108 protein-coding genes and 1 pseudogene are annotated in these 107549 nt (G+C 67.4%); 62 read left to right on the forward strand and 47 right to left on the reverse strand.

Annotation, left to right across the window (positions count from 1 at the left end):
- Positions 1–528: maleylpyruvate isomerase family mycothiol-dependent enzyme (locus AC1DES_RS13040; RefSeq protein WP_476896127.1), on the forward strand; the 528-nt coding region annotated here is incomplete at its 5' end.
- Between the two features lie 39 nt (positions 529–567).
- On the opposite strand, the gene AC1DES_RS13045 is transcribed toward AC1DES_RS13040, so the two are convergent.
- The 4 genes from AC1DES_RS13045 to AC1DES_RS13060 form a co-directional block, all read right to left on the reverse strand.
- A complete protein-coding gene (locus AC1DES_RS13045) occupies positions 568–1251 on the reverse strand; it encodes a hypothetical protein (protein WP_476896228.1) in 684 nt (227 codons plus the stop codon).
- A 199-nt stretch (positions 1252–1450) separates the two neighbouring features.
- Positions 1451–2320, reverse strand: a complete 870-nt coding sequence (locus AC1DES_RS13050; RefSeq protein WP_476896128.1) for a universal stress protein — start codon at positions 2318–2320, stop codon at positions 1451–1453.
- A 164-nt stretch (positions 2321–2484) separates the two neighbouring features.
- Positions 2485–3801: an erythromycin esterase family protein gene (locus AC1DES_RS13055; protein ID WP_476896129.1), complete on the reverse strand. Its 1317-nt coding sequence runs from the start codon at positions 3799–3801 to the stop codon at positions 2485–2487.
- Complete coding sequence (locus AC1DES_RS13060) at positions 3798–5180, reverse strand: MBL fold metallo-hydrolase RNA specificity domain-containing protein (protein ID WP_476896130.1); 1383 nt, start codon at positions 5178–5180, stop codon at positions 3798–3800. The genes AC1DES_RS13055 and AC1DES_RS13060 overlap by 4 nt, the downstream gene beginning before the upstream one ends.
- Positions 5181–5432: 252 nt before the next feature.
- Between AC1DES_RS13060 and AC1DES_RS13065 the strand changes: the two genes are divergently transcribed.
- Positions 5433–7175 carry a long-chain-fatty-acid--CoA ligase gene (locus AC1DES_RS13065; RefSeq protein WP_476896131.1) on the forward strand — a complete coding sequence of 581 codons (1743 nt, stop codon included), beginning with the start codon at positions 5433–5435 and terminating at the stop codon, positions 7173–7175.
- Between the two features lie 185 nt (positions 7176–7360).
- Positions 7361–9718 (forward strand): FdhF/YdeP family oxidoreductase, encoded by a 2358-nt coding sequence (locus AC1DES_RS13070; protein WP_476896132.1) that lies wholly within the window; start codon positions 7361–7363, stop codon positions 9716–9718.
- Positions 9719–9908: 190 nt separating this feature from the next.
- On the opposite strand, the gene AC1DES_RS13075 is transcribed toward AC1DES_RS13070, so the two are convergent.
- Together AC1DES_RS13075 and AC1DES_RS13080 are read right to left on the reverse strand one after the other, a co-directional pair.
- Positions 9909–10226 carry a DUF6457 domain-containing protein gene (locus AC1DES_RS13075; protein WP_476896133.1) on the reverse strand — a complete coding sequence of 106 codons (318 nt, stop codon included), beginning with the start codon at positions 10224–10226 and terminating at the stop codon, positions 9909–9911.
- A 96-nt stretch (positions 10227–10322) separates the two neighbouring features.
- The gene (locus tag AC1DES_RS13080; RefSeq protein ID WP_476896229.1) at positions 10323–11300 is read right to left on the reverse strand and encodes a LysR family transcriptional regulator; all 978 of its coding nucleotides are present in this window, start codon (positions 11298–11300) and stop codon (positions 10323–10325) included.
- A 154-nt stretch (positions 11301–11454) separates the two neighbouring features.
- On the opposite strand from AC1DES_RS13080, the gene AC1DES_RS13085 reads away from it, so the two are divergent.
- From AC1DES_RS13085 to AC1DES_RS13125, 9 genes are read left to right on the forward strand one after another with little or no spacing between them, the layout of a single operon-like run.
- Positions 11455–12333 (forward strand): FAD binding domain-containing protein, encoded by an 879-nt coding sequence (locus AC1DES_RS13085; protein ID WP_476896134.1) that lies wholly within the window; start codon positions 11455–11457, stop codon positions 12331–12333.
- Between the two features lie 5 nt (positions 12334–12338).
- The gene (locus AC1DES_RS13090; RefSeq protein WP_476896135.1) at positions 12339–12884 is read left to right on the forward strand and encodes a (2Fe-2S)-binding protein; all 546 of its coding nucleotides are present in this window, start codon (positions 12339–12341) and stop codon (positions 12882–12884) included.
- Complete coding sequence (locus AC1DES_RS13095; RefSeq protein WP_476896136.1) at positions 12881–15274, forward strand: aerobic carbon-monoxide dehydrogenase large subunit; 2394 nt, start codon at positions 12881–12883, stop codon at positions 15272–15274. Before AC1DES_RS13090 ends, AC1DES_RS13095 begins: the two co-directional genes overlap by 4 nt.
- Position 15275: 1 nt before the next feature.
- A complete protein-coding gene (locus AC1DES_RS13100; protein ID WP_476896137.1) occupies positions 15276–16202 on the forward strand; it encodes an XdhC family protein in 927 nt (308 codons plus the stop codon).
- Positions 16186–16866, forward strand: coding sequence for a nucleotidyltransferase family protein (locus AC1DES_RS13105; protein WP_476896138.1), 681 nt, complete (start codon positions 16186–16188; stop codon positions 16864–16866). The genes AC1DES_RS13100 and AC1DES_RS13105 overlap by 17 nt, the downstream gene beginning before the upstream one ends.
- On the forward strand, positions 16863–17786 hold the full coding sequence (locus AC1DES_RS13110; RefSeq protein WP_476896139.1) for an AAA family ATPase: 924 nt from the start codon (positions 16863–16865) through the stop codon (positions 17784–17786). The genes AC1DES_RS13105 and AC1DES_RS13110 overlap by 4 nt, the downstream gene beginning before the upstream one ends.
- Positions 17779–19026 carry a vWA domain-containing protein gene (locus AC1DES_RS13115; protein ID WP_476896140.1) on the forward strand — a complete coding sequence of 416 codons (1248 nt, stop codon included), beginning with the start codon at positions 17779–17781 and terminating at the stop codon, positions 19024–19026. Before AC1DES_RS13110 ends, AC1DES_RS13115 begins: the two co-directional genes overlap by 8 nt.
- Positions 19026–19793: an SRPBCC family protein gene (locus AC1DES_RS13120; protein WP_476896141.1), complete on the forward strand. Its 768-nt coding sequence runs from the start codon at positions 19026–19028 to the stop codon at positions 19791–19793. Before AC1DES_RS13115 ends, AC1DES_RS13120 begins: the two co-directional genes overlap by 1 nt.
- Before the next feature lie 9 nt (positions 19794–19802).
- Positions 19803–20930, forward strand: a complete 1128-nt coding sequence (locus tag AC1DES_RS13125; protein WP_476896142.1) for an XdhC family protein — start codon at positions 19803–19805, stop codon at positions 20928–20930.
- A 31-nt stretch (positions 20931–20961) separates the two neighbouring features.
- Here the strand turns inward: AC1DES_RS13125 and AC1DES_RS13130 are convergent, their stop codons facing one another.
- Both AC1DES_RS13130 and AC1DES_RS13135 read right to left on the reverse strand, forming a co-directional pair.
- Positions 20962–21510 (reverse strand): NAD(P)H-dependent oxidoreductase, encoded by a 549-nt coding sequence (locus tag AC1DES_RS13130; protein ID WP_476896143.1) that lies wholly within the window; start codon positions 21508–21510, stop codon positions 20962–20964.
- Positions 21507–22328, reverse strand: a complete 822-nt coding sequence (locus tag AC1DES_RS13135; protein WP_476896144.1) for an SDR family NAD(P)-dependent oxidoreductase — start codon at positions 22326–22328, stop codon at positions 21507–21509. The genes AC1DES_RS13130 and AC1DES_RS13135 overlap by 4 nt, the downstream gene beginning before the upstream one ends.
- 258 nt (positions 22329–22586) lie before the next feature.
- Between AC1DES_RS13135 and AC1DES_RS13140 the strand changes: the two genes are divergently transcribed.
- A complete protein-coding gene (locus tag AC1DES_RS13140) occupies positions 22587–23207 on the forward strand; it encodes an L-threonylcarbamoyladenylate synthase (protein WP_476896145.1) in 621 nt (206 codons plus the stop codon).
- 43 nt (positions 23208–23250) lie between these two features.
- On the opposite strand, the gene AC1DES_RS13145 is transcribed toward AC1DES_RS13140, so the two are convergent.
- The 3 genes from AC1DES_RS13145 to AC1DES_RS13155 form a co-directional block, all read right to left on the reverse strand.
- Positions 23251–23514 carry a hypothetical protein gene (locus AC1DES_RS13145; RefSeq protein ID WP_476896146.1) on the reverse strand — a complete coding sequence of 88 codons (264 nt, stop codon included), beginning with the start codon at positions 23512–23514 and terminating at the stop codon, positions 23251–23253.
- 178 nt (positions 23515–23692) lie between these two features.
- Positions 23693–24535 carry an AfsR/SARP family transcriptional regulator gene (locus AC1DES_RS13150; protein ID WP_476896147.1) on the reverse strand — a complete coding sequence of 281 codons (843 nt, stop codon included), beginning with the start codon at positions 24533–24535 and terminating at the stop codon, positions 23693–23695.
- A 465-nt stretch (positions 24536–25000) separates the two neighbouring features.
- Positions 25001–25984 (reverse strand): S1C family serine protease, encoded by a 984-nt coding sequence (locus AC1DES_RS13155; RefSeq protein ID WP_476896148.1) that lies wholly within the window; start codon positions 25982–25984, stop codon positions 25001–25003.
- A 186-nt stretch (positions 25985–26170) separates the two neighbouring features.
- Between AC1DES_RS13155 and AC1DES_RS13160 the strand changes: the two genes are divergently transcribed.
- Entirely contained in the window at positions 26171–26674 is a 504-nt protein-coding gene (locus AC1DES_RS13160; RefSeq protein ID WP_476896149.1) for an HtaA domain-containing protein, read from the forward strand.
- A 7-nt stretch (positions 26675–26681) separates the two neighbouring features.
- On the opposite strand, the gene AC1DES_RS13165 is transcribed toward AC1DES_RS13160, so the two are convergent.
- Together AC1DES_RS13165 and AC1DES_RS13170 are read right to left on the reverse strand one after the other, a co-directional pair.
- The gene (locus tag AC1DES_RS13165) at positions 26682–27431 is read right to left on the reverse strand and encodes an ABC transporter permease (protein ID WP_476896150.1); all 750 of its coding nucleotides are present in this window, start codon (positions 27429–27431) and stop codon (positions 26682–26684) included.
- A 104-nt stretch (positions 27432–27535) separates the two neighbouring features.
- The gene (locus AC1DES_RS13170) at positions 27536–27796 is read right to left on the reverse strand and encodes a hypothetical protein (protein ID WP_476896151.1); all 261 of its coding nucleotides are present in this window, start codon (positions 27794–27796) and stop codon (positions 27536–27538) included.
- A 252-nt stretch (positions 27797–28048) separates the two neighbouring features.
- On the opposite strand from AC1DES_RS13170, the gene AC1DES_RS13175 reads away from it, so the two are divergent.
- Both AC1DES_RS13175 and AC1DES_RS13180 read left to right on the forward strand, forming a co-directional pair.
- Positions 28049–28351 (forward strand): DUF4193 domain-containing protein, encoded by a 303-nt coding sequence (locus AC1DES_RS13175; RefSeq protein ID WP_476896230.1) that lies wholly within the window; start codon positions 28049–28051, stop codon positions 28349–28351.
- A gap of 315 nt (positions 28352–28666) precedes the next feature.
- Complete coding sequence (locus AC1DES_RS13180; RefSeq protein WP_476896152.1) at positions 28667–30946, forward strand: putative bifunctional diguanylate cyclase/phosphodiesterase; 2280 nt, start codon at positions 28667–28669, stop codon at positions 30944–30946.
- A 5-nt stretch (positions 30947–30951) separates the two neighbouring features.
- On the opposite strand, the gene AC1DES_RS13185 is transcribed toward AC1DES_RS13180, so the two are convergent.
- Entirely contained in the window at positions 30952–31899 is a 948-nt protein-coding gene (locus tag AC1DES_RS13185) for a cation diffusion facilitator family transporter (protein ID WP_476896153.1), read from the reverse strand.
- 325 nt (positions 31900–32224) lie between these two features.
- Between AC1DES_RS13185 and AC1DES_RS13190 the strand changes: the two genes are divergently transcribed.
- The 3 genes from AC1DES_RS13190 to AC1DES_RS13200 all read left to right on the forward strand — a co-directional run bounded on the left by AC1DES_RS13190 (position 32225) and on the right by AC1DES_RS13200 (position 33872).
- On the forward strand, positions 32225–32509 hold the full coding sequence (locus AC1DES_RS13190; protein ID WP_476896154.1) for a cupredoxin domain-containing protein: 285 nt from the start codon (positions 32225–32227) through the stop codon (positions 32507–32509).
- 26 nt (positions 32510–32535) lie between these two features.
- Positions 32536–32967, forward strand: coding sequence for a hypothetical protein (locus AC1DES_RS13195; protein WP_476896155.1), 432 nt, complete (start codon positions 32536–32538; stop codon positions 32965–32967).
- A 92-nt stretch (positions 32968–33059) separates the two neighbouring features.
- Positions 33060–33872 carry a CDP-alcohol phosphatidyltransferase family protein gene (locus tag AC1DES_RS13200; RefSeq protein WP_476896156.1) on the forward strand — a complete coding sequence of 271 codons (813 nt, stop codon included), beginning with the start codon at positions 33060–33062 and terminating at the stop codon, positions 33870–33872.
- Positions 33873–33898: 26 nt separating this feature from the next.
- On the opposite strand, the gene AC1DES_RS13205 is transcribed toward AC1DES_RS13200, so the two are convergent.
- Positions 33899–35467 (reverse strand): FAD-dependent oxidoreductase, encoded by a 1569-nt coding sequence (locus tag AC1DES_RS13205; protein ID WP_476896157.1) that lies wholly within the window; start codon positions 35465–35467, stop codon positions 33899–33901.
- A gap of 185 nt (positions 35468–35652) precedes the next feature.
- Between AC1DES_RS13205 and AC1DES_RS13210 the strand changes: the two genes are divergently transcribed.
- Entirely contained in the window at positions 35653–36261 is a 609-nt protein-coding gene (locus AC1DES_RS13210; RefSeq protein ID WP_476896158.1) for a TMEM175 family protein, read from the forward strand.
- 23 nt (positions 36262–36284) lie between these two features.
- On the opposite strand, the gene AC1DES_RS13215 is transcribed toward AC1DES_RS13210, so the two are convergent.
- A complete protein-coding gene (locus tag AC1DES_RS13215) occupies positions 36285–36929 on the reverse strand; it encodes a hypothetical protein (RefSeq protein WP_476896159.1) in 645 nt (214 codons plus the stop codon).
- A 15-nt stretch (positions 36930–36944) separates the two neighbouring features.
- Positions 36945–38228: a class I SAM-dependent methyltransferase gene (locus AC1DES_RS13220; RefSeq protein WP_476896160.1), complete on the reverse strand. Its 1284-nt coding sequence runs from the start codon at positions 38226–38228 to the stop codon at positions 36945–36947.
- Between the two features lie 184 nt (positions 38229–38412).
- Between AC1DES_RS13220 and AC1DES_RS13225 the strand changes: the two genes are divergently transcribed.
- Complete coding sequence (locus AC1DES_RS13225) at positions 38413–38766, forward strand: hypothetical protein (RefSeq protein WP_476896161.1); 354 nt, start codon at positions 38413–38415, stop codon at positions 38764–38766.
- A gap of 322 nt (positions 38767–39088) precedes the next feature.
- On the opposite strand, the gene AC1DES_RS13230 is transcribed toward AC1DES_RS13225, so the two are convergent.
- The 3 genes from AC1DES_RS13230 to ligD all read right to left on the reverse strand — a co-directional run bounded on the left by AC1DES_RS13230 (position 39089) and on the right by ligD (position 41508).
- Positions 39089–39688 (reverse strand): hypothetical protein, encoded by a 600-nt coding sequence (locus tag AC1DES_RS13230; RefSeq protein WP_476896162.1) that lies wholly within the window; start codon positions 39686–39688, stop codon positions 39089–39091.
- Between the two features lie 567 nt (positions 39689–40255).
- On the reverse strand, positions 40256–40384 hold the full coding sequence (locus AC1DES_RS13235; RefSeq protein WP_476896163.1) for a hypothetical protein: 129 nt from the start codon (positions 40382–40384) through the stop codon (positions 40256–40258).
- 101 nt (positions 40385–40485) lie between these two features.
- Positions 40486–41508, reverse strand: coding sequence for a non-homologous end-joining DNA ligase (gene ligD, locus AC1DES_RS13240; protein WP_476896164.1), 1023 nt, complete (start codon positions 41506–41508; stop codon positions 40486–40488).
- Between the two features lie 69 nt (positions 41509–41577).
- On the opposite strand from ligD, the gene AC1DES_RS13245 reads away from it, so the two are divergent.
- On the forward strand, positions 41578–42279 hold the full coding sequence (locus tag AC1DES_RS13245) for an alpha/beta hydrolase family protein (RefSeq protein ID WP_476896165.1): 702 nt from the start codon (positions 41578–41580) through the stop codon (positions 42277–42279).
- A 51-nt stretch (positions 42280–42330) separates the two neighbouring features.
- On the opposite strand, the gene AC1DES_RS13250 is transcribed toward AC1DES_RS13245, so the two are convergent.
- Positions 42331–43548 carry a macrolide family glycosyltransferase gene (locus AC1DES_RS13250; protein ID WP_476896166.1) on the reverse strand — a complete coding sequence of 406 codons (1218 nt, stop codon included), beginning with the start codon at positions 43546–43548 and terminating at the stop codon, positions 42331–42333.
- 236 nt (positions 43549–43784) lie between these two features.
- On the opposite strand from AC1DES_RS13250, the gene AC1DES_RS13255 reads away from it, so the two are divergent.
- The 4 genes from AC1DES_RS13255 (at position 43785) to AC1DES_RS13270 (ending at position 47600) form a co-directional block, all read left to right on the forward strand.
- On the forward strand, positions 43785–43958 hold the full coding sequence (locus AC1DES_RS13255; protein WP_476896167.1) for a twin-arginine translocation signal domain-containing protein: 174 nt from the start codon (positions 43785–43787) through the stop codon (positions 43956–43958).
- Positions 43943–44107 (forward strand): alkaline phosphatase family protein, encoded by a 165-nt coding sequence (locus AC1DES_RS13260; protein WP_476896168.1) that lies wholly within the window; start codon positions 43943–43945, stop codon positions 44105–44107. The genes AC1DES_RS13255 and AC1DES_RS13260 overlap by 16 nt, the downstream gene beginning before the upstream one ends.
- A gap of 74 nt (positions 44108–44181) precedes the next feature.
- The gene (locus AC1DES_RS13265) at positions 44182–45897 is read left to right on the forward strand and encodes a phospholipase C (protein WP_476896169.1); all 1716 of its coding nucleotides are present in this window, start codon (positions 44182–44184) and stop codon (positions 45895–45897) included.
- A 140-nt stretch (positions 45898–46037) separates the two neighbouring features.
- The gene (locus AC1DES_RS13270; RefSeq protein WP_476896170.1) at positions 46038–47600 is read left to right on the forward strand and encodes a CehA/McbA family metallohydrolase; all 1563 of its coding nucleotides are present in this window, start codon (positions 46038–46040) and stop codon (positions 47598–47600) included.
- A gap of 85 nt (positions 47601–47685) precedes the next feature.
- Here the strand turns inward: AC1DES_RS13270 and AC1DES_RS13275 are convergent, their stop codons facing one another.
- Positions 47686–48786: an FAD-dependent oxidoreductase gene (locus AC1DES_RS13275; protein WP_476896171.1), complete on the reverse strand. Its 1101-nt coding sequence runs from the start codon at positions 48784–48786 to the stop codon at positions 47686–47688.
- 123 nt (positions 48787–48909) lie between these two features.
- Positions 48910–51576 (reverse strand): ATP-dependent helicase HrpB, encoded by a 2667-nt coding sequence (gene hrpB / locus AC1DES_RS13280; protein ID WP_476896172.1) that lies wholly within the window; start codon positions 51574–51576, stop codon positions 48910–48912.
- Positions 51577–51728: 152 nt separating this feature from the next.
- On the opposite strand from hrpB, the gene AC1DES_RS13285 reads away from it, so the two are divergent.
- The 11 genes from AC1DES_RS13285 (at position 51729) to AC1DES_RS13335 (ending at position 64087) form a co-directional block, all read left to right on the forward strand.
- Positions 51729–52925: a glycosyltransferase family protein gene (locus tag AC1DES_RS13285; protein WP_476896173.1), complete on the forward strand. Its 1197-nt coding sequence runs from the start codon at positions 51729–51731 to the stop codon at positions 52923–52925.
- Positions 52912–54132, forward strand: a complete 1221-nt coding sequence (locus AC1DES_RS13290) for a glycosyltransferase family 4 protein (RefSeq protein ID WP_476896174.1) — start codon at positions 52912–52914, stop codon at positions 54130–54132. The genes AC1DES_RS13285 and AC1DES_RS13290 overlap by 14 nt, the downstream gene beginning before the upstream one ends.
- Entirely contained in the window at positions 54132–55304 is a 1173-nt protein-coding gene (locus AC1DES_RS13295; protein ID WP_476896231.1) for a glycosyltransferase family 4 protein, read from the forward strand. The genes AC1DES_RS13290 and AC1DES_RS13295 overlap by 1 nt, the downstream gene beginning before the upstream one ends.
- Positions 55301–57220 (forward strand): ABC transporter ATP-binding protein, encoded by a 1920-nt coding sequence (locus AC1DES_RS13300; protein WP_476896175.1) that lies wholly within the window; start codon positions 55301–55303, stop codon positions 57218–57220. The genes AC1DES_RS13295 and AC1DES_RS13300 overlap by 4 nt, the downstream gene beginning before the upstream one ends.
- Entirely contained in the window at positions 57217–58482 is a 1266-nt protein-coding gene (locus AC1DES_RS13305; protein WP_476896176.1) for a phosphotransferase family protein, read from the forward strand. The genes AC1DES_RS13300 and AC1DES_RS13305 overlap by 4 nt, the downstream gene beginning before the upstream one ends.
- The gene (locus AC1DES_RS13310; protein WP_476896177.1) at positions 58479–59588 is read left to right on the forward strand and encodes a phosphotransferase; all 1110 of its coding nucleotides are present in this window, start codon (positions 58479–58481) and stop codon (positions 59586–59588) included. Before AC1DES_RS13305 ends, AC1DES_RS13310 begins: the two co-directional genes overlap by 4 nt.
- A complete protein-coding gene (locus AC1DES_RS13315) occupies positions 59585–60727 on the forward strand; it encodes a phosphotransferase (RefSeq protein WP_476896178.1) in 1143 nt (380 codons plus the stop codon). The genes AC1DES_RS13310 and AC1DES_RS13315 overlap by 4 nt, the downstream gene beginning before the upstream one ends.
- A gap of 42 nt (positions 60728–60769) precedes the next feature.
- Positions 60770–61792, forward strand: a complete 1023-nt coding sequence (locus AC1DES_RS13320) for an aldo/keto reductase (RefSeq protein ID WP_476896179.1) — start codon at positions 60770–60772, stop codon at positions 61790–61792.
- The gene (locus AC1DES_RS13325) at positions 61789–62382 is read left to right on the forward strand and encodes a TetR/AcrR family transcriptional regulator (RefSeq protein ID WP_476896180.1); all 594 of its coding nucleotides are present in this window, start codon (positions 61789–61791) and stop codon (positions 62380–62382) included. Before AC1DES_RS13320 ends, AC1DES_RS13325 begins: the two co-directional genes overlap by 4 nt.
- A gap of 84 nt (positions 62383–62466) precedes the next feature.
- The gene (locus AC1DES_RS13330; RefSeq protein WP_476896181.1) at positions 62467–62736 is read left to right on the forward strand and encodes a hypothetical protein; all 270 of its coding nucleotides are present in this window, start codon (positions 62467–62469) and stop codon (positions 62734–62736) included.
- Between the two features lie 79 nt (positions 62737–62815).
- The gene (locus AC1DES_RS13335; RefSeq protein ID WP_476896182.1) at positions 62816–64087 is read left to right on the forward strand and encodes an MFS transporter; all 1272 of its coding nucleotides are present in this window, start codon (positions 62816–62818) and stop codon (positions 64085–64087) included.
- Here AC1DES_RS13335 and AC1DES_RS13340 read toward each other — a convergent pair.
- Both AC1DES_RS13340 and AC1DES_RS13345 read right to left on the reverse strand, forming a co-directional pair.
- Complete coding sequence (locus AC1DES_RS13340) at positions 64071–64790, reverse strand: zf-HC2 domain-containing protein (RefSeq protein ID WP_476896183.1); 720 nt, start codon at positions 64788–64790, stop codon at positions 64071–64073. The two genes, AC1DES_RS13335 and AC1DES_RS13340, sit on opposite strands and share 17 nt — an antisense overlap.
- A complete protein-coding gene (locus tag AC1DES_RS13345; RefSeq protein ID WP_476896184.1) occupies positions 64787–65293 on the reverse strand; it encodes a sigma-70 family RNA polymerase sigma factor in 507 nt (168 codons plus the stop codon). Before AC1DES_RS13345 ends, AC1DES_RS13340 begins: the two co-directional genes overlap by 4 nt.
- A 654-nt stretch (positions 65294–65947) precedes the next feature.
- Here AC1DES_RS13345 and AC1DES_RS13350 point away from each other — a divergent pair.
- Both AC1DES_RS13350 and AC1DES_RS13355 read left to right on the forward strand, forming a co-directional pair.
- Positions 65948–66571: a hypothetical protein gene (locus tag AC1DES_RS13350; RefSeq protein ID WP_476896185.1), complete on the forward strand. Its 624-nt coding sequence runs from the start codon at positions 65948–65950 to the stop codon at positions 66569–66571.
- A gap of 135 nt (positions 66572–66706) precedes the next feature.
- Positions 66707–67066 carry a hypothetical protein gene (locus AC1DES_RS13355; protein WP_476896186.1) on the forward strand — a complete coding sequence of 120 codons (360 nt, stop codon included), beginning with the start codon at positions 66707–66709 and terminating at the stop codon, positions 67064–67066.
- A gap of 15 nt (positions 67067–67081) precedes the next feature.
- Here AC1DES_RS13355 and AC1DES_RS13360 read toward each other — a convergent pair whose 3' ends face one another.
- The 7 genes from AC1DES_RS13360 to AC1DES_RS13390 form a co-directional block, all read right to left on the reverse strand.
- Positions 67082–67537, reverse strand: a complete 456-nt coding sequence (locus tag AC1DES_RS13360; RefSeq protein ID WP_476896187.1) for a cytidine/deoxycytidylate deaminase family protein — start codon at positions 67535–67537, stop codon at positions 67082–67084.
- A gap of 108 nt (positions 67538–67645) precedes the next feature.
- Positions 67646–68950 (reverse strand): MFS transporter, encoded by a 1305-nt coding sequence (locus AC1DES_RS13365; RefSeq protein WP_476896188.1) that lies wholly within the window; start codon positions 68948–68950, stop codon positions 67646–67648.
- 521 nt (positions 68951–69471) lie between these two features.
- Positions 69472–70044, reverse strand: coding sequence for a hypothetical protein (locus AC1DES_RS13370; RefSeq protein WP_476896189.1), 573 nt, complete (start codon positions 70042–70044; stop codon positions 69472–69474).
- 8 nt (positions 70045–70052) lie between these two features.
- Complete coding sequence (locus tag AC1DES_RS13375; protein WP_476896190.1) at positions 70053–71297, reverse strand: ABC transporter permease; 1245 nt, start codon at positions 71295–71297, stop codon at positions 70053–70055.
- Positions 71294–72013 (reverse strand): ABC transporter ATP-binding protein, encoded by a 720-nt coding sequence (locus AC1DES_RS13380; RefSeq protein WP_476896191.1) that lies wholly within the window; start codon positions 72011–72013, stop codon positions 71294–71296. The genes AC1DES_RS13375 and AC1DES_RS13380 overlap by 4 nt, the downstream gene beginning before the upstream one ends.
- Before the next feature lie 3 nt (positions 72014–72016).
- Positions 72017–73555, reverse strand: coding sequence for an efflux RND transporter periplasmic adaptor subunit (locus tag AC1DES_RS13385; protein ID WP_476896192.1), 1539 nt, complete (start codon positions 73553–73555; stop codon positions 72017–72019).
- Positions 73556–73658: 103 nt separating this feature from the next.
- Complete coding sequence (locus tag AC1DES_RS13390; RefSeq protein WP_476896193.1) at positions 73659–73841, reverse strand: hypothetical protein; 183 nt, start codon at positions 73839–73841, stop codon at positions 73659–73661.
- Between the two features lie 315 nt (positions 73842–74156).
- Here AC1DES_RS13390 and AC1DES_RS13395 point away from each other — a divergent pair, with 315 nt between their 5' ends.
- Positions 74157–75200 carry an NAD(P)-dependent alcohol dehydrogenase gene (locus AC1DES_RS13395; protein WP_476896194.1) on the forward strand — a complete coding sequence of 348 codons (1044 nt, stop codon included), beginning with the start codon at positions 74157–74159 and terminating at the stop codon, positions 75198–75200.
- Positions 75201–75347: 147 nt separating this feature from the next.
- Here AC1DES_RS13395 and AC1DES_RS13400 read toward each other — a convergent pair whose 3' ends face one another.
- Together AC1DES_RS13400 and AC1DES_RS13405 are read right to left on the reverse strand one after the other, a co-directional pair.
- Positions 75348–75866: an SRPBCC domain-containing protein gene (locus AC1DES_RS13400; protein ID WP_476896195.1), complete on the reverse strand. Its 519-nt coding sequence runs from the start codon at positions 75864–75866 to the stop codon at positions 75348–75350.
- A gap of 49 nt (positions 75867–75915) precedes the next feature.
- Positions 75916–77328: an aminoglycoside phosphotransferase family protein gene (locus tag AC1DES_RS13405; protein ID WP_476896196.1), complete on the reverse strand. Its 1413-nt coding sequence runs from the start codon at positions 77326–77328 to the stop codon at positions 75916–75918.
- A 119-nt stretch (positions 77329–77447) separates the two neighbouring features.
- On the opposite strand from AC1DES_RS13405, the gene AC1DES_RS13410 reads away from it, so the two are divergent.
- Together AC1DES_RS13410 and AC1DES_RS13415 are read left to right on the forward strand one after the other, a co-directional pair.
- On the forward strand, positions 77448–78344 hold the full coding sequence (locus AC1DES_RS13410; RefSeq protein WP_476896197.1) for an amidohydrolase family protein: 897 nt from the start codon (positions 77448–77450) through the stop codon (positions 78342–78344).
- 115 nt (positions 78345–78459) lie between these two features.
- Positions 78460–79725, forward strand: coding sequence for an APC family permease (locus tag AC1DES_RS13415; protein WP_476896198.1), 1266 nt, complete (start codon positions 78460–78462; stop codon positions 79723–79725).
- Positions 79726–79839: 114 nt separating this feature from the next.
- Here AC1DES_RS13415 and pdxR read toward each other — a convergent pair whose 3' ends face one another.
- On the reverse strand, positions 79840–81237 hold the full coding sequence (pdxR, locus tag AC1DES_RS13420; RefSeq protein ID WP_476896199.1) for a MocR-like pyridoxine biosynthesis transcription factor PdxR: 1398 nt from the start codon (positions 81235–81237) through the stop codon (positions 79840–79842).
- Between the two features lie 73 nt (positions 81238–81310).
- Here pdxR and AC1DES_RS13425 point away from each other — a divergent pair, with 73 nt between their 5' ends.
- Positions 81311–81943, forward strand: coding sequence for a cysteine dioxygenase family protein (locus AC1DES_RS13425; RefSeq protein WP_476896200.1), 633 nt, complete (start codon positions 81311–81313; stop codon positions 81941–81943).
- On the forward strand, positions 81943–82761 hold the full coding sequence (locus AC1DES_RS13430) for an alpha/beta fold hydrolase (protein WP_476896232.1): 819 nt from the start codon (positions 81943–81945) through the stop codon (positions 82759–82761). Before AC1DES_RS13425 ends, AC1DES_RS13430 begins: the two co-directional genes overlap by 1 nt.
- A 58-nt stretch (positions 82762–82819) precedes the next feature.
- Here AC1DES_RS13430 and AC1DES_RS13435 read toward each other — a convergent pair whose 3' ends face one another.
- Together AC1DES_RS13435 and AC1DES_RS13440 are read right to left on the reverse strand one after the other, a co-directional pair.
- Entirely contained in the window at positions 82820–83986 is a 1167-nt protein-coding gene (locus tag AC1DES_RS13435) for a cytochrome P450 (protein ID WP_476896201.1), read from the reverse strand.
- A gap of 163 nt (positions 83987–84149) precedes the next feature.
- Entirely contained in the window at positions 84150–84353 is a 204-nt protein-coding gene (locus tag AC1DES_RS13440) for a hypothetical protein (protein WP_476896202.1), read from the reverse strand.
- A 147-nt stretch (positions 84354–84500) separates the two neighbouring features.
- Here AC1DES_RS13440 and AC1DES_RS13445 point away from each other — a divergent pair, with 147 nt between their 5' ends.
- Genes AC1DES_RS13445 through AC1DES_RS13455 form a run of 3 tightly spaced genes read left to right on the forward strand, consistent with a single transcriptional unit; the run spans position 84501 to position 86930 of the window.
- On the forward strand, positions 84501–85088 hold the full coding sequence (locus tag AC1DES_RS13445) for a hypothetical protein (RefSeq protein WP_476896203.1): 588 nt from the start codon (positions 84501–84503) through the stop codon (positions 85086–85088).
- Positions 85089–85109: 21 nt separating this feature from the next.
- Positions 85110–86120 carry a class I SAM-dependent methyltransferase gene (locus AC1DES_RS13450; RefSeq protein WP_476896204.1) on the forward strand — a complete coding sequence of 337 codons (1011 nt, stop codon included), beginning with the start codon at positions 85110–85112 and terminating at the stop codon, positions 86118–86120.
- Between the two features lie 9 nt (positions 86121–86129).
- A complete protein-coding gene (locus AC1DES_RS13455) occupies positions 86130–86930 on the forward strand; it encodes a potassium channel family protein (protein WP_476896205.1) in 801 nt (266 codons plus the stop codon).
- Positions 86931–86940: 10 nt separating this feature from the next.
- Here the strand turns inward: AC1DES_RS13455 and AC1DES_RS13460 are convergent, their stop codons facing one another.
- The 3 genes from AC1DES_RS13460 to AC1DES_RS13470 form a co-directional block, all read right to left on the reverse strand.
- On the reverse strand, positions 86941–87954 hold the full coding sequence (locus tag AC1DES_RS13460; protein WP_476896206.1) for an isopenicillin N synthase family dioxygenase: 1014 nt from the start codon (positions 87952–87954) through the stop codon (positions 86941–86943).
- A gap of 225 nt (positions 87955–88179) precedes the next feature.
- The gene (mctP, locus tag AC1DES_RS13465) at positions 88180–89874 is read right to left on the reverse strand and encodes a monocarboxylate uptake permease MctP (RefSeq protein ID WP_476896207.1); all 1695 of its coding nucleotides are present in this window, start codon (positions 89872–89874) and stop codon (positions 88180–88182) included.
- Positions 89871–90152, reverse strand: a complete 282-nt coding sequence (locus AC1DES_RS13470) for a DUF3311 domain-containing protein (RefSeq protein WP_476896208.1) — start codon at positions 90150–90152, stop codon at positions 89871–89873. The genes mctP and AC1DES_RS13470 overlap by 4 nt, the downstream gene beginning before the upstream one ends.
- Positions 90153–90414: 262 nt before the next feature.
- Between AC1DES_RS13470 and AC1DES_RS13475 the strand changes: the two genes are divergently transcribed.
- Positions 90415–90567, forward strand: a complete 153-nt coding sequence (locus AC1DES_RS13475; RefSeq protein WP_476896209.1) for a hypothetical protein — start codon at positions 90415–90417, stop codon at positions 90565–90567.
- A 1-nt stretch (position 90568) separates the two neighbouring features.
- Positions 90569–91270: a maleylpyruvate isomerase family mycothiol-dependent enzyme gene (locus AC1DES_RS13480; RefSeq protein WP_476896210.1), complete on the forward strand. Its 702-nt coding sequence runs from the start codon at positions 90569–90571 to the stop codon at positions 91268–91270.
- A 38-nt stretch (positions 91271–91308) separates the two neighbouring features.
- Here AC1DES_RS13480 and AC1DES_RS13485 read toward each other — a convergent pair whose 3' ends face one another.
- Together AC1DES_RS13485 and AC1DES_RS13490 are read right to left on the reverse strand one after the other, a co-directional pair.
- A complete protein-coding gene (locus tag AC1DES_RS13485) occupies positions 91309–91629 on the reverse strand; it encodes a GYD domain-containing protein (protein ID WP_476896211.1) in 321 nt (106 codons plus the stop codon).
- Positions 91630–91822: 193 nt separating this feature from the next.
- The gene (locus AC1DES_RS13490) at positions 91823–92521 is read right to left on the reverse strand and encodes a DUF998 domain-containing protein (RefSeq protein WP_476896212.1); all 699 of its coding nucleotides are present in this window, start codon (positions 92519–92521) and stop codon (positions 91823–91825) included.
- Positions 92522–92667: 146 nt separating this feature from the next.
- Between AC1DES_RS13490 and AC1DES_RS13495 the strand changes: the two genes are divergently transcribed.
- The 8 genes from AC1DES_RS13495 (at position 92668) to AC1DES_RS13530 (ending at position 100871) form a co-directional block, all read left to right on the forward strand.
- Complete coding sequence (locus tag AC1DES_RS13495; RefSeq protein WP_476896213.1) at positions 92668–93435, forward strand: SDR family oxidoreductase; 768 nt, start codon at positions 92668–92670, stop codon at positions 93433–93435.
- 454 nt (positions 93436–93889) lie between these two features.
- Positions 93890–94291 (forward strand): DUF7793 family protein, encoded by a 402-nt coding sequence (locus AC1DES_RS13500; RefSeq protein ID WP_476896214.1) that lies wholly within the window; start codon positions 93890–93892, stop codon positions 94289–94291.
- 77 nt (positions 94292–94368) lie between these two features.
- On the forward strand, positions 94369–94845 hold the full coding sequence (locus tag AC1DES_RS13505) for an NUDIX hydrolase (protein WP_476896215.1): 477 nt from the start codon (positions 94369–94371) through the stop codon (positions 94843–94845).
- Positions 94846–94931: 86 nt separating this feature from the next.
- On the forward strand, positions 94932–95645 hold the full coding sequence (locus AC1DES_RS13510) for a TetR/AcrR family transcriptional regulator (RefSeq protein ID WP_476896216.1): 714 nt from the start codon (positions 94932–94934) through the stop codon (positions 95643–95645).
- Between the two features lie 126 nt (positions 95646–95771).
- The gene (locus AC1DES_RS13515; protein ID WP_476896217.1) at positions 95772–97028 is read left to right on the forward strand and encodes an acyl-CoA dehydrogenase family protein; all 1257 of its coding nucleotides are present in this window, start codon (positions 95772–95774) and stop codon (positions 97026–97028) included.
- A gap of 35 nt (positions 97029–97063) precedes the next feature.
- Positions 97064–98260 (forward strand): acetyl-CoA C-acetyltransferase, encoded by a 1197-nt coding sequence (locus AC1DES_RS13520; protein ID WP_476896218.1) that lies wholly within the window; start codon positions 97064–97066, stop codon positions 98258–98260.
- A gap of 23 nt (positions 98261–98283) precedes the next feature.
- On the forward strand, positions 98284–99846 hold the full coding sequence (locus AC1DES_RS13525) for a long-chain-fatty-acid--CoA ligase (RefSeq protein WP_476896233.1): 1563 nt from the start codon (positions 98284–98286) through the stop codon (positions 99844–99846).
- An 86-nt stretch (positions 99847–99932) separates the two neighbouring features.
- A complete protein-coding gene (locus AC1DES_RS13530) occupies positions 99933–100871 on the forward strand; it encodes an alpha/beta hydrolase (protein WP_476896219.1) in 939 nt (312 codons plus the stop codon).
- Here the strand turns inward: AC1DES_RS13530 and AC1DES_RS13535 are convergent.
- The 5 genes from AC1DES_RS13535 to AC1DES_RS13555 form a co-directional block, all read right to left on the reverse strand.
- Positions 100864–101244: a VOC family protein gene (locus tag AC1DES_RS13535; RefSeq protein ID WP_476896220.1), complete on the reverse strand. Its 381-nt coding sequence runs from the start codon at positions 101242–101244 to the stop codon at positions 100864–100866. The genes AC1DES_RS13530 and AC1DES_RS13535 overlap by 8 nt on opposite strands.
- Positions 101245–101291: 47 nt before the next feature.
- On the reverse strand, positions 101292–101630 hold the full coding sequence (locus tag AC1DES_RS13540) for a YciI family protein (RefSeq protein ID WP_476896221.1): 339 nt from the start codon (positions 101628–101630) through the stop codon (positions 101292–101294).
- The gene (locus tag AC1DES_RS13545; protein WP_476896222.1) at positions 101627–102985 is read right to left on the reverse strand and encodes an RNA polymerase sigma factor; all 1359 of its coding nucleotides are present in this window, start codon (positions 102983–102985) and stop codon (positions 101627–101629) included. Before AC1DES_RS13545 ends, AC1DES_RS13540 begins: the two co-directional genes overlap by 4 nt.
- 44 nt (positions 102986–103029) lie before the next feature.
- Positions 103030–103356 carry a YciI family protein gene (locus tag AC1DES_RS13550; protein ID WP_476896234.1) on the reverse strand — a complete coding sequence of 109 codons (327 nt, stop codon included), beginning with the start codon at positions 103354–103356 and terminating at the stop codon, positions 103030–103032.
- A 99-nt stretch (positions 103357–103455) separates the two neighbouring features.
- Positions 103456–104496 carry a Vgb family protein gene (locus AC1DES_RS13555; RefSeq protein ID WP_476896223.1) on the reverse strand — a complete coding sequence of 347 codons (1041 nt, stop codon included), beginning with the start codon at positions 104494–104496 and terminating at the stop codon, positions 103456–103458.
- A gap of 389 nt (positions 104497–104885) precedes the next feature.
- On the opposite strand from AC1DES_RS13555, the gene AC1DES_RS13560 reads away from it, so the two are divergent.
- From AC1DES_RS13560 to AC1DES_RS13580, 5 genes and pseudogenes are all read left to right on the forward strand, one after another.
- Positions 104886–105521 (forward strand): LysE family translocator, encoded by a 636-nt coding sequence (locus tag AC1DES_RS13560; RefSeq protein ID WP_476896224.1) that lies wholly within the window; start codon positions 104886–104888, stop codon positions 105519–105521.
- A gap of 389 nt (positions 105522–105910) precedes the next feature.
- Positions 105911–106207, forward strand: a complete 297-nt coding sequence (locus AC1DES_RS13565; protein WP_476896225.1) for a hypothetical protein — start codon at positions 105911–105913, stop codon at positions 106205–106207.
- 343 nt (positions 106208–106550) lie between these two features.
- Positions 106551–106919, forward strand: coding sequence for a hypothetical protein (locus AC1DES_RS13570; protein WP_476896226.1), 369 nt, complete (start codon positions 106551–106553; stop codon positions 106917–106919).
- 24 nt (positions 106920–106943) lie between these two features.
- Positions 106944–107216, forward strand: a complete 273-nt coding sequence (locus tag AC1DES_RS13575) for a hypothetical protein (RefSeq protein WP_476896227.1) — start codon at positions 106944–106946, stop codon at positions 107214–107216.
- 185 nt (positions 107217–107401) lie between these two features.
- Positions 107402–107549: pseudogene (locus AC1DES_RS13580) on the forward strand (TetR/AcrR family transcriptional regulator); the annotation flags it as partial.

Raw genomic sequence — 107549 nt, forward strand, 5'->3', positions numbered from 1 at the left:
ACCGAGGTCCGGGACCACGAAATCGGTTTCGGCGCCACGCTGTCCCCGATCGCGCTGCGGCACCTTTTCGACCACTCCGCCGTGCACCTGAACGTCGAATGGCGGGACCTGCCCGAGGACGCCTGGCACCGCACGGTCCGGACCATCCAAGGCCGGGAAGTACCCGCCACCGAAACGGTCTGGATGCGCACCCGCGAAGTGTGGATCCACGCCGTAGACCTCGACAACGGCGCTAGCTTCCAGGACATCCCGGAACCCGTGCTCCGCAGGCTGCTGGCAGACATCACCGGCGCCTGGAAGAACCGCGGGAGCGACGCCGGGCTCGTGGTAAAGGTCACCGGCCAGGACCCGGAACCCGTTTTCGGCGGCACCTCCGCGGCGTCCCCGACCATTGTCTCGGGAACGCTCCCCGCCGTCGTCGAATGGGCAGCTGGCCGCGGCACCCGCGGCGTGACCGCCGTCGGGCCCGGCACGGAAGCTTCCCCCAACGGTGGCGGCCGGGTTCCTGCCGCCCCCACATGGATTTGAGCCTGACGCAACGCAGCAGGGTGAATCGGGCAGGATGATTCAGCGCTGCTGGAGATCCGTGGTCCGGCCGGAGCCGATCATGGCAGCAATCTTGTCCTCGAGGGCCGCGACGGTGGCTTCCGGCAGCACTATCAGGCCATCGAGTTCCCGCCGGGCGCGCTTGTACGCTGTCTGCCGTTCGGCCGGCGTGGCCGCGCTGTCGGAGGCGATCCGCAGGAGCTTCCGGGCCGTGTCCAACCGCTGGCGTTCCGGGCCACTGAACTTGCTGTCCTTGATCCGCAGGGCTTCCCTTTCGGCGACGTCGAAAGCCAGCTCGAACCCGTTGACCGCCGCCCGGTACTCCGCCAGGCGTGCCGGCGTCGTGATGTCTCCTGGGGCTGCGGGGCGCAAACCGTCTGCCTCCCGCTTGGCGCGGAGGAAGGCCACGGTAAGGGGTTCGCGGACATCCGTCATGACCGGAAAGTCGATGAGTTTCCCCACGTCCAGCTCGTAGTCCAGCCAGCGCCGGTTTACGGCGTCGTGCGCGCTCATCAGGGCAAGCACGTCCGACTCGCTGGCCCGGGCTGCCTCGGCCGACTGGTTCCGGAGTTTGTACAGTTCCATCCGGCGGCGGTGGCGCCGTTCGCTGGCCCTGGACCACGACCGCGCCCATCCCCCGATCAGTCCGCTCATGGGAAAGATGAGCCACCAATTGTGGCTGACGAAATTGAAGAAGGGATCCACCGCTTCATCGTCCCACCCGCCCTGACCAGTCTCAAGAGCCTGCCCACGTCCCCGGGTCGACGAAACCCGAAGCCCGGGCAACCCGCGTTCCTGGACGAGCAGGGCGCCGTTCATGGGCACGGAAAGCCCCCTTTCGCAAGGGGGCTTTCCGTGCATGCCGTGATCGGAGCCGGCAGGTAAGCAGGGTCCCGGCCCCGCGTCAATCCTCGTGCTTGACCTTGTGGACCTTGGTGACGATGGTGGGGCATGGCACGTTCAGCAGCACAGCGTGGGCCGTGGAACCCAGCACCAGGCGGGAGAAGCCACCGCGGCCACGGCTGCCGACCACCAGAAGCCGCGCGTTTGATGCGATGTCCACGAGGGCCTTCGCCGGTTCCGTGTCCGTTTCGAGGCGCTGGTTGATGACGAGATCCGGGTACTTGTCCGTCAGCCCGGCCACCGATTCGCCGAGGACTATCCGGTCCTCCTCGACGATCGTCTCGGCGAGACCGCTGGAGGGCATCGCGCTCTCCACCCACCTCGCCGGGCTACGGAAGGCGAGTACAACGGTCAGCTCGTCGCCCTCCCTGTCTGCCTCGGCGGCGGCCAGCGAGACCGCCTGCAGGGACTCCTCGGATCCGTCCACGCCCACTACAACGCCTTTGTTGCCCGTGCCCCGATCAGGCGGGATCACGGCGACGGGGCTGTCCGAACCGGAGACAACCTGCAGGGCGCGGTCCGTTACGGGACCGCCATCGAGCCAGTGCTTGTCGTGCGTACCGATGACCACCAGGGAGGCTTCCTTGGAGGCCTCGCGGAGCGCCGAACCGGCACTGCCGTGGCGGAGCTGGATGTCGAACTCGACGCCGGGCACCTTCTCGTGGGCGCTGGTTTGCGCCTTCTGGAGCAGCTCCATCCCCGCTTCCCGGATGAGTTCGTGGTACTGGAAGTCCGGGGACATCCACCGGTCATCCACTGCGTGGACGGCGACAATGGGGAGTTTCTGCCGGGCCGCGCGCTGGAGGGCCCACGCCAGCGCGGCCTCGCTTCCCGCAGACCCGTTGATACCGACGACGATTGCTTTGTTCATTCTGAATCCTGCTCTTTTCCGTCGCGTGAGCTGTGTCGTGATCTGTGTATCGCATGATCCGGCCGGCAGTATCCACAGGCTGCCGACACTTCAGTGTGCTTCGCCGGCCGAACACCAGTTAGGGCCATAAGCCCTCACAGCCGTCACAGCCGCCGTGGCCTGGCCTAGTAGCCGCTGGGCTCGGTCTCGAACTCGGGCTCCCGGGGTGGCCCCTCATGATGGACCGGGCGCAATGCCGCCGTGTGTTCCAGCCAGATCAGGGCGTCGTAGCGTTCCCCCATACGGGTCGGGACATAGTTTCCGAGCTCCCTCTCCGGGTGGTAGACGACGCCGATTGCCCGGTGGCCCAGCCAGGTGGAGAGCCACGGACCGGACCTGTCGTCGCCGAACTCGAGGACGGCGGGAACGCCCAGGGACTGGTGCAGGAAGTCCTCGTGACTGCCCGGACGCGCCTCCGGCACCGTGAGGATTCGCTCCGGGCTCCCCCAGGCGTCGGCGGCCAGCACGGATCCGCGGTGGGACGCGAAGCCCACCAGCATGACGCCGTCGCCGGCGTGCCGTTCGCGCAGCAGCTGCCCGACGTTGACCATGCCGTCCTGCGCCATGTCCGTCGCACGCGCATCGCCGACATGCGTGTTGTGCTCCCAAATGAGCCCTTTCGACGCCGCGCCGAGGTGCCGGCTGAGGCGGTCAATGGTGTCCGCCATGTGGTGGTCGCGGATGTTCCAGGACTGCCGGTCCCCGCGGACCATGATCCGGTAGTAGTGCTCCGCGTTCGCGGCGACCTCGGCGTTCTGCACGGCATCGAAGGCGTCCTCGTCATGGATGCCGGGGCTGAAGACCCGGTTCCTGACCTCGGTCAGGAGGGCGACGACGTCGGCCTCGCAGGACTGCGGCACGAGCCGCGTGCTCCACGCGTACTTGTGCGGGTCCTCGTGGTGGGGCAGGAAGCACTGCCAGGCGCGCATGGCCGCTGGGACGGCGTCCGGGACGTGCTCTTCAAGCCAGCCGATGATCTCGCGCAACGAGTCCCACAGGGAGTAGACGTCGAGTCCGTAAAAACCGACGCGCTTATCCATCGGACGTCCCGCGTTCCAGGTACGCAGCCAGTCGAGGAAGGCGGCCACTTCCTCATTGGCCCACATCCACGTAGGCCAGCGTTCGAACCCGGCCAGCAACGCGTGGACACCCTGGTTGTGCCCGTCCTGGCCGCGGACCCAGCGGTTGATGCGCCAGCAGTCGGGCCAGTCCCCCTCCACGCCGATCCAGTTGTAGCCTTCCTCCGCGATGAGCCGCCTGCTGAGCGTGTCCCGCCAGGTGTAGAACTCATGCGTGCCGTGCGAGGCTTCGCCGATGGCGACGAAGCGGCAGTCCGCGGCACGCCGGACCAGCCCGTTCAGGTCCCTGTCCGTCTTGAGCGGTCCGGCGAGGGCGTGGATCTCCTGCAGGACCGAGGTTTTGGTGACGGCGACGGGATTCATCGGGGGTCCTCGATCGAGATCTTTTCGAGGTGTTCGGGAACCCTCGCCCGCCAGCCGAGTTCGCGTTGGATCCGGATGCGCAGGGCATCGGACGCGTCGGGCTCGCCGTGGGTGATGTAGGTCATGCGAGGCTCCTTCTCTGCTGCCTTCATCCACGCGATGATGCCATTGGCGTCCGCGTGGGCGGAAAGGCTTTCCATCTGGATGACTTCAGCCCGGACTTTGACGTCCTCGCCGTAGATGCGTAGTTCGCGCTCGCCGGCGGCGAGCGCGGCCCCCCGGGTGCCCCCGGCCTGGAAACCGCTGAGGATGATGGCGTTCTTCGGATCCGGGCCGTAGGTCGCCACGTGGTGCAGGATTCGTCCACCAGTGAGCATGCCGCTGGCCGAGATGATGATCATCGGACCGCCCCGCAGGTTCAGGAGCTTGGAGTCGTCCACCGTCCGGACGAGCTTGGCCAGCTTGTACATGTTCTCGTATTCATCCTGCTTGAGGTGGTGCTCCTCGCGGTGCCGCTGGTACATCCCGGAGGCGTCGATGGCCATGGGGCTGTTCAGGTACACGGGGATGTCCGGAATCGCGTTCTTCCTGCGGAGCCGGGACAGGAAGAGCATGAGCGTCTCCGCCCGGCCGACGGCGAACGCGGCGAACATGATGACCCCGCCCCGTTTCGCGACGCGGGTGATGATCTCCCCGAGCTGCTTCTCCGGATCCTCGGCAGAGTGCTCCCGGTTGCCGTAGGTCGATTCAGTCACAAGGACGCCCACCCCGCCGAGCGGCCGGGGCGGGTACATGAAGGGGTCATCGGCGCGGCCCAGGTCCCCCGTGAAGTGCACCGAGTGGGAGCCGATCCGGAGATGGACCTGTGCGGCGCCGAGGATGTGGCCCGCAGGCACGAACGTCAATTCAATGCCGCCGCCGAGCTCCAGGGGATCGTCAAAGCCGTGGACCCTGAAGCTGTTCAGCGACTTGACCGCATCAGCGGCCGTGTACAAAGCCAGGGCCGGGCTGTGCCTGGATGATGCCCGCTGTGTCGCGTACCTGGCTTCCTCCTCCTGCAGGTGCCCGCTGTCGGGGAGGATGAGCTTGCATAGGTCCGTGGTGCCGTCCGTGGCGTGGACGGGCCCGGCAAACCCGTCACGGACCAGTGCAGGAACGTAGCCGGTGTGGTCCAGGTGCGCATGCGTCAGGACGACGGCGTCGATGGACTGGGGCGGGACCGGGAAGGGGGCGCGGTTGCGGTCGCGGCTGCGTTTGTAGCCCTGGAAAAGTCCGCAGTCGACCAGCACGCGTGTGCCCCCGGATTCGACCAGGTAGCGGGAGCCGGTGACGGTATCGGTCGCTCCAAGGAACTTCAGGCTCGGCTGCTGGTGTTTCATGGTGCTCCCGTTCCGGTGCCCGTGTCCGTCCGGCAACGGGCTGACAGGGCCACGACGGGTGCACGGACGAGAACCCGCTGGACCGCTGCATCCCGATGTACCCCCAAGCTTCCGCTCAAGCCGGGTCCGCCCCTAGGGCCAAAAGTCACGTCCGGGACCGCCTCCTGCGCCCCGGTAGGATTTCCGGACAGGCGTTTTCGGGCGCAGAGCCGGACGCCGGAATCGGCGCACCCCCAGTGGCAAGGACACACCATGAGCAAGAAATCCACCCGGGGACCGGCGCACCCGGGCCGCCCCTGGACCGCCCTCTACAGCCCGGGCGTTCCCACGGACCTGGCGCTCCCCAAGGGCTCCCTCGCGGACTTGATGGACGCGTCCGTGCGGCGCTACGGGTCCAAACCGGCCCTGGAGTTTTTCGGGGCGCAGACCAGCTACCGCGAACTGGGCTCGCTGATCAGTCGCGCGGCCGCCGGGCTGAAGGAGCTGGGTGTTAAGGCCGGGGACCGGGTAGCGCTCGTCCTGCCGAACTGCCCGCAGCACATCATTGCCTTCCACGCCGTGCTGCGCCTTGGCGCCGTGGTCGTGGAACACAACCCGCTGTACACGGACCGCGAGCTGCGGCACCAGTTCGAGGACCACGGGGCCACTGTGGCTGTCGTCTGGGACAAGGCCGTGGACCGGGTGCGGCAGCTGCGGGCCGACGTCGGGCTGACAAAGATTGTCTCCGTGGAGCTGATCCCGGCGATGCCGCTGCTTCAGCGGGTCGCGCTGCGGCTTCCGTTGCCCGCGGCGCGGAAGGCACGCGCTGCCCTGTCCGCGGGAAAAGTCACGGGCCGGACGCACCCAGGGCCGGTCCCCCGCCCGGTCCTGCCGTGGAAGGAACTTTTCGAGGCGGGGGTGCTGAAGAAGAAACACCCCCGCCCATCAGCCCAGGACCTCGCCGTCATCCAGTACACGTCCGGCACCACGGGCCAGCCCAAGGGCGCCATGCTCACCCACGCGAATCTGCAGGCCAACGCCGCACAGGGGCGGGCGTGGGTGCCCGGGTTGAAAGAGGGCAAAGAAACCGTCTATGCGGTCCTGCCCATGTTCCACGCCTACGGGCTGACCCTGTGCATGACGTTTGCGTTGAGCATCGGCGCGAAACTCGTGCTGTTTCCCAAGTTCGACGTCGACCTTGTGTTGAGGGCCCTCAGGAAGTCACCTGCCACGTTCCTCCCGGCCGTGCCCCCTATCTACGACCGGATCGCTGCCGCCGCGGCCGAGCGCGGCGTTTCGCTGGCCAGTATCCGCTTTTCCATTTCCGGGGCCATGAACCTTCCGGCGTCGACCGTGAAGACCTGGGAAGAAGCGACCGGCGGCTACTTGATCGAAGGCTACGGGATGACCGAGACCTCCCCCATCGCCCTGGGCAACCCCTTCGGTCCCAGCCGGAAGCCCGGGACCGTGGGAGTGCCGTTCCCGTTGACGGATATCCGCGTGGTGGACCCGCAGAACGTGCTGATCGACCGCGCCCCGGGCGAGGAGGGCGAACTCCTGATCCGCGGGCCGCAGGTTTTCTCCGGCTACTGGAACCGCACGGCGGAAACCGAAAATGTGCTCCTGGAGGGCGGCTGGTTCCGCACGGGCGACATCGTCTATGTGGACAAGGACTATTTCGTCACCATCCGGGACCGGATCAAGGAACTGATCATCACCGGCGGGTTCAACGTCTCGCCCTCGGAAGTCGAGGACGTCCTGGCCGACTATCCGGGCGTTGTGGAGGTGTCGGTGGTGGGCTTGCCCCGCCCCGGAGGCGGCGAGGACGTGGTGGCGGCGGTGGTCCAGGCTCCGGGGACCGCCCTCGACGCCGGGGCGCTCCTGGCCTTCGCCCGGAAGAACCTGGCGGCCTACAAGGTGCCGCGCCGGGTCGAAGTCCTCGAGATGCTGCCGCGGTCCCTCATCGGCAAGGTCCTGCGCCGCGAAATCCAGGGCATCCTCACGGCCCGACGGTAGCCCGCGGTTCGTGGCTGCGGCCGGAGGACAGGGCTGCCGGGGTCCGTCGGGCGGCCGTCCGAATTTGCCAGGACCGGGCGGATCGCTTGCGGCGCTCCGGGCAAGCTGATAGGCCTGAAGGTATCGTGCGTAGTGGCAGATCAGCGCACCCCCATCCGGTGGTGTTGGCAGAAGGGAAGTTCACCGTGACCCGCAAGACTCCTCACATCGAGGAATTTGACGAAAAAGACCTCGTGGTTGAAGACGGGCCGAAGAGCTGGGCGGCCGGCATTCCGGGCGTCTACCATTCCATGAAGCCGGCTCTCGAACAGATGGGCCTGAACCGTACCCGCAAGACCGTGATGGCCATGAACCAGAAGGACGGGTTCGACTGTCCGAGCTGCGCCTGGCCGGACCCGCATCACCGCAAGGCGTTCGAGTTTTGCGAAAACGGTGCCAAGGCCGTCACGTGGGAAGCGACGCAGATCGTGGTTCCCAGCAGTTTCTGGGCGGAGCATTCCGTCAGCGAGCTGCGCAGCCGCACCGAATACTGGCTCGGCATGCAGGGCCGGCTCACGGAGCCTGTCTACAAGGCGGCCGGCGAGGACCACTACAAACCGGTCACCTGGGACGAGGCCATCAAGATCCTCGGCAACAAGCTCAAGAGCCTGGAATCCCCGGACGAAGCCGTCTTCTACACAAGCGGCCGCGCCTCGAATGAGGCGGCCTTTCTCTACCAGCTGTTCGCCCGCGGCTACGGCACCAACAACCTGCCCGACTGCTCCAACATGTGCCACGAATCCTCCGGCTGGGGCATGGGCCAGACCATCGGCATCGGCAAGGCCACCGTCAGCTTCGACGACTACGCCAACGCGGACCTCATCATCATCATGGGCCAGAACCCCGGCACCAACCACCCCCGGATGATGACCGAACTTGAAAACTGCAAACACAACGGCGGTCAAATCGTCGCCGTCAATCCCCTGCCGGAGGCGGGCCTGCGCCGCTACAAGAACCCGCAGCAGGTCAACGGAGTCATCGGCCACGGCGTCCAGATCGCCGACCAGTTCCTGCAGATCCGCATTGGCGGCGACATGGCACTGCTGCAGGCCGTCTCCAAGAGGGTGCTCGATGCGGAGGCCAGGAACCCCGGAACGGTCCTGGACCACGCGTTCCTGGCTGAGCACTGCGAAGGTCTTGAGGAGCTCCGGGCGCACCTGGGCGAACTCGACGAGCAGGCAGTGCTGGAGGCGACAGGCCTGCGCACGGAGGACATCGATGAGCTCGCCGCCCGCTACTTGAAGGCCGAGAAGGTCATCATCACGTGGGCCATGGGGATCACCCAGCAGAAGAAGGGGGTCGCCACCATCAAGGAGATCATCAACCTTCTCCTGTTGCGCGGGAACATCGGCAAGCCAGGCGCCGGAGCCTCTCCCATCCGCGGGCACAGCAACGTCCAGGGTGACCGCACCATGGGAATCTGGGAGCAGATGCCGCAGTCGTTCATGGACGCCCTCGGCGAGGAGTTCGGTTTCGAACCGCCCCGCGACCACGGCGCCGACGCCGTCGAAACCATCAACAAGATGCGCGACGGCGAGATCAAGGCCTTCGTGGCCCTCGGCGGCAACCTCGTGGCTGCCATCTCGGACACCCACGCCGCCGAGGCCGCCATGGAAAACACCGAGATGACGGTCCAAATCTCCACGAAGCTGAACAGGTCGCACACCGTGACCGGCCGGGAAGCACTGATCCTGCCGACCATGGGCCGCACCGAGATCGACATCCAGGAGTCCGGACCCCAGTTCGTGTCGGTGGAGGACACCGTCTGCGCAGTGCATCCGTCCTGGGGCAAGGTTGAACCCGTTTCGCACAACCTGCTCTCCGAGCCGGCCATCATCAGCCGGCTCGGCAAGGCAGTCGTGGGCGACAAGATCAAAGCCGACTGGGACGGCTTTGAGAGGAACTACGACCTCATCCGGGATCACATCTCGCGCGTGGTGGGCGGCTGCGAAAACTACAACGAAAGGATCCGGCAGGACGGCGGCTTTATCCTGGAGAACGGCCCCCGCGACTCCCGCACCTTCCCGACGCCGACTGGCAAGGCCGTCCTCACTGTCAACGAGCTCGAACACGTGGAGCGCCCCGCCGGCACGTTGATCCTGCAGAGCATGCGTTCCCACGACCAGTTCAACACCACTATCTATTCGCACAACGACCGTTACCGGGGCATCAAGAAGGGACGCCACGTGGTGTTCGTCAACCCGGAGGACCTTGCTGAACTGGGACTGGCCGACGCGCAGTACGTGGATATCCGCGGAGAGTACCAGGATGGTGTGGAACGGGTGCTCCGCAAGTACCGGGTGGTTTCCTACCCCACCGCCCGTGGCTGTGCGGCTGCCTACTACCCTGAGGCCAACGTGCTGGTGCCGCTGAACCACACGGCTGAAGGCAGCAACACACCGATATCCAAAGCCGTGATTGTCCGGCTCGAACCCAGCCTGGACCAGACACCGGCGGATTCGCCCCCCGCAACGGCAGATGCAGCCGCACCCGGCGCGTCCTGACCCCGGCGCGTCCTGACCCCGGCACCCGCTGACCCCGGCACCCGCTGACCCCGGCGCTTCCTGGGCCGGGGCACGCGGGCCCGGGGGCCCGGCGGAAATCCGGGCAGTACAAGCCCAGCAGTGAAAGCCCCAGCAGAGCAGAGACCGCGTTCCCCGACGGGAACGCGGCCTCCTCCATGCCGAACCGGCCTTACTGGGCCCTCTTGGTCCAGCCTTCTTCGTCCGGGCCGCCAGCCTCCCCGTGCTCGCAGAGCTCGATGACTTTGTTGGATGCGGCGTGCACGGCCTCCTGCGTACTCTTCCGGCCGTTGGTAGACGCGGTGCCGGCGGCGTAGCCAACAATGAAGGCGCTGATGGCGTCGGCGTGCGGGCCGACGGCCTTCTCGGACTCCTGCGCAACCTGGACGATCTTTTCGTGGTCGACTTCCAGATCCAGGATCTGCAGGGCCTGAATGAGCCTGCTGCTCCAGTGCCGCAGTGAGCTGTCTTCCTCTCGGGACAAAGTCATGGCTACTCCTCTTCGTGGGTGCGTGAACGGATCCTCTACCCCTCAAGGGTTAGCACCCGCGCCCGCGATGTGCAACGCGACACAGCGGCTCCCGCATCAGCTCCAGAGCGCAACATGGAACTTGGACCCGCGGCGTTCGAGGCCGCGGGAGCCGCCCGGGGCAACCATCGCGGCCGTGGCATCCGCCGAACTGACAAACCGTTGCAGGGTCTGTGCCAACGTGGTGGTCCGGTGCCGGTCCAGGGTACTGACCCACCACAGACCGGAGATCGGGGTCCCGGCGACCGGCACCCGGGCCAGGGATCCCTTCCGGATTTCGGCGCGCACGATGTGCCCCAGGGCAAGCATGGTTCCTTCGCCCGCCCTGACGGCGGCGAGGGCGTCTGTTTCGCTGCTGAGCCGGACGATCTCCGGAGCCACCCCCATGGACGCCAGCCATCGGCCTTCCTCGGTGCTTTCCTGGATTCCGGCGGGCCCGGCAAACCACGGTCTGTCGAGCAATTGGGGCAGCGCGACCGGGCCGTGCAGCGCGGCGAGCGGATGATCCGCCGCCACAATGAAGACCCGCTGATACCGCAGGAACGGGACCGACTCCAGGCCGGCGTCGGCTGCGGCTGGACTGTCCGGCGCCGGCCGGGCCCCGAGGGCGATGTCATAAGCCTGCTCCAGCAGCAGCGAGGCAACGTCTTCCGCGGCTTCGACCACCACGTCCACGGTTGCGCCGGGAACACGGCGCGTAAAGACATCCAGCAGCCGTCCGGCGGCGTGTTCCGCAAAGGGCGCCGTCGCCACGATCTTCAGGCGTCCGGCGTCGGTTGTGGCGTTGGCCACCTCCCGCCGCGCCCGGTCCGCGAGGCCGACGATTTCCTGCGCGTATTCCGCCAGCGCCCGGCCGCCCGGGGTCAAGGCGATGCCGCCCTGGGCGCGCACGCAGAGGGGGTCGTTGAGGTCCTGCCGGAGCGCAGCAAGGGCAGCGGACACAGCGGGTTCGGTGACCCCGAGGGCTTCTGCGGCCGCGCGAAGGGAGCCCAGCCTGGCCACAAGGGCGAACGTCCGCAACTGGCTCAATGTCATCGCCACAGCGTCATAACCTTTCGCTTATGACGATATTGACACTCCCTTTGCACCGGGGCAAGACTGGCCTCAATCCGGCTCTGCGCAACCGCCGTACACCCTTCTGTACCTCCGCTGCCCACCGCTGGCGGGTCTTTGGAATGAGGTAGGGACTATGCAGATTCCGGCTCCCTTTGACTATGTGCGCGCCACGACCGTGGAGAACGCCTTGGAGCTTCTTTCACGCCACGGCCCGGACTCCCGGGTCATTGCCGGGGGCCACAGCCTCCTGCCAATGATGAAGCTCCGGCTCTCCCGGCCGGAATGGCTGATCGACATCAACGACCTTTACGAGCTCGACTTCATCCTCCGCGACGGCGACAGGCTCCGCGTCGGTGCCATGACCCGGCACACGGCACTCCTGGAGTCGGCGGAGATGGCAGGGCTGTTCCCGATCGTGCGGGACGCCGAATTGGTGATCGCCGACCCGGTTGTGCGCAACCGTGGCACCATCGGCGGCTCACTGTGCCAGGCGGACCCTGCCGAGGACCTCTCCACGGTCTGTGATGTGCTGGGTGCCGAGGCAGTCATCCGCGGACCCGGCGGCGAACGCATCCTGACCATGGCCGAGTTCCACCGGGGGCCCTATGAAACCGGAGTTGGACAGGATGAGCTGCTGTGCGAAGTCCGCTTCCCCATCCGCCCGCGCTCCGGCAGCGCCTACGAGAAGGTTGAACGCCGGACGGGCGACTGGGCAGTCGCCGCGGCCGGCGCCGCTGTCCGGCTCACTGCCGAAGGTCTGATAGACGACGCCGCCGTCGGACTCACAGCGCTCGGCGCCGGTCATCTGGTCACCGAGGTTGCGGCCCTGCTGCGGGGGCAGCGCCCCGATGGGGAGTTGTTCGTTGAGGCCGGCCGGCTGGCAGCCGCCGCCTGTGACCCGGTGCAGGACCAGCGCGGACCGGTCGACTACAAACGGCACCTGGCCGATGAGCTCACCAGGCGGGCATTGCGGCGGGCCTGTGCCCGCGCCGCCCAGACACAGGAAGGCTGAAGCTGATGCAGATCAGCATGCGCGTGAACGGCAACGAAGTCACCAGCGAGATTGAACCCCGGGTATTGCTGGTCCATTACATCCGCGAGGTTCTCGGCCTCACGGGTACGCACTGGGGCTGCGACACGAGCAACTGCGGGGCGTGCGTGGTCCTCATGGACGGGCAGCCCGTGAAGTCGTGCACCGTCCTCGCCGCCATGGCCGACGGGCACGACATCCGGACGGTGGAAGGGCTGGCAAGTGGAGGATCCCTCGATCCCGTCCAGCAAGGCTTCATGGAAGAACACGGGTTGCAGTGCGGATTCTGCACGCCCGGAATGATGCTGACGGCCCGGGCCCTGCTGGACAAGAATCCACATCCCGATGACCTGGAGATCCGGCGGGCCATTTCGGGGCAGATCTGCCGGTGTACCGGCTACGCCACGATCGTGCGTTCGGTGCAGTGGGCCGCCGCCCACCCCGCGGGCGCCGGCGCGGACACCGTCACCGCGGACAACGCGGACACCGTCACCGCAGGCGCACACACCCAGGACTCAGAGGTGAAGGCATGACCGTCATCCACGAGCGGCCGAGCAACCCGGCCGCCGGCGACGAGGACCGGCCGATCGGCTACGGCCGCATCCAGCGGAAGGAAGACCCGCGCTTCGTCCGCGGAAAGGGCAACTACATCGATGACATCGTCCTGCCGGGGATGCTTCATGGCGCCATCCTGCGGGCCCCTGTGGCCCATGCCCGTCTCGTATCCATCGACACCGCCAAGGCCCTGGCGCATCCCAAGGTCGTCGCCGTCATCACCGGCAAGGACCTCCTCGGCCTCAAACTCGCGTGGGCTCCGACGCTCTCCGCCGATGTCCAGGCGGTCCTGGTTACGGACAAGGTGCGGTTCCAAGGGCAGGAGGTCGCCTTCGTCGTCGCCGAGGACCGCTACGCTGCGCGGGACGCCCTGGAGCTGATCGACGTTGAATACGATGTCCTGCCTCCGCTGGTCGACGCCCGCAGGGCCCTCGATCCGGACGCGCCGGTGATCCGCGATGAGATCCCCGGCCGGAACGACAACCGGATCTTCGACTGGGAAATGGGAGACAAAGCGGAAACCGAGGCGGTGTTCGCCGCTGCCGACATCGTCGTCAGCCAGGAGGTCGTCTATCCCCGGGTCCACCCCGCCCCCATGGAAACCTGCGGCGCCGTCGCCGACTTCGACGCGGTCAGCGGCAAACTCACCCTCTATGAGACAACACAGGCCCCTCATGCCCACCGGACGTTGTTTGCGATAGTCGCCGGCATCCCGGAACACAAGATCCGCATCGTGTCCCCGGACATCGGCGGCGGGTTCGGCAACAAGGTCGGCATCTATCCTGGCTACATCCTCGCCGTCGTCGGCTCGATCGTGTCCGGCCGCCCGGTCAAGTGGGTGGAGGACCGCTCCGAAAACCTGATGTCGACGTCGTTCGCCCGCGACTACATCATGCAGGGCGAGATCGCGGCCACCAGGGACGGCAGGATCCTTGCAGTCAGGGCCCATGTGCTGGCCGACCACGGTGCGTTCAACGCCACCGCGCAGCCGACCAAGAATCCGGCCGGATTCTTCTCCATCTTCACCGGGAGCTACGACCTTGCGGCGGCCTACTGCTCCGTCACGGGTGTCTACACCAACAAGGCCCCGGGCGGCGTCGCCTACGCCTGCTCCTTCCGCGTCACCGAGGCCGTCTACCTGGTCGAGCGGATGGTGGACATCCTGGCCCGGAAGCTTGAGATGGACCCCGCTGAACTGCGGCTGAAGAACTTCATCAGGCCGGAGCAGTTCCCGTACGCCAATAAGACGGGCTGGGTCTATGACTCAGGCAACTACGAGGCAGCCATGCGGCTGTCCATGCAGCTCGCCGGTTATGAGGACCTCCGGCGCGAGCAGAAGGAAAAGCGCGCCCGCGGCGAGCTGATGGGCATCGGCGTGTCCTTCTTCACCGAAGTCGTCGGCGCCGGACCACGCAAGCACTTCGACATTGTGGGCCTTGGCATGGCCGACGGCGCCGAGCTCCGGGTCCACCCGACCGGCAAGGCCGTCGTCCGGCTCTCCGTGCAAAGCCAGGGGCAGGGCCACGAGACGACGTTCGCGCAGATCGTCGCCGAAGAACTCGGCATCCCGCCGGAGGACATCGATGTCGTCCACGGCGACACGGACCAGACGCCGTTCGGCCTCGGCACCTACGGCAGCCGTTCCACCCCGGTCAGCGGCGGCGCCGTGGCGCTCGTCGCCCGCAAGGTCCGTGAAAAGGCCAAGCTGATCGCCGCCGCGATGCTGGAAACCCGCCCCGAGGACCTGGAATGGGAGAAGGGCCGCTGGTTCGTCAAGGGCGACCCGGGCGTGGGGAAGACCATCGCCGAGATCGCCATGGGCGCCCACGGCACGGTGGCCCTGCCCGAGGGCGTGGACGGCAACCTCGACGCCGAGGTCACCTACGACCCGCCGAACCTGACGTTCCCGTTCGGCGCCTACATCTGCGTGGTCGACGTCGATCCCGGCACGGGCCAGGTCAAGGTGCGGCGCTTCATTGCTGTGGATGACTGCGGAACCAGGATCAACCCGATGATCATCGAAGGCCAGGTGCATGGCGGCCTGACCGACGGCGTCGGCATGGCCCTGATGGAAATCATCGAGTTCGACGAGGCCGGCAACTGCCTCGGCGGGTCCTTCATGGACTACCTGATTCCCACGGCCATGGAGGTGCCGGACTGGGAGACCGGGTTTACCGTCACCCCGTCGCCGCACCATCCGATCGGTGCGAAGGGGATCGGCGAGTCCGCCACGGTCGGCTCGCCGCCGGCCATCGTGAATGCCGTTGTCGATGCCCTGGCACCCTACGGCGTCACGCACATGGATATGCCCTGCACCCCGGCCCGCGTCTGGGCCGCCATGCAGGGCCGGGCAAGGCCGCCGATCTGACATGCCCGCTACCGCAGATTCCCTCGCGGCCCGGGCAGATGACCTCGCCGGCCGCCGTGAGCCGTTCGTGCATGCCACGGTGGTCCGTGCCCAGCGGCCCACCAGCGCGCACGCCGGCGACACTGCTTTGGTGCTCCGAACCGGCGAAATCCTCGGCTTTGTCGGCGGAAACTGCGTCGAGGCGTCGGTGCGGGAGTACAGCCTCAGGGCCTTGGTGGACCAGGAACCGCTGCTGCTGCGCGTCGTGCCGGGCGAGCCGTCCCGCACTGTCGAGGAGGGCGCCGTCGAGGTCTCCAACCCGTGCCTGAGCGGCGGGGCGATTGAGATCTTCCTCCAGCCCCGCATCCCCGCGCCGCGGGTCGTGGTGGTCGGCACCACCCCGGTAGCCCGGGCCCTCGCGAGCCTTGGGGCCGGCGTCGGACTGGACGTGGAACTAACCGACGGTGAGTCGGCCGGCCCCCTCGGTGGCGACGCTGCCCTGATCGTCGCTTCGCACGGCAAAGCCGAGGAGGGCGCCTTGGAAGCGGCCCTGCGGGCAGGGGTGCCCTACGTTGCCCTCGTGGCCAGTGAGACCCGCGGGGCCGCCGTGCTCGGTTCGCTCGACGTCGACGACGTCCTGCGCTCGCGGGTGCACACTCCAGCGGGACTCCCGCTCGGGGCGCGGACCCCCGGGGAGGTCGCGCTGTCCATTCTTGCCGAGCTGATCAGCGAACGGAACACGGCACGGAGCACCGCGACGGCTGCATCGCCCGCGTCCCCGGAAGCCGGGGCTCTGGAAACCGCGGTTGACCCGGTCTGCGGCATGTCCGTGCCGGCCGTTGATTCCTCGCTCCACCTTGAGCACAACGGCGTGACCGTCTACTTCTGCTCACCCGGCTGCCGTGCCGCCTTCCGCAAGGATCCTGAGCGCTATGCCCCCGCTACGTGAACCGGGGCCGGTGCCCGGCACGGGGCCGTTTGCGGCGCAGGTGCCCGGGCTCCGGGCCGCCGGCATCATCCTCGCGGCAGGGGCGTCGCGGCGCCTCGGCCGGCCGAAGCAGGTCCTCCCGTACGGCACTGGCGTCCTGCTCGATGCCGTCCTGGCGACTGCCCGGGACTGCGGCTTCGCCCAGACGGTCCTGGCGCTTGGAGGTGCAGCGGCAGAGGTGCAGCAAACCGTCGATACCGCAGGCTGCGACGTGGTGGTCAACCCGGACTTTGGCGAGGGCTGCTCCTCCTCGATAGCCACGGCCCTGGCGGTGCTGCACCCGGAGATCGAGGCCGTGGTGCTCATGCTGGGCGACCAGCCCGGCGTCCGCGCCGGGAGCGTGCACGCCCTCCTCCGGGCCTTGGCGGTCCGCCGGCCCGGCCGCGCGGGTGGCACCGGCATCGCGGTGTGCCGCTATGAGGACGGGATAGGCCACCCGATGGCGTTCACTCAAGGGCTCCTGCCGCAGCTTGCGGGCCTCCATGGGGACAAGGGGGTCTGGAAACTGGTGGAGCAGCGGGCGGCCGACGTCGTGGAGGTCGCCATCCCCGGCCCTGTCCCCCAAGATGTGGACACGGAAGATGACTACCGCCGGGTTTTGGCCGAGCTGCAGGCGCGAGCATGACGACGGTGGCGCGCCCCGGCGCGGAGGAAGATGTGCAGCGGCGCGTCCCGGACGTCGCCACACTGATGGCGGCGCTGGACAGGGACGACTACCTGGCCGACGTCGGACTCGCCACGGCGCTGTTCCTTGCCGTCCGCCTGCCGCAGCCCATCCTCCTCGAAGGCGAAGCCGGTGTCGGCAAGACGGAGGCCGCAAAGGCCCTGGCGCGGACCCTGGACACCCCGCTGTTCCGGCTGCAGTGCTACGAGGGGATCGACGCCGGAGAGGCACTCTACGAATGGAACCACCAGCGCCAGCTCCTCGGGATCCGGCTGGCCGAGGTCCGGGATGCCGCCGTCACGGAGACCGATCTTTTCGGGCCGCAATATCTGCTGCGCCGGCCACTGCTGCAGGCGATCGAGCATCCCGGGCCCCGCCCCGCGGTCCTCCTGCTCGATGAGATCGACCGCGCCGATGCGGAGTTCGAGGCATTCACTTTTGAGCTGCTGGCGGAGGCCGCCGTCACGATCCCGGAGCTGGGCACTATCCGGGCCACCCATCCCCCGATCGTCGTCCTGACGTCCAACCGGACCAGGGACCTGCACGACGCGCTGACCCGCCGGTGCCTGTATCACTGGATCGACTACCCGGGGCCCGCCCGCATCGCCGAGATCGTGCGGCGCCGCGTACCGGCCAGCAGCGGCCCGCTGGCGCTGCAGGCGGCAGCCGTGATCACCCGGCTGCGGACCCTGGACCTTGCCAAGCCGCCGGGAATCTCGGAGGCCATCGACTGGGTGTCCGCCCTCGCCGTGCTAGGGGTCGAGCGGATAGACGCCGCCACAGCGGACCAGACCCTGGGCTCGATCGTCAAGAACCGCGACGACCTGGAGCTCGTCGGCGCGCGCGGGGCAGCCTGGCTCGTGGAGGGTACCCATGGCTGAAGGCACTCTCCTGCCGACCGTTGAGGCAGCGGCATTGTCTGCCGCGTTCGTTATGGCACTTCGGCGCGCCGGCCTGTCATGTTCCCCGGACAGGGCTGCCCGGCTGGCCGAGGCCTTGCAGCTGATCCCTCCGGCCGGGCTCGAACAGCTCTACTGGTGCAGCCGCATCGTGCTTGTGTCCTCCCGGCAGCAGTTGCCCCTGTTTGATGCCGTCTTTGCTGCTGTCTTCAGGGGCGGATTCGCCCCGGACCAGCGTGACGGCCCCGCAGCGCAGGCCGCCGCGCCGCTGGCCGGGCCCGAGGAGCGCACTAGGGCCGCACCGGCGCCCGAGGGTGCGCCCGAGGGTGCGCCCGCCCGGCCACAGTCCCAGCCGCTGGTCGCGTCTGCAGGCCGGGACAGCATCGCGGAGCGCAGCGGAGCCGGAAGGGAGGCCGTCCTGGCCATGGCCTCCACCGAAGAACACCTGCACGAAATGTCCTTCGCGGCACTCTCCGCCGACGAAGTCGTCGAGGTGCGCAGGCTCGCGGGCAAGCTGCTGCTGGCCACGCCGGTGCGCCTGAGCCGCCGCACGCGCAGGTCCGCGCACAGCGGCGCCCGGCTGGACGTCCGGGCAACGGTGCGGGCGGCCCGGCGGTCGGGTTCCGAAACCATGCTGTTGTTCTATGCCCGACGCCGCCGGCAGCGGCGCAAGCTGGTGTTGCTGTGCGACGTTTCCGCTTCGATGGAACCATACTCCCGCGTATTCGTCTCGCTCCTGCAGGGAGCGGTGGCAGGCTCCGGGGCCGAGGCCTTCGTCTTCTCCACCCGCCTGACCCGCCTGACCCGCCAGCTCATGCTGCGCAACCCCGACCAGGCGCTGGCACGGGCTGCTGCAGCCGCCCCCGACTGGGCCGGCGGTACCAGGATCGCCGAGAGCCTCCGCCGCTTCATTGACGAACACGGCCGCCGCGGACTGGCCCGGGGCGCGGTGGTGGTGGTGTTCTCGGACGGCTGGGCCCAGGACGATCCCGGGCAGGTCGCGGCCCAGATGGCCCGGCTGCGGAGACTGGCGTACAGGATCATCTGGGTGAACCCGCGCAAGGCTGCGCCGCAGTATGAGCCGCTGGTGGGCGGGATGGCGGCGGCGCTGCCCTACTGCGACGCCTTCGTGAGCGGACACAGCTACAAAGCTTTGGCAGAGGTGGCCGCCGCAATCAGCGGCGAAGGCCAGTCATCACGCGAGAGGCAAAGGACGAACTAATGCATATCGACAGCGGTTTCTCGGTAGTCGCACCGATCGGGCAGGTATGGAACACCCTCATGGACTTCGAGCGCGTGGCAGGTTGCCTCCCGGGCGCGAAGATCCTGGGCAAGCTCTCAGAGGACGCCTACCAGGTTGGCATGACGGTGAAGCTGGGTCCGGTGACCATGCAGTACAGGGGCCTGCTGAACGTCGTCGAGCGCAATGCGGGTGAACACCGTGCCGTGCTCAGCGGCAAGGCGCAGGAGACCCGCGGGCAGGGCACGGCCGAGGCAACAGTCACCTTGGCCCTGGCCGAAGACGGCGGCACTACGAGCGGCACGGTCAGCGCAGAACTCTCGCTCTCCGGCAAAGCTGCCGCCATGGGCAAGGGCGTGATCGGCAGCGTCACGGAGCAGATGATGTCCCTCTTCGCCAGGAACCTGCAGGCCATGCTGGCGCAGCCCGCACCGGAGGCTGCCGCTCCTGCCGTGACGGCCGCACCGGCGTCCGGGACCCTGACGGAACCGCCCGCAGAAGCGGCGACAGAGGCGGCAGAACCGGCGACGGCACCCGAAACGGCTCCGGCCCCTCCCCCGCCCCTTCCCCCGGGTGCGGGGCCGCAGGCCCCCACGGCCGGGAGCCTGGATGCCGTGAGCCTGGCCAAGGGCGTTGCCGCCGAACAGCTTTCCCACCCCGGAAAGGTGCTCGGCATGATGGCCGTGGTGGCGTGCATCGCTTACTTCGCGGGCCGGCGCTCTGCGCTCCGGATGTGCGGCAGGATCTGAGGCGCGCCGGTGCGTGATGTTCTGGCGGCGATGATGCCGGGCTGGCAGGAGGGCAGCACCGCCGGCCTGGCCACCGTCGTGAGCGCTTACAAGTCGGCCCCGCGGCTCCCGGGAGCCTCCATGCTGGTCACCGCCGACGGCGAAGCGGTCGGTTCGGTCTCGGGGGGTTGCGTCGAGGGTGCCGTCTATGAGCTCGCCACCGGAGTCAAAGAGGACGGCACGCCTGTCCTGGTGCGCTATGGGATCAGCGACGACGACGCCTATGCAGTAGGCCTGACGTGCGGCGGGATCATCGATGTCTTCGTTGAGCCGGTCTCACGCCAATACTTTCCCGAGCTTGGCGGCGTCGCGCAGGATATCGCAGCCGAGCGGCGGGTGGGGGTCGCAACCGTGATCGAGCATCCGGACAGCAGCCGGGTGGGCCGGCACCTCGTGGTCAGGCCGGGCGGAGTCGAGGGTGATCTCGGTTCCGCGCGCAGCACCGACGCCGTCGGCGATGACGCCCAGGGCTTCCTGGCCGCCGGCCGGACCGGCATCCTGAGCTACGGCCCCGACGGCGAGCGCCTCGACACCGGGATGCGGCTCTTCTTCGCAAGCTTCGCCCCGCCGCCGCGGATGCTTGTCTTCGGCGCCATCGACTTCGCCGCCGCACTGGCGCGGATGGGGGCCTTCCTGGGCTATCGGGTCACCGTCTGTGACGCCCGGCCGGTCTTCGCGACGCCAGCCAGGTTCCCTGGCGCGGCGGAGGTGGTCAATGCCTGGCCGCACCGCTACCTTGCGGAACAGTTTGCCAAGGGCCTGGTGGACCAGCGCACCGTCTTGTGTGTCCTGACGCACGATCCAAAGTTCGATATTCCACTCCTTGAAGTGGCACTCCGCGGCGCCCCCGTCGCCTACATCGGGGCCATGGGGTCCCGGCGCACCCATGCGGACAGGATCGCCCGCCTTCGCGAGGCGGGCCTGGGCGAGGCCGAGCTGGCCAGGCTGCATAGCCCCGTGGGTCTTGACCTGGGTGCGCGCACACCCGAGGAGACGGCGGTTTCCATCGCCGCGGAATTCATCGCGGAGCAGTGGAACGGCAGCGGCGAGCCGCTGCGGCGTCTCGACGAGCGGATCCACCACGGTGAGCCGCAGTGATTTCCAACGACGGACGCCCGCCCCCTCCGGATCAGTGCCCGGCGGTTGCCCCTACGGGCGCCAGCAACTGACGGTACCGGGCCGCGTGCTGCTCCAATTCCTCCTGCTCCACCCGGGGTGCCGAGTGCAGAACGAGGGGTTCGGCCATTTCCAGCCCACAAAGGTGCGCGGTGGCGTCCAAAGGAAGTAGGAGCTCAGCCATCGTGTAGCGGTTGTGACCCGTCGGCGCGTAGGAGGATTCGGGGCCGCCGGTCGAGAGCACCAGCTGGAGCCGCTTGCCGTGCAGCGCGTCCCCGCCCGCCCCGTAGGCGAAGCCGTAGGTCAGGACCTGATCCATCCATTCCTTCATGACGCCCGGCACGGAGTACCAGTGCCACGGGAACTGCCAGACGATGGTGTCGTGCCCGCGCAGGAGTTCCTGCTCGCGGACGACGTCGAAGCGGCGGTCCGGGTACAGGGCGGAAAGGTCCCGGACCGTGATGTTGTCCAGGCCGCTGACGGCTTCTGCGAGGTGCGCGGTGATCCGCGAGCTCTCGAGATCAGGATGGGCGACGAGGACGAGGGTGCGGTGTGACGTCATGGAAGGATTGTGCTTCTTTCTGAATCTGAATCGAGACCAACCAGTGCCGCGCTGACCTGCCAGAGGCGGTCCGCGTCAGCCTGGCGGTAGCTGCGCTTTGATGATTTCCTGGCTTTCCTGTTGGCAAAATACTGGCCGGTCACGTGCTCGAGCTCAGGCGCGGAGGCGAGATGGATCGATGTCTGCGCACCCTGCCCGGGGGTCTTCATCCACCGTGTGACCAGCGGCGTCATGACTTTCTGCAGCCGGCCGGGGTCCTCTGCCCCGAACGCCGTGGCTACCACTCCGGGGTGCAGCACGTTGGCTGTGACACCGGTGCCGGACAGGCTGGCCGCCAAGGCATAAGTGAACAGGACGTTCGCCAGTTTCGACTGGTTGTAAGCCCGCTGGCCCGAATAGGACCGTTCGGCCTGCAGATCCTCGAAGTCCACGCGGCCCATGGCCTGGGCACCGGAGGACACCGTGACCACCCGTGCCGGGCTGTCCTCCCTGAGTCGGTCGAGGAGGAGGTTGGTGAGCAGGAACGGTGCGAGGTGGTTCAGGGCGAAGGTGTATTCAACCCCGTCCGAGGTCACGCGCCGGGTGTTCCAGAAGCCGCCCACGTTGTTGACCAACACACCGAGGCGGTCCAGGGTTTGCAGGGCTTCCGCGGCCAGCCTGCGCACCTCGACCTGGGAGGAGAGGTCCGCCACGAATACGTCCACGGGCGCCACGGCGACGGCCCGGATCTCCTCCGCCGCCAGATGCGCCCGGTGAAGATTTCGTCCGGTAATGGCAACCCGGGCTCCCCTCCCGGCCACGCCCAGCGCCGTGGCCATGCCGATCCCCCGCTACCACCGGTGATCAGAACAGTTTTTCCTGCCATGGGCAGCGCTCTGGCCTCGCTCATCTGGGCGTCCTGACTCTGGTGACAACATTCCGGAATGGCCGTAGACAGGGTTGTCTACTTCTGCAGCGAAGGTATCAGACAGACCTGTCTATGCACAAACTGCGCGCCACCAACCCTGCACTGCAGCCCGGGGCGGAAGCCCCCGGCTGCGGGCGGCCGTCCCGCCGTCAGGCGTAAGCTTCATGGCATGGCGAGATACTTCGATGTGCACCCCGAGAACCCCCAGACGCGCTCCATCCACCAGGCGGTGGAAATACTGCGTTCAGGCGGCCTGATCGCCTATCCCACCGACTCCTGCTACGCCCTGGGTGCCCAACTGGGGAACAGGGAAGCCCTGGACCGGATCCGGGCTATCCGGCAACTTGACGACAAGCACCACTTCACGTTGGTCTGCAAGGATTTCGCCCAGTTGGGCCAGTTCGTGCAGATCGACAACGATGTCTTCCGGAGGATCAAGGCTGTCACGCCAGGCAGCTACACCTTCATCCTGCCCGCCACCAAGGAAGTCCCCAAGCGGCTGCTGCACCCCAAGAAGAAGACTGTGGGGGTGCGCATCCCGGATAACCACGTCGTTCAGGCGCTGCTGGCCGAGCTCGGCGAACCGCTGCTCTCCAGCACACTGCTCCTCCCGGATGAGGAGGAGCCCCTCACCCAGGGGTGGGAAATCAAGGAGCGACTCGAGCATGTGGTGGACGCCGTGATCGATTCCGGCGACTGCGGTGCCGAGCCGACCACCGTCATCGACTTCTCCAGCGGCGTCGCAGAGGTCGTCCGTCACGGTATGGGCGACGCGTCCCGGTTCGAGTAGGCGACGAAGCCCGGCCAGGCAGCACCGGCCAGGCAGCACCGGGTTAGGCCGAGGCCGTCCCGCGCGGCTGTCGGTTGCGCATGCGCCGGCGTATGAGGTCAACGGCAGCGAGGAGTCCGGCAAGAGGCGACAGCACGGCGGCGGCGTAAACAAACAGCAGCCAGCTCAGCGTGGTCACGGGCGACTGCCGGGTGCTCAGCAGGGACAGCCCGCCGAGCAGGCCAAGGGCCCAAAACAAGACCACTCCGGACAGCACTGCGGCCGCGGGGAAGTACTCGTTCGTGACAACTTTCTTAAGGGTTTCCATGGACGCTCCTCATGCGTGGCGGTGGGAGAAGTCCGCCGGGATCACTCCAAGTATGGGGCCCCCGGCGGCCGGATTTCCGGAGAATCCCGGGCACGTGATGAAGCTAACTTCCCTGCCGTGAACGAGGCTTGGGAATGCGCCGGCGGAAGCCACGTCCCAGGCGACGGCTCGCCCTTTCTCAGACGGCAGCCCGGACCCGCTGGAGGAACGAATCGAGCACGCGTCCGGCGTTCTCATGCATGCGCCTGGACTCTGCTGCCGGCATCTGACGGCTCTTGGGCCCGTTCAGGCGCTCACCCAGGTAGAGCAGGGCCGCAAGGACTTCGGACAGCTCGGAGTTGCTTTCGGCGCGCTGCCGCAGGAGCCGCAGATGGGCTTCCTGGAGGGCCGGCCCGGGCGCGCAGCCCAGATCACGGTCGAAGAGCCTGCGACAGCGGTCATAGGCCGACAGGCCCTCGACCGGGAGGCCGGCCTGCTCGTAGGCCGTTACCAGTACTGTCCAGGCCCTTTCGTTGAGCGGTTCAGCCCTGATCGCGGCCTGGGCCAGATTGACGGCGGCGTCGGGCTTGTCCAGGAGGGCCGCGGTCTCCGCGGCGAAGATCTGTGCTGCCACTTTGTCAGCCGACTGGCGGTTGCGCGCCTCTTCGGCCCAGTCGGAGGCAAGCTCGAACCCCAGGAGCGGCTCCGCGGAGATCTCCAGCGCCTCGAGCAGCAGAGGGTAAGCCTCGGCGGGAGCAGCCTCGCCGGCAGCCCGGATCAGCTGGCGGAAAATCGAAAGGTCCAGGTCCACGAGCTGCGGATCCAGGACGTAGCCGCTGTTGGCCGTGCGGAGCGGGCCGGTCTTTGTCTGGCCCGGCTGGATCGCCCGGCGGATGCCGCTGACATAGCTCTCAAGTGTTGCAACTGAGCCGTCGCTGGCAGCTTCCCCCCAGAGGATTTCAATCAGCCGGGTCTTCGAAACCGGTGTGCCGAGGTTCAGCAGGAGGATTTCCAGAATGTGCCGGGGCTTGCATCCGCCCATGTCCGCAGCGGTGAGGGCGACACCGTTTCGGCGTACTTCGAACGTTCCGAAAAGGCGAACCGATATTGGGGGTGTAGGCCCGGTCATGTTTTCCACGGTATTCTCCGATTTCCCCAGGTACAACGAAATCAAACGCTGGGCGGAAGGCCGGGACTGCTATGGAACGAGGCGGTACCGAGGCTCTTGTTCCGTCCGACTTTCCAATGACACCGTGACACGCCAATCGTGGCGCAACAAGAACTGAAGCTACCCGATCTTTCGCCCGGAGAAAGACGGGTACAGGGGTCAGTACCGCCGAGTAAACGCGCGGAACGAATAGCAGGTATTCGCACCCGGGAACAGGTAGTTTTGCGTCCACGAGCCGGGAAGTTTCAAGTACCGCCGGGGGCGCCTCGCGGGAGGGACAAAGCCGGGCTCGACAGCGGAATTTCGGCGTTGCCAAAGCACCCCGCGGAGGGGTTCGCGCTACTTCGTGTCGGTCATTTCCTGCGGCACTGCCACCACGTGCCGTTCCGCGCCGTCGCGGAGGACTGCAAGATCAAGTGGCACGCCGATGGCTTCGGCAAAGAGCAGCTTCTGCAGGCTCTCAGCGTTGGAGACCGGGCGCTTCCCCACGCTCAGGACTACGTCACCGGCCTGCAGGCCTGCCCGTTCAGCTGGCGAGCCACTGAGGACTTCGACGACCAGCAACCCCTCCCTGTGTCCGGTCCGGACCACAGCGCTGGGCTGCAGCTGGATGGGGGTGTTCACCAAGCCAAGGTAGGCGCGCCGGACGCGCCCGTCCTTGAGCAGTGACGCAATGATGCGCCGGGACGTGGCGTTGACGGGCACAGCCAGCCCCAGCCCGACCCCGGCCACGGCGGTGTTGATGCCCACAATCCGCCCCCGAGCGTCTGCCAGGGCGCCTCCCGAGCTGCCCGGATTGAGGGCCGCGTCGGTCTGGATCACGTCCTCGATCATGCGCCGGTTGCGCCCGGACCAGACCGGAATCGAACGGCCAAGTCCGCTGACGACGCCGGCCGTCACGGAGCCCGACAGGCCGAACGGATTGCCCACGGCGATGACCAGCTGGCCGACCTTGAGCGACTCGGCGTCGCCCATTTCCGCCGGTGCCGCGGTGGGGGCCTTGCCATGGACGACTGCAAGATCCGAGAGCGGGTCTGCGCCCACAACCTCCACGGCCGTCCTCGTGCCGTCGGCAAAGACGGCGTGACCGCCCTGGGCGCCGCCCACGACGTGGGCGTTCGTGACGAGGTACCCGTCGGAAGTGAACAGCACCGCCGAGCCGGCTCCCGCCCGGAACCTGCCGGCGCGCGAGTTGGCGGTCATCTCGATCGCGGCGACGTGCGGAGTGACGGTTTCCGCGACGCGGATGACTGTTGCGGAATACGAATCCAGCGGGTCCTCCGACGCGTCGGATCCTGACACCCTGCTGATGGCTGTGGCCACGCTGCACCTCCTGCGAACCGGTACTCATCTAAGTGAACCACCGGCGCCGCGGCGGTAGTCCCCGGGCCCCTACGCCGTCAGAGAAATGCGACGCATGAAGCGGCGCCGTGGCAAGAGTTCATGCCGCCGCCGGCCCCGGACTAGGCTCGGGAGTAGACCAGACCGACAGCCGCAGGAGGAACCCACGTGAACGCAGCGTCCGATTCATCCGGACCCCTGCCGCTGCCGGGCCTCACCTGGGGCATCAAGCGCAGCTTCATCACCTACATCCGGGAACTGCCGGACGGTGCCGCCTCCGCGGCCGACGGCGCCGCCGCGCTGGACTCCGGCCTGTTCTGCTTCGCCCCCGGAGACTCCGACTACGATCTGGCCAGTGGCAGGGGCCTGCTGCGCTTCCGCGGTGACGTCCGGGTCGCCGGTCATCACGGAATGATGTTTGTCCGGCTGCTGGACCCCTGGATCGAGTTGTCCGGCAGCCGCGGGATTCTGTCCATCAGTACCGGCGACGTCGACGGAAAGGGCCGCGTTGAGGTTGCCGTCCTGCGCGCCGGGCTTCCCCGCTCCTTCGAGGGGTTCCTGGTCTGGGACCACGTGGGGGTCGTGATCTCGCAGGAGGGTTCCGAGCTGTTCGACGGCCAGTACGCTGCCGGCCAGCCCATGGACCCGCTCTCCATCCGCGTGCCCGCGTGAGGCGGCGCTAACGGAGCCTGGCAGGCCGTACCCGGACCGGCGCGAGGATCCCGATCAGGCAGACGGCCGTGATCGAGCCGGCAGCCATGATCGAGGCGAGCACCACGATCTGGAAACGCCCTGCCTCCAAAGTCGACACTCCCCCGAAGATCGCACCGACAAACGCCCCCGGCAAGGTGACCAGACCCGTCGTCTTGGTCTGGTCGGTCGACGGAATGAGGGCCGAGTACACGGCGCGCCGCGCCAGCTCCAGCGTCGACTGCCGCCGCGTAGCACCCAAAGCCAGCCACGCCTCAACCTCGTCCCACCGCTCGTTCACGGTCTCGGCAAAGTGGCGGCCTGCGAGCGTGGCGATCGACATCGCGTTGCCGATCACGATTCCGCCGATCGCCAGGGCGTAGCGCGGCGTGAACGCGATCGCACCTGTGCCGAATACCACCACCAGCGTGGCACCGATTCCCGCGGCCATGGAACCACCGACCAGCGCCAGCCGGCCCCACGTCCAGCCGATGCGTCGTGAGGCTGTCACGGCGGCGACGGTGAACATGACGAGCAGCGCGGCGGCGACCCAGGCGGGGCTGGTGATCACGCCGCCCAGAACCAGGCTGATCACCGCGAGCTGTGCGGCCCCGCGAAGGATGGCGAGCACCGGAGCGGCGCTGTGCGGGGTGCGGAATGCTGCCAGGACGCCGACCGTCAGCATCATCAGGAGCACGACGCCCAGCATCGTCGGGAGGAAGGCGGCAAGCTCGGTCATCAGGCAAGCCTATAGACCGCGTTATGGCCGTGCCGGCACCGGCCTGTTCCGCGGCCGGCAGCTGGGCCCAGGCACCGGGCGGCCGCCGGTTCACCTCTCAGGCGTCATTCCGCCTGCGGCACCTGCTGGGCTGCCCCGAAGAGCCAGCCCGAGACGTCGCTGCGCAGGACAACATGGGGGCCGCCGGTGGCACTGACGCTGCCGTTGGGGACGTAGTATCCCCGGCCCGCGCCCGGTCCGCCGGCTGCCCGGTCCAGGGCCTCCGTAAGGCCTCTGCTCAGGTGGCCCTGAGGTCCCAGCGACCGCAGCTCGTCCAGTTCCCCTGGCGTGAGCCTTCCCAGCACTGCAGCTATATCGGCCATCATGGATCCCTTCGGGCGGATGGTGCCTATGGAATCAGGCTAGGACACGGAAATTAACGGCGCGTGACGTCCCGGTGACCAGTGTCGAACGCTTCCTGCACGGCGGGATCCTGGCCCGTCGCCGCGGGATGTCGTGAGGGTCACTGCCCCGGAGCCCCCGGTTCCCAGCAAATTCAAGGTGGGATGCTGTACCGTTCAATCCCGGAAACCCCGACCAGCACCAGTGATACAGCAATCGAAATGAGTACCCAACACGTGGCAACCGATTATGACGAAGTCCGATCCGACGTCGCGGAATCACGCAACGCTTCTTTGGAGGCCCTCCGCTCCGCAAACGCACCTGACGCGCGCAGCGTCGTCCGTGAACTCGACGAGGCGGACACTTCCGAAGGCGTTGAGCTTCCGGGCGCTGACCTGTCCGGCGAGGAACTGACGGTCACAGTCATTCCGCAGAAGGACGACGAGTTCACCTGCTACTCCTGCTTCCTGGTCCGTCACCGCTCCCAGCTGGCCCGCGAAAAAGACGGGCACGCATACTGCGCTGACTGCCTCAGCTAAGGCTCTGGTCCCGCGCAGGCGACCACCCCGCGGGCCGGGCCCGCGCCGGCCCGCCTCGACGCCCCTGCGCCGGGCCCTCCCTTCACAATCAGGCACGGCCGGTGCCGGACATGCCTTGGGGCGCACGTTCCGCTACGCTCCTCATTGACGATGCGGCGAGTGCCGGTCCGTGGCCGGAGGCAGACCCATGCGACACAAGGACACCGACGGGCGGGATACGGCCGGTGCGGTCCCGCTGGCTGCATGCCCTGATGTCCAAGTCTCCTGCACGCCGGACACGGCCGTGGTTCCCGACGGCGGATCCGGCGGCCGGGCGTGACCGGGGGCCGCAACGCGCAGGACAACCCGGGCTCCCTTTCGCTCCCTGTGCCCGACGGCGGCCTGCCGGCCGCACGGCTCCGCGCACCGGCAGCCGGCAGCACCGGAGCAGGTCCCAACCCTGCAGGCCGTAACCGGAGAAGCCGGCCTGGTCGTATCTGGAGCCTGAAGCGCGAATGGTCCAGGGCGTTCCTCTTGATGCTGGTGGCCCTCCTGGTCGGGGCAGCCGCAACGATCCTGGGTGTCCGGGGCGTTACCGACCAGGTCCAGGACACCGCGGGCCGGCTGCGCCTCGAATCGCAGAGCGTGGCGGGGCTGCGTGCAGTTCTCGAGACGAACGAGCAGACAGGTCTCCGGCTGCTCTCCGGCTCATCCGCCGAGGCGGATGCTTTCCTCCAACAACAACAGGATCTCGCCCGCCGTTTCGACGACGCCGCAGCGGCCCTCCCGGCCGAGCGCGGGATGCGCGCAACCATGATCAAAGCCCGCGCGGCATGGCAGGAAAGCCTGGCCGCCCACGGACTCTGGGGCGGGCAGGTGCTGACCCTTCACGGGAACCACTCCGACGAGGCTGCGGCATTCGCTGCAGAAACCTCAGGCAGCCGTGAGATGCTGGCCGGCATCGAGCGATCCTCCCTCGAAGAGATGGATGCCGGCCTCGCGTACGGCGCGGAGCTCCAGCAGATCGTGATCGCGGCGCGAAGCGGGCTCTTCGTCCTGGCCGCCGCCGGCGTCGTGTACTTCCGGCGGCGGATGGTCAAATACCTAGTCCGGCCCATCGAAGGCCTGCACCGGGGGGTCATGAAACTTCAGAACGCGGACTACACCCACCGGATTGACGTCGTCCGCCGGGACGAACTGGGCGAGCTGGCGGAGGCCTTCAACACCATGGCCGCCGCCGTCCACGGCAGCCACCTGGCGCTGACCCACCGGGCCACCCACGACCCCCTCACCGGCCTGGCGAACCGCGCCGCGTTGACCGAGCGATTGGCAAGCCCGCTCCAACCCGGCAATGACGGCACGCCCCGGCACGAGGGACTGTTGGTCATCGACGTCGACGACTTCAAGGATGTCAACGACTCCCTGGGCCATGCAGGAGGCGATGCGCTGTTAATCCAGCTGGGCCAGCGGCTGCAGGCCTGCGTGCGCGGGCGCGACCTCGTCGCCCGCCTCGGCGGGGACGAGTTCGCCATCGTGGTCGCGGACGACGGCGGCGGCTCCCCCACGGGCGACATCGCTGAACGGATCCATGACGCCCTGCGCGCACCTTTTTCCATCGGCGGCGTGCGTTCGAAAGTCACCGTCAGCATGGGGGCCGTGGAGAGACGCCCCGAGTCCGCAGACCCCGCCGAGCTGCTGCGGCAGGCGGACTTTGCGATGTACATGGCCAAACACGGCGGAAAGGGCCGCTACCAACTCTTTGACGCCGACGGGTACGACCACATGACGTACCGCACGGTCCTCCGGGCAGACCTCGCCTCTGCTGTCCCGGCCAGGCAGCTGCGCCTCGACTACCAGCCCGTTGCCGACCTCCTCACCGGGCAGATCGTCGGGCTGGAGGCGCTCGTCCGCTGGGAACACCCGACCCTCGGACGCCTCGGCCCCGCGGAGTTCATCCCGCTGGCCGAAGAAACCGGCGACATCGACGCCATCGGCTGCTGGGTCCTCAAGACGGCAAGCCGACAGGCCGCCGGCTGGCGGCGGTCGATGCGCCACTGCGAAGACCTGTGGGTCTCGGTCAACCTCTCCACGCTGCAGCTGCCCAGCCCGCGGAGCCTGGCCGCCATCGAAAGCCTCCTTGCCGACCCTGCAGCGCAGGCGGAGAAGGTGGTGCTCGAAGTCACGGAAACAGCACTGGCGACCAGCGTCGACGGAGGCATTGCAGCGCTGAACAAACTCAAGAGTCTCGGCGTCCGCATCGCAATCGACGACTTCGGCACCGGTTACTCTTCGCTCAGCTCCCTGGCGGTGCTGCCGGCCGACATCCTCAAGATCGACCGGTCCTTCCTCGCGGCGCACTCCCCGGACACGCCGTCGGCTGCGATGCTCGAGGGCATCGTGGGACTGGCCCGGAAACTGGACCTGGACGTCATTGCCGAAGGCATCGAAGACCCAGGCCAGCTGGCCCTCCTGCGATCGCTCGGATGCGGCATGGGGCAGGGATTCCTCCTGGCGGGCCCCAGCCCCTCCGCCATTGTCGAGGCGCTGCTTGCCTCGGGCACCCGCCTCCAGCCTCCGTCGACGCCGGACGGTTCAGGCGAGAGACCCCCGGCCTGAGGGTGTCACTGGGCTTCGAAGGCGAGCGTCGGTTCGTCGGGTGTGGCCAGGGTCAGGACGGCTTCCTCGACCGTTTCGTGGTCTTCGAGGTCGCTTTCCACGCGGCGCAGCGCCACGGCGACCTCGTGCTCGGGGTGGTCCCCCGCCATGTCCACAGCGGCCACAAGGTACAGCTTGCGTGGTCCTACGAACTCAAGGTGCAAGTACGTTATCCGCGCTATGTCCGGGTGCTCCAGCAGCCGGCGGGCCATTGACCGCTCGATGTCCGCGGTCACGCCCTGGCCAACGAGGAAACGCCGGTTGCGCTCAATGAGCACGACGGCCACTACTGCGAGCAGAATGCCCACCAGGATGGACCCCACAGCGTCCGGCACGGCGGATCCCGTGATCTGGTGCAGGACAATGCCGGCAAAGGCAATGGCCAGGCCGAGCAGGGCCGCCGCGTCTTCGGCGAATACTGCCCGCAGGGTCGGATCGGAGCTCTTCAGGACCTGGTCCAGGGTGTGCCGCTCAAGTTCGCGCGCTGCCTTCCGGGTCTGCCGGAACGCCTGGGTGAAGGACACGCCTTCCAGGACGAACGCGACCGCCAGTACGACGTAGGCGAGCGCGTATTCGCCCGCGGGCTCCGGTGCCATCAACTGCTGGATGCCGTGCATGATCGAGACCACGGCACCGGCCGTGAACAGTCCAAAGGCGGCAATCATCGACCAGACGTAGGCCTCCCGGCCGTAACCCATGGGGTGTGTCTTGTCCCGCTTCCTGGCCGCCTTCCTTTCCGCGATGAAAAGGAACACCTGGTTCCCCGTGTCTGCCCAGGAATGGGCAGCCTCGGCGGTCATGGAGGCCGATCCGGACACGAGGGCGGCGGCTGATTTTGCCAGCGCCACAAGAACGTTTGCGGCAAAGGCGATGATCACCGTCAGCGACGTTGCCCCCTGTTTCTCGCGTTTCACAGTCGTGTTCCCTCTCGCCGCCTTCGGATACGTGGCCACTGCCTACGCTATCCCCTCCGGCGGCCATCCCGGGGCACCGAAGGCATCGTGAGGGGCGGTGCTATTTCGCCGCTGCCGGAGCAGAATGGAGATTGTTCACATCCATTGCTCTTTCCCAGCGTCGAGAGGGTGCGCCATGAATACTCGCAGGATTCGGGCTTCGCTGTTGCTGGTCCCGGTCTTGATTGCAACTGGCGGCTGCGCGGGAGGCGGCGGGTCCCCGTCGTCGACGCCGGCACCATCCCAAAGCGCAACGGCGAGCATGCCGATGGGATCCTCCGCCCCCATGACCACCGCATCCACGGGAGGCGGAAGCGCCGCAGGGCTTGCCATCATGATCAAGGACTTCGCCTACGGGGATTCGATCACAGTGCCGGCCGGTGCGACGGTTACGGTGACCAACATGGACACCGCGGCACACACTGTCACGGCCGATCAGGGCGCGGCGTTTGATGTGAAGATCGAGGGCAACGGCGGCACTGCGACTTTCACGGCACCGGCACAGCCGGGCACCTACCCGTACCACTGCACCTTCCATCCCGGCATGCACGGAACGTTGACGGTCCAATGAGCGTGCAAAGCCACCCTGGACGGTCCGTGGGCGTACACCGCGCCGGCATGGCCCTGCGGGTCTTGACCGCCGTCGCACTGTTTATTGATGCCGGCGTCCATATCCATCTCGCGCCCGGCTACCAGGCGGGAAATGCTGCCGGACTCGGCCAGGGCAACCTGTTCCTGCTCGAGGGCGGTGCGGCGGTCCTCAGCGCCCTCTACGTCCTCCTCCGGGGCAGCAGGGCCGCCTACGCAGCCGCCCTGCTGGTCTCACTCAGCGCCTTCGTGGCAGTCGTCCTCTACCGCTATGTGGACATACCGGCGTTCGGCCCGTTTCCCGCCATGTACGACCCCGTGTGGTTCTTTGAGAAGTCCGTGAGCGCCGTCGCGGAAGCCGCCGGTGCGGTGCTTTCCGCCACCGGCTTCGTCAGGGCCCGGCGGGACGGTACCGGACGGCGTTCCCGCGCCGCATCCTGACAGCACCTGCGGCCCTGCAGGGCCGGATGCTTCCGTCCCAGGCCCGCGGAGAACCGCAAGGGGTTGTTGCTAGCATGTGGGCGAGGTGATTCATGCAAAGCACAGCAGCCCGTCGTGCGGTGACCGATGTCGCGGCGGCGCTGGCGGCCTTCCTTGGGGCGGGACTCTGGCTCGGCGCCGACCTCATTGCCGATGCCGGATGGCGCTGCCTGGCCCTTGCGGCGGGTGCAGCGGTTATCGGGCGCGCGGCCGCCTCCATCCTGCACCGCGCCCCCCGGTTCTCGACACCGGCCGATCGCGTCACTCTGCTCAGGGTGGTCCTGGTGGCCTGCTGCGCGACCGTGACGGTTGGGGGGCTGTCCGCCGGGTCGGCACCGGCGGGGTTCCTCGTACTCCTGGGCACACCAGCTCTCCTTCTGGATGCCGTGGACGGGCGCGTGGCCCGCATGACAGGCACCGCGTCGGCTGAGGGGTCGCGTTTGGACACGGATACGGACGGCGCCCTTGTGCTGGTCCTTGCCTGCGCGACGGCGACAACGGTCGGGCTGTGGACCCTGGGCATCGGATTCGCGTACTACGCGTTTCTCGCTGCCGGCAAGGTCCGGCCGTCCCTGCGGGAACCGTTGGCACCGCGCACGTCGCGCAAGGTCATCGGCGCCGTCCAGCCGTCCGCCCTGCTGTTCGCCCTGATCCCCGCCGTCCCTCCCGTACTCCGAGACCTGGGACTCGGACTGGCACTGCTTTTGCTCCTGTATTCCTTCGGCCGCGATGTCCTCGAACTTGAACGGCTGAACAGCAACCGCCGCGGTCTCAGCGGCCGGGCAGGGGCCCCCGCAGGGACGAGTGCAGGGAAGAGTGCAGCAACGAATGCTGGCGCAGCCGCGGGCGCAGCCGCCGGCCCGTGAGGTCAGCGGGTGGCGGCACCACGGGATCAACCATTCGCAGGGCCAGCCGTGCCGGCCGGGAGCGGCTTCGGGGCGAGGCTCGTTGTGGCGGGGCCCTGGATGACGGCCCCGCCGGTGGAGAACCGGGAGCCGTGGCACGGGCAGTCCCAGGTTCGGTCGTCGGCGTTGAATTCGACCGTACAGCCCAGATGCGTGCAGATGGCCGAAACAGCCCGGATCTGTCCCCCGGCGTCGGCGTAGACGGCCGTCTTCTCCCCGTCGATATCCACCACGGTTCCCTCGCCCGGCCGGAGCCCGGCGATGCCTGGCTCCGGCCGGGCCGGAGCCCCGGTGTTCCCTTCTGACGCGGCGTCCGCTGGCGCGTTGACTGCCCGGGCTGCCCTGCCGGCCGGAGCGCCCCGGTTGGTGTCGAACGCCCGGTTGGTGTCGAAGACTGCCGCCCACGGGTTGTACCGGCCGCACAGGGCATCGGCCAGGATCAGGGCCGCGGCTGTGCCGTTGGTCAGGCCCCATTTGCGCAGCCCCGTGATCATGTGGAGGTGTCCATTGGTCCCGGGCATGCGTCCTGCATAGGGCAGTCCGTCGATGGGCATGCCGTCCTGGGTGGACCAGCGGAAACGGAGCTCCGCGGCGCCGAGACGTTCCCGGGAAAAGACCGCAAGACGGCGGTACCGATCAGCACTGGCGCCGGCCTCGCCCGCCCGGTGGCCCTCACCACCGGTGAGGATATAGCTGGCGCCGGCGATGTCGATCGCGAGGATGGAACGCATCGGCTCGTCCACGCTGATGAACGTCCCCTCCAGCGCCGCAGACGGCGCGCCGCTGGCGATGACGTAGGAACGGTGAAGATAGCAGCGTCCGTCGAAGAACCCCTGATCGCCGAACGGCACATTCGTGGCCACAATGACATCGCGCGCCCGGACTGACCCCCTCGCAGTTTCGACGAGGCATCGCGCACCCTCGCGGACGGACAGCACGCGGGACTCCTCGAAGACGAAGCTGCCGCCGCCGTCGACAGCGCGGGCGAGGCCCTGCAGGTATTTCACCGCATGGAGCCGCGCCTGGCCGTCGAAGCGGACGGCACCTCTGACCGCGAAGGGCAACGGAACGTCGCCGGTGAACACGGAGGGGAGGCCGAGCCTGGCGCCGAGGGCCGCTTCGTCCCGTACCCGGGCCAGGGCGTCCTCACTTTCGGCGTAGGTGTAGTTGGCCACGCGCCGGAAGTCGCACGCGATCCCCTCGTCGGCCACGACCCGCGCTATGTGCTCGACTGCGCCCTGGTTGGCTTGCCCGTAAGTGCCCGCCGTGTCAGCACCGTGCCTGCCCTCCAGCTCCGTGTAGACCAGTCGGTGCAGGGAGGTGACTTTGCCTGTCGTGTGGCCGGTGACTCCGGTTCCGACGCGTGCGGCTTCCAGCACGGCGACGGTCTGGCCGGCGCGTTTGAGGGCCAGCGCCGCCGTCAGTCCCGCAATGCCGCCGCCGACCACCGCGACATCGACGTCGACCTCGACGCCGTCTTTCACCGCCGGAAAGTCGGTGATCCCGCCCGTGGCGACCCATAGCGAGACCTGCCTGCCTTCGAGCCGCTCGTCCACTGCCCCGCCTTTCAGCCAGCATGCCGGTCCCACCTGGCGGCAGGTGCACAACAACGCCCGGCCACCACGGTGAAGATGGACGGAATGTAGCACCGTCCGGGTTGCCTGCATAGGGCCAGGGATCAGACGGTTCCATCCGGCGGAGGGTAGCCGCCGTTCTGCCCCGGGCGTAGACTCGTCACCCCATGAACAAGAACCGCCTCGAGGCCTTCAGCGACGGCGTGCTCGCCATCATCATCACCATCATGGTGTTGGAGCTTCACGTTCCGGCCGAGCCGACCTGGCCGGCACTTCTGGACGAGCTCCCCACACTGCTCAGCTACCTGCTGAGCTTCGTTTATGTGGGGATCTACTGGAACAACCACCACCACATGCTTCACCTTGCCGGCAGGGTCAACGGCAGTGTCCTCTGGGCCAACCTCCATCTGCTGTTCTGGCTTTCCCTGATTCCGTTCACCACACGGTGGATGAACACTGCGGGCCTGGCCGAGATCCCCGTCCTGGTGTACGGGCTGAACCTGCTGCTTGCCGCCATTGCCTACTACATCCTGAAATCGACGCTGATCCGCCAGCAGGGCAGGAACGGCCCCCTTGACGCGGCCCTCGGCCGGGACTGGAAAGGCAAGGGATCCCCCGTTATCTACATCCTTGGCATGGGACTGAGCCTCGTGAAGCCCGTCCTGGGTCTCGCGGTCTACACCGTGGTGGCCGGCATCTGGCTCATCCCGGACCGGCGTGTGGAGCGGTTCCTTACGCGCCCGGCCGAGGCCAGCGGGGTCGGGCCAAACGACTGAGCAACGGCCACGCGCTGCCCGGTTCAGGTTCCTCCGGGCGCGCCGAAGCTCAGGATATCTGCCGCTGCCGTCCAGCCGGAGGCGGTGTAGCTGGCCGTCTCGTCCGGGTCCAGGATTGTGTACAGGGTGCCGGCGCCGTGGACTGCCGCATCGTCGGCGAGGCCGGCCAGCACCGCGGCAGCCAAACCGCCGGGGTCGTCCGGGCTTTGCGCACGGATCCCCCCGACGACGGCGAGATCCTGCTGGACGCTGATCCTGCCACCGGCGACGGGGTGGTCGAAGAGCGAAATTTCGACGACGTCGTAGAACTCGAGGGGCGCCTCGGCCAGCTGGGCGTCCTCGGGCAACGCCGGCGGTGCATCGAGGTCCTCCGTGCGTGCGGTGAGCAGTGAGGCCACCCTGACAGCGGCGAGGCCCCGGCTGGCAGCATAGTTCCGGGCCGCTTCCGGGTCGGACGTGGCCAGAGTGAGGATTGCGCCTGGTTGTTTCAGTACCGCCGCGGCCGCGGCGTCCACGTCGTTTCCGGGCCAGGCGAGGATGTACTCCGCCTGGGGATGTTCCCCGTCCGGCAACGCCGTGACACCGTTCCCTTCGGGGGCCGAGGTTCCGCCGCGGACCGCGGCCCACCCCGCGGCCCACCGGGGCAGTGCGTCCTGCCAGTCAACCATGATCAGCGGCCGCCTTCAGATCCAGGTGGTCCGGCGCAGCGGCGGCTCGGTTCCGCCGGCGCGCTGCACGAGGATCTGGTTGACGCCCGTGATTCCGGCCTCGAAGCCCAGTGCGCTGGCGGCCATGTAGAGCCGCCAGATTCGAGCCCGGCCAAGGCTGCTCGCCGTCACCGCCTCCTCCCACTGTGCTTCGAGGTTCTGCACCCAGGCCCGCAGGGTGAGGGCGTAGTGCCGGCGCAAGGCCTCGACGTCGAGCACCTCGAGGCCGCCGGCTTCCAGCGCGCCCACCATGTCAGCGAGGCTGAGCATCTCGCCGTCCGGGAAGACATAGCGCGGAATGAAGGAATCCGGGTCCGGCGCCGTGGGTCCGGCGTTCCAGGAGATGGCGTGGTTGAGGAGCCGGCCGCCGGGGCGCAGCAGCCCGTGCAACCGGGAGACGTAGTTGTGGATTTGCTCCTTCCCGACGTGCTCTGACATGCCGATGGAGCTGATGGCGTCGAAGGGTCCGTCGTCGACGTCGCGGTAGTCCTGCACCCTGATCTCGATGCGGTCCGTCAGGCCGGCGTCGGCTGCCCGTTTGCGGGCCAGCGCCGCCTGTTCGGTGGAGAGCGTGACACCCACGACGTCGACCCCGTAACGCTCTGCGGCGTGCAGGGCGAAGCTGCCCCAGCCGCACCCCACATCGAGGACCCGCATTCCCGGTTTCAGCCCCAGCTTGCGGCAGACAAGATCGAGCTTGGCTTCCTGGGCGGCCTCCAGCCCGGTATCTTCGTCGTTCCAGACGGCGCACGAATACACCATGGACGGGCCCAGTACGAGGGCATAGAAATCATTGCCGACGTCGTAGTGGTGCGAAATCGCCGCGGCGTCGCGGCTTTTGGAGTGGCGTTTGCCGTACCGTGCGACGCGGGCTTCCTCCGGCGGAGGTGCCGGGTTCGGGCCAATCGCCCCCACCCGGACGGCCGCGGTGACGAGCGTCCAGATTTCACGTGCCGTGAGGGGCCGGAAGGGGCCCGGCTCGGCGAACTTCCCGGCAGAGGTCAGGGCGGCGAACGCCGCGAAGATATCGCCGGGGGCATCAATGTCCCCGGACACGTAGGCGCGGCTGAGCCCCAGCTGACCCGGCGACCAAAGAATGCGGCGGAGGGCCCGGCGGGAGCGGAACTCAACCTTCGGGGCCGCGGCGGGGCCGGCCTCCGAACCGTCCCACGCCCGAAGCCGTAGCGGAATCTCCTGGGTTCCCAGGACTATCGCCAGCGCTTCCGCCAGCCGTGATGCCACACCCGTGGTCTTCGTCATGTTCATTGCCTCTCTTCCAGCACCGCAGACAGGGCAAGAAGCGCACCCGCGCTGTCCATGTGTTCAATGTATTTGGCAACCATGGCCTTGCGACAGGGCTTAAGGCCTTTGGATTCATCAGCAGTGACGATTGCAGTGCGCAAAGCTCTGGCGCTCCCTGCGTCGGGTGCCTATCGTGTTGGCTATGTCTGAAGCATTCCCGTCTCTCGTCGAGACGTTTAAAAACGTTGGCGTGTCCAGGGCCTACGGCGCTCCGGTGCAGATCGCCGGGGAAGAAATTATCCCGGTGGCGTTGGTATCTTTTGGCTTCGGCGGGGGCAGCAGTCCCGACGCCGGACCGGGAACCGGCGATGACGGCAGGGGTGGCACCGGCGGAGGGGGCGGCGGATTCGTGCTTCCGCTCGGCGTCTACGCGCGCGGTCCCCGCGGGCACGTGACGTTTCGGCCCAATATCGTCGTGGTGCTGGCCGGGCTGGTTCCCGTGGTGTGCGCCGTCGGGATGTCCGTCCGCGGAATCCTGCGCACAGTCCGCGCCTAGCAGGTACTTGGGGCGAGGCATCCCACAGGCGGGGACGCACCATCCGTCAGGACTGTCCGCTGAGCCTTTGAATGAATTCATCAGCTTTTGCCAGGTTGCGGGCCAACTTCGCCCGCTGGTGCACGGCCCTCTCAAGGAACTCCGCACGCCTCCCACCTCTGGGCCGCTTCCGCCATCGCAGCATTGGACGCCATTACGGAGAAGTACCGCCACCACGGCAAAGACGTGGAGATCGTCGGCCTCAACGACGCCAACGTCCTCGTGCGCGAACGCCTCCGCGGCAAGCCTGGGGCGGCCCACTGATCCCTCAGAGAGGACCGGCTCACTTCCTCGAGGCCGGGATTTCGTTGTAGACGATGAATCCGGCCGAGGCCGGCAGATACCAGTGCTTGCGGTAGCGGACCGGCCGGTAGACGTGGCCGAAGGGGTCGGTCACCCTGATCTCTGCCAAGTCGGCCTGCTCGGACAACCGGCGGTCGACGTCGTGCAGGGTTGACCGCCGCACGTTGACAGCGCCAATGTCGAACGTCCATGGGGCCGGCGCTGCTGCCGATTCCCGTTCCAGTTCGAGGGTCTCGAAGATGCCGGACACCAGGGCGGCCGGCGAGTCCGACATGAGGCGCCGGAGCCGGTGCTCCTCCGCGTGGATCTCCTGGGCGTCGGCCAGTGCTTGGCGGAGCCAGTGGTACTCCACGGGTCCAAGGGCCGGCCCAAGGATCAGGTGCCGGTTCGGGTCCAGTTCCAGGCGGTAGTAGTGGCCTTGGCGATCAATGATGCAGGACGCCTCGTCCATATACTCGAAGTCCGCAAGGAGAGCCCGTTCGGTCGCGTAGTAGGAAAACGCCCCGCTGTCATCAACGACAACGAAGTCACGGGCATCCTGGGCCGGTGCGGAGAGGAGGTCTGCTTGGGGGCGCGCCATGTGATCCATTGCGGTTCTCGATCCTGCCGGGCGTCAACCGTGTCCGATGCGGCCACGGTAGTCCCTATGCTCCATCACACCACCGGCTGCGCCCGCCCGGAAGAGGCTTTGATGCTTTCCATACGCCGGCGCGCCCGACGTTAGCGCTCCCTTGACGCCCGCATCGGCTCGGGTCCCGGAGGCACCCAACCCGGAGGACTCCCCCGTCAGGAATCCGGCGGCACGAGGGAAGGTCCCGCCGTGCGGGGCCTTCCCTTCGCTGTCGGGCTGGATTGTGCCCTAGACTTTCTCGCTTGTCCGATCAACAACCGGCTCCTGGGCCGGGCGCCCGCCTCGACGGCGGGGGAACGCCCAGAACAGCATGCCCTGCCTCTGCGTCCGGAGCTCCGAACGGTCCTCCGGCCTGATCTCGGCGCGGGGTTCAGGCGTTCGGTCGGATTCCTTCTTATAGCTCCGCCCGAAGTCCTTGTTGGATGAATAGCACATCACGTACCTCCTTTAGCGACTGCCCCTTAATCGTCCTCCCAATACGCCGGCCAGTCGACACCCTCCCGCAGGCAATTGTTCTTATACGGTCGAATACGACATGGACGGTTCCTGATCGTCGTCGGCCTCGACCCACGCCGAGAAGTCCTTCAGCGACATGATGCAGTAGTAGTCGCAGTACCTCAGGTTTTTCTTTTCCGTCTTGCTCATGACGGTAATTCGATGCGGCGGCGGAAACGGATGGTTCACGGATGTCGCCGCGGACGCGTCCGCGGAAGCGTCCGACGCCGGGCCGGCGGCCCGGTCGGGGATCAGTCCTTGGCGCGGGCCCGGCTGGGCTGCACCCGCGGGGGTTCACCCGGCATCTTCGGAAAGTCCGGCGGGAACGGAAGCTCGCCCAGCCCTGCCGCCTTGTCCCGCTCCCACCATCCGAGGAGGGTGTCAATGGTGCCGGCGACCGAATGCATCGCCGCCCAGGGATCACCGGTGGCCTTGAGCCGCCCGGGCACGGTGGCGATCGTGAAATCATGCGGATCCGCGTTCTCCAGTTCGTCCCAGCCGATCGGGCAGGAAACCGTGGCGTTCGGCAGGGCCCGCGGACTGTAGGCTCCGGCCATCGTGCGATCCCGGTTCGCCTGGTTGAAATCAACGAATACCCGCCGTCCGCGTTCCTCCTTCCACCAGGCGGTGGTGACCTTTGACGGCATTCGCCGCTCAAGCTCCCGCGCCGCGGCGATGACGGCATGCCGCACATCAAGGAATTCACGGCTCGCCTCGATGGGGGAAAAGACATGCAGGCCCCGGTTGCCGGATGTCTTGATGAAAGCATCAAGACCGGCCTCCGCGAGCACGGCCCGCAGCTCCTGCGCCGCCGGGATCGCATCATCGAACCCCGTGCCGGGCTGCGGATCCAGATCGATGCGCAGCTGGTCGGGGTTGTCCGGGTTGCCGGCCCGTGAGGCCCAGGGGTGGAACACGACCGTGTTCATCTGCACCGCCCAGACCGCGGCTGCGATGTCGTCGATGACCAGCTGGGGATGGGACCGGCCGCTCGGGTAGACGACGCCGACTGACCGGATGAAGTCCGGCGCGCCTTTGGGCGGATTCTTCGAGAAGAACTGTTCACCGTCAATGCTGTCCGAGAACCGCTGGAGGGTCACGGGCCGGTCCCCGTTCGCCGCCACGAAGGCGTCGCCCACGTCGACGATGTAGCGGGCGAGGTCCAGTTTTGTCAGACCCAGCGCGGGCCACAGGACCCTGCCGGGGCTCGACACCCTCAGTTCCCGGGTTCCCTGCGGACTGTTGACTGTTACCGTGGCTGCTTCCCTCACCATGAGCACAAGCTACCCCCTGGCCATCGGCAAATGAAGCCACCATGCATGGCTGGCGTGCATTATGGAGCCATGACCGCAACCGAATCCCCCGTCGCCATAGCCGTCGGTGACGGCACCGTCTCCGGCGTTTTCGCAAGACCGGGGGGCGCGGTTGCCACAATCGTCGTTGCCCACGGGGCAGGGGCAGGCCTGGAACATCCGTTCCTCTGCGGCCTCACACGCGCCCTGAACGAGGAGGGCATCGCGACGCTCCGCTTCAACTTCCCGTACAGGGAGGCCGGCAGGAAATTCCCCGACCGGCCGCCGGTGGCCGTGGCCGCCTGGCGGGCGGCCATGGATGCGGCGGCTTCCCTGTCACCCGGCGGGCCGCTGTGGGCCGCCGGCAAATCGTTCGGCGGGCGCATGGCCTCGATGGCCGTCGCCGAGGGCATGGCCGCCGCGGGACTGGTCTACCTCGGTTACCCGCTGCACCCGCCCGGAAAGCCTGAGAAGCTTCGCGATCAGCATCTCTACGGCCTGACGCTGCCGATGCTCTTCCTCCAGGGCACCCGCGACCCGTTCGCTACGCCGGAACTGCTCGAGGCGGTGGTCGCGCGCATTGGTGCCTCCGCCAAGCTTGAGTGGCGTGAGGATGCCGGCCACACCTTTGATGTCGCCGGACACAAACGCGGCGCCGAGGAGGTCGGGGCGTCGCTGGCGCCGGCGGTTGCGGCGTTCCTCAAACAGGCCGGCACGATCGCCACGTCCGCTGCCCCGCATCCCGGCGCATGACGCCCTGGGCAGGGCCGGCCGGGAGCGTCCGCGGGACTGAAAGGGACCCTGTCAGGACGTGCGGGCCAGGCGGTGCTGCAGGTGGGCTTCGATGGCGGCAGCCGCCGCGGTGGCCCCGCCCGCGCTTCGGACGGTCGCGCTCATGGCCGCCACGGCCTGGCGGATCTTCGCGTCCGCGCTGACCCCGGACACTGCGTCCAGCAGCTTCGCCGGAGTGAGGTCCTCCGCCGGAAGGCGCCGGCCCAAACCCAGCTCTTCGAGCCGACGCGCGGTGGCCTCCTGTTCGGGCTGCTGCGGGAAGGCCACCATGGGCACGCCAAAATAGAGCGCTTCCATGGTCGAGTTCATTCCCGCATGTGTGAGAAAGACATCGGCCTGGCGGAGAACCAGAAGCTGCGGAAAGGACGCCTGCACACGGACATTGGCCGGAATGGGCCCCAGGGACCCAAGGTCAGTCTGTTCCCCGATGGCCAGGGTGACATCCCATGTGCTCAGCCCGAAGGCCTCGAGGCACATCCGGAAGAACTCGGGCCGCCGGTTCAACGGAGTCGTTCCCAGCGAAATGAACAGCACGGGACGGGGGCCCTCATGCGTCCATTCGCCGCCCGGGTCCCGGCCAGCCACACAGGGGCCCACGAACAGGAAGCGTTCATCGAATGTCTCCCCCATGGGCTGGAATTCCCGCGGGATGAAGACGATATTGAACGGTGCCGGCGGACCGTCGAACATCCGCGGAGTGCTTACGCCCTGGTCGGCCGCGAATTCGGCGATCAACCGGCCCATCGCCTGCCAGGTCCTGGACATCTCCTCCGCCATTTCAGGCTGGGGCGCTGCAGGAAACAGCGACCGGAGGGAGAAATGCTCATTTGTGGCGTAGGTGGGCATCAGTGCGATCGCCGGGACCCCGATCTTCTCCGCGGCCATCCCCCCGGTCAGGGTCATGGCATCGAAGCAGACCGCGGCCGGCGGATCTGCCCCCAGCTCTTCCACCAGAGCGGGAAAGCCCGCCCTGATGTCAGCGAACACGCGCTCCATCATCGGACGCATCAACTCCGGCCGCGGCGGCTGGCCGGGAACCGGCGTCGGCATCAACGCCATCCAGTCCTCCCCGGAAGCGCGGAACACCGCCCCCGCACCCCGTATCCGTTGTTCGAACTTGTCCGACGTGAAATACGTGACCCGGTGCCCGCGGCGCACGAGCTCAGCGACGACCGCCAGCGTAGGGTTCACGTGCCCTGCGGCGGGAATGGATATGAACGAAAAGTGCATGATGATCACTCCTCATCGCGACTGGCGTTCGCCAGCGGCCACCATGTTTCATCATCATCCTCCTGCTGCCGCGCCGCCGCACAGAACAGCACGGACCGGGGTTCCACGGCCGTGCTGCACTGCGGCCGTCAACCGCACGTAACCGAAAGTATGGTCTCGGTTTGCCCCCGGTTCACCGACGCACCCTAGGCTCAACTCGCGTACAGGGGCACCGTTCCGATCTGTGGAGGATTGACTTGACCAACCAGCACCTCGGAAGCCGGCCGTTCACGCGCCGGAACCTGCTCGCCGGTCTCGGAGCAGGTGCCGCCCTGGCCGGGGCCGGCGGCCTTGGCGGAAGTCCGGCCTTCGCCGGTCCCAGGACCAGCGCGGCAACCACGGCGGGCGCGCGCCGGTGGACCACATCGTGATCTGCCTGCAGGAGAACCGGTCATTCGACCCCAACTTCGGCACTGCCTCGTGGGCCGGAAATTACGGCATCCCCGCCGGGCCCCCGGCCCCTCCCCGGGACCGGCTCGCCCGGATCGGCGACCTCACCTCCTGCTTCCGCCAGGACTAGCCGCGGACACCAGACCTCATCCATCAGCCCCCACGGCGCCGGGAACCCCTGCGCCGGACAACGATCAGGAAACCATGAATCACTTCAAACCCTTCGCGGCTGCCACGGGCGCCGCGGCGCTGGCGGTCTCCACCCTCACAGCCGGGCTCCTTGGCTTCGGAGCCGGGCCGGCCTCAGCCGGCGACAAGCACGACGGCACAGCGACGCCGATCAAGCACGTCGTCGTGATCTACGGGGAAAACGTCTCTTTCGACCACTACTTCGCCACGTACCCCAACGCTGCCAATACGGCCGGGGAAGCGCAGCAGGGCACCGGTACCCCCGCCGCGGCCTTCACCGCGGCGAAGGACACGCCCAAGGGAATCAACACGCTGGCCGGCGCCGGACTGCTGGCACCGAACAACCCCAACTCGGTCCAGCCGTCGCGTCTTACGCCGTCGCAGGCCGTCACCTGCGACCAGGACCACGAGTACACCGCCGAGCAGAAAGCCTACAACGGCGGCCTCATGGACAAATTCGTGGAGAACACCAGCAAGGACGCCTGCGGTCCGGGCCAGTTCGGCCGGCCGGGCCTGACCATGGACTACTACGACGGCAACACCGTCACCGGAATCTGGAACTACGCGCAGAACTATTCCATGAGCGATTCCCACTTCAGCACCGTGTTCGGGCCCTCGAGTCCCGGAGCGCTGAACCTGGTCTCAGGGCAGACGCACGGCGCGAGCGAATTCACCGCGGCGGGGCAGCCGGTCAAGCCGGCGGCCAGCGACTACACCGTCCGCGCGCCCGACGCGAACGGCGTGGGCACCATGATCAACGACCCCGACCCCGTCTATGACGACTGCTCCAACAAGAGCCACACCACCAACTCCAACCTGGCCGGCATGAACGGCAGGAACATCGGCGACATGCTCAACGACAAGGGCGTCAGTTGGGGCTGGTTCCAGGGCGGCTTCGCCCCGACGACCCCCGCCACGGCCACAACGCCCGCCTCGTGCGGCGCCTCCCACACGAACGTGGCCGGAACATCGTCCACGGATTACAACCCGCACCACCAGCCGTTCCAGTACTACAAGTCCACGTCCAACCCCCATCACCTCGCTCCCGCCAGCGACGCGGAGATCGGCCACAACGGTCAGGCCAACCACCAGTACGATGTCTCCGACTTCAGCAAGGTGGTCAATTCGGACAACATGCCCGCCGTCTCCTTCCTTAAGGCCCCGAACTACCAGGACGGGCACGCCAGCTACTCCGACCCGGTCGACGAACAGAAATTCATCACCGCCCAGGTCAACGCCATCCAGCAGTCGAAGAACTGGGACAGCACCGCCGTCGTCCTCGCCTACGACGACTCCGACGGCTGGTACGACCACGCCGCCGCTGCCGTGAAGAACTCCTCCAATAACCCCGACGACGCCGCGTGGTGCCTGAACGCATACAACAAGGGCGTCCCGATGTCCGGAGGCTACGCCGACCGCTGCGGCCCCGGCCCCCGCCAGCCTCTCGTGGTCATCTCCCCCTACGCCAGGAAGAACTTCGTGGACCACACCCAGACGGACCAGGCATCGATCCTCCGTTTCATCGAAGACAACTGGACGACAGGCCACATCGGCGACGCCTCTGCAGACGCCACAGCCGGCTCAATGAACGCCATGTTCAACTTCACCCACCGCCGCCAGGACAAGGTCCTGCTCAACGAACAAACGGGCGCCGTCGCCAGCATCACCCACGGCAACGAACACGCCGGTGACAACGGCAACGACAACAGCAATGGACACGCCCCCCACTAGCGGTCCCGCGCACTTGCGCAGCCCGTCCAGGACTACCTGGGCGGGCTGCAGTGTTTCTACAGCCCGGCGCCTCCACCTGTTCAAGTCTTGTCTTTGCGCCCGTGGCCTTCCATTCAGCCGGCTTCGTGAGCATGGGGCGAGTGAGTTCACCATGCAAAGCCCATGCGGGCGACAACGTACCCCTTTCCCCTTCGCGCCGCGGATTCCTGGCCGCCGCCGTAACCGGCGCCGCGCTGACGCTGGCTCCCATTCAATTCGCAGCCGCCGACACCGGAACCAGCAAGACCAAAACGATCACCGGGCACTTGGAACCGGGAGCCGCGGACTTCGTCTACCTTCCCGTCGAAGTGCCGGCCGGCGTCAACAGGATCAGCGTTTTGTACAGCTACAGCAAGCCCACGGTCGCCTCCGGGCTCCTGACGAACGCGTGCGACATCGGCGTCTTTGATGAGAAGGGAACCGACCTTGCCGGCAAGGGCTTCCGCGGCTGGTCCGGGGGCTTCCGCACTGAGTTCTTCATCTCCGCCGCCGAAGCCACCCCGGGATACCTGCCCGGCCCGGTCGGCAAGGGCACCTGGAACATCGCGCTCGGTCCGTACCAGGTGGCCGAGCAGGGCATGGACTACACCGTCAACGTCACCTTGGACTACGGAACCGACGGCGCGGCCTTCCGCCCGCAGTACCCGCCGCGGCAGGTTGCCGGCCGGGGCGCCGGCTGGTACCGCGGTGACGCCCACCTCCACACGGTCTATTCCGACGGCAAGCGCACGCCCGCCGAAGTTGCCGCGGGGGCCCGCGCCGCACGCCTGGACTTCATGATCAGCACCGACCACAACACCCCGGCGTCCCACGGTGTGTGGGGGCCGCTGGCCGGAAACGACCTGCTCATTCTCACGGGCGAGGAAGTGACGACCCGGAACGGGCACTACCTCGCCCTGGGACTCCAGGGCGGGGAGTGGATCGACTGGCGCTACCGGGCCCGGGACAAGGGCTTCAAGCAGGAAGCCCAGAGAATCCACGCCTCCGGCGGCATCGTGGTTCCCGCCCACCCCTTCTGCCCGTACGTCGCCTGCCGCTGGAAGTTCGGCTACGACGACGCCGACGCGGTCGAGGTCTGGACCGGCCCGTGGACCGCCGATGACGAATACGCCATCAACTCCTGGGATTCCATGCTCGCCCACTCCGTGCGGACCGGCGGACGCTGGCTTCCGGCAATGGGCAACAGCGACGCCCACAGTGCGCCGCAGGTCATCGGCTTCCCCCACAACGTCGTCAACGCCACGGCGCTGTCCCGAGACGCCATCCTCGAGGGCATCCGCAACGGCCGAAGCTGGATCGCGGAATCGGCCGACATGACCGTGGACTTCACCGTGACCTCCGGCGGCCGGAGCGCCGGCGTTGGGGAGCGCCTCGATGCCGCCGCGGATGCCCGCGTCACGGTCACAGCAAAAATCTCCGGTATCCCCAACGGGGTGGTCCGGCTCATCACGGACGAAGGCCAGACCCAGCAGACCACCCTCCCGGCCACCGGCCAGGGCACCAGCACCTGGGTGACCACCCCGCAGCTCGCCGCCTACGTGCGCGTCGAGGTACGCCACCCGATGACCGACGGCACCCCCAGCGACGGCACAGCCATGGGGACCACCCTCAAGCTCGGGCCCATGGCTGCGCTCACCAACCCGATCTTCCTCGGCGGAAAGTAGGGGCGCACCGGGCAGTTTATCGCTGCCGGGCCGGCCCGGCACGCGTCCGGTCCGGTCCGGCGGCGCGCCGGACAGGCCGGGTGGCTCACACGGGGATGTTCAGGATCTCGACGTACCGGGTGACCATCAGGTCTTGTCCCTTGATCCTGGCGATCGTTTCGGAGTCGGCGATTTCCCCGCCCGGAAGCTGTCCGGAGCCTCGCGTCGGTCCCAGCGGGAGGATGATCACGGGCGGCCCCGGGGAATATGCCGTCCGTTCGGCGGACCCTGCAAGCTGCGCCAGGACGTTGGCGGCCACGACCTTGGCCTGCCGGCCCGCGATGCCTGCCTTGTTTGCGTCGATGGCGGCGATGTCGCCGAGGGCGTAGATGTTGCCGAACCCGACCACATTCAGTTCCGGGTTGACCGCTAGGTAGCCCTCGGCCGTCCGGGCGGCCAGCAGACCTCCGGCAAGGTATCCCGTCTGCGGGGCTATTCCGTAACAGCGGAACCAGATATCAGCGTCAACGGTGGTCCCGGCCGACGTGGTGACGGAAAACCGGGCCGTTTGGCCGGCCGGGACGTCGGGTAGCCGGGTGAGGGGACTTCCCATGACCTGCTCGACGCGGAGTTCCCGCAATTGCCGGTTGATCTCATCCCGCAACCGTTGATCGTAGGGCCCAGGCAGGATCTGTTCAGCCTGGTCCACGAGGATGATCTCCTTGTCCGGCCACGCGGCGGCGATTTCCCCCGCGAATTCGAGTCCCACGGCGCCGGCACCCAGGAGCAGGACGCGGCGGGCCCGCACCAGGTTCTCGTGGGCACTGCGGTATTCCGTCAGCGCCTCGGCCGTCTCGTCCTTGTCGCTCTTGGCCGGAAACGGGTACGTGGACCCGGTGGCAAGGACAAGGATGTCAGGAATCAGCCGGATCCCCGAGGCCAGAACGACGTTGCGTCCGTCAATTCTGACGGCCCGGTCCCGCACGACACGGCCGTGAGAGAGCAGGTGGTCGTAGGGCAAGAACATGCGCTGCAGGAACTCCGGCTGGACCACAGCCCGCAACGCAGCAATGTTGTGCACAAACGCGTCCCTGGGCTCAATCAGCGTCACGGCAACGTGGTCATCTAAGGCCTTGGCAACGTTAATGCCGCCGTACCCTCCACCAATAATCGCTACCAGGGGCTGCTGGACAGCCGAGCCGTTCATGGAGTTCCCTCTTCAACGAAAGTGGCCTCCGGCACGCCGACGTACTGTCCTCGCGAAGTGGATTCAGGGGCCTACACAACGAGTATCCGGCCGCAGATGGGCCACGGGCAAGGGCCGTTCCGGTCAGCTCCTACCCTTGGTCCTTGCTGTCGCCGGGGCCGCCCACGGATCCTCCGGCCAGGGGTGCTTGGGGTAGCGGCCCCGCATCTCCGCACGGACCTGCGCGTAGGGTCCGGACCAGAAGGACGTCAGGTCGTCCGTCACGGCCAGCGGCCGCCGTGCCGGCGAGAGCAGGTGGAACAGCACGGGCACCCGGCCGCCCACGAGCCGGGGCGTGGCCGCCCATCCGAAGCATTCTTGCAGCTTGACGGCCAGCACGGGCCGGCCGGCGGGGTCGTCCACGGCCGGATAATCGATTTTCGGCCGGGAACCGCTGGGCACCTCAAGCCACTCCGGCACCAGCTCCCCCAGCCTGGCCGCCTCGGGCCAGGGCAGCAGCCGCCGCAACGGCTCGGCCAGGTCGATCCGGCTCGTCGGCGCGCCTCCGGCCAAAGCCTCGAGTTCCGGCGCCAGCCACTTGTCCAGTCCGGCAAGCAAGGCTTGCTCTGAAACGTCCGGCCAGGGCCCGCCCAGTTCGCGGTGCAGCATGGCCAGGCGCCGCCGCAATGCGTCCGCCGCCGTCGACCACCCGATGGTGCCCAGGCCCTCCCGTCCCAGTGCACGGGCCACTGCTGCGCGGCCCTCCGCCGCTGTGGGCCTGACCGGTGTGGAAGACAGCACGATCGCTCCCAGCCGGCGTTCCCGCAGGGCGGTGACCTTGCCCTGGTTGAACTGTGCCACCACGGTGTCGCTCAGGAGGTGCCGTGCAGCGGCCGCGGCCGAGTCCGCTGTCATTGGCGCCGCAGACCGGATCACGGCGCCGGTCCCCGCGGCGTCCCGCCCTCCTGTGCGCGAGACCTCGGCTACGGCCAGCCACTCCTGGCCGGCCAACGGGCTGCCAGCGGGCAGGCCCGCCCGAGTGCCCGAGGAGAGCAGGTAGCGCTCAGGCCCCTCGCCCGTGACGCGGCGCGCCACCCGGTCAGGGAAGGCGAGCGCGACGACGAGCCCGACGGCCTCAGCGGCCGTCACCTCAGCACCGGAGGGGGCGCGGGCGGCCCGCGATGCCTCCTGCCGTGCGATTTTTTCCATCCGCCGGGTATCCTCCGCCCAGCGCCGTGCCGCCGGGTCCGTGCCGGCCCGCAGCGTGGCCAGGAGCCGGGTGAGGTCTGATCCTGGCGCCCGCTGGTCGCCGGCGACGACGGCGACGGCCTCAGCCGCGGCCCGGTGGCCGACGATGGCGGACCCGTCCAGCAGCGCCCGGGCCAGCCGCGGGTCCGCGGGAATCCTGGCCAGGGTCTTTCCCAGCGCCGTGGCGTGGCCGTCGGGTCCCACCGCGCCGAGTTCCCGCAACACCTCGACCGCTTCATCCATCGCGGCCGGCGGCGGGGCATCCGCGAGCGCAAGCCCCCGGCCGCCAGGGGATCCCCAGCAGGCCAGAATGAGGGCGGCGCCGGTCAAGTCTGCCACCGCGATTTCCGGAGTCTGATGGGCGGGGGCGGCCCCGAACGTCTTCTGGTCGTAACAGCGGACCACCCGGCCGGGGCCCTGGCGGGCGGCCCGTCCGGCGCGCTGCTCGGCGGAGGCCCGGGAGCACGACACGGTCACCAGGCCGGACATGCCGCGGTTGGAGTCGCGCCGCGGCTCCCGGGCCAGGCCCGAGTCGATCACCAGCCGGACCCCGGGAACGGTCAGGGAGGACTCGGCGAGCGCCGTCGAGACGATGATCCGCGCGGTTGCCCCGGGTTCCCGCCCGGAAACCGCCCGGTCCTGTTCCGCCGGGCCCGCCTGCCCGTGCAGTTCAAGCACCTCTGCAGTGGTCCGCCTGCGCAGACGATCGGCGACGTAGGCTACCTCCCACGCTCCCGGGAGGAACACCAGGGCGTCGATGGCAGGGCCGGCGGCCAGTGCTTCGGCGTGCGCTGCGGCGGCCGTGTCGGCCACATGGTCCAGGAAGACGCGGGCCACCCCCCTTTCGTCGAGGCGGGGAACCGCCGCGGGCACCCACGCAATGTCCAGGGGGTGCAGCGCGGACGGGCAGTCAATGACGGGAGCCGGTCCGGCGCCGTCGTACTCCCCCGTCCCGGCCGCTCCCAGCAGGGCGGCAAACCGGGGCGCGTCGAGCGTGGCGGACATGGCGACGAGGGTGAGGTCACCGCGGAGCTGCCGGACTTCGGCAAGCATGCCCAGCAGCAGGTCCGTCTCCAGGCCGCGCTCGTGGACTTCGTCAAGGATGACTGCGCTGGTGCCTTCCAGCCCCGGGTCCGCGAGGAGCCGGTTCAACAGGATCCCCGGAGTGAGGAACTCAATTACGGTGTCTGCTCCGGCCTGGCGCTCCCCGCGAACCGTGTACCCGATCCGGCCGCCGAGCCGGCTGCCGTCCAGGGCGGCAAGCCGGCGGGCCGCCGAACGCGCGGCAACCCGGCGCGGCTGGGTCACGACGATCCGCAGGTTGCCGCCGCTGTTATCCGCCGCGGCTCCGGCCACGATGTTGGCGAGCAGCGGGGGAACCAGCGTGGTTTTTCCCGTGCCCGGAGGCGCCTGCACGACTGCCGTGGCTGCCGGGAGTCCCGCACGCAGGGCCCCGGAGAGGTCCCCGAGCGAGTCCGCAAACGCCAGTCCGGCCCCGATGGCGCCCAGGTTGAAGGGCCCCTGGGCGCCGGCGGGGTCCGAAGGAACGAGGGGATAAGTCACGCATCCATTGTGCCTTCAATCCAACATGAGGGTTCCTTAATGATCCTTTCATCTGCGCCTCATTGTTCTCATCCATGCTGAGTTAAACGAGCTGGCCTGCGCCGGGAAGATGAAAGCGTTGCGGGAGGACCACGGTGGAACCTTTACGGATAGTGCTGTACTCACATGATTCCGTCGGCCTGGGACATGTACGCCGCAATCTCGCCTTGGCGCACGCCCTGAGCAACCAGTTGCCGGGCCTGACCGGCCGGGCTGTCACCGGGGTCCTCATCACCGGCACCTCACTGGCGCCCGCCTTTCCCGCCCCGGAGGCGTGGGACTGGGTCCTGCTTCCCGGCATCGCCAAAGGACCTGAGGGCTACGTGCCGCGGAACGTGAGCCTGCCCATGCCGGAGCTGGTGTCCATGCGGGCCAGGCTGCTTCAGGCCACGCTGGCGGGCTTCCGCCCGCACCTGGTGATAGTGGACCGCCATGCCACAGGCGTCCACCGGGAACTGGAAGTGGCCCTGCGGCGGGCGCGCTCCACCGGTCCCGTGCGGGTGGTCCTCGGCCTCCGTGAAGTCCTGGACTCCCCCGACGCCGCCTTCGCCGAATGGGCCCGCTTTGGCGGTCCCCGGCTGGTCAAGGCCTTGTTCGATGCGATCTGGGTCTACGGCGACCCGGCAGTCCACGATCCTGTCGCAACCGGCGAGATCCCATTTTCCCTGCGGAAGATCATCCATTACACCGGGTACCTCGCCGCCGGGCGGCCCCCGGGCTCCGGGACCACCTGCATGCCCGGCCCGTTCTACATGACTACCGTTGGGGGCGGGTCCGACGGGCATGCCCTGGCGAGCATGGCAGCGGCAGTGCCGGTGCCCGAGGGGCTGGGCCACCTGATCGTCGCGGGGCCCCAGATGCCCGCCGAGGAGCTCAACGATCTTCGGCGCCGGGCACGGCCCGGGGTCAAGATCGTCTCCGCTGTCGATGACGTCATCTTTCATCTCCGTCACGCAGCCGCCGTCATCTCGATGGGAGGCTACAACACTGTTTGCGAGATCATGAGCACCGACGTCCCTGCGCTCATCGTTCCCCGCAGCCAGGCACGCGCCGAACAACGGATCCGGGCCACGTCCCTGGCCAAGGCTGGATATCTCGAACACCATGAAATCGGAACGCTGACACCGGACATCCTGGCCGCCTGGCTGGCCGCGAGGCTCGGCACCAGGGTGGACCGCCGCCGGGCCCTGCTGAACGGCCTGATCCGCGTTCCCCAACTCGCCGCCGAATTGCTTCCGAGCGTTCCCCAGTCGAACGAACGCCAGCCGGCGGCCGCCGTGAAGGAGAGTGCCCGCCGTGTCGCCGTCTGAGCCGGGGACCGCCTACGTCCTCAAGATGTATCCGCGGTTCTCCGAAACGTTCATCGTGTCCGAAATCCTGGCCCGGGAAGCGGCAGGGGACAGGATCGAGATCTTCTCCCTGCTGCCGCCCAACGACCCGAGGTTCCACTCCGAACTCGCCAGGGTCCAGGCGCCGGTGACCTACATTGACCGGCCGCTGAAGACGATCGACCTCTGGGAGTGCTTTCATGCGGCCGAAGCGGCCGGCCTCACGGGCGCCCTGGCCAGGAACTTCGCCGAGCTCGCCGCCTCCGCCCCGGACGATGCTGTCCGTGCCATCAACCTGGCCGTCGCCCTGCAGCACCGGAACATCCGGCACATGCACGTCCACTTCGCGTCCGGAGCCACCAGCGTAGCCCGGCTGGCCTCCGCCATCACGGGCATCCCCTACTCCTTCACGGCCCATGCCGTAGACATCTTCCATGACTCGGTCAGCAGCGAAGACCTCCGGATCAAGCTCGAACAGGCCCACCACGCCGTGACGATCAGCCACTTCAACCTGCGCTACCTGCGCCGGCGCTTCCCCTCGTCCACGGCCCGGCTCCACCTGGTCCGCAACGGCCTGGACCTCGACCGCTTCCCGTACCGGGATCCGCGGCCCCTTGGCACCACGGTGCGGATCGCCGCCGTCGGACGCCTGGTGGAAAAGAAGGGATTCCAGCATTTGCTGCCCGCCGCCGCCGAACTCCTGGACGAAGGTTTTCGGCTGGACCTGAGCATCGCCGGTACCGGCGTGCTGGCCGAAGAGCTTGGGGCCAGCATCGAACGGCTCGGGCTGGGCGACCACGTCCGGCTGATCGGAGCCCGGACCCAGGACCAGGTCCACGAGCTGCTCGATTCGTCCGATATGTTCGTCGCCCCCTGCGTCGTCGGCGCCGACGGCAATGCCGACGGCATGCCCACGGTCCTCCTGGAAGCAATGGCCGCCGGCGTTCCCTGCATCAGCACGGCCGTCACCGGAATCCCGGAAGTCGTCCGGAACGGTTCGACAGGGATCCTGGCCCGCCCGGCCAATCCCCACTTCCTGGCCCGCGCCATTCGGAAGATGAGCTCCCCCGGCACCGACCGGGTCGCAATGACCCGCAACGCCCGGGCCCTGATCGAACACGACTTCGACGTCCGACGCCAGGCCGAACTGCTGCGATCCCTCTGCCGCGCCGAAAGGAAGGTCGCGTGATGCGGGTGGCCTACGTCTGCGCGGACCCCGGGGTGCCCGTCTTCGGCACCAAGGGTTCATCCGTCCACGTCCAGGAAATCATCCGCGCCTGGCGCAACACCGGGGCAACCGTCACCGTGTATTGCGCCCGGCTCGGAACCGACCGCCCTGCCGACCTGGCGGATCTTGAAGTCGTCGAAATCCGGCCCAGGCACAGTGAGGGGGCCGCCCATGAACGGGCGGTCGAAGACGCTGCGCTGGCCCTCACCGACAGGATCCTGCACGACGGGTGCGGCTTGACCTACGAACGCTGCTCGCTGTTCAGTCCGGCGACCTCCGTGGTGGCCCACATCCTCGCCGTGCCTACGGTGCTCGAAGTCAATTCCCCCCTCATCGATGAACAACAGCGCTACCGGCAGCTGACCGATGTCCAGACAGCCGACAGCATTCTCCGGCGCAATGCCCGGGCAGCGGATGTGGTGGCCTGCGTCTCCGAACCGGTGGTCCGCTGGATCCGCCAGCGGGTACCCACGGCCCGGACCGTCCTGGCACCCAACGGCGTCAACGTCGACCGCGTCACGCCACGCCCCCGCGGCCGGCGGAATCCGGACCACCTTACGGTGGGCTTTGTCGGAACGTTGAAGCCGTGGCACGGGGTCCCCGACCTGCTTCACGCCGTCGCGCTGGCGAATTCCGCAGCCGCCGCTCCGGGGAACCGGTGGGCGGTACGGATCATCGGCGACGGCCCGGGCCGGATGGACCTTGAACACCTTGCCGTTTCCCTCGGAGTGGAAACGGAGTTCACCGGGGCGGTGCCGCCAGGGGCCGTGCCCGGACTTCTTCATGAATGCGACGCCGCTGCTGCGCCCTATCCCGCTGACGAGGAAGGACGCGACGACTACTTCTCGCCGCTGAAGGTTTACGAGTACATGGCCGCCGCGATGCCGATTATCGCGAGTTCCGTGGGCCAGATTCCTTCCATCCTGGAGGACGGACGCACCGGCATTTTGGTCCCGGCCTCCGAACCCCGGGCTTTCGCTGCAGCACTGACCCGGATAGCGGACGATCCCGCCCTGCGCGAAGGTCTCGGCAGCCGGGCCCGTGAGGACGCCGAAAGGCGTTTCAGCTGGAATGGGGTGCTGGCCCGCATCACAGCCGCGCTGCCTGCCCCGCGAAAGGTGGTTTTGCCATGACGGCAGCGTCGAGGCACCTGCTGACCGGGGCCATGCGGGATAGGAGGCCGTGGCCGCGACTGGGCACCGGCCGTAAACCGGAGTCCGGCATCCGCCGGACACTTCGGTGCGTCCGGCCGCATCTGCGCCAGCACCGCCTCCGGATTGCGGTCGGATTCGCCGCCCTCGCCGTGGACGTCCTCTTCCGGCTGCTCGAGCCATGGCCAGTGAAACTGGTGGTCGATGCGGTCTCCCGTTCGCTGGGCGCAACCCTGAGACGGCCGGGGCCCTCATTGGAAGCCAATACACAGACGCTGCTGCTGTGCGGCGGCGTGATCGTGGTCATTAGTGTCCTCCGGGCGATTGCCAACTATTGGTCCGCAATCTCCTTCGCCCTCGTGGGCTCACGTGTCGCGGCCGAACTCCGTGCCCGCACGTTCCGCCACGTTCAGGGCCTGTCCATGCGGCACCACACTCGGGCCTCCTCCGGTGACACGGTCCAGCGGCTCGTGAGTGACGTCTCACGCCTGCAGGACGTTGCCGTCACGGCCGGGCTCCCCATGCTCGGCAACGCCGTTACCCTCCTGGCAATGACCGTGATCATGCTGTGGCTTGACCCGATGCTGGCCCTCGTTGTCTTCCTGGCGACCGGCATATTCGCCATATTGTCGCGTCGGAGTTCGGGATCGATCACGACGGCAGCCGGAAATTCCCGCAAAGGTGAGGGGGCGCTAGCCACAACGGCGGCCCAGACCCTCGCCGCCATGCGTGAGGTCCAGGCCTACGGGCTTGAGGACACCATCAGCTCCAACTTCCGGAAAAGCAACACGGCCACCCTCGGGACCGGGGTGGTCGCACTCCGGCTGGCCGCCAGCCTCGAGCGGCGCACCGACGTGCTGATCGGCCTCGCCACGGCCGTCGTCCTGGCCGGCGGAGGCTGGCGCGTGCTGCAGCACTCCATCACCCCCGGGGACCTCATCGTCTTCCTCACCTACCTCAAAACCGGGATGAAGCCGCTGAAGGATCTCGCCAAGCAAACAAGCAGGATCGCCTCGGCCACTGCGTCCGGCGTGCGCGTGGCGGACCTGCTGGAGGCCCAGACCGACGTGCCCGAAGCGCCCAATGCCCGCCCCCTGGAAAGCCGGAGCCCGGAAATTGTCTTCGACAACGTCTGCGCGGGACACGGCGAGGGCACCACAGTCCTTCACGGGATCAACCTGAGAATTCCGGCCGGGGAACGCCTGGCCATCATCGGTCCGTCCGGCGCCGGAAAGTCAACCCTGGCCAGCCTGGTCCTGCGCATGATCGACCCCACCACCGGCACGGTACGGGTAGGAGGCGAGGACCTGAAGGAACTCCAGATTTCGTCCGTGCGCTCCCACGTCTCCATCCTGCTCCAGGACTCCGTCCTCTTCGGCAACACCGTGCGGGAGAACATCAGGTTCGGCCGCCTGGACGCCTCCGATGAGGACATCGAACACGCCGCCGCGCTGGCGCAGGCAGACGACTTCATCCGTGCCCTTCCCGACGGCTATGACACAGTCCTGGGTGAAGCTGCCAAGGACCTCTCCGGCGGACAGCGGCAGCGGATCGCGATCGCCCGTGCCATCCTGCGCCAGGCGCCGATCGTCATCCTTGACGAGGCCACCGCCGGACTGGACCCTGCCTCCCGCGAATCGATCCTGGATGCCCTTGACGTTCTGACCACGGGGCGGACCTCGATCACGATCACCCACGATGCCTTTGCAGCCCGCCTGTCCGACCGGATCATCTGGCTTGAGAATGGGCGGATCCTGGAAGAAGGCCGCCCCCTGGATCTCCTGCAGGACCCGGAAAGCCGGTTCAGCAGGTGGATGGGTGGTCCTCCCACCCCGCGCAGCGACGAGGAAGCGGACGGACAGCGAGTGGAGCTGCACGACGTTGAGGTGCCGACGTGAACTCCGTGCGTACTCCGTTGCGCGGCGCCGATCACGCGCTCGCCGTCCGCGACGATGCCCTGCCGTGCCTCGCAGCCGTGCTCGACGACGACCGTCTATCCGAGCTGCTGGGCGGGCCGGCCCGCATCACCCGGGTCCGGTACAAACCACGCACGTCCGTGCTGGTTGCCTTCTGCCGCACCCGCGGCGGTCAAGAGGATTATGGTTGGGCGCTCACGACGGCAGGCAATACCCAGCTGGCAGGACGCGCCCGGAAGTCCGAACGGCGCGGCGGCGGCGTACAACTGCTCCGCCCGGCCTTGGCTGACGCGGACGCGGTCATCGCTGTGGGCGGAGTCGATGACGACTGGGCCCTGCTCGATAACCTGCGCTGGCTGCGCAACCAGGGCCTTGAGCTGCTCGGCGCCGGGCTTCCGTCCGAGCGCGGCTTCCCCGGCGGCTCCGCCAGGGTCGTGCGCTACAAGCCCGAGCGGCGGGTCGTTCTGGTGGAGCAAACCCCGGGTTCACCGATCGTGGTCAAGACAGCGGCTCGGGCCGTCCCCGAGACCGCAGGCCGTTTCCACCAGCGCCTGCTCGAGCATGGGGTTCCTGTGCTCCGCCTGCTGGGGGACGCCGACACATGGCAGCACGGAACCACCGCGAGCCCGCTATGGGGCGACCGGGACCTGTCCGCCAGCGACAACCCCGAGGCCGCCCGCGCCGCGGGGGAAGCCCTCGCCCGGCTGCACAGCCTTCCGACGGAAGGGGACGCCGGCCCCGCCGGGTCCGAAGCCCTCGTGGAACGCCAAATGGCGGCCACCTGCGCCATGGTCGCGGCCCTCCTGCCCGATCTGGAAGCGGCTGCGGCAGCCGCGGCCGCCCGGATACGCCAGCGCCTGGACGCGGTCGGCGCCTGGCGGACTCCGGTCCGGATCCATGGGGACTTTTCCGCGGACCAGGTGCTGGTCAGCGGCTCTGAGGTCCGTCTGATCGACTTCGACCGTGCCCACAACGCGGCCGCAGAAGCTGATTTGGGCTCCTTCGCCGCCGTGGCTGAAATGAGCCGGTGGCGCGATCACCCGAACGCATCTGTCGGTCCGGAAACCCGGCACCTGATCGATGGCTATGTGCAGGCCGGCGGCCGCTTCAACGCCGCCGCAGTGGATTTCTGGGCGGCGCTGCGCATGTTTGCCGGCTGCGTCGACCCCTTCAGGGACCGGGCCGCGGACTGGGCCACCGACATGTCCCGGCATATCGACCGCGCCTGCGAGCTGGTCCGATGACCTGGCTCCCGCCGGTCCCGCAGGCCGTCGTCGACGCCTCCGGGCGAACCTGGCAGGTCCACCGGGCGTGGCCGGATAAGACTCCGGGGGACTACATCATGGAAGTCCTGACGACCGGTCGAACGGGAGTCAGGGCCGCGCATCTGCGCGCCGGTCGCTTCGAGCTCGTGCCGCGGGACGATCCCGGGTTGCCGGCCCTGCAGGCAGAGGCACGGTATGGCGAAATCATTGCCCACAGGCCCCACGCACGGGCCGTCGTCCGGGCGGAGGACTGCTACATCAAGGTTTTCCGGCCAGGCGAGGCGATTGTCCCCGCCGAACGATGCGCCCAAACGGATCTCCTGCTGGACCCCCGCACGTTCGCAGCGCCCAAGGTCCTCCGGAACTCAGCGGATGTCATTGTTTTCAGCCCCCTCCCCGGACGGACGCTGGGCGAGTTGAGCCAGGACCACGCGGCCATCACCGATGAGTGGTTCGCCTGGGTGTGGCAGGAATTTGCGCACGCCTGGGCCGCCCAGGTGGGTGCCCGCTACGATACTGCCAGGCGCAGCGCCCTTGCCACCCTCCCGCTTCACCCGCCCGACGTTGAAGTAGCCGATTTGTGGCGCTGGGTGAACCGCTGGCTGCACCACTATGCGAAAGTCCCGGAGGCATCTTCGCAGCGCGACGCCTTGTGTGCCCGGGCAGAGGACGTGACGCAGAACCTCCTCCGGACGGCGCCGGATCCCCTGGTGTGGGCCCACGGTGACCTCCACGACAAGCAGATCCTGGCCGGCGACGGCATCTCCCCGCTGGGCCTGCTGGATTTTGACGACACCGCCCAGGCCGAGGCCGCCCTCGATCTCGCTAATCTGGACGTCCATTTGGAGCTGCGTGTCCGGCAGAACCGCATGACGGGAGAACGCTTCTTCGCGGCGCACACGCAGGTCCGGGCCGCCGCTGACCTGCTGCAGGTGAGCCCGGTCAGGTTCCATGCCTATTCCGCTGCAGCGTGGCTGCGCCTGGCGTGCTCTCCGCTGCCCGGGCGATCAGCCCTGGCCCTCGCCGTTCTCGACGAACGCGCCACGCACCCGCCCGTCCGCGCGGCGGAGGGGCTGACGGCATGAACTGGCACCCGGCCGTCCCGGCCGCTGTCCCGGACACGGACGGAACACAATGGCTGGTCCGGCGGGCCTGGCCCGAAGCCGCCGCGGGCGACTACACCATGGAGCTTGCGGCGCCCGGGCGCCCGGGCGTCAGGGCCGCCCATCTCCGGGCCGGAGCGCTGGAGCTGATACCGGAGGGGGGCGACCGGCGTCTGCCCGCCCTCGCGCATGCGGCACCGCTGGGCGAGGTCGTGGTGCACCGGGCCCACAAGCGTGCCGTGGTGAAGGCCGGCGCCGGTTATTTCAAAATCTTCCGGACCAGGCAGTCCGACGAAGCCGCGGGACGGCACACCCGGATGAACGCCATCCTGGACGCCGGGGACTTCCTCACGCCGCAAGTGGTGTCCTATACCCCGGGCTGCCTTCTCCTGACCGCCCTCCCCGGGCGTTCCCTGTTCGAGCTGGGAAAGGACCCCTCGGGCAGCGACGCCGTGTTCGAAGGAGCCTGGCGGAAATGGTCCGAGTGCTGGATCCGGCAACAACTGCTGGCTGGCGCTCCTGCGCACCGCGCTGCCTATGAGGCGCTCCCGGCCCGCACGGCCGCCGTCGAACTGGAAAACCTGCAGCGCATCGTCAATTTGTGGTTGCTGCATGCCCAGGACGACCCGGCGGCGCAAACCCAGCGCAGCGACGTCCGTTCCGCCGCCGCCCGGATCGGGCAGCAGCTGCTCGGCACCGAACCTGATCCGCTGGGGCTGTCCCATGGCGACCTCCACGACAAGCAGATATTCGCCGAAGGCCCCGAGGCTCCCCTCGGGCTGCTGGATTTCGACGAGGCAGGCCGGGCCGAAGCTGCTGCCGACCTCGCAAACCTTGCCGTGCACCTGCAGCTGCGCCTGCGCCAGGGCCGCCTGACAGCCGGACGCTACACGGCCGCCCGCCGCCAGGTCATCGCAGCTGCCGAGGAATTACGGGTCACGCCTGCGCGCTTCGACGCCTACGCCCAGGCGACACGCCTGCGATTGGGCTGCCTCTATTCCTTCAGGCCGGAGTGGGCCACCCTGGCCGGTAATTTCCTCGACCGCGCTGCAGGGGATGAAACCCCTTCGTTCGCCCATGCGTCGTCAGTGCGGCCCGCAAACCTCAAAACCGTCAGCTGACAGAATATGAAATCTGTCATTCCATTGCTGTATGGTTCTTTTATGTCTACGCACCCCACCACCGCCCTCTTTTGGCCGCGCCGCCTCGGCGCAACCGGCCCCACGGTCTCCCCCTTGGGCCTTGGCCTGATGGGCATGTCGGACCTGTACGGCCCCGCGGACGACGCCGAGAGCAAGTCCACCATCCACGCCGCCCTCGATGCGGGAGTCACCCTGCTCGACACCGGCGACTTCTACGGCTCGGGCCACAACGAAATGCTGCTGCGGGACGCCCTGCGCGGCCGCCGGCGTGAAGACGCCGTCATCAGCGTGAAATTCGGCGCGCTGCGCGATCCTGCCGGCGGCTGGGGCGGTGTCGACACGCGGCCCGTCGCCATCAAGAACTTCATCGCCTACACCCTGCGCCGGCTGGGGACGGACTACGTGGACATCTACAGGCCCGCCCGCCTCGACCCTTCGGTGCCGGTCGAGGATATCGTCGGGGCCATGGCCGACCTCGTCACCCAGGGCTACGTCCGCCACATTGGCCTGTCCGAGGTGGGCGCGGACACTCTGCGCCGCGCCCACGCCGTCCACCCCATCTCCGATCTGCAGATCGAGTATTCACTCATTTCCCGCGGCATCGAGGACACCATCTTGCCCGCAGCACGGGAACTGGGCATCGGCATCACCGCCTACGGCGTACTGTCCCGGGGCCTCCTGTCCGGGCACTGGTCCGCGCAGCGCAGCGAAGGCCGCAACTTCCGCACCCACCTCCCCCGCTTCAGCGGCGAGAACCTCGACCACAACCTTCAGCTCGTCGAAACCCTTCGCCGTCTGGCAGAGGCCAGGGGGACCACCGTCGCCCGCATCGCCATCGCCTGGGTCATGTCCCGCGGCGAGGACATCGTCGCGCTGGTCGGCGCCCGGCGCCGGGACCGGCTCGCGGAGTCCCTCGGCGCAGCCGAGCTGGAACTGACACCGCAGGACCTGGCCGAAATCGAAGCAGCCGTCCCTGCCGAAGCCGCCGCGGGTACCCGGTACGACGCCGGACAGATGTCCTTCCTGGACAGCGAACGGCCGTGACCACCCCTCCGGGCGTGTTGACCACGGACGGAATCCTGGACGCTGCCGAGGACGTGCTCCGCCGTTACGGGCCGGCGAAAACAAATGTCGTGGACGTCGCCAAGGTGCTGGGCGTCAGCCACGGAAGTGTCTACAGGCACTTTCCGAGCAAAATCGCCCTCAGGGATGCCGTCGCCGAGCGCTGGCTGGCCAGGTTGTCGGCACCCCTTGCGGCGGTCGTGGATGAACACGACGGTCCGGCGGTCGAGCGGTTGCTCCGCTGGATCCGGCAGCTGGCCGCGACGAAGCAGCGCATGTCACGGGAAGACCCGGAGCTTTTCGCCACGTTTCACCGGCTCACCACCGAGGCCCGGGACGTTGTCTCGGCACATGTCGGCCATCTCGCCGCGCAGATTTCCCAAATCATCGCCGCGGGTATCGACAGTGGCGAGTTTGCCGCCGTCGACCCTCCCTCAGCAGGACGCGCGGTGCTGCAGGCGACTGCTTTTTTCCACCACCCTGCCCACGCCGAGGACTGGGACAAGCCCGCCATCAGCCAGGACCTCGACGCCGTATGTCGCGTCCTCGTCGCCGGCCTCGCCACGCGGTAGGTCCGGACGCGCCCACCGGCCCGCAAGCGAACACCCGCTCCTGTCAGCTCCCGACGAAACACACCACGCAAAGCAAGGAATCACATGATCAATCTCCAGCAGGACGCCGACGGCTTCGTCCGCATGAACAGGCATTTTCCTGACAGCACGCCCGTGTCCGTCACGTTCAACGACGGATCCGAGGCGGTGCTCTCCGGGCGCCGGTTGAACAAGGCGTATGACGAGGCCCTGGCGGAGTACCGGGCGCAGAACCACCTGGACGCAAAGGGATATTCCCGTGGCCCGCGAAAGACAGTGCGCCCGGCCAACAAGATCGAATTTGTGCTTGTCCACACCGGAATGGCCGGAGAGTAGGGAAACCGACGCCGATGGACGCCGTCCGCCGGTGGATGTGATTGACTACTGCCGATCACACTCGATGGAGGCGAATGTCATGAGCACCCGGCAGACGGATTCCCGGACGCGACCGCCGTCGCTCTGGCGGCACAAAGGCTTTGTCGGACTCTGGGGCGCTGAGAGCATCAGTGAGCTTGGCTCCCAGTTCAGCTCCCTCGCGCTGCCCGTCATAGCCGTCACGCTCCTGCACGCCGGTGAATGGCAGCTCGGTGTTTTGAACGCCGCCGGAACGGCGGCGTTCCTCGTTGTTGGGCTCCCGGCTGGCGCATGGGTGGACCGCTGGCTCAAGCGGCACGTCATGATCGCAGCCGACCTGATCCGGGCGATTGCGATTGCTGCGGTCCCCCTGCTCTGGTGGCTTGGACTCCTGCAGTTGTGGCATCTTGCAGTGGTCGCGGCCGTTGTTGGAATTGCCACCGTCTTCTTCGATGTCTCCTACCAAAGCTACGTGCCGATCCTCGTGCCTTTAGAAAAGGTCGCTGAAGCCAACTCCAGGCTTGAGGCAAGCTTCCAGATCGCCCGCATCGGGGGCCCGGCGCTTGCCGGGTCCCTGATTGCCATCGCCTCCGCCCCGGTCCTGCTCATTGCCGACGCCGTGTCCTACCTGTTCTCGGCAGTCTTCTTGAAGCGGATCAGCGACCAGGAGGTGAAACCAGACCGCGGAGCACGCCGCCGGCTTGTGAGTGAAATCGCTGATGGAGTCCGGTTTGTCGCCCACGAGCCGCTCATTCGCAGGGTGGTCGGCACAACCGCGACGGCGAACCTGTTCGGCACCTTGTCCTCCACGCTGCTCCCGTTGCTCATACTTCGACAGCTAAACCTGGGCACTGCGGGTCTGGGGCTCGTGTTGTCGGTCGGTGCGATCGGAGGCCTGCTCGGCGCCCTCACGGCCTCCGCTCTTTCCCGCCGGGTCGGGGAGGGACGGGTCATCGGACTCTCTGCCGTGGCGGGCTCGCTCATGCTTGCGTTCATCCCGCTGGCGGCGGGGGCCCGTGAATTCTCACTCGCCGTCCTGATTTTCGCCGAATTTGGCGTATCGTTCATGGGCCTGACCTACAACATCACGCAGGTCAGCCTGCGACAGCGGCTTTGTCCGCCACATCTTTTGGGGAGGATGAACGCCTCGATCCGCTTCGCCGTGTGGGGAGTGATGCCCGTCTCCAGCCTGGCGGCCGGCCTCCTGGGCGGGTGGTTGGGGATGCTGCCGACGATGTGGATCGCCGCAGCCGGATCGCTTGCCGGCTGCGGCTTCGTGGTCTTCTCCCCGCTCAGCCGGCGGCGTTTGCCCGGCGCTACAGCACTGCGCTGAGAAGGGTCTTCCCGCTGCCGGCGGCACGGATCTCAACGCGGCGGATGTCGGCAGCCCGGATGGTGGTGGTCGCCGTCGGCGTCGCCACCGTCCCGGGGGTCGCTGTCCAGCTGGCCACCTGTGTTGCGACGCCCCGGGCGTCAACAACCATCAGGCGGTACTCCTCCGGATTTTGAGCGCCGCCGGATCCTGCCGGGTAGTCGCCCGGGTTAGGCGAGTAGGTGCACTCCCAGTCGATCCGCGTTCCCCACGGTTGCCCGGTGAGGGACCCCTTCGCGGCCAGCCCGCTGGCGCCTGTCGGCGTGAAGTGAAGGGCTGCGGCCGATGCAGCCTGGGTCTGTAGGGCCGGCGGGGCCGGGCTGGTGACCGCGGCGGTGATTACGCCGGACGCCGCACTGGCGCCAAGGACAAGGGCGGCAGCGGCCAGCCGCGTCCGCCGCCGCCGGACCCGGACATGATCCGCCAGACCGGATGGCAGCCCCGGCGATGCCGTCACGTCGGCAGCCGGCGCCAGTGTCCGTGCCTCCGCGGGTGACAGGGCGGCCAACAATGCCGGCAGCCCGGCAAGCTCGGCCACTGCGGCCCTGCATCCGGCGCATTCGGCCAGGTGTTCCTCGAACTCGTGACGTTCAGAGGGGATCAGGGCCCCCAGCACATACGCTGCATCCCAGCTGCGGTAACTGTCGATTCCGGTCGGGCTCATGGAGTCACTCCGCCTTCCTGGAGGGCCAGCCGCAGGGCCCTCAACGCGTAGTGCAGCCTGGACTTCACGGTCCCTTCAGCCAGCTGCAGGCTTTTCGCCATTTCGGCCGTTGTCTCACGCTGATAGTACGCATGCAAAATCACAGCCCGGTGGTCGGCGGACAATCCTGCGAGGGCGTCAGAGACGAGCCACGCGTCCAGGATCCTGTCAATCCGGTCCGTTTCCGGGATTTCCGGCAGCCGCTCCGCCTCCGTTTCGTGCCGCCGTCGGGCGCTCCGGCGGTCATCGATCACGAGGTTGCGGGCTACCTTGTAGAGCCAGGCCCTCACCGCCGGCTCCGCCCGCTGGAGCACATCGGGATGTTGCCAGGCCCGGATCAAGGTCTCCTGCACGACGTCGTCCGCCAGCGCACGGTCGCCTGTCAGTCCCGTGACGAACCGCCGCAGCGCCGGGCCGTAGGCCTCATTCAGCGAGCGCAGCAGCTCAGCCTCGTGATCGGACATCTCAACCTCCCAGTTAGGGAACGAAGCGGGCCCCCCTTTGGTTCACCAGCCGAATAATCCAGCCGGGCTTGAACCCGCGGGCTCCCGCGACCGTTCTTAGGTACGAGTCCGGCGATCCATGCCGGGCACTGCCTCAGGAGGGCACAATGAAGATTCCCCGCCCGGCGCTGGCCGCCGCGGCCTTGGGCAGCACCCTATTGCTGGGAGCATGTTTCGGCGGACAACCGTCGGCACCGGCCCCTGCCCCATCCGGGGTCAGCACCCTGCCCGGCACGGGGGCGCCGTCCCCGCAGCCCACGGCCCCCGGGACGACCGATGAAACCGCCACGCCGCCGATGGTGCCGTCTCCGGCAGAAGTTCCGTCCCCGGCCACAGTTACTGTGCCGGCCCAAGTTCCGGCGCCGGCCGTGCTGCCGCCCGTTCCGCCCCCGGCCCCGGTGGTCGTGCCGCCACCCGCCCCGCCGCGGGTAGCTCCGCCCCCGCCGCCGCCGCCTGCCCCGCCGCGGGTAGCTCCGCCCCCGCCTCCGCGGATGGCTCCCCCGCCCGCACGGGCACCCGCGGGGAACGATCATGATGCCGATAACAACGGAGGCCCGGACGACGGTGACGGCAACAAGTAGGGCGAAGACAGGCCAACCCCGGCCGCAGGGTTGGTTGTCCGGGAGTTCGGCGCGGCTCCGCCGGACCAGGGTGACCGCCCGGGTGTTGGGGGCCCTGGCGGCGATGGTCCTGGGCGGCTGCAGCTCCCCGGCTCAGGACCGGACACCCGTGCTGGCCCCGGCCGGCACCACAACATTCGCGTGGTTCCAGGCGGGCCCGGCGCCGGCCGGCTGGAAATCCAGGGAGCTTCCGGACGGAACGGCGGTTCTCTCCATCCCGCCAGGCGCCAGCCCGGTGGAAAGCGACCCCGGCAGCCTGTCTGCCGCCCTCACCGCACCGAACGGTGATCTCCAGGTCTATCTCAACGCCACGCCGCAGCAGGGTGAGGAGTCGCTGGCCAACTGGCCGGAATTCCGCCTCGACCACCTCACGGACGAGCACGCTGCGTCCGCGACCCGAATTTCCAGCCGTGACGGAATGGGGTTCCGCGGCGGAACCGGTTCGTGCGTGGCCGACGCCTACGTGACCCGCATCGGCGCCCACGAATATCGTGAGATAGCGTGCCTTGTGGCGGGCGCCAGGGGTAGCAGCGTACTGGTCGTGGCAGCCTTCGCCGACTCCTGGGACCGCTACGGCCCGGTGATGCAGCAGGCAATTGACTCATACCTGGCTGAGTAGGATGCACCCTCGAATCCAGCGGGTAGCCGGAGCTATTGACACGGATCCCCGCGCAGGACTAAACCGGCCCTAGCGTCGGGTGGATACACCGGGCGCCACGGCGTTCAGCCGTTCTCGTCCAGGGAGGAGAGACCCGTGCAAAGCCAGGCTCCGCGCTTCCGAAGCCCCACGATCATCCGCAAGGCCCTGACCACGGCGGCGGCCCTCACCCTCACGACTGCCGGCCTGCTGGGCGGGTCGACGCCGGCATCGGCGGGAACCTACCTCGGCGGCGTCGACATGCAGCGCGCCTGCAACACCCAGTACTACGATGCCTTCGAAATCCGGGCCGTGATCCTGGACCAGTACGACGCCTACAGCTGGCGGTGCGTCTTGGGCTCGGACACCTCCGACGGGATCAACGTCAACCAGGAATGCGTCATCGAGTACGGTGGCGGCGCCTATGCCGGGCTCGTGTACTGGTGGGATCCGCACTCCTGGTACTGCCAGCGGTAGCCCGGCGTGCCGTCCTCAGACGCCCAGTCCTGAAGCGCTGGGAGGCGCCACGGTCCAGTCATTCCCTGCCGCCCGCATCCACGGCAACGGCAGCAACTCTGCCACAGTGACTTTCCCGACCCGTCCTTCGGCATCGATGAGGACGGTGGTGCCGGACCCGTACGTGCGCATCAGTTCCCGGCAGACGCCGCAGGGGTTGGTCACTTGGGGCACTCCCGCCGGCGTCATGCACACCGCCACGGCCGATTCGATGGATGTCTCGTTGGCCATGCAGGCGTTGGCAACGGCACTGGACTCGGCACAGACGTTGACCCGTTTCGAGCCCACGTGAAGACCGAGATAGATCTGCCCTGAACCGCCCCGCATCGCGGCCGCGACCCTGTGGTTATCGACGTGATGTGCCGCTAACAGCTGCGCGCAGGCGGCCTCATAGAGTTCGATGTCTAAGGCATCGAGGTCGAACGTGATCACGTGAATCCTCCGATTGTTGATGTGGGTGACGGTCGCCGGGAAGGCCGAGGGCCCCCACATCACCTTCCAGGGTGATGTGAAGGCCCGACGCCGCTCCCGGAAGGGTCCTCAGTCTCCGACGAACAGGCCGTTGGCCCGACGGGCGAGGAGATAGAAAATGATGCTGAGGATGGACAGAACCGCTACATAGACCGGGAAGATCCAGGCGGCGTTCAGGGACTGCAGCCAGACGAGAAGGAAGGACGCAGTCCCCCCGAAGAGCGCGACGCCGATCCCGTAGCCCAGCGACGTTCCGGCACCCCGGCAGGCCTTCGGCATCAGGGAGCTCGAGACGACGTTGTAAAGGGTCATGTTCAGGACGAGGACAACGGAGCCGCCGAGCAGGACAGCGGCGAACCCGCCGATTCCCGGCTGGACGTACATCAGCATGAGGAACACGGAAGGAACGGCAAGGGCCCGGGTCACGAGGAACCACTTGGACATCGACTTGCCGTCCGTCAGCTTGCCCACGACGAGGCTTCCGATGACGAGGACGACGCCCAGGATTGTCGTCACGGCGAAGACCGCCGTCGGATCTTCCTTGAAGCTGCTGCGTGCGGCGTTCGGCAGCCCGGTGTTCCAGGCGTAGTTATAGGCCTGGGCGGCGCCGACGACGAAGGTGATGGCCAGGACGCTGAGCCAGTTCTTGCGCACGCCCTTCCACACGGTCTTGGAGGTGCTTCCTGCCAGCTCTTCAGGTTTCATCGTTTCCGGCAGCGCGCGGCGCAGGTAGGCCACGACGACGCCGAGGACCGCACCGATGACGAACGGGATACGCCATCCCCAGTCCGACATGGCGGCTGCGCCCAAGGCCAGGCTCGCCACGTAGCTGACAAGGGATGCCAGCAGGATGCCCATGTTGACGTAGAAGGAAATAATCCCGGCCACAAATCCTTCGCGGCCCGCAGGCACAAGTTCCACCGCGTGGGACGTGGACAGCGGGGCCTCCACACCGGTGGAAATGCCCTGGATCACCCGGCATACGAGAAGAATGATGCCGGCCCAGGGGCCGATCTGCTGGTAGGTCGGCGTCAATGCGATGATGAGCGTGGTTCCGGCCATCATCGCGATGGACCAGAGCATCACACGGCGCCGTCCGAGCCGGTCTGCCAGGGTTCCGAGCAGGATGCCGCCGAGCGGACGGAAGGCAAAGCCCACGGCGAAGACAGCCAGGGCGTTCAATGTGGCGGCCAGGGGATCCGTCGACGGGAAGAACTTGGGTCCGATGAAGGCGGACAGCAGACCGAATACCATCCAGTCGTACCACTCAAGGGTGTTCCCCAGCCCGAGGGCGAGTATGCCTCTACGGACCTCAGGAGAAAAGCCTCTTGTCCGGGAACTACTCACATCATCTTTGATGCCTGTGTCGATCATGATTGCTTCCTTCGCCAGCGCTTTTTGGGCGCGTGAGTGTATGGACCACCGCCGCCGGACGGAGAGCCGGGAGACGATGGACGAAACTATCGGTATTTTTGGGCCGAACTAGGGCCTGACGGCCTCACCAGATGGGAGGCGAATTAACCCGGATAGCTACGCATACCTCTTCGTAGCGATTAACAAACCACTGCGGGATCCTGGCGGAGAAGATCATTGAATCGCCGCTTCGGTGGCCGCCTTCAGATCCGGTGTCGGCAGCTCGTTCGCTGCGTCCCCGGCCGCCCCGCGGGCACCTTTTGAGATTGCGCCACCTGTCCGCATACGGTTTCCGATGGCTGTCGGAAGCGAACGTTGCGCAGCCGCTGACGGGCCGGCCAAGTCTTCTTCGTTCACCGAATTCCTTTGCTGAGTGACGCTACTCACACAACTATATTGAAGATCTTCACCATGTCAACGATTCTGCCGCGCCGAGTATCCGCCGGAGCGGGACTCGGGAGACACTGGTGCTCCCGCTCGCGTTACTGACCGGGCCCTGGCGTGGGAGCTGCGGTCTGCGGGCCGGAACCGGCGCCGCCCGCCGGTGAGCCACCGGCACCTGTACCGCCGTTGCGGCGTCCCTGGCCAGTCGTTGCGTTGCCGCTTCCTGTGCCGGAACCGGTTCCCGCACCGGGGCCCTGGAAGTTGCCGAACCTGGCGGCGCGGTTCCCGGTGTCTATCTGTTTCTGCACCGCGGAACCGGCAAATGCTCCGGCCGCGACCAGCGCCACGCACGCCAGGATCCTGGTCGAGCGTCCCATGACGAATCTGGGCTTCGGCACAAACGGCTCGTGGTCCGCCGGCGGCAATACCGGGACGCCGCCCCCTTCATCCGGGTTCCCGTCCTCAGGCTCCGTGAGCTCGAGGCCGTTCCCGACGCCGTCGGACGGCGCCCCGTCGCGGTACCAGCCAGCCGAAGCCTCAGGCGCCGTCTCGGGCAGCACCTGGGTGAGTGCCGGGTCGGTGGCCACGGACTCCGTGGCGGGCGACGCCGCGCCGTCGACGTCGCTTCGGCGGCGGGTCATGGAGGTGTTGGCTGGGAGGAAACTCTTCACGGGACGTCCTATTCGTAACGAAGTGCATCGATGGGCCGCAGCTTCGCGGCTTTGTTGGCGGGATAGACGCCGAAGACCAGGCCGATGACGGCCGACACTGCAAGGGAGACCCACACGGTCCACGGCTGGACTTCAGGCTGGACGCCAAGAACGGGGAAGGCACTCCCGACAAAGCCGATGACGATGCCGGCCACCCCGCCGATGACGGAAATGACCAGGGACTCAATCAGGAACTGGGCCACGATGCTCCCCCGCGAGGCACCGATCGCCTTGCGGATGCCGATCTCCCGGGTGCGCTCGGTGACGGTGACCAGCATGATGTTCATGACGCCGATCCCGCCGACAAGAAGGCTGATCGCCGCGACGGCGCCGAGCAGAATTGTCAGTGTCTGCGTCGTGTTGGTGGCCGTGGTGAGGATCTGGGCCTGGTTCCGGATCTGGTAGTCCCGGTTGGTGGCATCCACGTGATGCCGGGCATCCAGGATCATCTGCAGTTCGTTTTGGGCCTGGTTCATCACCTCGGCCGATTTCGCCTGGGCGGTAATCGACGCCAGCGTCGGGGCGTAACCGGTGAACTTGTTTTGCGCGGCGGACAGCGGAACGACGACGACGTCGTCGGGGTCGTTCAGCCCGGACGAGCCCTTGATGCTCAACACGCCGGCGACGGTGAAGTTCTGGCCGTTGAGCTGGATCGTCTGCCCGACGCCGGATGCCGGGTTGTTCCCGAAGAGATCGGTTGCGACTGTGTTGCCGATGACCGCGACGGGGTTTGCCGCCTGCTCGTCGGCGTCCGTGAACAGCGCTCCCGATGCCACGGCACTGTTGCTGATATCGAAATACGACGCCGTGGTCCCCAGGAAGCTGGCCACAGCATGGGTGGCACCACTGTACGTTCCGGTCACGTTTTGCGCCTGGACGATCGGCGCCGTCCGGGCAACGTCCGGGGCCAGCACCGGGTCCGTCAGGGCCTGCTGGTCCTCGAGGGTGAGGTTGGTGCTGCGGGTCCGGCTCGCCCCGACCTGGCCGCCGGCAGCGGCGCGTCCCCCGACCGACGTCGAGCGGTTGACCGTCAGCACGTTGGTTCCAAGCTTGCCGATCTGGGCTTTGATGGCGTTGGACGTTCCCGCGCCCACCGCGAGCAGGACAATGACGGCGGCGATGCCGATCAGGATTCCCAGCGTGGTCAGTACGGAGCGCATCTTGTTGGCGGCAACCCCTGAGAGGGCGAACCGGGCGGATTCCAGGAGGTTCATGGCGCCACAGCCAGGATCCGGTCGCCGGACGGCTGCTGACGGTCGTCGGAAACAATCCGGCCATCCTGCATGCGCACCACGCGCCCCGCCCGTTCGGCGACGTCCATCTCGTGCGTGATCATGACGATAGTCCGCCCTGTTGCGTGCAACCGTTCGAAGAGATCGAGGATGTCCGACGACGAACGCGAGTCCAGGGCACCGGTCGGTTCATCGGCCAGCAACAGGACCGGGTTGGTCACCAGGGCCCGGGCGATCGCCACGCGCTGCTGCTGGCCGCCCGATAGCTGCGAGGGCTTGTGGCCCGCCCGGCTGGAGAGCCCGACGGTATCGAGCATCTCGAGGGCACGCGCGCGCCGCTCGTGCCGGCCCACCCTGGCGTAGGCGAGAGGCATGGCGACGTTGTCGACAGCCTTGGTGCGGGAGATCAGGTTGAAGTTCTGGAAGACGAAGCCGATCTTGCGGTTCCGGATCTGTGCCTGCTGGTATTCGTCCAGCTCGACGGTATTGATTCCGTCGAGCAAGTAGCTGCCGGTCGTCGGGGCGTCCAGGCAGCCGATGATGTTCATCATGGTCGATTTGCCGGAGCCGGAGGCCCCGATGATGGCCACAAAGTCGCCGCGCTCGATCGTGATGTCCACGCCATCGAGCGCCCGGACCTCCGCTTCGCCCTTGCCATAAACCTTGCTGACTCCGGAGAGGTCGATCACCGCCGCCATGCTCTACTGGCCGCCGTTCCGGGTGCCGCCGCCGCGCGTGCCGCCGCCGCCGAATCCGCCCCCGCCAAGACCGCCGCCTGGAGTGGTGGCGGCGCCGGTGTCAAGGGTGCTGGAGATGGCCGGAAGTTCAATCTGGTCTCCTTCGGAAAGGCCGGTGAGGATCTGGGTCCTCCCGTTGGCGGCGATTCCGGTCGTGACCTTGGTGGGGGTCGTTACGCCGTTTTTGACCACGTTGACGCTCTGGCGGGCGCCGGTGGTTGTGACCGCCAGCGTTGGAACCACGAGGGCGTTGTCCGCCGTGGCAGTAGTGACGGAGATATTGGCGCTCTGGCCCAGTCGCAGGGTCGCCGGCGGGTTCCCTATCGACACCGTGACGGGGTACGTCACGACGCCGTTGGTGGTGCTTGCGGTCTGCGCGATCGATTCGACTTTGCCGGTGACCGTTGCCGCACCGGCATCCTGGTTCAGTGCCGGGAAAGTGAACTGGGCCGTCTGGTCCGGCTTCATGTTCGCGATGTCCGATTCGGAGAAGCCTGCCACCACTTGAAGGTGTCCTGTGTCGCTGATGGTCACGAGGCCGCTGCTGGACCCGGCGGCAGCCGCCGAGCCCGCCGCGGAGGCGGCCCCCGACGCCGCGGAGGCGCCGGCGCCTGCAGCGCCGGAGGCTGCGGAACCCGAGATTGCGGATCCGCTACCGCCGGTCAATGCGCCCACCGTCGCGCTGACCGCGGTGATGGTGCCGGCTACCGGAGAATTCAGGGTGCAGGCGGCGAGGTTGGCCTGCGCAGTCTCGACCGCCAGCTGCGCGCTGGTGACATTGGCGCCTCCGGCGGACGCCGCCGCGTTCTGCGCGTTGCCCAGCGCCGTGGATGCCGTGGCGACCTGCTGCTTGTCCTTGAGCTGGGTGGCGGACTGCTGGTTCTGCGCCTGGGTCAGGAGCTGCTGGTCCTTGGCGAGCTGGTTCTGTGCGGCCGCCACCGGGTCCACCCAGTTGGCAGGTTTCGGGGCGGGCACGGGCTGGGCCTGCGCAGCGGACAGGGCTGCGTTGTCTGCATCCACCGACTTCTGTGCGGCGGCCACCGCGGCGGCCTGTTGCGAGGCGTCCAGGCCCGCTGACTGCTGCGCGTTGACAAGGCCCTGGTTGGCGGAGGACACCTGTCCTGCGGCGGACACCTGCTGCTGGTTGGCCTGGGCGCTCACCGAATCCAGCTGGGCCTGCGCCGCTTTCAGCGCGTTCTGGGCGTTGGTCGGGTCGATCACCAGAAGCTGCTGGCCGGCCGTCACCTGCTGGCCCAGCGCTGCGCTGACGGAAAGGATGGGGCCCGTGCAGTTCTGGGCGTTGACCACGGTCGTCGTCGCCGGAGATACATTGCCCGACGCAGTCGCAACCGATGCGATGGTGGCCTTGCTCACCGCCACGCTCCGCACCGCGGACGCAGGAGTCGTTGAACCCGCCGCCGTGACGGAAAGGTAAGTCCCCGCGCCCAGCGCCAGAATCACGGCGCCCAGGGCAGAGTTGATGAGCAGAGTTTTTGAGGTCATGCGTGGACCTTAACCGGGGTAGCTGAGCGTAGACCGGGAAAATCGTGGGAGCAACCCCCGCCGGCCCGCGTCCCCTCTTCGGACCCCGGGGTGCGTCGGCGCCTTACTGCGCGCGGCACTCCGCGGCGGTCACGTGGAGCAGTGAGGACCCTTCGCCCTTGGCGATGACGTCGAACCGGACGTCGCCGGTGAACACCCCGGCAGGGCCCTTGTTGCTCGGCTGCTTCGGCCGGATTTCCAAAATATCTCGCTCCGTGTTGGTGACACCGGCACGCGCGGTGTCCACGCCCTCCACCTAGAAGCCCCGGCACGTCCGTGGGAGGCCCTGCCGGTACCTGTATCGACAGGGTCTCCCGCCATCGGGTTTCCCCCTCTTTACTTGAACTGAGGCAACGTGGACCACATTGTAGAACTCATGCCGGACCTCCTTAGGAACAATCCAGCCCGGCACGGTGTTTGACCCAATGGCGGCCCCTCGACGACGTCCCGGCTGGCCGCCACGCCATGGCGGAGCGCCGGGCCCTCAATGCCCTTGTCCGACTTTGAAACTGACCCTCTCCCCAACGACCCTAACTACTCAATCGACCACTACTGGAGAAGAATGCTTACCGTTAACGCTTACGCTGCCCCGTCCGCTACTGAGGATCTGGTCGCGACGACCATCCAGCGCCGCGATGTCGGCCCGTACGATGTCCTGATCGACATCAAGTTCGCCGGCATCTGCCACTCGGACATCCATACGGTCCGCGGCGACTGGGGACCGCAGTCCTATCCCCTCGCCCCCGGCCACGAGATTGCCGGGATCGTCACCGAGGTCGGTTCGGCCGTCACCAAGCATGCTGTCGGTGACCGCGTCGGCGTCGGCTGCATGGTGAACTCCTGCGGCGAGTGCGTCAACTGCCAGGCCGGCGAGGAGCAGTACTGCCTGAAGGGCAACACCGGCACCTACGGCGCAGTCGACCGCGACGGCACCATCACCCAGGGCGGCTACTCCACCCACGTCGTCGTGACCGAAGACTTCGTGGTCCGGATCCCTGAGGGCATCGATCTGGACGTCGCGGCCCCGCTGCTGTGCGCCGGCATCACCACCTACTCGCCGCTGCGCCACTGGAATGCCGGTCCCGGCAAGAAGGTCGCCGTCGTCGGACTGGGCGGACTCGGCCACATGGCCGTCAAGATCGCCCACGCCATGGGCGCGGAGGTTACCGTGCTGTCCCAGTCGCTCAAAAAGCAGGAAGACGGCCTGCGCCTCGGCGCGGACCACTACTACGCCACGAGCGATGAGAACACCTTCACGGACCTCGCCGGCACGTTCGACCTGATCGTGAACACGGTCAGCGCCTCGATCGACATCAGCTCCTACCTGCAACTGCTGACGCTCGACGGCGCTTTGGTCAACGTCGGCGCACCGGCCGAACCGCTCCCCGTGAACGCTTTCGCGCTCATCGCGGGACGCCGCTCCTTCGCCGGTTCGATGATCGGCGGCATCCGTGAAACCCAGGAAATGCTCGACTTCTGCGCCGAACACCACCTCGGTGCCGAGATCGAGGTCATTCCGGCCAGCAAGATCAACGAGGCCTACGAACGTGTCCTCGCCTCGGATGTGCGCTACCGCTTCGTGATCGACACGTCGACCCTGAACTAACCAGGGAGGCACCCGGCCACAGGCCGGGTGCGTCCCAAAGGCCCTGCCGGCTGAACGGCACCCTCGAAAGACGGATTCGACACGGAGAATCTGCGTTCGGGGGTGCCGTTCGGCAGGGCCGCGTGCGGCGGCAGGGCTGCAGACGTGCTAGGTGAGATGTGCGGCAAGCTCCTGGTATGCGGGGTGGAGTTCTTGCCACCGCACCCGCGCATCGCAGCGTTCACGGCCGGAGAGGTAGGCTGCGAGGTCTTCGACATGGATTTGGTCTCCTGCCCCGTAGGCGGCGATCTGCTCGAGGGGCAAGCCACGATCCTCGATGACCAGGATAATGTGGTCCCCGTCGGAGGTGAGCGTCGCCTCGATGACGCCGTCCGGTTCGTCCGGGGATTTGGTCAGTATCAGCAGCCGCTGTGGAGGCTCGCACACTTCCACGCGGCAAGTGCCTTCCCATCCGCTGGCAAAGTAGCGTGCGTGGAAATCACCGCCCTGGCGACGATCGCCTTCTACCTCGCCGAGCCAGCGGGCGAGACGGCGCGGATCGGTGAGGGCTGACCAAAGGCCATCCATATCGGTGTCGAACCGGTCTTCAAGTCGTACGATGCCCTTTCCGTCCGCTGCTCGCAGGGTGCCCAGGGTGCGCGCGCTTCCGGGTGTTTTGTTGATCATCGGGTGCTCCTTCGGTCACGCTCGTATCGATTCAGCCAGTCGTTGATCTTCATTGGCGCGGCGGCACCCGGGCCTTCAGGGCCTCATTGACGGGGGCGAACGCGACCCGATCCAGGACGAGTTCGATCCCGCGGATTTTGTCTTCGTTGATGGTGAGCAGTTCGATGCACCTCACGGCACCGGCAGTCGTATCGGTGATGAAGTCATACACGATGCAGGCGCGGTCCTGCGCGGTGAAGACCTCCTGGATCTCGTTGCGGACCAGCACCGGGAGAAGGCGCTTGAGTGCCGTGGTCCAGCCGGCCTTGTCGAGAGTCGCGCCGGCGAAGGTGGCTACGAGATCCCCGCTGAGCAGGTTTTCAAGGGCGCCTATATTGTGGGAGCCAACGGCCTGGATGTAGGAGCGTGCGGTCCCTTCGACGCTGGAGTCCGGCATGGGAAGTCCTTTCCTGAGCAGCGGCGGGACCCCCTCAGGAGGCCATGGGCAACGCGACAACCCGCGGTTGGATACACAGTTTCCGCGAATCCTAGCGGCTCTGGGGTGGGAGGGGAAGCTCCTGCCCCATCGACCGGAATGAGCAGCGAGGTTGCGCATGAGGATGATGTCCTCGGTCCTCGCGGCCCGGCGGGCGAGTGACACGGCCATGAGCGGCGCGAAGTTGCAGCACCAGCGCCACAGCCGGTCTGCGTCGATTTGATCGGCAGTATCAGCGAGTTGACGGCACCGGCTCCAGACGGCCGCTGGGCTGGTCCCTCCGGTCATGGCCAGGTCGGTGAGGTCCATCGCCGGATCGCCGATGCACGGGCGTGGGTCGATGGCGACAATCCCGCGGCCGCCGCCGGCCCGCAGAATGTTGCCGGCGTGAAGATCACCGTGAAGAAGTGAATTACCGCTACTTGCCATATCCATCGCAGCCGCGCGGCATCGACGCCAGAGTGCATCGTCGATCGGCGAGTCCGGGAGAGCGCGTCGGCGGCGCTCCCACAACTCGAACACGAACTCCACGCGCTCTGCAGCGAGGGGAACATCAGGGAGCGGCGTTTGGCGCGGTGCGTAGAGGTCCTTGATGAGGCCGGAGACCTCGGTGATTCCCCCTGTCTGAGCGGTCAGCCCAGTGGTGCCGGGTAGCCACTCGAGCAAGATCGCGCTGCGGGCAGCGTCCGCGTCCACCAGGTCGACGACCCTGGGAGCGGCCGCCCAGTACGTCAGCGCGGCCGACTCCTGCTCCGTGATTGCACGGTCGGGTGAGAGCTTGAGGGCGTACCGCGTTTCATCCGCACTCGACACGCACTCCACAACGGCGCCCGTTCCACCCGCGCGGACAGTGCGGGCGTCCAGTCCCCATTTCTGGCAGAGTTCTGCCACGATCGCTCCGAAACCGTCGATCCAGTCCGCGGCCGCGGGGCCGAACCGGTCGAGAAGCCGGTCGCGGGCAGCAATGGGCATCGCAACCTGTCTCATGTAGCGATGCTAGGCGTTGTGGTGCCACCCATGCGAACATGTCCCCGTCGGATCCCTTGCCGGGACACTGGCCGCCTAGTGGCACACTGGGTCTGCACGCGCTGTGGAAGGAGACCTGGTTGACACCTCTTGCGGATACGGATGTGCCGGCCTGGTGGGAGCAACTCGGCCTGCCGGGACTGATCGACATTCACACGCATTTCCTGCCCGACCGCATGATGCGGCGGGTGTGGGCGCACTTTGACGACGCCGGTCCGCTGATCGGGCGCCCCTGGCCGATCACCTACCGCTGGAACCAGGACCGCAGGTTGGCGCACGTGCGCAGGCTCGGCATCCGCCGGTTCACCGCATTGACATACGCCCACCGGTCGGGCATGGCGGCGGACCTCACAGACTTCGCCCTGGATCTGGCAGCCGCTGAGGCGGACTGTGTTCCAAGCGCGACCTTCTACCCCGAGGACGGTGTCGTGGACCAGGTCCGGTCGGCCCTCGCACGCGGCGCGCGGGTCTTCAAGGTCCACGCCCAGGTGGGCGGGTTTGACCTCCGCGAGCCCGCACTGGACCCTGTCTGGGGGTTGCTGACCGACGCTAAGGTCCCGGTGGTCGTGCACGTGGGCAGCGGCCCCGTTCCCCGGGCAGGTTTCACCGGACCCGACAAGCTTGAGGGCGTCCTTCGCCGGCACCCCGGGCTGACCGCCGTCGTCGCCCATCTCGGTGCGCCCGAATACGCCGAGTTCCTCAGCCTTGCAGAGGCGTACCCGCGGGTCCATCTGGACACCACCATGGCTTTCACGGACTTCTTCGAGGCAGGTGACCCGTTCCCTTCAGACCTCCTGCCGCGGCTGGCAGACCTGCAGGAGAAGGTCGTACTGGGGAGCGACTTCCCCAACATCCCCTACCCTTACGCCCACCAGCTGGAGGCCCTGGAACGCCTGCGGGACAAAGAACCCCGGCTCGACGATGACTGGCTGCGTGCTGTCTGTTGGGACAACGGGCACAGGCTGGTCGGAGACTAGGGCCCATCCGGGCTCGGGCGCGGGCTCGGGCGCGGGCTCGGGCGCGGGCCCGATAGAGTTGAGGACTGCGGCCCGCAGGGCAGATACCGGCTTCCGTCCGAAAGGTCTTTGTGCGTTGAGCAACCACCCCGTCCTGGCCCGCAGGTTGAACACTTTCGATGCGGTCGTCATCGGCCTCGGCTCCATGGTCGGCGCGGGGGTCTTCGCCGCGTTCACCCCCGCCGCCCAGGCCGCCGGGTCCGGACTGCTCGTCGGCCTGCTGGTGGCCGCTGCCGTCGCGTTCTGCAACGCCACGGCCTCGGCCCAGCTCGCCGCCCAATACCCGACGTCCGGGGGCACCTACGTATACGGACGCGAGCGGCTCGGGCCGTGGCCCGGCTTCCTGGCCGGGTGGGGTTTCGTCATCGGCAAGACGGCCAGCAGCGCAGCCATGGCCCTGACCTTTGCCGCCTACGCAGCGCCTCCCGGCTGGGAGCGTCCGGTCGCGATCGCCGCCGTAATCCTGTTGGCCGCAGTCAACTACCGGGGCGTCACGCGCACCGCCACCCTGACCCGGGTCATAGTCGTCGCTGTCCTGGCGGCCCTGGCCATCGCCGTCGCAGCCTGCTGGGGCCCCGGCGCCGCCGACCCCCTGCGAATGGTCGACGGCGGACTGCTCTCCCACGGGTGGTACGGGATCCTCCAGTCCGCCGGGCTGCTTTTCTTCGCCTTCGCCGGCTACGCGCGCATCGCCACCATGGGCGAAGAGGTCATCAATCCCCGCAAGACCATTCCGCGGGCCATCGTAATCGCGCTGGGCATTGCCATCGCTGTCTACGCCGTCATTGCCGTGAGCATCCTCGCCGTCCTGGGCCCGGTCGGCGTCGCAGGGACTCGGGCTCCGCTGGCGGCCGCGGTATCCGCCGGTCCGTGGGAGTGGGCTGCGCCCATCGTCCGGGGCGGCGCCGCTCTTGCCTCACTGGGAGCGCTCCTGGCGCTGATCGCGGGATTGGGCCGGACCAGCCTGGCGATGGCTCGGGAGGCTGATCTGCCCCGCTGGTTGGCCGCCGTCCATCCGCGCTTCAAAGTCCCCCACCGGGCCGAGGTGGTCCTGGCCGCGGTGGTCTGCCTTATAATCAGCGTGGCCGATCTCCGGGGCGCCATCGGCTTCTCTTCCTTCGGCGTGCTGATCTACTACCTCGTCGCCAACCTTGCCGCGTTCACCCAGACGGGGGAACACCGCCGCTACCCGAAAGCGCTGCAAATCGCCGGCGCGGCGGCCTGCGTGGTCCTGGTGGCCACCTTGCCGGCGGGGTCCGTGATCGCGGGCCTGGCCATGTTCGCCGCCGGCGTCCTGTACCGGGGCGTGCGCCTGCGCCTGCCGGGAACACAGAAGCCCTGACCTTCGGGACAGCGAAGCCTTCCCTCGCATGGGCACGGCCAGGTGAAGCCCAGGCAGCAGGGCCCCAGGCGGTGTCAACGGAGCGCGTTGACAGGCCGTTTTGCGGCGAAGGCCTCAACGCAGGAGGTCGGCAATGGCGGCTATTCCGCTTCTGATCGACTCCTCGCGGAGGTCGCCGAAGCCGAGCACGATCCCCGGCGGCCCGCCGAGTCGACCCGACCGGTAACGGGCCAGGCCCTGCAGACCGACGGACCGCTCCGCGGCTGCCGCCACGACCGCGTCCTCGTCCGTGCCCGGCGGGAGCCCGGCCACGGCGTGGAAACCAGCGGCCAGCCCGGTCAGCGAAGTTCCGGGTGCGTGAACGGCCAGGGCTTCGACCAATGCGGCCCGCCGGCCGGCGTAGACGCCGCGCATGCGCCGCAGATGGCGGTCGAACCTGCCGGATGCCATCAGGCGGGAGAGAACCAGCTGGTCGAAGCCGGGCGACCCGCGGTCGGCCCGGTATTTTTCCCGTGCTATTTCCGCGACCAGACCCCCGGGAGCGATAACCCAGCCGAGCCGCAGGGCAGGTGCCAGTGACTTGCTCACCGAGCCGATGCTGACCACCCGGTCCGCAGCCAGCCCCTGGAGCGAACCGACGGGCTTCTTGTCATACCGGAACTCGGAATCGTAGTCGTCCTCGATGACGATCCCTTCGCAGTCCATCCCCCATTTCAGCAGTGCCTGCCGTCGTGAGGGCGCCAGGACAACACCGGTCGGGGTCTGGTGCGCGGGGGTGACGATCACGGCTGTGGCGCCGGTGGCGATGAGGGCATCGACCACCAGCCCCTCCGCGTCAACCGGCACGAACACCGGGCGCAGGCCGGCACGCCTGACCAGCTCCGCCATCTCCAAATGGCCAGGGTCTTCGACGGCGACGCACCGCACGCCGCGCTGCGCCAGAACGGCGAGCGTCAGGCTCAGGCCCTGCGTGAACCCGCTGCAGATCACGACGTTGGCTGCTCCGGCGACGCCGCCCCGCACGCGCCGGACGTACGACGCAACGACCTCGCGGAGCTGGACGAGCCCTCGCGGGTCGGCATAGCCCGCGTCGGCGGCCGACGCCGACCGGGCCACTTCGCCGCAGGCCCACATCCAGTCGCGCATCGGGAAACTGCGGAGGTCGGGCCTGCCCGGGGCAAAATCGATCGCCATGGCGGCTGCCGGCGGCGTCGTTCCAGCTTCGACGACACCCGGTCGCGGGGTAAGCGCGACGCGGGTCGCCGACCCTCCGCGGGCCAGAAGGTAGCCTTCGGCTTCCAGCTGCTCATAGCTTGCCTGGACGAGGCCCCGGGAGACGCCCAACTCCTCGGACATGCTCCGGGTTGAGGGCAGCCGCTCGCCGGGGCTGAGGCGCCCTGACCGGATTGCGGCCCGCAGCGCCTCCTGCAGCTGGACTCCGAGCGTCCCCCGCTTGCTGCGGTCAAGTCCCAACAGGAACGACGGCGATGAACCGGACCAGTCAACTGCCATGGAATCGGACCTTACACGTGGGCCACCCTGCGGCCTAGCCTTTCAGCAACGGAAAGTGGAAAGGACCCCAAAAATGAAGCCAGTTGCAGTGCCCGACGTCGCCCGCCAGGCGGCGCCCATACCCGGCCTGGAAGATCTTTACGCCGCTGTCAGGGCGGACACGCGTTCCCCGGGCGACTGGCAGTGCGTCGCCGAAACGGTCGCCGCGGCGGTGAGACCAATTCTTCCTTCCGCCAGGGAGGTATTGCTGGCCGTCCCCGCCGCTGCACAGCACGGCGCCGATCGCGGGCAGGTACTGCATGTGGAGCCGGACGGCTCCTTCTCCGTGGTCGCCCTGGTCACAAGCCCGGGTTACGCGACGAGCATCCACGATCACACGTCCTGGTGCGTGGTGGGCGTAGTGGCGGGACAGGAGCGTGAGGAGAGATTTCGCCTGGTCGGGGCGGGCGGGGTCCTCGAACTGACGGGAACCCGGACGGACGAGGCCGGCGCGGTTGCCGGGTTCGCCCCGCCGGGTGACATCCATCGCGTGACCAATTCGGGAGCCGGGCTGGGCATATCGCTCCACATTTACGGCACGGACATCAACCGCATCGGCAACAGCATCCGGCGCACCTACGATCTCCCCCTTTCTCCACGCCAGGTGACCGCGTCGCGCCACTTCCCCACAGCTATCGCCCGGCATTCCTTGGAGGCATCCCCGTGATGACAACGATTTCCGCTGACGGCACCGAGGTGCGCGCTCTTGAGTCGGGCCAGGGACCGGCCATCCTGGTCGTCCATCCGGGCATGGATGACGGCAGTTCCTGGCAGAAGGTTGCCGCCGCCCTCGCGGGACAGTTCCGGGTCCTGACTGTGCTGCGCCGCCAGTACCGGCTGGACATCACGACAGGTGCCCCGGCGTCGATCGCCGAGGAGGTCGCCGACATCAAGGCCCTGGCCGAAACGGTGGGGGAACCCATGCTCATTGTGGGGCACTCGTCCGGGGCGGTGGTTGCGCTCGAAGCGCTGGCGGCGCTTCCGTCGTCGTTCATTGGAGGCGTCCTGTACGAGCCCCCGCTGAGGACCGATGGCCCTGTCGGCGGGGTCGCCCTGCTCAGCGCCCAGGCTGCCATCGCCGCCGGCAAACCCGGGAAGGCCATGCAGATTTTCACCCGCGACATGGTCGGGCTCCCGGCCTGGCAGGCCGGACTCATCCGCATGTTTGTCGGCGCCAGCCCCAGGATGCGCAGCCTCGCGCCACGGCAAATGGACGACAACGCCGCCTTGGAACAGCTCGGCCTGCGGCTTGACCTGTACAAGGAAATCCAGTCGCCCGTCCTCCTGGTCGGCGGTGACAAGAGTCCCGCCCACCTGGGCCGACGGCTGGACGTCCTGGCCCGGACCCTGCCCCGCACCGAGCGGCGGGTGCTGCGCGGGCAGGGGCACTCCGCCAATCTCAGGGCACCCGACGAGCTTGCCCGCGCCATCGCAGAGTTCCACGCAGCGACAGTGCGGACGAGCCCCGGGAGCGGCAGTTCTTAGCCGGAGGTTCACGTCCGGGCCTCGGGCGGAACGCACTTGAGCGGGATTCCGCCATTCCTCAGGCAGGCTGCCAGACAACAGGGAGCTCTTTGAGACCGTAGATGATGGTGCTGCCGACCCGTTCCAGGGGCGTATCGGGTGCCACCGCGAGTCCCGGGAGGCGCGAGATCACGGCCTGCAGCGCGATCCTGGCCTCGAGCCGGGCAAGCGGCGCTCCGAGGCAAAAGTGGATGCCCTGACCGAACGCGAGGTGGCGGTTGGGTGCGCGCCCGACGTCGAACACGCCCGGATCCGGGAACTGCAGGCCATCACGGTTCGCCGAACCGATCCACGCAACCAAGGGCGAGCCGGCTGGAATGCGGTGACCGCCCAGTGTCGCATCAACGGCGGCAACGCGGTACATGGACTGGACCGGGGAAAGGTAACGAAGCACTTCTTCAATGGCGTCCGGGAGCAGCGCCGGATCGGCGCTGAGCCGCTCGACCGTGCCGGGGTTTTCGCTAAAGCACAGCACCGCATTGCCGATCAGGTTTGTCGTCGTTTCGTTGCCGGCGACAAGCAGCAGGGCGCAGAACCCGAGAAGTTCGATGACACTCAGATGCTGGCCGTCGATCTCCGCTTCCAGCAGCTTGCTGATCAGATCGTTGCCGGGCCGGCGCCTGCGCTCCTCGATCATGCCCAGGAAATATTCGGTCATTTCCCGATGGTCCGCGCCGGGTCCGGATCCGTCGTCCGAATGCTGCGCCTGGCTGACGATGAGGTCGGACCACTGTTTGAACCGGTCCCGGTCCGCTGCGGGAATGCCCATGAGCTCCGCGATGACGATCACCGGCAAGGGATACGCCAGTTCCTTGATGAGGTCCATGGTTCCGCCGGCAAACGCCGGGCCAAGTAGCTCATCGGTGATTTCCGAGATGCGCGGGCCGAGGGCCTCCACCGCACGGGGTGTGAACGCCTGCGTCACAAGGGAACGCAGCTGGCGATGACGGGGCGGATCGGTGTTGATCAGGCTGGCCGCGAAGAGCTGGCCTGTCTCCGACGGGTTATCCCCTCCCATCCGGGAGGAAAATGTGGCGTGCTCGGCGAGGACCCGGTGCACGTCGTCGTAGAGGAAGACATGCCAGACCCCGGACTGTTGGTCCTGGAAGACGGGCTGGTCTCGCCGCATGGCGTCGTAGTGGGGAAACGGATTCAGCTGCTGCTCAAATGCGGAGACGTCCGTCATGGCTGGTCCTCCTGATCAGTCGGGAGACCTGTCCGTCCTGTTGACGGACAAGCCGTCGGGGGCGACGGGCAAGCGGCCCGCGCGACTCCCCCCTAAGTACCCAGCAGCACCATGGTATTCCCGTCCGCCCGCATCCGCCCCGCCGTACCCAAAACAAAGAATGCTATCCGGCCGGAGTTACGACGTCCTCCAACATTGACCTGTCGAAGAATCGGACCTCGCCCGTTTCCGGGAAGAACACCGGAACCACCGAGGTGCTCGGGTCCTTCGAGGTTTCGTAGATCTCGGCCGCGCTCCCGTGTTTACGCGCGATGGTTCCGATCAGTTCCGTGCCGCGTACCCGGACGGTTCGATACTTGTAGCTCATGGGGACCCCTTCGTCGGTTGAGGCAAACCCTACTCCTTGCGCGCAGCGTCCGATGAGTCATTCGCGGGAGCCTCCATCACTGGAGGATAATTGCACCGAGAGCCGACGGCCAGCGTGGGTAACGTCGTGCGGATAACAGGGGGTCCGGTGCAAACATTTGCGCGCATCACGGTGGAGGTGCCTGTAATCAACATCGGGACCGGCCCTGCGGACTACGAGGGTCTGGGCAGCTACGTCGATGCGCTGCGCAGGCGCCAGGGGCTGCACCTGACCCTGCTGCACATCGGCATCCTGGACGAATTCTGCCAGGACGTGGCCGATTGGACGAAGGGCGTCACCACCGCCGCAGCAGCTGCCGGCAGGACGGTGGACTGGCTGCAGGCGCTTCCGGTGCTGGGAGGCTTTTCCGGGAGCAGCGACAGGCTGGTCGTCCTCGGCGGCGGCAGCGTGTCCGGACTCGAAGTTGAGGTACCCGGGCACGTGCGGGACTATCAGGTCTCCCTCGTGAAGGCGCTGCACGAACTGCTGGACGAGCTCCTCGTGGATAACATCGACGACTTCATACTCAGTTCGCGGGCCCTTGGTTTCAGGTACCCCCATTGGATACCGCACATCGCCGTGGGCCGCCCCAAGTCCAGAGACCGTGGAATCCGGGAGATTGGACGTCTGGGCGTGGATTTCGGTGAGTCCCGAATCAGGAACCGGGCCTCACTCCCGGCCGTCGGTGCGGGATAAGGCTGAGCCAGGATGCGGCAAATGATGCGACAAATCCGGGGAATCGCGCAGGCGTCCTTGTTTCGCGCGTTCCAATTGGCCCTCCTCCCGGTCGGGACGGCGGGATACCTCTGGGGAGTGCCCAAGCTGCTCCTCTACAGCCACCGGACGGGGATTTCGGCGACCCTGCTCGCATCGCTCTACACCCGCTACATGCAGCACAGGCTGGGAACCAGACCTGATGAGCCCGCCGCACGGCTCATGATGGCCATGCCCAACGTTTCCCGTGCAGCCTTCGGGCTGGAGACCGCCCCGACGATCGTGGGATATCTCCTGAGCGGCTATGTTCCGCGGATCTACCGCTATCCCTATGAGGGCGAGCCCCCGATGCGTCACCAGCAGACCGCACGGACAAGCCTCTACGATGCCGCCCTCCGCCGCCACCTCCCCGGCATCGACCAGCTGGTCATCCTCGGCGCCGGGTTCGACACCCGCGTCTACCGCCTCTCACCGGATGTGCACGTGAAGTGCTTCGAGATTGACCAGCCCCGAACCCAGGCCTTCAAACTCGAGTTGCTGAAGAGCGCGGGCCTCGCAACTGACCTGGCCACCTACGTGCCCGCCGACTTCCAGGCGGAGGACTGGTTTGGGAAGCTTGCGGCGGCAGGATACGACGCGGCCCGGCCCGCGTTCTTCCTCTGGGAAGCGGTGACCATGTACCTGGACCGCGCGTCCGTCGAGGAAACGTTGCGGCGGATCGCAGGGACGGCCCCCGGCAGCGTCGTTGCCTTTGACTACTTCTCCGCCGGGACCATGGCGTCCCGGTCGCCGTACATGCGCTATGCCCGGGCGACGACGAAATTCGTGGGCGAGCCGCTCACCTTCGGGCTCGACAACGATCCCCCGGCCCGGCAGCGTGCCGCGGATTTCGTCGCAGCCTTCGGCCTGACGCTTGAAGAACACCGGAATTTCGGAACAGAGACCCGACGGCGGCAGGCCCCGGCCGGTTTCGTTGCGGCCACGGTGGGCCAGCAGAACAATGCCGTCCCCTAGCCTTGGAGCATGAATCAAGCGCTCTGGCGTAAGTACTCCGAATGGCCCATGCTCGCGGCTGCGGTTTTGTTCCTGACGGCCTATTCCATCCAGGTGATCGCAAACCTGAAGCCCACCCAGGCTGACGCGATCGAGGTCACCATCTGGATCACATGGGCGGCCTTCGCCGTGGACTACGCGGCCAATCTCTACCTGGCACCGCAGCGAGGACGGTGGTTCATCCGGAACCTCCACGAACTCCTCATCCTCATGCTCCCTGCCCTGCGACCGTTGCGGCTCCTGCGTCTTGTCACCCTGTTACGGATCCTGCACCGCACCGGCGGCAACGCCCTACGCGGGCGGATCATTACCTACGTCCTTGCTGCCGCAACACTCCTCATCTACGCGGGCGCCCTGGCCGTGCTCGACGTGGAGGAGAACGCCGAAGGCTCCAACATCACCAACTTCGGCGACGCCGTCTGGTGGGCGATGACCACCATTACAACCGTCGGATACGGAGACCACTTTCCGGTGAGCCTGATGGGGCGCCTCGTGGCCGGGGGTCTGATGATCGGCGGGATTGCCGTGCTGGGGGTCGTTACGGCCGCCGTCGCATCGTGGCTGGTGGAGAACGTCGCACGTGAAACTGCAGCGGACGTCGAAGCAAGCGAGGAGCCATTCCGAACGGAGGTTGCCCGGCTCGCGCAACAGATCGACCTCCTCACCGCCCAACTTGCCGGCCTGCAGCAGTCCACGGCAAATCTCCTGCGGCCAGGCTCTTGCCAGAATGGCTGCCCCCACACAGACGGAGAGCCGGACCGTCGGATTTAGCGGACGGGCGTCAGCTCTTCACGAGATCCGCGTGGTGGACTGCGACAACGTTGGGGTGGGCCCGGAGCCGGTAGCGGAGGGCATTGTCCCCGTAGGTCTCCAGGATCGGGCTGTTGCTCGGGTCAACCGACAGTCCGCGGGCTTTGGCCTGAAACTCCGGACTCACCGCGAGCTGTGGCATGGTCGCGTCCAGCGCCGGGTTGTAGAAGAACGGAAGAGAGATCCTGTCGGTCCCGCGGAGGGGAGAGATCACCCGGTGCAGAGTCGCCTTGAGGTAGCCGTTCGTGGCCAGCTCGAGCATCTCGCCGATGTTGACCACGAATGTTCCGGGCACCTGAGGCGCGTCGATCCACCGCCCCTGGTACTCGACCTGGAGTCCGCCCTTGCCGGGTTCGACGAGGAGCAGCGTCAGCACGCCGCCGTCGCGGTGGGACCCGACACCCTGCTTGGGTTCGGGGTTGGACTCCCCCGGATAACGCACGACTTTGAGCAGGGGGAAAGCCCGTGCGGCAAACGCTGCGTCGAAGGTGTCCTCGGGCGCTCCAAGGGACACGGCAAGCGCCCGCAGGAGAGCGAGGGAGATATCACTCAGCCGCTCGGTCCACTCAGAGACAATCTCCCGCATTTCGGGCAGTGTGTCCGGCCACAAGTTGGGCCCCTCCAGGCGCCAGTAGTCCGCGATGCCGTCGCCCGGCGTCACAGCGGCACGTTCGACGCCGATGTCGATCTGCTCCCGCCAGTCGACCGCCCCGTCCGTGAGCTCGCCGCCGACGCGCGTGTAGCCGCGGAACTGCGGGCTGTAAACATTCTCGACCGCGAGCTTTTGTTCCTCCGGCAGTTCAAAGAACCGCCGGGAGACCTCGAGCATGGCGTCCGTGAGCTCCTGCGGGACGCCATGGCCGGCCAGATAGAGGAACCCGACCTCATGCATGGCGTTGCGCAGTTCGTCCCGAAACCGGGAGGCCTCCACCGGGCCCGCGCTCAATCGGGAGAAGTCCAGGACGGGCAATGATTCGAGTGACACGTCTCTTAGTCCTTTACAGCGAACTTGGCAAACCGAAGCCTGTATTAGCTCCAATGTTACGGATCCGGCCATGATGTTGGGGATTAACGTGTCGAAATAAGACATCCGGAGCTGGGGCGCCCGCGGTCCCGGGCTGGAGCCGGATACCGCGGGACGATCCCCGACGGCGGTCCTCCTTCCTTCGCCGCCTGCCCCGTGAGGGCTTGCCCAGTGCCTCCCCCGGAATCAGAGCGTGGCGGCCCCGGACTCGCCCAGAGGATACTCGCGCGCCAGCTCGGCGACTTTAGGGTCGTGCTCGTCGGCGCCGTAGTCAGAGCTGCGGGTAATGTCCTGCCCGTCGGGAAGCTTCATCGCCCGGAATGCCAGGGACAGGCCGGCTGCGACGATGAGGTTGATCACGAACGCCACGACAGCGATGTAGACCTGAACATCGGTGCCGGGGATGGCCGCGATGGCCCCGCCAAAGTGGGCCTTCGTAGCCGGGTTGACCACGTTGTAGGCCGCAATGGTGCCGTACAGGATGCCAGCGGCCCAGCCCGCGAAAAGCGCCCACCGGTGGAACCACCTGGTATAGAGCCCCGCCACGATTGCCGGGAAAGTCTGCAGGATCCAGATGCCGCCGAGGAGCTGCATGTTGATGGCAGCCGACTGGTCCATCGCGATAACGAAAATCAGCGCACCAAACTTCACCACAAGCGAGGCGATCTTGGAGACCTTGGCTTCCTGCCGGGGGTCCGCGTTGGGCCGGAACAGGTCCCGGTAGACGTTGCGGGTGAACAGGTTCGCGGCCGCTATCGACATGATCGCGGCCGGGACCAGCGCACCGATCGCGATAGCCGCCAGGGCAACCCCGGCAAACCAGCCCGGGAAGTGGTCCAGGAACAGCTGCGGCACCACCAGTTGCGGGTTGACCGCGCCGTTCAAGTCGATGGGCTTGGTACCGGCCGAGATGGCAACGTAGCCTAGCAGCGCCAGGAACCCCAGCATCAGCGAGTACAGCGGCAGCACCGCGGCGTTCTTGCGGATCGTGTTCCGGCTCTTGGTGGCCAGGACGCCCGTGATCGAGTGCGGATACATGAACAGCGCGAGGGCCGAGCCAAGCGCCAGCGTCCAGTAAGCCGAATAGCTGGCCGCACCCGGGATGAAGGCCCCCGCCGGCTTGCCGGTGGCCGGGCTGACCGCGTCCAGTTTCGCCTGCGCCGCATTGAAGATGTTGTCCCAGCCGCCGAACTTGATCGGCAGATAGATCACCGCGACGATGACTGCCAGATAGATCAGCAGATCCTTGACGACGGCGATCAGAGCCGGAGCGCGCAGGCCCGAGGTGTACGTGTAGGCCGCCAGCACCACAAACGCGATGATCAGCGGCAGGTCTGTGAGCAATGCGTTCTCTGCGCTGCCCAGGCCCAGCACTGTAAGGACCGCTTTGATGCCGACCAGCTGCAGCGCGATGTAGGGCATGGTCGCGACGATGCCGGTGACGGCGACGGCGAGCGTCAGCGCCCTGCTGCCGTACCGGCCGCCCACGAAGTCCGCCGGCGTGACGAATCCATGCCGGTGGGAGACGGACCACAGCCGGCTCATGAGCAAGAACACGATGGGGTACAGCACAATCGTGTAAGGCACCGCGAAGAAGCCGCTGACGGCGCCGGTGGCCCACATTGCCGCCGGCACGGCCACGAACGTGTAGGCCGTGTAGAGGTCGCCGCCGAGCAGGAACCAGGTCACCCAGGTTCCAAACCCCCGGCCGCCGAGGCCCCACTCATCCAGGCTGTGCAGCCCGCTCCGCTCCCCCGAGCGCCACCGGGCTGCCAGAAAGCCTACGACGGCCACGACGACGAAGAGGATGATCACGATCGTCAGTGCGACGCCGTTGACGGGCCGGTCCGGCGCGGCCAGAGGGACGGTGGCCGCGGTCATGGCTCCTCATCCCCGCTGCGCGTACCCCGCACGGCTTCGCGCCGGCGGCGGTCCTCCCTCGTGACCAGTCCGTACGAGATGCCGACCAGGCCCGCCGTGATCGGAACCCACAGCATCTGGTACCAGTAGAAGAACGGGATCCCGGCCAAGCGCGGCTTATCGACCGAATACGCAGGGACAATTAGCGGAACCAAAATGGCGATAGTGAGCAGGATTCCGGCAAGAATGTACGGGCCGGATCTGGCAGGCCCGCGCGTTGGCACATCAGGACTGGACATCGACGCCTCCTCATCGAGACGGCCCCCGGTGCAGGAAGGGTTTTCCCGGACGTGCCGGCGGCCTGCGGACCGTACGTAGCACCGATCCATGACCAGAATAGACAGTGGATGTGCCATCCGACAGGGCAGTGCCCGAAGCTGCCCCGCCGAGGGCGGACCGGACCACGGCGGGAGCGCCGGAGAACGCTAACGCCGCCGGACAGTCGGCCGGCGGGCCGTGTTCCAGCGCAGTGGCGCGGGCTGGATCGCCTATCGTTTTGGTATGTGCACGGGACCGGAGGGCGAACTGACGGGCCAGATCTCGATCAATGAGCTGCTCGTCGCGATGGGAGAGGACCCCGTCGAGCCGGCTCTCCTCTCCGCCCCCGATGACGCCTCGGCACTGCCCGATCCACCACCGCTGCCGGGTCTTTAGGATGCGGTTACCACCCGACGCCTACCTTGCCGCGCTGGCCAGCAGCCTTGCGCACTTGAAAGTGCTGGCACTCCAGCCCCGCGAAATAGTGGCACGATCTGTTCCGGCCTGTCCGGGCTGGACCCTCGACCAGCTGTTCGGGCACCTCGGTTCGATCGAACGGTGGGCGGCCGGTGTGGTTAGCCGCGGGACGTTCGTCGAGGAACCGGCGCCGCCGTACGAGGGCGCCGCGGCATGGTTCCTCGAAGGTACTGACGCCTTCCTCGGGACGATGGCGGCACTGGACCCCGAAGCACAGTGCTGGAACTTTGGACCGCCCCCGCGGATGGCCGGGTTCTGGCTCCGGCGCCAGGCGCACGAACACGCCATCCACCTCGCCGACGCCTGCCAGGCTTCAGAATCCGAGGTCCCTGCCCTCGGGGCGGACATCCTGCTCGACGGAATCGATGAGGTCCTGACAATGTTCGCCCCGCGCCAGCTGCGTCTGGAGCGGATGCCCCGCCCGGAACAGGCCGTGATCTTCCGCGTCCCCGGAGGCGGGAGCTGGACACTCGGCCAGGGTGCCGCCGCCGCATCGATTACCGCCCCCGCGCGCGGCATGTACCTCGGTCTTTGGGGCCGCTCCGATCTCGCAGGGACGGCCAACATCGAAGGTGACACCGGCCTTGCCCTGCGCGTCCTTCAGGGGCCGCTGACGCCCTGAGCCAGCGCCATGCCCGATTTGTCCGCAGCAACCGTGCCCTATTGTCCGGGCGCCCGGTAGGACGGTGTTTTCCTGGCTGCTTCGTCGAGGTCGTCGGGCGTCATGAGGGGTTTCAACCGCAGGTCTACGGCGCCCGTCGAATTGATCATGAGGGAGAGTGCGGCGGCCCCGGCTTGCTCCGGGATCTCGAACACCCCCAGGACATCGGTGTCCCCGAACGCGTAGTAGAAACATTCGAGCGAGCCTCCGACGGATTTGAGGGCTTCGACGACCGCATCACGGCGCTTGGTGCCGCCCTCGCGCATGAGGCCCTTTATTCCATCGCCCACATAGTTCGCTTCGAACAGATACTTGGTCATGGTCTTTTCCTGTCCCGTAATGTCCGGGACGGGGGTATGCGAAGGTGTGCCGAACACCCATCGAAAGAAGGTCCCGGAGCTGGTCCCCGAAGTGGGGCCATGCACATCCTAGGCCGTGCTCGTGGCCCTGACAATGAGATTCAGGTCGACCCCCGCTCCACCGGATACGCTGCCTCACGCGGAAACCTCCGTGCTAGGACGACGGCGGGGCGCCGAGGCCGCGCTCCGGGTCCCGACAGCAGCGGCGCAGGCGCGAGGCGACCGCAAAAATCCACGTCATGAACGTGACGAGGAGCACGCGTTGCACGAGGCCCTTCCACTCGAACAGCCCGCCCGAGGGCTGCTGGCTGATTTTGAGGACGCCGATCCCGACCGTGAGCACGACGCCGCTGAATAGCGTCCACCCCGCCAGCGAGCGCCACCAGGGGTCCCTGCGGAAACGCCGATAGAAAACGAAGCAGCTGATGGGCGCAAACGTGAAGACGATAGCGCCGAAAATACCGTGCACAAAACCATGCGTCGTGGTTTGGTCGAACATCGCCGACGGGTCGGTGATGAATGGTCCGGACGCGATCAGGCTCACTCCGATGCCCTGCACAAGCACGGGGCCGGCCCGGGAAGCCGCGCCGGTGCTGAAGTGGGCGGCGAGGCCCCGGCCGAACGCCACCACCAAGGCGCCGGTCAGCACGAAGTTCAGAATCTGGACCCATCCCTGCGGGCCGAGGGACAGTTCGCTGACGAACATGCGCGTCGCAGAGTAGCCGGAGTCCAGCCACCCAAGAACGGTGAAGACAAAGACGAAGAGGACCGCCCCGATCCTGCCCGCCACCGCGGCCAGTTCTACGCGTCGTCGTCGGGCCACCGCATGGCCGGGGAATGGGCGGAAGCTCACACAGTGAAGCCTATCTACTCCCGCAACAGCTCACCGGCGCCCACTGGCGGCCGCCGTTGACAGCCGCGCCCACGACCCCGGACAAAGCTGCCCCGCCGCAGGGCGTATCCTCCACATACCGACCGAACTGGCGAAGGGAACATCCCGTGGCACGCATCTTCATCACCGGATCCGCCGACGGGCTCGGCCGCGCCGCGGCGCGCACCCTCCTGGACGAGGGCCACGAGGTCGTCCTGCACGTCCGAACACCCGAGCGTGCAGCTGCCGTCGCCGATCTCGCCGCACGGGCAGCAGGCGTCGTCGTCGGGGATCTCAGCAGCGCGGTTGAAACCGAAGCGGTGGCCGACCATGTGAACAGCATCGGGAGGATGGACGCTGTCATCCACAACGCCGGCACCTATCTGGAGCCGGAACGGGCGGTGACACCCGAGGGACACGCGCGGACCCTTGCCGTGAACACCCTGGCGCCGTACCTGCTCACTGTGCTCATTGAACGGCCCACCCGCCTGATCTACCTCAGCAGCGGAATGCACCGCGGAAGCAGCGGCTCATTGCACGACATCGACTGGACCGAGCGGCGGTGGAACGCCGGCGAGGCGTATGCCGAGAGCAAGCTGTACGTCGCGGCGTTGGCCCTCACGGTCGCGCGCCGCTGGCCGGAGGTGCGCAGCAATGCCGTGGATCCGGGCTGGGTCCCCACGAAAATGGGGGGCCCCGGCGCTCCGGATGATCTGGAAATGGGCCACCGCACTCAAACATGGCTTGCCACCAGCGACGATCCGGCGGCGGCGGTCAGCGGCGGGTACTGGTACCACCGGAAACAGCGAAAGCCCGCACCTGTTGCCCTCGACCCCGGTTTCCAGGACCGGCTCCTGAACCGGCTCGCGGAGCTCACCGGCGTCCCGCCCTCCTGAGCCGCGCCTGTCACCGCCCGGGCAGCGGTCATCGCATCCGCGGGCACCAAGTGTTTGTACATTCGCTGGACATATTGTTAGATTTGCTGCACGGCGGGAAGCACCAATATTTCTGGGGGAAACATGCACAAAGCGCAAAGACGCGCGCACATGGAGCCTCCGTGCCCGGAGTGTGGTTCCAGAGTGATTCCGATTTGGAAGGACGCGCGTTCTCCGGGTGCCGCCCAGCCCGACTGGGAGGTGGCTGCGCGCCAATGCAGCAGCCAGGGTTGCAGCCTCAATGCGTCCCGGAATTGGCCCGAGACAGCCCCTCTCCCGTTCCGCAGCCCGGCGGCGGCCCCAGGCTTTCAGTAACCTTCCGGCACCCCACTCCCCCGGCCCGGGATCGCGTCCAGTATCTGAGACAAGTCATAGTTCCCCGTCAGGCCGGACTATCCTCAAACCGGAGGCATAGGTGGGGGAAATCACGCTCGCGGGCGGTAAGGCGACTTTGGCAGCGGGTCCGGGCGGGACGCTGCACCTGACGTGGACGCCCGGTTCGAGTGTTGAAGCGGACGACGCGACCTCCGCCGTCCTGGCGGTTCAGAGGATGAGCGGCGGCCGGCCGCGACGCCTGCTGGTCGAAATCACCGACGTGGTAATAAGCGCAGGGGCCCGGTGCGTCCTTCTGGAGGCGCGCTTCGTCGCCGCCGTCGCCCTCGTCGGAAGCACGGTCGTTGATCGCGTCGTCGCGGCGGCGCTCCAGCGCGAACAAAACTGCCCCCAACGTTTCTTCACGTCTGCGCTCGACGCCGTGACGTGGCTGGACCAGCTCCCCGATCCGAGCCCGGCCGGCGAAGTCCCCGCACAAGGCTGAGGTTCCCCGGGCGCGATCAGCGCCTGCTTTCCGCCCGTTCGCCGCGCACACGGATAACCTAGGGACGTGGAGGACAAATGACGGTTCTGAGCGCAGGCATCCTGCTCTACCGGTGGAGCGCAACAGCGGAGTTGGAGGTTTGGATAGCCCATATGGGCGGACCATTCTGGTCCCGCAAGGATGCCCGCGCCTGGTCCATCCCCAAGGGCGAATACCTCAGCGACGAGGACCCCCTGGCGGCAGCAAAGCGTGAGTTCGCCGAGGAGATGGGCACCCCCGCACCCTCCACCGACTACCTCCATTTGGGCTCCTTCCGGCAACCCTCAGGCAAGGTCATCACGGTTTTCACGGCCGAATCGGACTTTGACCCGGATCGCATCGTGAGCAACACCTTCTCACTCGAATGGCCTAAGGGATCCGGCACTGTGCGGAACTACCCTGAGGTCGACAACGCAGCATGGACCACAGCGGCCGGAGCCCGCACCAAGCTGGTAGGTGGTCAACTGCCAATCCTCGACGGGCTCATCCAGCTCCTCCGGACCCGCGGCGCATGACGTCGCCGCACGACGGACGGGACCTCCCCCGTGCGAGCCGCGCCGGGATCGGGAGAGGCTCCAGTGGTTGTGCTAGATTTCGGCCCATGGTCTCCCACCCCACATCCCACACTGCCGACGGGCCCGCGGCCCTCGCCATCAGGCTGTTGGCGCGGCAGGGCTATGACAGGACGTCCGTTGACGAACTGGCGGACGCCGCGGGCATGAGCCGCAGTACCTTCTTTCGGAAGTTCGGGTCCAAGGAGGACGTCGTCTTCGCTGACCACGAGCGGATCCTGGCGCAGGTGACCGACCGTCTGGCGGAAACGATGCTGGAACCACTGGCAGCAATCGAGGACGCGGCGCTGCTGGTGTTCAACCACCATTTGCGGAACCGGGAAACGTCGCGCGCCCGGTATGAGCTGATGCAGGCCGTGCCGGCCCTCCGGGACCGGGAATTGGTCACCTCCCACCGGTACGAGCGCGCCTTCCTCCTGCACCTGCTGGATAAACTGCCTGACGGTGAGCATCGTGAATACAAGGCCGTGTCTTTCGCCGCAGCCGCAGTCGCCGTCCACAACGCCTTCCTCCGGCGGTGGCTCCGCTCAACCCCGGATGTCCAGGAAGCGGAAACTCCGCCTGGCCGGGAGAGGGCCTCGGCCCTCGCCGACGAACTCCGCGCCCTCTCCGAGATCTTCCGGCCGGCATTGATCGGACCCGTCGCCTCCGCGCACGCGCCCCCGGCCGTCGTCGTGACCGTACTTGCCGCCGGCGCAGACACGGACGCAATCCTGAAGGCAGTCCGCGATGCGCTGCCCTAAAACCGCCGTCACGAAAGTCATGGCACTGAGTTTCTTGACGTGGCACCGCGTTTCATTGCATCCTTAGTCGATGTGGTGTGAGCCACAGTGCAGTCAGAGCCCTTGCCCCCGACAGAGGACAACACAATGACGACGACGTCGCCCGATGCCGGGTTCACCGCACCGGCGGTTGCGGACCATTTTCCCGACGGCACCGTAGAACCCCACTACGTTCTGACGGAGGCCCTGGGCACGGACCCGGCGTCCGTCTTCGCTGGTACCAGCGGCGAAGACCGGGCGTACTGGGACCGCGCCCGGCACTTCGTCCAGGACGAGGTACTTCCCGTCATCGACAGCTACTGGGAACGCGGCGACTACCCGCTGCACCTTCTCAGGCGCCTTGGCGAGCTGGACCTGCTGCGGGACGGAATCGCGGTGGAGGGTTTCCCCACGATGAGCAAGATGGCGGCCGGACTCGTGAACATGGAAATCAGCCGCGGCGATGGCTCAGTGGCGACCATGATCGCGGTCCAGGGCGGTCTGGCCCTGCGGTCCATCGCCGAGTGCGGCTCTGACCTGCAGAAGGAACGCTGGCTGCCGGCGGTTGCCGCCGGCAAGGAGTATGCAGCGTTCGCGTTGACGGAGCCCACCCACGGCTCGGACGCGGTGGCCCTCGAATCCACGGCCACTGGAACGGCCGGCGGTTTTCTTCTCAACGGCGAGAAGAAATGGATCGGCAACGGCTCCGTCGGCGGGGTCAGCGTGGTGTGGGCCCGGGGCGAGGACGGCCAGGTCCACGGCTATCTGGTGCCGCAGGACTCCCCCGGTTACTCCGCCACGAAAATCGAAGGCAAGCTGGCCTTGCGTGCCATCTGGCAGGCCCACCTCCGGCTGGAGAACGTCTTTGTCCCCGAAGAGAACGTCCTTCCCGGGGCACGGTCCTTCAAGGACACGGCGCGCGTCCTGCTGGCCACCCGGCTGGGTGTCGCCTGGTCCGCCGTCGGCCACGCCACCGCCTGCTACGAAACCGCGGTCCAGTATGCCAAGCAGCGCCAGCAGTTCGGCCGGCCGCTGGCTGCCTCGCAGATCGTGCAGGAACGGCTGGCCCGGATGCTCAGCGAGCTCGCCACCATGCAGCTGATGGTCGTCCAGATGACGCGGCTCGATGAGGAAGGGGCGCTCACGCCCGAACAGGCCTCACTTGCCAAATACACGTGCACCCGCGTTGCCCGTGGCATCGCGTCCAACGCCCGCGACCTGCTGGGAGGCAACGGCATCCTTCTGGCGAACCGCGTCGCCCGGCACTTCGCCGATATCGAAGCCATCCACACCTACGAAGGCACCGAAACAATGCAGGCCCTCATCATCGGCCGGGGCATCACCGGCACCTCCGCCTTCGCGTGATCCACGCTTTCCCTCCCACCCCGAAAGGATTCCTCGTGAACCAGAACGCCAACATCCCCGTCATCCTCGGCGGCGCCCGCACGCCGTTCGGCCGGTTCCGCGGAGGCCTCACCCCCTTCTCCTCCAGCGACCTGGGCGCCCACGCCATCCGGGCCGCGCTGGAACGAACAGGCGTCGCCCCGGAACAAATCGGGGCCGTCATCGTCGGACAGGTCATCCAGGCAGGCGCAGGACAAGGTCCCGCGCGGCAGGCGAGCCTGGCCGCCGGCATTGGCTGGGACGTGCCGACCGTCACGATCAACAAGCTCTGCCTGTCCGGGCTCACAGCCGTGATTGACGCCGCCCGGATGATCCGCGCGGGGGAAGCCGACTTCATCGTTGCGGCCGGCCAGGAATCGATGACCAACGCCCCCCATCTGGTGCCGGGACTCCGGTCCGGCGTCGTCATCGGGGACGCTCCGATGCTCGACTCGCTGAACCACGACGGGTTGCAGGATCCGGTGAGCGGCCTGCTGATGGGCGCCGCCACGGACGCCGGCAACGCCGAGCGCGGCATCGTGCGCGCCGAGCAGGACGCCGTCGCAGCCCTGTCCCACCAGCGCGCCGAAGCGGCGCGCGCCGCCGGAGTGTTCGCCGAGGAGATAGCGCCGATCCAGGTGCCCCAACGCAAGGGCCCCGCGGTGATGCTCGAGCATGATGAGGGCATCCGCCCGGAAACCACCGCCGAATCACTGGCGCAACTCCGGCCCGCCTTCTCCAAAGACGAGGCGGCCACCATCACCGCCGGTTCCTCTTCCCCTCTCTCTGACGGCGCAGCGGCCCTGGTGATCGCCAGCAAGGCGGCCGCCGAAGCTGCAGGGCTCGAATGGATTGCCGAAATCGGCGCCCACGGCCAGACGGCGGGACCGGACGGTTCCCTGCATTCCCAGCCGGCCCGGGCGATTGAACGCGCCCTCAAGCTGGAGGGGCTTACCGTGCAGGAACTCGATCTCGTAGAGATCAACGAAGCCTTCGCGTCGGTCCTGATCCAGTCCGCCAAGGACCTGGGCATCGAGACGGACGGCGTGAACGCCGAAGGCGGCGCCATCGCCCTCGGGCACCCGGTCGGGGCGTCGGGCGCGCGTTTGGTCCTGCACCAGGCGCTGGCCCTGAAGCGCCGCGGTGGCGGCACCGGCGTCGTTGCCCTCTGCGGCGGCGGCGGCCAGGGCGACGCCCTGATCCTCAAAGCATGACCATCCCAACGAAGAAGCAGGCCATGACCACCAACAATTCCGCCGACGGTTTTGCAACAATTTCCGTCGCAGCCATCCTGGCCGAATCCGCCCGGAGGACGCCGGACAGCATCGCCCTGGTCGTGGACGAGGACAAGACCAGCTACGGCGATCTGTGGCGTCAGACCCGCGCCTACGCCGGGGCGCTGCGCGCGCGTGGCATCAGCCCCGGCGACGCCGTCGCCGTCTTGATTCCCAACGTTCCGGACTTCGCCCGGGTGTACTACGCCATCCTGTCGCTGGGAGCCATTGTGGTACCGGTGCACGCCCTGCTCAAGGCACGCGAAATCGAGTACGTGCTCCAGGACAGCGGTGCCACTTTGTTGATTTGCGCCGCTCCGCTGCTGAAGGAGGGGGCTGCCGGCGCCGCCGCCAGCGGGATCGATGTGCTGACCGTGATGGCGCCCGACGAAGGCGTGCTGCCCCGGCTTGAAGCGGAGGCCGCCGCGTCCGAGCCGATCCGGACGTACGTCCCCTGCCGGCCCTCGGACACCGCCACGATCCTCTACACCTCCGGCACCACCGGCAAGCCAAAGGGGGCGCTCGGCACCCACTTCGCCCTCGTGGAACAAACGAGCGTCCTGCTGACGAGCGTCATGGACTTCAAGCCGGGGGACGTCCTCTTCGGCGGTTTGCCGCTCTTCCACACCTTTGGCCAGACGGTCGTTCTCAACGCGGGGCTGCGCGCCGGCGCCACCGTTGTCCTGATGCCGCGCTTCAGCGGAGAGGGCGCCCTCAAACTACTGGACCGGCACAACGTGAACATCTTCGTCGGGGTGCCGACCATGTATGTGGCCCTTCTGGAAGCCGCCAAGACCATTGCCGTCCGTCCGGCTGCCCTGCGTTACGGCGTCTCCGGCGGATCGTCCCTCCCGCTGGCCGTGATGGACAAGTTCCGCGACGTTTTCGGCATCGAAATCCACGAAGGCTACGGACTGACCGAAACATCCCCCGTCGCCGCGTTCAACCACGTCGGCACACCACCCCGGCCAGGCACCATCGGAGTTCCGATCTGGGGCGTCGACATTGAGATCGCCCGTGCCGAAACGGTTGAAAGCATCGAACTGCTGCCCGCCGGCGAACTCGGCGAACTCGTCATCCGGGGACACCTGCTGATGAAGGGCTACCTCAACCGGCCGGAGGCCACCGCCGAGGCAATCGTTGACGGCTGGTTCCGCACGGGGGACCTCGGGACGAAGGACGACGACGGCTACCTGACAATCGTGGACCGCAAGAAGGACATGATCATCCGCAACGGGTACAACGTCTACCCCCGCGAGGTTGAGGAAATCCTGCTCACCCACCCGCAGGTGGTCAGCGCCGCCGTCTACGGAGTCCCGCACGATGTCCACGGCCAGGAAATCGCCGCCGCGATCGTGCTCGACGCCGGAGCCACTGCCACGGAGACCGAGCTGATCGAATTCGCCAGCGCACAGCTCGCCGCGTACAAGTACCCCCGGGTCATCAGGCTGCTCGCGGAACTCCCCCTCGGACCCAGCGGAAAGATCCTCAAACGGAACCTCGCGACGGAATCCGCCGGATCCTAGAGGACCGGTCCCAGCCCACAACGTCGCGGCCCCGCAGATCTTTCAGGCTCAACCGATGGTCCGCTCAACAAAAAAGGAATCGACCCATGACTGAGACCAGCCGCAACGACTACAGCACCATCGACGTTCCCGTGCGCAGCGGCCTTCTCCGTACCGCGATCTGGGGGCCAGCTGATCCCTCGGCCCCGACCGTCCTTGCCGTGCACGGCGTAACGTCCTCACACATGCAGTGGACGGTCCTGGCCGATGCCCTCCCCGGCGTTCGGATCATCGCGCCGGACCTGCGCGGCCGGGGGCGCAGCAACGCGTTGCCCGGACCATTCGGCATGGCCGCCCACGCCCAGGATCTGGCGGCACTTCTTGATGCGGCGTCGGCTGACCGGGTCGTGGTGCTTGGCCACTCCATGGGCGCCTTCGCGGCGGCGGTCTTCGCCCGGGCCTACCCGCAGCGGGTGAGCTCGCTCGTGCTGGTGGACGGCGGCCTTCCGCTCACGCTGCCGGCCGGAGTCAGCGTGGACCAGGCCATTGCCGCGATCCTCGGGCCCGCGGCCGCGCGCCTGTCGATGAGTTTCCCGGACCGCGAAACGTATCTGGGATTCTGGCGCCGCCACCCGGCTTTTGCCGACGGCTGGAACGACGCCGTCGAAGCCTACGCACGATACGACTTGATGGGGGAAGCCCCGGAACTTCGTCCCTCGACCTCCATCGAAGCAATGACCGAGGACTCGAAGGATCTCCTGGCCGGGACCTCCGTTCGCCAGGCGCTGCACGATCTCCACCACCCGACCGTCCTGCTGTGGGCGCCGCGCGGGCTCCTCAATGAATCCCCCGGTCTTTACACACAGGAATCCGTTGACCCATGGACCGGCAGCCAGCCGTCACTGCGGGCCGAAATGGTACCCGACGTCAATCACTACACAATCGTCATGGGACGCTCAGGCGCGGCGCAGGTAGCCGCCGCGGTCGGCGACGCTCTGGGCGTTGACCGGGCCGGGCTGGCATCGACGCCACCGGAACTCACATAACTCCCATCTCCTGAAGCGCCCACGAGTTACCATCCGGATCGCTGAAGTACGCGAATTTGACGCCGCCCATGTCCTCAATATCGCTCACGGTGGCACCGTGGTTGATGAGTTGCTCGCGCGCGGCAGCTATGTCGTCAACGACTAAATGCAAGCCCTTGACCGTGCTGCCGTCCGCGTTGCTGTTGCCCATCCCAGAGCCGATGACGATGGAGCATGCTGAACCAGGTGGCGTTAGCTGGACAATCCGCATGCCATTCCCGGGCTGCACGTCGTGATCCAGATTGAACCCGACGGTGTCCGTGTAGAAAGCCTTACTCCGCTCCACGTCTGCTACCGGCAGCGGCACCAGTTCCAGTTTCATTTGCACGCGCATGTATTTCTCCTAGTATTTTCTTCACCGACGCTTGAATCCCAGGGTTGTCATGGGTCGATCCGTCGTATCTCGATGGGCCACAGCCTGGCCTCGCCGAACTTGCCGGCGATTTCCGCGGCGCGGGCCATGTCCACGCAGTCGACGATGTAGTAGCCGGCCACGATTTCCTTCGTCTCCATGTACGGACCGTCGGTCACGGTGCAGGTACTGCCGCTGTTCCTTACGAACTTCGCCTCGTCACCGAGCTCATGAGCCTCCACGAACTCTCCGGAGGCCCTGAGTTCTTTCTGCAATGCGGTGTGCGCCTGCATGATCGCCTCGATCTCGGACGCGGAGAGCGCGTTCCAGGTCTCGACGTTGTTGGGGATCAGCATGAGGTGTTTCATTTCTGCTCCTTTGCGGTGGGTGCCGGGCATCTGGCCGGGCTGGGGTCAGGCGCGGACGAGGACTCGGGGCTGGTCTCGGCCAGGCGTTTGGCGAGGTAGCGGCGCTCGGCCTCGGAGGGTGCGAGGCCGAACGCGCGCTGATATTCGCGGCCGGCCTCCGTTTTTCTGCCCAGGCGTCGCAACAAGTCAGCCTTCGCCGCGGGCAGGAGGTAGTACCCCTCGAGTGAACGGGCTTGGTCCAGCCGCTCGATGAGGGCCAGTCCTGCCCCGGGCCCCTGGGACATCGCGACGGCGACGGCACGGTTGAGCTCGACAACCGGTGACGGCGCAATCCGGGCAAGGGCGTCATAGAGCAAGGCCACGCGGGCGAAGTCTGTGCTGCCGGCGTCGCGGGCCCTCATGTGGCACGCCGCGATGGCGGCCTGGATGCGGTAGCTCCCGGGCCGGGAACCACGGGACAGGCCCAACCCGTCGGCAGCAGCCAGCAGCGTCACAGCCTCCGCAATGGCAGCCTTATCCCAGGATGACCGGTCCTGCTCCTCCAGCGTCACCAGGTCCCCGGCGTCGTCTGTCCGTGCCCGCCGCCGGGCATGGTGGAACAGCATGAGCGCCAGCAGCCCCAGGGCCTCCGGTTCCTGCGGGGAACCATCGAGCAGCGCCACCAGCAGCCGGGTGAGGCGAATGGCTTCCCGGGCCAGCGGCCCGCGGAGGAGTGCGTCGCCGCCGGTGGCGGAATAGCCTTCGTTAAACAGCAAATACAGCACGGCCAGGATCCCGGACGTGCGTTCGGAGATCCGCTCCGGTGGCGGCACCCGGTACGGGATCCCGGCATCCCGGATCTTCGCCCGGGCCCGGACCAGCCGTTTGGTCATGGTGGCTTCCGGGACCAGGAACGCGCGCGCGATCTCAGCCGTGGTCAGCCCCGCGACCGTGCGCAGCGTCAACGCCACCCGGGCATCGAGCGGGAGGGCAGGGTGGCAACAGGTGTGGATCAACCGCAACCGGTCGTCGCCGGCCGCCGGACCGCTGCCGGCCTCCCCGGCCGGACCTTCGAGTGCCAGACCTTCGAGTTCCGTGAGAATCGCGAGTTCACTCACCGCCCTCTTTTCGCTCGCGGCACTGCGCATCCGGTCGATCGCCCTGTTCCTGGCCACGGTGGTCAGCCACGCCCCGGGGTTCCGCGGCATGCCGCGGGCCGGCCAGTCGACCAGGGCGCGCGCGAACGCATCCTGGACACAATCCTCAGCCAGGCTCCAATCCCCCGTCACCCGGATGAGGGTGGCGGTGATCCGTGCGGTCTCCGCCGCGGAGGCCGCCGCGAGCACGGTGCGCACGTCCGTCAGCTCCGGCGCCACGTCGCCCCTCCCCCGGTCATCAGCGCCGCCCGGCGGGCGGGTGGCTACAATCCGAGCGGCCACACGGGCCTGATCTCGATCTTGCCGAACCGGGCCATCGGGTGCTTGGCCGCGACCTCGATCGCCTCATCAAGATCGGCACACGCGATGATGTCATAGCCCGCGATCCATTCCTTCGTCTCCGCAAACGGCCCATCCGAGACCACCACCTCACCCCCGCGCACCGTAACCGTTGTGGCGTCCTCCACGGGACGCAGCCGGTCCCCGTGACGGGCGACACCGCGGGCTTCCATTTCGGCCGCCCATTCTACGATATTGTCCTCGGCCGCCACATATTCCGGCGCCGCGGGATCGCTACAGATGAAAAGCATGTACTCCACTTTGACTCCTCCCTTTCGGTTGCTACACCACTACGACGGCCGGGATGCCGCCAAAAGGACACCTGACGAAAAATACTTTTCCGGACGCCGTCAAAGACATCCAGGGCCCGTGCTTGCGTGCCCCTTTGCCGGCCAAAGCCCAGTTGCACGGGACATCATCGAATGCCGCTGCGGTAGAGCCGTCGCAGTCGGGCGGGCGCCCGGCCTTCCTTCCTGCGGCGTCGCGCGGCCACGACGAACGCCGCGACCGCGAGAGTTGCTGCTGCGGCTGTGCCGGCGATGCCGGGCGGCGAGTTCCAGGGTCCGGCGGCCGCGTCGGCAGCTTGTGTCCCGGCGGGAGACTGGGTCTCCTGCCGTGGCGCCCGGCGTTATCACGGACAGCGCGGGGCTGAGGGCGCTTGCCACGTAGAGGGTCCCGTCCGGCCCGACAGCGGCCTCCGTGGGTCCGCCCGGGACATAGATGCTGTAGGCCACGGTGTCAGCTCCTGGTTTGATGACGGCGACGTGATTGGAACTGATGTTCGTGACATAGATCGTCCCGTCCGGTCCGGCGGCGATCCCGTGGGGGTTATCACTCTTCCCGGGAGTGGCGCTGACCTGGATGGTCCGTGAGACGGTGTTCGCCCCGGCCGGGATCACCGAGACCGTCCCGTCGTCCTGGTTCGTCACGAACGCGGTGCCGTCATTCGTGACCGCCACTTCCACCGGACTTGCCCCGACCGTGACGGTGCGGTCCACCGCCGATGCGCCGGACGCGATGACCGAGACGGTGCGGTCGGCAGCGTTGGGAACGAAGACCGTGCCGTCGGGTCCGACGGCGATCAGATGGTTCCCGTGCAAGACCGGAATGTTCCGTGCGACGCCCGCCGCTCCGGCCGGGATGACGCCCACCACGTCCCGGCCCGTTGAACTGTCCTGCTCAGCCACGTACAGCGTGCCGTCCGGGGCCATTCCGATCCCGGAAACGTTGTTGCCCGTACTGAGGGTGCGCGAGGGACGGGCCGATCCCGGTGGTATCACCCGGATCCCGCCGGCCGCGTTGTAGTTGCCCACGTACGCCGTGCCGTCAGTACCAACCACCACCCCGACGGGTGTGCCGCCGACGTCGAGAACCTCCGCAGGGGCTGCCACGGCCGGGGCTGCCCCCAGAAGAAGGACCGCTCCCACCGCGGCCGCAGTCCTCAGACTTTGATGCTTCACTCTTTTGTCTACCCCCATAGATGTGCCGTGCACCACGGCGCTGGAACCCCGGTTCACGAAGCCTACTCCGCACGACCGGTGACTTCCGGCTAACGGTGAGGTGATCCCGGCCCGTCAGCCGCGGCGACAGGAGCGACCGGTCCGATGGAGCCGCGCTCCTCTGCCCGACACGGCTACACTTTTGAAGGCAACAGGTGAAAGTCAGCCCGAGCCAAAGACAGGGCATGCCGTCGCATCCCCGTCGCCTGCCCGGCCGGCGGGAGTCCGCCAGCCGCCGGCCGATACGGGCCGAAAATCCATTCCTCCGGAAGCAGTCCTTGATGGTCGAACAACTGATGGCCTTTACGCTGACCTGCGTCGTCGTGGTCCTGGTCCCCGGCCCCGATTTTGCCCTGGTGCTGAAGAACGCACCCCGCGGGCCGCGCTCAGCGGCAACAACCGCAATCGGAATCATGGCCGGTAACACGATCCTTGCTCTTCTCGCTGTGCTCGGCGTCACGGCGCTCTTGGGTGCGTCCGAAATTCTTGGCAATGCCATCAGGATCGCCGGCGCCACGTACTTGCTCTATCTGGGGACCCGCGCCCTGCTGGAGGCCTTCGGCCGCCCCCGCAGTCACCCCACGGCCCCGGAACCCGGGTTTGGATTCCGCGGGAACTCACCATTCCTTCAAGGAATGGTCAGCAATCTGCTCAACCCCAAGGTCGCCGTCTTCTATCTGTCCCTTTTCCCGCAATTCAATCTCGCCCCGCTTCCCCCGCTGGGGCAGCACGCGTTGATGGCCGGCATCTTTCTCCTCACAGCATTGGCGTGGTACATCGTGCTGGTACATGCGCTCAAGAGAATCTCCACGGCACTGGGCCGCCCCCGCGTGAACCGGATCATCACCGGTGGATCCGGTACCGTCCTGGTCGGCGTTGGCGGGACAATCCTGACGAAATCGCTGGCCTCCACGTAACGGTCCGGTGGCCGGCCGACGCGGCCGGCAACGCCCGGTTCGAGGAGGTTCGAGGAGGACTCTTGTCCTGGTCCGGCCGTGCTGGCCGGCAACTCTCACCCAGCACCGGAATGCATCGCCGGCCGGGACTTTTTGTCCGTGTACAAATGCCCGGAACGGGCATTTAATGGTTATGGTCCTGTTTCCGGCCAATGCTCCCGGCAGGACAATGGCCCTGAAGAATCGGGCACTCCATCACCGCCGGCGGCTGATACCGGCGGAACATGTTCACATCACACCGCGTTTGCGTTCTTCGCCTCAGGAGAAGCCGGGATTCCCGCAGACCCGTCAGGCCGGTCATAACGTTGTGGATCGAACCAGGACGTAAACCATGAGTAAAGGTCATTCCCATGCATGCAATTACCCGCGTTATTGGGACCGCCGCCATGACAGCTGCGTTGGGTCTGGGCGTTAGCGCCCTTCCCGCCAGCGCGGCGGCCCCTGCCCCTGCCAGCATGTCCGCCCAAAACTGGCCGGACCACAATAGCGACCACAACAAGTGTGACCGCTTCGACCGGTCAGACCACAGCAACTGGTGGAACCACGGCAACTGGTGGGACCGCTGCGATAACCGTGACCACCGGGACCACGGAGATAACCGTGACCACCGCATTGGTGACAACCGCGACCACCCCTTCATTCGGTGACGGCCACACGCGGCCAGACGCGTGAAATCGACTGACCGCAGATCAGCGGGACGGCGGAAATATCTTCCACTCCGTCCCGCTGACATTTGCGTCCCCGATCTGGTCAGGAACGATGGCACCATCGGTCCGCGATCATCGCCGTCCGCCCCGCGGTAACCGGCCATTTCCGGGCCGGCGTTTAGCTTGCACGCGGAGACTGCTATCCCGGGATTACAGTGACCCGGCTCTCGGCGTCGACTTCTACGCTGAAGCCGGCGGCGCTGATTGGAGGCCGTCCACCCGCAGGGCGCCGAACGGCGTCGGGCTGGTTGCGCAGCTTGCGGGCAGCGCCCCAGGTCCCTCGGTGACGAGTTCGGTGGCCATCACAGTGCTGTGGCTGTTCCTCTTCAGTGCCAGCGGTGTCGTCAACAAACTCCTCGCACTGGTCGGCGCTTCCGGACCCAACTGGTTCCAGGACCCCGACGGGGTGCTGCGCCTGGCAGCCGGCAGCCTCGGCATCACCACCCCGCCGGCATCCCTGGCCGGCCGGTCCTTCCTGGGTGTCAGCTGGTGGGACTGGATGTCCGGACCATCCGTGGCGATGTCCGCTTTCATCCTGATGGCGGTCTTCACCACCTCCGGAACATTCAAGCTGCTGTTCATCGCAGCCCTGCAGAACCTACAAGGCGAGCTCCAGGAAGCCGCCATGCTCGATGGCGCCACCGGCCGGTAGCGCTTCCGGTTCGTCACATTGCCCATGCTGCGCCCTACGCTGTTCACCGTCATCACGCTCGGCCTGATCGGCACCTGGCAGGTCTTCGACCAGATCTATACCGGCATTCAGGGCGGCCCTGCCAAAACCACCCTGACGCCTGCCTACCTGTCGTTCAGCACTGCGTTCAACAACCAGCAATGGGGCCAGGGCGCCGCCATCGGTCTTCTGTCATTCGCCATCATCATCTTCTTCGCCATCATTTCAACGGCTGATCCTGCGCGAACGCACCACCGTTCCGCGCCGCAAGCGGTTTAATCCGCCACTGCCCAAGGGAGGAACGAAATGACCGTATCCCCCTTCAGTGCCCCGACCGTTGATGCTGAGAACCAGGCCGCGCCCCTGATGGCACCCGGCCAACGGCCCGGGCCTGCGCGCGACCTTGTCTAGTCCGCGGCGTTGGCCCTCGTGGATGCCGAAGGACTCGACGCCCTCACCGTGCGGAATTCGTCGTCGACCCGGAGGAAAACGAAGCCCTTCTGCGCCTGGGCCTGCACCGTCTGCCGCCCAAGGACTTCCCCCGCCTTCGCACCTTGGCCCCGGTCCTCGCCGACTACGACGGTGCAGCCGAACTGGATGAGGGAATCACCA

The organism is Arthrobacter sp. 05T442 (genome assembly GCF_056395945.1).

Bases quoted from the DNA above. Each gene is read 5' to 3' on its own strand.
- AC1DES_RS13050 (WP_476896128.1), bottom strand. From the start codon at position 2,320: ATGAACAAAGCAATCGTCGTCGGTATCAACGGGTCTGCGGGAAGCGAG.
- AC1DES_RS13055 (WP_476896129.1), bottom strand. From the start codon at position 3,801: ATGAATCCCGTCGCCGTCACCAAAACCTCGGTCCTGCAGGAGATCCAC.
- AC1DES_RS13060 (WP_476896130.1), bottom strand. From the start codon at position 5,180: ATGAAACACCAGCAGCCGAGCCTGAAGTTCCTTGGAGCGACCGATACC.
- AC1DES_RS13065 (WP_476896131.1), top strand. From the start codon at position 5,433: ATGAGCAAGAAATCCACCCGGGGACCGGCGCACCCGGGCCGCCCCTGG.
- AC1DES_RS13075 (WP_476896133.1), bottom strand. From the start codon at position 10,226: ATGACTTTGTCCCGAGAGGAAGACAGCTCACTGCGGCACTGGAGCAGC.
- AC1DES_RS13080 (WP_476896229.1), bottom strand. From the start codon at position 11,300: ATGACATTGAGCCAGTTGCGGACGTTCGCCCTTGTGGCCAGGCTGGGC.
- AC1DES_RS13085 (WP_476896134.1), top strand. From the start codon at position 11,455: ATGCAGATTCCGGCTCCCTTTGACTATGTGCGCGCCACGACCGTGGAG.
- AC1DES_RS13090 (WP_476896135.1), top strand. From the start codon at position 12,339: ATGCAGATCAGCATGCGCGTGAACGGCAACGAAGTCACCAGCGAGATT.
- AC1DES_RS13095 (WP_476896136.1), top strand. From the start codon at position 12,881: ATGACCGTCATCCACGAGCGGCCGAGCAACCCGGCCGCCGGCGACGAG.
- AC1DES_RS13100 (WP_476896137.1), top strand. From the start codon at position 15,276: ATGCCCGCTACCGCAGATTCCCTCGCGGCCCGGGCAGATGACCTCGCC.
- AC1DES_RS13105 (WP_476896138.1), top strand. From the start codon at position 16,186: ATGCCCCCGCTACGTGAACCGGGGCCGGTGCCCGGCACGGGGCCGTTT.
- AC1DES_RS13110 (WP_476896139.1), top strand. From the start codon at position 16,863: ATGACGACGGTGGCGCGCCCCGGCGCGGAGGAAGATGTGCAGCGGCGC.
- AC1DES_RS13115 (WP_476896140.1), top strand. From the start codon at position 17,779: ATGGCTGAAGGCACTCTCCTGCCGACCGTTGAGGCAGCGGCATTGTCT.
- AC1DES_RS13120 (WP_476896141.1), top strand. From the start codon at position 19,026: ATGCATATCGACAGCGGTTTCTCGGTAGTCGCACCGATCGGGCAGGTA.
- AC1DES_RS13130 (WP_476896143.1), bottom strand. From the start codon at position 21,510: ATGACGTCACACCGCACCCTCGTCCTCGTCGCCCATCCTGATCTCGAG.
- AC1DES_RS13135 (WP_476896144.1), bottom strand. From the start codon at position 22,328: ATGGCCACGGCGCTGGGCGTGGCCGGGAGGGGAGCCCGGGTTGCCATT.
- AC1DES_RS13140 (WP_476896145.1), top strand. From the start codon at position 22,587: ATGGCGAGATACTTCGATGTGCACCCCGAGAACCCCCAGACGCGCTCC.
- AC1DES_RS13145 (WP_476896146.1), bottom strand. From the start codon at position 23,514: ATGGAAACCCTTAAGAAAGTTGTCACGAACGAGTACTTCCCCGCGGCC.
- AC1DES_RS13150 (WP_476896147.1), bottom strand. From the start codon at position 24,535: ATGGGCGGATGCAAGCCCCGGCACATTCTGGAAATCCTCCTGCTGAAC.
- AC1DES_RS13165 (WP_476896150.1), bottom strand. From the start codon at position 27,431: ATGACCGAGCTTGCCGCCTTCCTCCCGACGATGCTGGGCGTCGTGCTC.
- AC1DES_RS13170 (WP_476896151.1), bottom strand. From the start codon at position 27,796: ATGATGGCCGATATAGCTGCAGTGCTGGGAAGGCTCACGCCAGGGGAA.
- AC1DES_RS13190 (WP_476896154.1), top strand. From the start codon at position 32,225: ATGACCACCGCATCCACGGGAGGCGGAAGCGCCGCAGGGCTTGCCATC.
- AC1DES_RS13200 (WP_476896156.1), top strand. From the start codon at position 33,060: ATGCAAAGCACAGCAGCCCGTCGTGCGGTGACCGATGTCGCGGCGGCG.
- AC1DES_RS13210 (WP_476896158.1), top strand. From the start codon at position 35,653: ATGAACAAGAACCGCCTCGAGGCCTTCAGCGACGGCGTGCTCGCCATC.
- AC1DES_RS13215 (WP_476896159.1), bottom strand. From the start codon at position 36,929: ATGGTTGACTGGCAGGACGCACTGCCCCGGTGGGCCGCGGGGTGGGCC.
- AC1DES_RS13220 (WP_476896160.1), bottom strand. From the start codon at position 38,228: ATGACGAAGACCACGGGTGTGGCATCACGGCTGGCGGAAGCGCTGGCG.
- AC1DES_RS13225 (WP_476896161.1), top strand. From the start codon at position 38,413: ATGTCTGAAGCATTCCCGTCTCTCGTCGAGACGTTTAAAAACGTTGGC.
- AC1DES_RS13230 (WP_476896162.1), bottom strand. From the start codon at position 39,688: ATGGCGCGCCCCCAAGCAGACCTCCTCTCCGCACCGGCCCAGGATGCC.
- AC1DES_RS13235 (WP_476896163.1), bottom strand. From the start codon at position 40,384: ATGAGCAAGACGGAAAAGAAAAACCTGAGGTACTGCGACTACTACTGC.
- ligD (WP_476896164.1), bottom strand. From the start codon at position 41,508: ATGGTGAGGGAAGCAGCCACGGTAACAGTCAACAGTCCGCAGGGAACC.
- AC1DES_RS13245 (WP_476896165.1), top strand. From the start codon at position 41,578: ATGACCGCAACCGAATCCCCCGTCGCCATAGCCGTCGGTGACGGCACC.
- AC1DES_RS13250 (WP_476896166.1), bottom strand. From the start codon at position 43,548: ATGCACTTTTCGTTCATATCCATTCCCGCCGCAGGGCACGTGAACCCT.
- AC1DES_RS13265 (WP_476896169.1), top strand. From the start codon at position 44,182: ATGAATCACTTCAAACCCTTCGCGGCTGCCACGGGCGCCGCGGCGCTG.
- AC1DES_RS13275 (WP_476896171.1), bottom strand. From the start codon at position 48,786: ATGAACGGCTCGGCTGTCCAGCAGCCCCTGGTAGCGATTATTGGTGGA.
- AC1DES_RS13295 (WP_476896231.1), top strand. From the start codon at position 54,132: ATGCGGGTGGCCTACGTCTGCGCGGACCCCGGGGTGCCCGTCTTCGGC.
- AC1DES_RS13300 (WP_476896175.1), top strand. From the start codon at position 55,301: ATGACGGCAGCGTCGAGGCACCTGCTGACCGGGGCCATGCGGGATAGG.
- AC1DES_RS13310 (WP_476896177.1), top strand. From the start codon at position 58,479: ATGACCTGGCTCCCGCCGGTCCCGCAGGCCGTCGTCGACGCCTCCGGG.
- AC1DES_RS13315 (WP_476896178.1), top strand. From the start codon at position 59,585: ATGAACTGGCACCCGGCCGTCCCGGCCGCTGTCCCGGACACGGACGGA.
- AC1DES_RS13320 (WP_476896179.1), top strand. From the start codon at position 60,770: ATGTCTACGCACCCCACCACCGCCCTCTTTTGGCCGCGCCGCCTCGGC.
- AC1DES_RS13330 (WP_476896181.1), top strand. From the start codon at position 62,467: ATGATCAATCTCCAGCAGGACGCCGACGGCTTCGTCCGCATGAACAGG.
- AC1DES_RS13335 (WP_476896182.1), top strand. From the start codon at position 62,816: ATGAGCACCCGGCAGACGGATTCCCGGACGCGACCGCCGTCGCTCTGG.
- AC1DES_RS13340 (WP_476896183.1), bottom strand. From the start codon at position 64,790: ATGAGCCCGACCGGAATCGACAGTTACCGCAGCTGGGATGCAGCGTAT.
- AC1DES_RS13345 (WP_476896184.1), bottom strand. From the start codon at position 65,293: ATGTCCGATCACGAGGCTGAGCTGCTGCGCTCGCTGAATGAGGCCTAC.
- AC1DES_RS13365 (WP_476896188.1), bottom strand. From the start codon at position 68,950: ATGATCGACACAGGCATCAAAGATGATGTGAGTAGTTCCCGGACAAGA.
- AC1DES_RS13375 (WP_476896190.1), bottom strand. From the start codon at position 71,297: ATGAACCTCCTGGAATCCGCCCGGTTCGCCCTCTCAGGGGTTGCCGCC.
- AC1DES_RS13380 (WP_476896191.1), bottom strand. From the start codon at position 72,013: ATGGCGGCGGTGATCGACCTCTCCGGAGTCAGCAAGGTTTATGGCAAG.
- AC1DES_RS13385 (WP_476896192.1), bottom strand. From the start codon at position 73,555: ATGACCTCAAAAACTCTGCTCATCAACTCTGCCCTGGGCGCCGTGATT.
- AC1DES_RS13395 (WP_476896194.1), top strand. From the start codon at position 74,157: ATGCTTACCGTTAACGCTTACGCTGCCCCGTCCGCTACTGAGGATCTG.
- AC1DES_RS13400 (WP_476896195.1), bottom strand. From the start codon at position 75,866: ATGATCAACAAAACACCCGGAAGCGCGCGCACCCTGGGCACCCTGCGA.
- AC1DES_RS13405 (WP_476896196.1), bottom strand. From the start codon at position 77,328: ATGAGACAGGTTGCGATGCCCATTGCTGCCCGCGACCGGCTTCTCGAC.
- pdxR (WP_476896199.1), bottom strand. From the start codon at position 81,237: ATGGCAGTTGACTGGTCCGGTTCATCGCCGTCGTTCCTGTTGGGACTT.
- AC1DES_RS13425 (WP_476896200.1), top strand. From the start codon at position 81,311: ATGAAGCCAGTTGCAGTGCCCGACGTCGCCCGCCAGGCGGCGCCCATA.
- AC1DES_RS13430 (WP_476896232.1), top strand. From the start codon at position 81,943: ATGACAACGATTTCCGCTGACGGCACCGAGGTGCGCGCTCTTGAGTCG.
- AC1DES_RS13435 (WP_476896201.1), bottom strand. From the start codon at position 83,986: ATGACGGACGTCTCCGCATTTGAGCAGCAGCTGAATCCGTTTCCCCAC.
- AC1DES_RS13440 (WP_476896202.1), bottom strand. From the start codon at position 84,353: ATGAGCTACAAGTATCGAACCGTCCGGGTACGCGGCACGGAACTGATC.
- AC1DES_RS13450 (WP_476896204.1), top strand. From the start codon at position 85,110: ATGATGCGACAAATCCGGGGAATCGCGCAGGCGTCCTTGTTTCGCGCG.
- AC1DES_RS13455 (WP_476896205.1), top strand. From the start codon at position 86,130: ATGAATCAAGCGCTCTGGCGTAAGTACTCCGAATGGCCCATGCTCGCG.
- mctP (WP_476896207.1), bottom strand. From the start codon at position 89,874: ATGACCGCGGCCACCGTCCCTCTGGCCGCGCCGGACCGGCCCGTCAAC.
- AC1DES_RS13470 (WP_476896208.1), bottom strand. From the start codon at position 90,152: ATGTCCAGTCCTGATGTGCCAACGCGCGGGCCTGCCAGATCCGGCCCG.
- AC1DES_RS13475 (WP_476896209.1), top strand. From the start codon at position 90,415: ATGTGCACGGGACCGGAGGGCGAACTGACGGGCCAGATCTCGATCAAT.
- AC1DES_RS13480 (WP_476896210.1), top strand. From the start codon at position 90,569: ATGCGGTTACCACCCGACGCCTACCTTGCCGCGCTGGCCAGCAGCCTT.
- AC1DES_RS13485 (WP_476896211.1), bottom strand. From the start codon at position 91,629: ATGACCAAGTATCTGTTCGAAGCGAACTATGTGGGCGATGGAATAAAG.
- AC1DES_RS13505 (WP_476896215.1), top strand. From the start codon at position 94,369: ATGACGGTTCTGAGCGCAGGCATCCTGCTCTACCGGTGGAGCGCAACA.
- AC1DES_RS13510 (WP_476896216.1), top strand. From the start codon at position 94,932: ATGGTCTCCCACCCCACATCCCACACTGCCGACGGGCCCGCGGCCCTC.
- AC1DES_RS13515 (WP_476896217.1), top strand. From the start codon at position 95,772: ATGACGACGACGTCGCCCGATGCCGGGTTCACCGCACCGGCGGTTGCG.
- AC1DES_RS13525 (WP_476896233.1), top strand. From the start codon at position 98,284: ATGACCACCAACAATTCCGCCGACGGTTTTGCAACAATTTCCGTCGCA.
- AC1DES_RS13530 (WP_476896219.1), top strand. From the start codon at position 99,933: ATGACTGAGACCAGCCGCAACGACTACAGCACCATCGACGTTCCCGTG.
- AC1DES_RS13535 (WP_476896220.1), bottom strand. From the start codon at position 101,244: ATGCGCGTGCAAATGAAACTGGAACTGGTGCCGCTGCCGGTAGCAGAC.
- AC1DES_RS13540 (WP_476896221.1), bottom strand. From the start codon at position 101,630: ATGAAACACCTCATGCTGATCCCCAACAACGTCGAGACCTGGAACGCG.
- AC1DES_RS13550 (WP_476896234.1), bottom strand. From the start codon at position 103,356: ATGCTTTTCATCTGTAGCGATCCCGCGGCGCCGGAATATGTGGCGGCC.
- AC1DES_RS13560 (WP_476896224.1), top strand. From the start codon at position 104,886: ATGGTCGAACAACTGATGGCCTTTACGCTGACCTGCGTCGTCGTGGTC.
- AC1DES_RS13565 (WP_476896225.1), top strand. From the start codon at position 105,911: ATGCATGCAATTACCCGCGTTATTGGGACCGCCGCCATGACAGCTGCG.
- AC1DES_RS13575 (WP_476896227.1), top strand. From the start codon at position 106,944: ATGCTGCGCCCTACGCTGTTCACCGTCATCACGCTCGGCCTGATCGGC.